Source organism: Bacillus xiamenensis, assembly GCF_000300535.1.
Lineage (GTDB): Bacteria > Bacillota > Bacilli > Bacillales > Bacillaceae > Bacillus > Bacillus xiamenensis.
Genome location: NZ_AMSH01000003.1, coordinates 1 through 115,343, shown reverse-complemented (window position 1 = coordinate 115,343; position 115,343 = coordinate 1). Strand labels below are relative to the sequence as shown.

The following is a 115,343-nucleotide window of genomic DNA, read 5'->3' as shown; positions in this document are numbered from 1 at the left end:
AGACTATAATGAGAGTAAAGATAGCTCTAGTCCCAATTTGCACCGTTCCTTTTGACATGGACTGAAAAATGGATTTTGTCTTAAATACTCGGCCAAATAAATAAAGAAGAATACCCGCAGCAAATAATAATAAGAGCAGCCACATGTTCCCTGTTCCATCGCCATAAATGGAGGAAAACACAGCAAGTAAAATCATCGTCACCAAATCAGCAATGACAGCCACAAGCAAAATGATTTGACCAATATTTGTCTGCATCAGCTTTTCCTCTTTTAAAGTTGGAACCACTACACCTAATGAAATCGTGGAAATAATAAGCGTCATTAAAAAGGCATTTTGGATAAAACCTGCAAGCACAAACGCATAGGACAGGATAAAGGAAATACAAAATACGCCAAGAAAAATAATGGTCGCTGCTTTAAATGTATTTGGTTCTTTTAAACCATTGGGCAGTTCTCGTGCTTTCTTCTTAGATTCAAAAGAAGAAAAATCTATTTCAAGTCCGCTTAAAAACATAAGAAAAATAAACCCTAGCATGGATAATGTATCTAGCCATGCGTCATGTTCAACAACTAGTTGAAGACCGCTTTTTCCAATGATGAGCCCCATGATAATTTCGGCGACAACGACCGGAATGGTCAGCTTAAACCGGTGCAATAAAATAGGGGTGAAAAAGGCTACAATAATAACGACAACGAGTGATGAAACAGATGTATGCTCCATTGGCTAAAGCCTCCTAACATTCATGTTTAATTTTTAAGTTTTACGTTAAAGCATTGATTCTAACAATTGCCCAAACGAAATGAAAGCCATTCGTTATATTTTCTAAAATTCAAACTTCTTTATATCCGATAAATGGATGAAAAAATCAGGAGGAACCTTTATGAAATTCGATATCATCGGCGATATCCACGGCTGCTACGAAGAGCTGCTTACCCTCATACACAAACTAGGATACAAACTCAAACATGGACTACCTGTCCACCCTGATAAGAGAACACTAGCCCTTGTTGGTGATTTAACAGACCGAGGTCCTCAATCAGTAGACGTGATGCGATTTGTCATACAAGCCTATTCCAAGGGAGCGATCCGCTACGTGCCAGGCAACCATTGTTTTAAACTTTATCGCTATTTGAAAGGAAATCCCGTTAAATTACTGCATGGCATTGAAACAACGGTAAGCGAAATCAAAAACCTGCCGCTCCATGAACAGACCAAATTATCACATGAATTTAAGCAGTTATTTGAGAAGGCGCCGCTTTATGATGTGCTGATTCAAGATGAGCTAATCATTGCACACGCAGCGATGAGGGAAAAGGATATTGGAAGAAAACCGAATAAACAGACGCGATCCTATCTTTTATTTGGAGCTGTCACAGGAGAAACTTGGCCAGATGGGCGTCCTGTCAGGAAGGACTGGGCAAAGGAGTATCACGGGAAACCTTGGATTGTATACGGGCATACACCCGTAAAAGAACCCCGGTTTGTTGGCAGAACAGTTAACATCGATACAGGCTGCGTCTTTGGCCACCGGCTATCCGCTCTAAGATATCCTGAGCTTGAGACTGTCTCTGTCCCTTCATCTATGCCTTATGATGAAACAAGGTTCCAGCATTTCACACCATAAAAAACCCGGTCCACCATTACAGGTGACCGGGTTTACTTGTTTACTGAAGCAATGATGTCATATCATCTGGCAAAGGAGCCGAAAATGTCATGGACTCCCCTGTGATCGGATGCGGAAAGACAAGGGTTTCACTATGCAGCGCCTGCCTGTCTATCCGCTCGCTCGATCCGCCATATAGCGTATCTCCAATGAGAGGATGACCAAGGAATTGCATATGCACACGAATTTGATGGGTTCTTCCCGTCTCAAGGGTAAGAGACACATCAGACATGTCTAAATGAGTGTCTACCGCCCGCACTGTATAATGTGTCACGGCCTCCTGACCAGACTCATCAACCATTCGTTCAATCATACTGTCCAATTTTCGAGCAATTTTTGCTCGAATCGTCCCTTGCTTTTGCGTGATCATGCCATGTGTAAACGCTCTGTACGTTCGCTTGACTTCCCCTTTTTTCTGCGCCTTTGATAAAAGGCTGTGTGCAAAGCGATGTTTAGCGACTAACATGACACCAGAGGTATCCCGATCTAGGCGGCTCACCAAATGGACAGTCAGCCGGACAGACTGCTTAGCATAATGGTGCAGCAGCCCATTCGCAATACTATGCTCAGGGTGCTCTCTAGAAGGAATCGATGGGATATATGGCTTTTTATTCAGCACAAGCACATGCTCATCCTCAAATAAAATATCAAGCGGAATCGGCGCGGGCTTTAGCCCTTCACTCACTTTTTCCTCAGGAAATAAAATAGTGAGCTTCTCGCCCTCCCGCAGTTCATATCTCACGGTAACATGCGCTCCATTAATCAGGAGGTCACCGCCATCAAATTTAATATCTGTCAGCATTCTTTTCGAAATGCCAAGATCAATTAAGTAGTCCTTCAACAGACGGCCTTCTTCTTTGGCTGTCATGGTTTTGTTTATCTTAAAGTATTCCAGCGAGAACAACCTCTTTCTTATTCTCCTTTGCCGATAAAGGAATCTTGCACCCTTTTCCAAAAAGGAAATGGTCTAAAACGGGCAAAACGGACATTCTCGTCTGCCACTCGGCATTGAATGGATTTCACATCTTTATGCAGCAGCGACAAATGATCTATTGTCACCTGAAAATCCACATCATTAATCGGTTTGATCACACACGTATGATGGTCTGGCAAAATAAGCGGTGAGCCAACCGTTCTGAACACTCTGTTGTTGATTGAGGCCATTTCTGCAAGCTGAATGGCTCTAATGGAAGGATGAATAATCGCGCCGCCAAGCGCTTTATTATAAGCCGTACTGCCAGATGGCGTAGACAAACAAAGACCGTCACCTCTGAATGTTTCAAAAAGTTGACCCCTAATCTCAACATCTGCCACAAGCGTACCTTCCATACTTTTAATCGTACATTCATTCATCGCTAAATATTTTTCTTCCCGGCCGCCATCGTTGTATCTGACGATGACTTCAAGAATCGGATATTCCACAATATGATAAGGTGTTTTTGCAATGGCTAATACAAGCTTTTCAATTTCACTCGGTACCCAGTCCGCATAAAATCCAAGATGCCCTGTATGTACGCCGACAAAAGCTGTTTCATTCAGACGGTTGCTATACCGGTGAAAAGCATATAAAAGGGTTCCGTCTCCGCCTACCGTAATGACAAGATCGGGTTCCTCTTCATTTAATTCCATCCCAAAATCTAATAGGTAGGTCTGAATTTTATTTTTGAGTGTGTCAGATACAGAATTCCCTTTTGAAGAAACTGCAAATTTCATGAATTCTTCTCCTTTTTCACCTTGCTGCTATGAGAAGGCAGCATCATATTTGTTTTAGCTCAGGCTCACGCATCATTTTTCTTTTTCCGAGAGAATGCCACTTGTGCTTCCTGAATTTCGCCTCTAATTTCAGACATCTCATCGTCAAGACGAGATGCTGCTTCAGAAGCTCTTTGAAGGCGCAGCTTCACTTTCTCCGGGATATTCCCGCTATATTTATAATTCAGAGAATGCTCGATGGTCGCCCAAAAGTTCATGGCTAATGTACGGATTTGGATTTCGACGAGGAGCTGCTTCTCTCCGTTAATCGTTTGCAGCGGATATAACACAACAAGGTGGTACGAGCGGTATCCGCTTTCTTTATGTTCTGCTATATAGTCGCGTTTATCTACAACCACAAAGTCTTTTCGTGATTGAAGCATTTTCTTCACAACTTGTATATCTTCTACAAACTGGCACATAATGCGAAGCCCAGCAATATCCTGCATCGTTTCAATCTCATGCATCGGAATGTTTTTACGCTTTGCCTTTTCTAATATGCTGGCAACGGGTTTCACTCGGCCTGTGACAAATTCTACTGGTGAATGGTCATCCTCAAATTCATACAGCTTCCGAATGCCTTTTAGTTTCACTTTTAATTCTTCGACTGCTTGCTTATATGGTGCGAGGAATTGATCCCATTGTTTTTTGTCCATGAAACTTCCCCCAATTCCAAATACCTAATTATTTCAGAGGAATGTGCTCTTCACTTTCTCTTCCATATCTCCGTAATTGGCATTGTCTTTAATATTGTCGATTAAATAGTTTAATTCCTGATGAAGTTGAATGAGCTCCAGCGATTGTTCTTCCGCCGTCAAATAGACAGGGATATCACGATTCATTGCTTCTTTTAATGGAGACCATGTATGTTCTCCTAAGATAAGATACGTAAAAGACTCCTCTGTCTCAAGTATGTAAACAAACGCAAAGTGATCAGAATCAACAAGCATTTGCCCTGATGCTTTTGCTTTTTGAATTTGCTCATCTGACTGAACCGTCAAGATCAGCCTGTCTTCTTTTAAAGTTGCTTCTGTGATTTCAATTCTGTTTTGCATCATGATCTCCTTTACAACAAAGTACAGCTTTATTTTATCATATCAAGTTCAATATTGATAAACCGAACTTTTTGAGAGAAACCGTTTTTCTCCTTTTCATTGATCATTTTGCCTCATTCAGCATCCATATTAACTCCTTTTTAAGGAATAAATAAGAAAAAAACAAGCTTTTCATGTACAATAATCATATTTCCTCTAAATGAAAGGTTGATATCTAAATGGCACAGGAAATTGAAATAGAACTCAAGCAACTATTAACGAAAGAAGAATTTGAACAGCTAAAACAATATTTTCAATTGAAGGACGAGGATTTCCACACTCAAACCAACTATTATTTTGATACACCTCAATTTGATATAAAATCCAAATTCGCTGCTTTACGAATGAGAGAAAAAGGCGGGCAGTGGGTCCTCACATTAAAGGAACCGCATGAAATCGGTCTTTTAGAAACCCACCAAACGATTGCACCTCCCGCTAGTCTTGAACATGTTCACCTACCAGAAGGTGAAGTGGCAGACAGATTAGAACACCTTCACATTCAAAAGGATCAAATCGTGTATTTTGGTGCACTTGAAACGTCAAGAGCAGAAAAAATGATCAAAGAGGGCTTAATTGTTTTGGATCACAGCCGATATTTAACAGTAGAGGACTATGAACTTGAATTTGAAGTGAGCGATTTAGACATTGGACAAGCCGCATTCACAGCGTTGCTCCATCAATTTCAGATCCCTGTACGACACACGAAAAACAAAGTCGTTCGTTTTTATGAAGAAAAAATGAAAACAAAAGAATAGATGAATTCCTTGAAGGAGGAACATGATGAACGTCAATCAACTTCAATCCTTTATGCAGCTGCAAGCACTCAAAACGTTACAATCGGATAGTGGACAAACCCAACAGCAGACTGGGCAAGAATCAAGCGCTGAGGCTTCATTCCAATCGCTGTTGCAAGATTTTTTAGGCGGATCAGAATTATCTCGTCTTCCGCTCTCCATTTCTGCTCTCATGGGTACGGACACAGCAACGACTCCGAGCACGCAATATGCACGCACAAACCCATATCTAGCGGCCATGGAAGGCAGTGAACAGCTGCAAGCTCAGTCTCTATATGCAAGTGACGCTCAATTGAGTACAGCAAATGGTATTGGAAACGTCATAAATAACAGCTATACGTCGCCGCTTCAAGAAGCTGTTTCAGGCTCTTCATCAAAAGAGATTAATCAGATCGTGTCACAAATGGCTCAAAAACACGGCGTTCCGGAGAAGCTGATTCACGCGGTGATCAAGCAAGAATCCGGCTATCGCACGAATGCTGTCAGCCATGCAGGTGCACTTGGACTGATGCAGCTGATGCCGTCTACTGCTAAATCACTTGGCGTAAACAACGCCTTAGATGCGGCCCAAAACATTGAAGGCGGAACGAAGTATTTAAAACAAATGCTTCAAAAATATAACGGAAATGTCTCACTCGCCTTAGCCGCTTATAACGCAGGCTCAGGAAATGTAGATAAATACGGAGGCATCCCTCCATTTAAAGAAACACAGAATTATGTAAAGAAAATCACAGCTCAATATTACGCTTAAACCGAAGAGAATAACCTCTTCGGTTTTTTGTATGTCGCTTTTCACCCTTTTTTGACCGAATGTGTTATGATATGGTCAATTGAACACGGAACCTGTCCCTCTCACTATTCCCAAAGGACCAAAGCGGTTTGTTTGTGGAATTGAGTAGAGGTTGTTAAAATAAATATACAAGAATAGAAACAACAAAATAGAACAAACTGAATATCACTTTTGAAATAAATGAAATTCGCAATAGGGTCATCCATCCTATTAGCTACGAGTTAAAGGAGTAGTCAACATGGTACAATCGTTTAACGCACCTTACGAAGCGGTTGGAGAAGAACTTCTATCGCAACTTGTTGATACTTTTTATGAAAATGTAAAGTGTCATCCTTTGCTTCATCCTATTTTCCCGGATGACTTAAAAGAAACAGCAAGAAAACAAAAACAGTTCTTAACTCAATATTTAGGCGGACCACCGCTTTATACGGAGGAGCATGGTCACCCAATGCTACGGGCGAGACATCTCCCTTTTCCGATTACTGAGGAGCGGGCTGACGCATGGCTTGAATGCATGGAGGATGCAATGGATCAAGTAGGACTAACCGGCGATATTCGTGACTTTTTATTTGAGCGGCTTTCTTTGACGGCTCGTCATATGGTCAACCAAACACCTGAAAAGGATGGACGATCTTGAGCTGCAATCCGCACGATCAATATTTCTCACATTGTCACGGACATCCTCAAAAACCGATTGAAATCTATGTATTCATTGATCCTCTCAGCCCAGACTGCTGGTTATTAGAGCCATCAATCAAAAAGTTAAAAATGAAGTATGGCCGTTTTTTCACTTTACGAACGGTCACAAGTTCTAGTATTAATGCCTTGAATCGGAAAAGAAAAAAACATTTACTGACCGAAGCATGGGGGAAATTTGCCACGAAAACTCAGACCAAAAAAGAACAAATGCTGTCTGAACAAATTGTGACGTCACCTTATCTCGCCTCTCTTGCATTAAAAGCAGCTGAACTTCAGGGCAGAAAATGCGGAATGAAATTTTTACGACTCATTCAAGAATCGCTTTTTTGTCATCAGCAGGATGTCACAAATGAACAAGTCTTGCTGGAAAATGCAAAAACGGCTGGACTGGACATCGAGGAGTTCCAGCGAGATATCCATTCTCAAAGTGCTGTCAAAGCGCTCCAATGTGATATGAAAATCGCAGCAGAAATGGATGTGTCTGAGCTTCCCACTTTCGCCTTTTTTAATACGGTAAATGGTGATGAAGGATTAAAGATTTCAGGTGCATATTCTTATGATATATACGAGGAAATTCTTTTTGAAATGATTGGCGAAAAACCAACACCTTCAGAACGACCACCAATTGAATGGTTTATCGCTTATTTTCAATTTGCATCAGCAAAGGAAATTGCCGTTGTATATGACCTCACGCTTGAAGAAGTTGAACGAGAAATGAAAAAGCTGGCATTTGCTAAAAAGGTAGAACGTGTACAAGTACATCAGGAAATGTTTTGGCGTTATAAAGAAGGAGAAAACCAATCAGATTTTGATGTTTACCGCTGTGAGAATGAACATGGGTGCTGACCCATGTTTTTTCTTTATCTCTAAAAAGAACGTTTGTTCTGTTTTTACATACGAAGAAACCGCGCCGGGATAAGCGCGGTTTCACTATGTCTTAACGACAACAAAGGGGATGGGAGAAATTTTTCACGGTCAAACAAAGGGGTAATGTTTGTATGTGATTAATTTCACATCTGTAGTATATCAAATTTTGTCGACTTATGACAACCGATATGCTATATGTTCATATTTTTGTCACAAAACATAAGAGGACAGTCTCTTTCATATAGTGAAAGTAACGAAAAAATGGAGGGATCTACATGCGCAGCACAACCATTGGACTTGTTGCCATTGGCTTATGTTTTTGTTTAAATCTATTAGGCTTAATGAAAATGCTGCCTCTTTATCTGACGTCTCCACTCTTATTTGCTTCCATTCTCTTTACACTTTATCGAATGAACCACCGAAAAACCTTTAAAGGATTTAAAGGTTGATCATTGAATGTACAACCTCGCCAATTCAGGCGGGGACTTTTTAATGAAAAGAAAAAACTCCTGCCAAAAGGTGAGCCTATACACTCACACGTCTGACAGAAGTCTTCTCGTTACTCACCAGTTTTGGAGATGAGCTCTTCCATTTCTTTTAGTTTTTCTTCGAACAATTGACATGCTGCCTCAATTGGTTCTTTTGATGCCATATCAACACCTGCTTTTTTCAGCACATTGATTGGATAGTCGGAGCTGCCTGCTTTCAGGAAGTCTGTATAACGCTCCACCGCAGGTTTACCTTCCTCTAATATTTGCTTGCTTAATGCCTGCGCCGCACTGTAGCCTGTCGCATATTGATACACATAATAGTTGTAATAGAAATGAGGGATTCTCGTCCATTCTAATCCAATTTCCTTATCCACAACCATACCATCGCCAAAATACTTCTTATTCAGGTCATAATAAAGGTTCGTCATAAACTCTGGCGTTAATGCTTCCCCTTCTTGCGCTTTCACATGAATCAGATGCTCAAACTCAGCAAACATCGTTTGTCTGAATACTGTCCCTCTAAACCCTTCTAACAAGTGATTTAACACATACAAGCGTTGCTTTTTATCCTCTAAGTTATTGTTCAAGTATTCGCCTAGTAACGCTTCATTTGTTGTAGAAGCCACTTCAGCTACAAAAATACTGTAGTTTCCGTACGGATATGGCTGATGCTTTCTTGTATAGTAGCTATGAACAGAGTGACCAAATTCATGAGCCAATGTAAATAAATTATCAATATTATTTTGCCAGTTCATTAAGATATAAGGATTTGTTCCATAGCTTCCAGAAGAATATGCGCCGCTTCGTTTCCCTTTATTCTCATAAACGTCTACCCAGCGGTTGTCGAGTCCTTCTTTTAAAATTGAAACATATTCTTCTCCTAATGGTGCTAACCCTTTCAGCATATAATCCTTTGCTTCATCGTAAGTCAGCTTCATGCCAGCATCTTTTACTAACGGTGTGTACAAGTCATAATTGTGCACTTCATCAAGCTTTAATACCTTTTTACGCAATTCAATATAGCGGTGCAGTAACGGTAAATATTGATGAACTGTATCAATTAGATTGTCATACACTTCCTCAGGAATACTATTTCGTGATAGAGCCGCTTCTCTAGCCGATTTGTAATTACGTACTTTCGCATAAAAATTATCCTTTTTAATCGAGCCGCTAAGTGTAGAAGCCAGAGTGTTTTTATACTGATCATATGTTTTATAAACAGCTTTAAAGGCTTTCTTTCTCACTTCTCGATCATCACTGTTTAAAAATGTGATGAAGTTGCCGTGCGTAATCTTCTTTTCTTCCCCGTTTTCATCCTTAACAGAAGGGAACGAAATATCTGCATTATTAAACATACTAAACGTAGTGGATGATGATGATAATGGTTCAGAGGCTTCGGCTAATAAAGCTTCTTGCTCCTCACTCAAAATATGTGGACGCTCTTTATTGATTTCTTCGAGAGCATGAGAATAAAGTTTTAGTTCTTCTTTTTCTAAAATAAATTGTTGCAGCTTATCTTCTTGAATAGATAAAATCTCTGGCACAATATAAGCAGATGTACTAGACAATTGTGTAAATAAATTGGACGCTTTATCATTTAAAGCCTGAAACGATGAATTTGTGGTATCTTCATCATATTTCATGTGCGCATATGTATAAAGCTTGCCAAGTTTTTCAGAAAGTTGATCCTGAAATGTCAGGGCTTCATACAGGACATCAGCGGAGTGGGCCAGCTTGCCTTTAAATTGGGCTAGCTTAGGAATCTCTTTTTTTACAGCTTCGAATTCCTTGTTCCATGAATCGACGCTTTCAAAAATATCTTCGAGACGCCATTTGTTTTCTTCTTTTACTTCGCTTCTGTCTGGTAAGTGATTGTTTTTGCTTTGTGAAGTCATATGAATCCCCCTTGCATGAGTTGTGTTGAACCAACCTTTCGGAAAGTGAAAAAAATTGGTGTTGTATTTATCTTCTTTGTTTTGAACTATATTTGTCAAATCATATGCAGAAATAAATACCAAACAGACTAAAAAAATCAGAAAAAATCGTTTCTTTCTATTCAATAGCAGCACCACCTTTTTCTTATCATGATCAAAGTGGACATGAAACATGCTAATGAAATAAGAAAGCATCTCGTTTTAACGCTTCAGCTGCTGTTCGTATAGGCTTTTGATTCGCTGTTACTTGATAATGCCCCTCTTTCGTCATGTATAAAAACCCTAGCTTCACAAGTCCATTTACATATGAGATGATCACTTCTTTGATTTCTTCTATGGTGACATTGGCATACCTTAGCTTCACTTCCTTCGTCTGCACACAACGATTGATTTCTTTGATTAGACGTTGAATGGTCACTGGGCCTGTTCCTTTTTTTCGAATCATCCAATCATACAGATATCCCTGCCACACATAAACGGGACTTGCAAAGATATACGCTTCTGTCAGAGGAATAAATAATGCCGCCGGTAAAAATGGAAATGCTGTTTGATGATGCTCATAAAAAATGTGTCTCAAACGCTTGCTCTCATTTGATAAAATGCGTGGAGGCCTCTGCCTAAACTGCTGAATGCATCTCAGCCATTGGTTATGTAATAAATCCTTGCTTGAAGATGCGGTCAGGAGTGCTGTAAGGTGACGATAGGCTGAAGCCGGTCTAACGGTTATTGCAGCACAAATCTTCGTTGGCTGAAACACGACAATTTGGTCAAGATGGATGAACCTATGTTGTATCGGACAGTAAAAAATCAATTTATTTTTCTGTGATTGCCTTAAAATCCCCCAATGCATGGAGGAGAAAGAAAAAAGCTGGCTGGACAACCGTTTGAAGCGATTCGCCCCTATGATCCATATGGGATATAACCCTGCTCTCTTTAGACCTTCTGTTCTTTTATGCAGCTCTTGCTGGGAGATATTCGCACATTGAAATTCCATTGCATAATTTATATCCCCCTCCGTTACGGTCACATCTGGGCGCTGCTGAACTTCTGAAACATACTTCTCTAATACTGGATCAAGTCCAATCTTCATGAGCCACTCCTTCATCCTAGCCTTCCCCGCCTGATGATACGCCGTTTCGCCTGAAGCAGCTAAAGGACACGCTGTCAGCTGTATATGTGCAAAGTGATAGACACGATGTTCACCAAGCTTTAATTGAACCTCCTGCCTGCATTCAGGACAATAAAATTTGCACGTAGCTCTCACATGCTGTAGACGCCTTTTCGTTAGGTGATGTGTAATTCGGATCAGCTTCCCATTTTCCATGATCGCTGCGTTCATCTATTTCGCCCCCTGCTATTTGATGACCGTATTATAGCTTTTTCTATTACAGGAAAGCGAATATCGAAAATGGGATTTTATCATGTCAAAACTTGATATTAACCAGCTTTTCCTTATGAAAATGAAAAATCCCCCTATTAGGAAAGGGGGATCATACAATTTTTATAAAAGTGGTGATAATAATCTAGCGGTTGATTCAAACAGCCTCACCCTCAAAGGTCTCTTAGCAAATTCTTCAGGGACAATTTCATGTGACTGCTCCAAATCACCTAAGAAGTCGTTGACCAGCTTCTCTGTACTTTTTGTTTTATAGAGGAATGCATTCACTTCAAAGTTTAGATGAAAACTTCTCATATCCATGTTTGCCGTACCAATTGACGCTAGTTCACTATCCACAATAATAAACTTGCTATGCATGAAGCCTTGATCATACTCGTATATTTTCGCACCTGCTTCCAGAAGTTCAGGGAAATATGACCGAGACGCATGGAATACGATGCGCTTATCTGGATTCTTCGGTGCAATAATTCGCACATCTACTCCGCTCAAAGCAGCAATTTTTAGTGCTGACAAAATATCATCATCAGGGACAAAATAAGGTGAAGCAATCCAGATTGACTTTTTGGCAGAGATAATCATGGAGAAAAAGAGATTTTTAATGACTTCCCACTGTTTATCAGGACCGCCGGCAATCATTTGTACGCCTTCTGCTCTACTCTCCAAATGACTGAAATCTTTAAAATAATCCACGCCTGAGCATCTTTCATTGGTCATATAATACCAATCTTGCATAAAAATCTGCTGTAAATCGCGAACGGCCTCCCCTTTAATCATGAGGTGGGTATCACGCCAGAATCCATATTGTCTGCTTCTGCCCATATATTCGTCCCCAATGTTAAGCCCGCCAACAAAGCCTACTTCTCCATCAATCACTACAATTTTCCGGTGATTTCGGAAATTGATTTTATTATTTAATAACGGTAGTCTTACCGGTAAAAAAGGTACAATCTGAACGCCCGCTTTTTCTAAGTCAGCAATATATTGACGAGAGAGTTTTAAACTACCGACATCGTCATATAAAAAGCGGACAATCACACCATTTTTGGCTTTGTCGATTAAAATGTCCTTTAATTCTTGACCTAGGTCATCATGGCGGAGAATATAATATTCCAGGTGAATGTGATGAGTTGCTTTTTTGATCTCTTCAAAAATATGAGAGAACGTTTCTTCTCCATTGGTCAGGACTTTAGAGGATGTACGATACGTAATAGGGGTATGTCCAAGTCTGTGGGCCAGCTTAAATAAGAGCTGCTGATGGTCACCCATATGAGTCATTTTTTCAATCGCTTCTCTGTGAATACGTTCATCTTCCTGGATAAGCTGTTCGTCTAATGCCGCTTTCTTTTCAAACAAGCGGCGCTTTTTAATATTGCGTCCAAAGAAGATATAGAATAAAAATCCGAAAAGCGGAAAGCTGCCAAGCAGGACAAGCCACGTAATCGTTTGAGATGGATTCCTGTTCTCTAAGAAAATGACAAATCCGATGAAAATAATCGATAAAGTGAATAGAACACTGACGAAACTTAATACACTTACCGCTAGATCACCGGCAAAAATTTGGATAATCAAATAAGCACCTATCGTAATGATAAGAAAAAATAGAACTTTGACTACATTTCTCATTTCATTTTCTCCTTGCCGATCACTTTGTTTAGCTATTCATTCAGATAAAAAAGTCGATTCCTCTATAGAAATCGACTTTTTGTTGTTACGAGAAGTGCTTTTGAATTGTTTCAAGCGCATTCTCTTTGACAATCAGCTGACCGTATTCTTGCAGTCTGTAGATGCTGACGACTGATTCATGAGCATATTCAAGCAAAATGCTAAGCTTATTCTCCACTTGCTCATCTGACAAATCCTCGTGGAAGTCAACATATAGATAATAACGGTTTTCAAACGAATATAAACTTGTGGTAAAATCCTGCATATTTAATTGAGAAAGTGCAATTAAATCTTCAAAGTCAGCCATTTTCAACACGAATTGAAGTTGAAGTTTTTTATCCTTCTCATTATGTTCTTCTTGATCCTGCTCTTCTTTATGAAAATCATCAAGCAATGCGTCTAAGCTTTCTTCATCTGTTTGATCTTTTTTATCTTCTGGAATCGGCAATTCGAGCTTTTGTCCATCTTTAGAAAGTTGGGCTTTTGTCACGACAATTTCAAGACCTTTATCAAGTGCCTGTACTTGAATCCAAAGCGGTCCCTCTACTGCAAACTCTTCTTCTTCGTGCACTTCGTCCATTACTTCCCAAAACAGCTCTTCACTGCGCTCACGATTATACCAAATCTCTTCACGGTCAAAACCGCGATCTTCAATATCACCATAGGAAATATAAAATTTCACTGTATGTTCATTTATTCTTTCGATTTCCATTTTGCCAACCTTCCCTTCTATATAAGATGTTGAAGGGACATACAAGCTCCCAATTAATAGTACTTTACTACACTTTACCCGTTCCGTCTACATGTTAACCATTTAAAGAATTGAGGTATTGCTTTGTACTGTCTATTTTATGATAAAACATGAATAAAAGAAATAAAAACGCATTTTTTGCAGAGAAAACTTGCAGAAACATATATTTGAATTGTCCTCATATATTGGTTGTACGAGCTCTTTTAGTGAAATGAGGTGAACTGGATGGAAGCAGAGTGGATCGTATCCTTACTGATGATTATTGGCATAGACCTCATATTAGGTGGAGATAATGCGCTGATCATTGCGATGGCCAGTCGAAGCTTATCAAATGAAAAACGAAATAAAGCGATATGGATCGGCACACTTTTGGCAGTGCTGATGAGAATTACGATGACTGGTGCTGCTGTTTATTTATTGACCATCCCTTATTTGCAATTTATCGGCGGTCTCTTTCTCCTTTATATAGGATACAATTTGTTAATTGAACAAAAGAAAGAATCCATTCGGATTAAAAGCAGCGGCTCCCTTTGGCGGGCTGTGCAGACGATTGTCATTGCCGATCTTTTTATGTCACTTGATAATGTGATTGCTGTTGCAGGCGCCGCTAAAGGGAACATGGTGCTCACCGCTTTTGGCTTAATGATTTCAGTACCCATTATTATTTGGGGAAGTAAGCTGATTCATGCAGCACTAATCAAATGTCCGTTTCTTTTATATGGAGGCAGCGCCCTGTTAGCTTTTACTGGTGGAGAAATGATTGTCCGTGATGTGAAACTGAATGAATTTATGACTCAGCATGCAACACTTGAATTTTTGCTCCCCTTTTTAACCGTAGCGACCGTCATTTTAGCCAGCCTCTTTTATGAACAAACCGCTGAAAACAAATAAAAAAAGCTGCCAAATGATCGGCAGCTTTTCGTTTTGTCTATTAGTTAGCAAGTCGCTGAGCTTCTCTTAGTTGGAATGTACGAACCGTTCTTGGAAGGAAGCGTCTAATTTCATCTTCGTTGTATCCAACTTGCAGTCTTTTTTCATCCAAGATAATTGGACGTCTTAAAAGACCTGGATGCTCATTGATTAGTTTATACAATTGTTGAAGCGGCATTGTCTCAACATTCACATTTAGTTTTTGGAATACTTTCGAACGTGTTGAGATAATTTCATCTGTACCGTCTTCTGTCATTCGAAGAATTTCTTTGATTTCATCGATTGAAAGAGGCTCAGAAAAGATGTTTCTCTCTTGATACGGGATATTGTGCTCTTCTAACCACGCTCTTGCTTTTCTACATGATGTACAGCTTGGTGATGTGTATAATGTTACCATAAATCTTCACTCCTCAATTTGTAGAATGAATATTGATCTGTATTCTCAAATTAAAATTGTTCTAAATAAGTAATCTTTATAGTGATTATACTATAAAAAAGTAAGTGTGAACAGTTTTTCTTGCAATTTTTGTGACAAAAACTAGACAATTTCATTCATTTTGCGGTGCTGTTTGATGTCTGAACATTCTCATTTAGTCGAGATGATCGAAAATATTTTTTTGTTTTCTATTTTCAATGACCTTCAATACATCATCAACATCCTCATACGATTGTCCATACCATTTTTCATCTTTATACGTATGGATTCTTTCGTACGTCTTCCTCATGGCCTCCATCATTTCTTCTTCGTTATCTGTAAGAGGTGACCAATAAAGAATTTCCATGCGGTTCACTTCATTCGTTGCAAGTGACCTGCGTTTATAACCGATTGATTCAGCATGCTTGAAGTGCTCTCTTTGGTAAAACTTTAGGCGTTTTGCTGTATCTGCATCATCATCATCTACAGGCTCGACCTCAAGTAAGATCGGTTTCTTTTTTTGCTTTAGCTTATGAATGAGCTTTGAGCCGAGGCCTTCACCCCTCGCATCTTTGGAAACAAATAAATAATCAATAAAGATGAAAGAATCAAATTCAGCGTACATCATCACATGATGAGGTCCTTCTTCCTTATGATAAATATCACTTCTTTCCTTTAATAAAGCCTCCATATGCTCTTTTGACTTCATTTCTTCTATCGGGAAGTATTCACTGAGCTTTTCATACCAATTCATGGATCCGCTCCTTATCATATAGTTAAGAACCACTTCCTTAGATATTCCCGATTTCCTGCTATTTAAACACCTGTACTAGTAAGACGCAGCAATGTCATTGATGGTTTCACTTTTTTTCAAACAAAACAAAAAAAAGTTTTATATCGAACGATTCATGAGCATTTGAAAGCAAACAAACAAAAGAAGTGTCATTGCGATTTGAAACATGATGAAATAAAGGTATTTCATACGCCGGACTTCTTCCTTCTGTTTATTCGTGCGCCGATATACAGCAAATTCAACCGAAAACGAAATGATGCAAATGAGCACAAAAATTCGATCATCCACTTTCCTCCGTTTGGTTTTGTTAAAAAAGACATTGAAAAAAAGCATAGTGACGATAAAAAAGTGAAAGCATGAATAGCGAAACGTCTTCCATCACAACATTTGATTTCCTCCTGATTTACTCATTTTACATAAAAATCACCATCAACTTATTTTTTTGTAAAATAAAAAAAGAAGCACTGACCTCGCAGTGCTTCTTCTCTGTTCTTATTGTTTTGCTTTGATCTCTTTGAATTCTTCCTCAGTACAGCTGACAAAGTGACCTGGCTTGACTTCACGAAATTCCGTATTTGTTCCTTTATGAACAGATGGATCGTATTTAATCCGTTTGCGGTTACGCTCATAATCAGGATCTGGAAGCGGAATCGCAGATAGTAATGATTTTGTATATGGATGAAGCGGGTTTTCATATAATTCATTCGCTGGTGCCAGCTCAACCAATTTCCCAAAATACATCACACCGATACGATCGCTAATGTATTTCACCATGGAAAGGTCATGCGCAATGAATAAATACGTTAAGCCCTTTTCTTCTTGCAGTTCTTTCATTAAATTGACGACCTGCGCTTGGATGGACACATCTAGTGCAGAGATTGGCTCGTCGGCAATGATGAAATCCGGCTCAACAGCTAATGCACGAGCAATTCCAATACGCTGTCTTTGACCACCTGAAAATTCATGCGGGTATCTATTCGCATGCTCTTTGTTCAAACCAACCGTTTCAAGCAATTGATACACACGCTCTTTACGTGCTTGTTTTGTTTTCGCAAGACCATGAATGTCAATGCCCTCTGCAATGATATCCACAACTTTCATTCTTGGGTTAAGTGAAGCATACGGATCCTGAAAAATCATTTGCATTTTTCGATTGAATTGCTTAAGGTCTGTTGTCGATTTTTTATCATGAACATTCTGTCCGTTAAAAATGACTTCACCACCTGTTGCGTTATATAAGCGAATGATGGTTCTTCCAGTAGTAGATTTCCCGCAACCAGACTCACCTACAAGACCTAATGTTTCTCCTCTATAAATGTCAAAGCTGACATCATCAACAGCTTTGACTTCATTTGGTTTACCCACATTAAAATATTGCTTAAGATTTTTCACTTGTAAAATAACATCTTTTTCACTCAACGTGATCCCTCCCTTTTTGCGCATGGAATTGTCGCATTCTTTCCTTAATTGATTCAGGAGGCTCTACTTTTGGTGCGTTAGGATGTAATAACCATGTAGCTGCAAAATGAGTTTCTGACACTTGATATAAAGGCGGCTGCTGTTCAAAATCGATTTTCATTGCATATTGATTTCTAGCAGCAAACGGATCTCCTTTTGGGGGATTTAGCAAATCCGGCGGTGTCCCTGGAATTGCAAAAAGTTTCTCCTCTTTTGCATCAAGGCTTGGCATAGAGCTTAGTAATCCCCAAGTATATGGATGTTGGGGGTTATAGAAAATCTCATCTACTGTGCCAATTTCGACAATTTGACCACCATACATAACCGCTACACGATCTGCTACATTCGCAACGACCCCTAAATCATGTGTAATAAAGATGATAGATGTCTCAATCTTTTTTTGAAGATCTTTCATCAATTCTAAAATCTGCGCTTGGATTGTCACATCTAAAGCTGTAGTTGGCTCGTCTGCAATTAAAATTTTCGGATTACAAGCAAGAGCTATTGCAACTACAACCCTTTGTCGCATTCCACCAGAAAATTGATGAGGGTATTGCTTAAATCTCTGTTCAGGTTTTGGGATACCTACAAGACTCAGAAGATCAAGTGCCCTTTTTTTAGCATCTTCTTTACTCGCATTTTGATGTTTTAAGATGGGCTCAATAATTTGCTTACCAATCGTCATTGTAGGATTCAAAGATGTCATTGGATCTTGAAAGACCATGGCAATATCTTTCCCTCTTATTTTCTGCATCTGTTTATCAGAAAGTTTTGTTAAATTTTTACCTTGAAACAAAATCTCTCCTTTTTTCACTTCAGAGTTAGATTTAGGAAGCAGCCCCATAATTGATTTAGAAGTAACTGATTTACCTGAACCTGATTCTCCAACAATTGCAAGCGTCTCACCTTTTTTTAATTCGAAATTCACACCTCGTATTGCCTTAACCTCACCAGCAAATGTGTGAAATGAAATATTTAAGTCATTCACTTTTAGAATCGTTTCTTGTTTATTCATCATCATCACCGCCCCGTACTAATCTTTCATTTTTGGATCAAGTGCATCTCTAACACCGTCGGCAACAAGGTTAAAGACGATCATGATAACACTAATAATAATTGCTGGATAAACCATCTGATATGGGAAAGCGATCATTGATTTAAATCCATCCTCAATTAATGTCCCTAGTGAAGCTTGCGGCTCTTGAAGACCCAATCCAATAAAGCTTAAGAAAGCTTCGAAGAAGATTGCACTAGGAATAGTGAACATTGTATTAATAATCATGACACCTGTTAAGTTAGGCAACATGTGTTTAAAAATAATTTTAAAGTTACTTAACCCCAACGTTCTAGCGGCTAGTACATATTCCTGTTCTTTCAGCTTCATGACTTGAGCACGTACAACCCTCGCCATACTGATCCACCCGGTAATACTTAGAGCAATAATTATTGGAATGATCCCTGGCTTTAAGACGAGAATCATTAATATGACAACGATTAAGTTTGGAATCCCCATTAGAACTTCTAAAATCCGTTGCATCGCATTATCGATTTTTCCGCCGAAATAGCCAGAAATAGCACCATAAGTAACACCAATAATTAAATCGATCACAGCTGCAACAACAGCAATCAGCAGTGAGATTTGAGTTCCTTTCCACACACGTGTAAACAGATCTCTCCCAAGATTATCAGTACCGAACCAGTAGTAATGATCAATTCCTTTTTGTTCATATGGATTGACAACATCACCGTTTTTTAGTTTTCTTTCACCAGTAAATGGAAGAAAACCAACATGCTCTAATCCTTGGATTCGAGGTGGTAAGTTCGCTTCAGACGTCGTTTGAGTACTAAAATCTTTACCACTAATTAATGGTCCAACTAGAGCCATGAATACAATTAAAAATAAAATGACCATACTAACAACAGCGGCTTTATTCTTTTTAATTCTAAGCCATGCGTCTTGCCAATAATTTAGACTTGGTTTTTCAATTTTTTCAGCAGAAAATGTATCAACACCAGCGGGCTCAAACAGACTTTTATCAATATTTTCTTCTTGCTGTTTCATTATTTGTTACCTCCCGCTACACGAATTCTAGGATCGATAATTCCATATAAAACATCGACAATAAATACAACCACTACAAAAAGAACAGCAAATAAGATTGTTGTACCCATGATGACTGGATAGTCATTGACTGTAATCGCCTTAACAAACTGTTCACCAATTCCAGGAATGGAGAAGATTTTTTCAATTACTAGAGAGCCCGTCATTAAACTAACAGTTAATGGGCCAAGTACTGTGACAACAGGTATTAAAGCATTTCTCATCGCATGCTTAAATGCAATCTCAAAATAGCCTGCTCCTTTTGCTTTTGCAAGCAAAATGTAGTCTGTCTCAAGTACTTCAACCATTTCTGTTCTCATAAAACGAGCACAAATGGAGATAGGGAACATTGCTAAAGCTATAGTAGGTAAAATTGTATATTCAAACCCATTCCAAAATTGAGTTGGTAGTAAGCCCAATTTCACCGCAATATAGTACTGAAGTAATCCAGCGAATACAAAGCTCGGAATTGATTTACCGATAACCGCCAAGAAAGTAGCGGAGTAATCCACCCATGTATTCTGCCTTAAAGCTCCAACTACTCCCAAAAAGATACCAACAATCGTTCCTAAAATAATCGCTTGAAGGCCTAGGACAGCAGATGGTCCTACTCGATATGAAAGAAGTTCTGTTACGGAGGTATTGTTGAATTGGAATGAAACACCTAAATCTCCGGTGAATGTGTTAATCATATAATGAAAATATTGAACTGGAATAGGCTGATCTAGTCCATATTTTGCATTAAGTACAGCCTGTTGAGCTTCTGACAACTTTTGCGCATTAACAAAAGGAGAACCTGGTATAAGTTTCATTAAGAAAAAAGTGATTGAAACAATGATAAAGAGGGTAACTACCATGTAGGCAACCCGTCTAATTAAGTATTTCAGCATACTTGCACCTCCTGATAAAACTGACTTTTCTGTATATTTCGACATATTTCTTTCAGTGAAAAAGAGAGTATATTCAGAGAATACACTCTCTTTTCTATAAGATTGTTAATTATCCTTCAATTTTCATCCATTTGTAGCTGAATTCTGGTCCAACTTTGTGAATGACAAACCCTTTAACTTTATCATTTATCAGATAGTTAGTTGCTCTCTGATAAATTGGTGAAAGTGCTGCATCATCTTGTAGTAATACTTTTTCAGCTTCCTGTAAAGCTTTCCAACGTTCTTCAGGTTTTGCAGCTAATTTTCCAGATGCATCTTTTAACAACTGATCATATTTTTTATCTGAGTAACCCATGTGGTTGTTTCCGCCATCTGTAATAAATAAGTCAGAGAACGTGATCGGATCGAGGTAATCTGGACCCCATCCAGCCATCTGAAGATCGTAATCCTCTTTCTTATCACGATCAATTCTAGTAGCGAAAGGAACACTTTGAATATTGATGTCTAAGCCAGGTAAAGTTTTCTCGAGCTGATCTTTAATGAACGCACCGATCGTTTTAGCTGTCTCAGAATCATCACCTAAGTAATTAAGCGTTACTTTAGACGTTCCTAATTCTTTTAAACCTTTTTCAAAAAGTTTTTTAGCTTCTTTTTTGTTCGTTTTTAAGTATTTAGGCATTCCATCACGGAAATCTTTTCCGTTTTCATCATATACGAAATCTTTTGGAATTTGATAGTATGCAGCAACTGAACCATTCTGCAATACATCATTTACAAACGCTTCTTTGTCAATTGCTGTTGCGATTGCACGACGAATGTTTTCATTCTTTAAAGATTTATTTCCTTGGTTCATTTTCAACCAGAACACAGTAGGCTCTAGTAATCGTTTCATCCGCTTATCACCTTCGTATTGAGAGATGATTGCAGGTGTTGATAATTTAGGTGTAATATCAGCTTCTCCCGCTTCAAAAGCGTTAACAGCTGCTTGTGGATCTTTAGATACTTTAAAAGTAATTTTTGTCATAGAGACGTTCTTTTTGTCCCAATATTCTTCATTCTTTTTGTATTCCCAAGTAGTTGCTTGTGGTCCATCCCAAGATGAAAGTTCATATGGTCCGTTGTATACAAGGTTCTTTGCAGTCTTTGCATATTTATCACCTTGTTCTTTAACGAATTTTTCATTCACTGGATAGAAAGTTGGGAATGAAAGTAGCGATTGGAAGTAAGGAATTGGCTTTTCAAGTGTAATTTGCAGTTCTTTATCGTTTACAGCTTTAATGCCTAGTTCGTCAGGCTTTGCTTTTTTGTTGTAAACCTTATCAGCATTCTTAATTTTACCAACCATCATATATGGGCCATACTCAGACTTTTGTTCTGGATCTAAAGCACGTTGCCAAGCATATACGAAGTCTTGTGCTGTTACTGGATCACCATTAGACCATTTCGCATCTTTAAGTTTAATGGTATAAACTGTTTTATCTTTGTTAGCAACTGGTTCCCCATCAGCCATACCAGGCACTAATTCTTCTTTATCGTTGAAACGATACAAACCTTCAAAAACGTTATTCATAGTTGTGAAACTAATTGTATCGCTCGCTTGGATTGTATCCATTGCAGGCATTTCCTGTGATTCTAAAATTGTAGCCTCTTGTTTTGTATCTTTGGATGCAGTGCCCTTGTCGCTACTTTGTTTACCTGAACATGCAGATACAAAAATAGTCAGCACCAATAAAAAAACTAAAAGCAGTGAAAATTTAGACTTTTTCATCTAGTTGTTAACCTCCCCTTCATAAATGAACTACAGGAACTATTATACTAGCAAATAAGTAATTGTGCATTCATTTTTTTAAGAAAATTTTCATATTTGTACTGTTTTTTAATAATTTTATAAAAAAATTGAAATAATTTGGTTATTTTTCTTTGATTTTGTGATCTTAAATACCTAATCAGAGGTAATCCTGTCAATACAATTGGCAATATCCATGATTCATTGTAAACTGATATCAAGAAATCGATTTAAACAACTGCTTCATTCCTTGTTTCGTTTTTCTTATATAGTGAAAGTCTTGGATTAAACATATTTATTGCTATTTTAGTACAGTAAAGTTTTAATGCGCAGGAGTGATTGATATTAGATTTTTTATTCTTTTACTTAGTTCTAATTTCCTTGTTTTCATTTTAAGTTTTATTTTTTATCGGCACATATCTTTATTAAGCATGATTAACATCACATTTTATTTAGCATCTGGCTCTTTGCTAATATGGTTATCGTTAATTACTTTAAAGAGTGGATTTTTTGATCAAATATCATACAGCTTCCGAAAAGTGTTTAATTCATTAAATAAGCAAAAGGACGATTTTAATGAAGATTTAAACAAACAGTTATCATTATCTTTTCAAAACAACTTTTCAAGCTTAAAAATATTAGGTTTGAGTTTACTAACCGAAATGTTTATTTTGCTCTTCATTTATTATAGATAGGCTTTGACTTTTGATTTTTGCTTATTTATAATGGATTAAATTATACTGTTGCGATGAAAAAGAAGAGTACATAGATTCACCATTTACAGAGAGTCTGCGGCTGGTGTAAGCAGATAATGGGATGTATGGAATGGGCTTTGGAGCAGCTAACCGAACACTTGCTAAAGTTAGTAGGCTTAGACGGAGCAGTCTCCGATATCAACGTCTTGAGTGATTTCTGATTGAAATAACAAGGGTGGTACCGCGGTTCATTCGTCCCTTTTCTGTTGAAAAGTGACGGGTGGGCCTTTTTATATTGAAGAAAAGAGGTTTTAGTATGACAAAGAAGACGATTTTTTCAGGCATTCAGCCTAGTGGTTCTGTGACATTAGGGAACTACATTGGCGCAATGAAACAGTTTGTTGATTTACAACATGACTATCATGGCTACTTTTGCGTGGTCGATCAGCATGCGATTACAGTAAGTCAGGATCGTTTAGCCCTTCGCAAAAATATTAGAAGCTTAGCAGCACTTTATTTGGCAGTTGGACTTGATCCAGAAAAAGCAACATTGTTTATCCAATCAGAGGTACCTGCCCACGCCCAGGCAGGATGGATGCTTCAATGTGTCGCTTATATTGGGGAATTAGAAAGAATGACTCAATTTAAGGACAAATCCGCCGGGAAAGAAGCTGTCGTTTCAGGTCTGTTAACGTATCCGCCATTAATGGCTGGCGATATCTTATTATACGGTACTGATTTAGTCCCTGTCGGTGAGGATCAAAAGCAGCATCTGGAATTGACAAGAACGCTTGCTGAGCGCTTTAACCGAAAGTATAACGACATCTTTACTGTACCTGAAGTGAAAATTCCAAAAGAAGGCGCTCGGATCATGTCTTTAACAGACCCAACGAAAAAGATGAGCAAATCCGATCCGAACCAAAAGTCCTTCATTACCTTATTAGATGAACCAAAGCAGCTTGAAAAGAAAATTAAAAGTGCTGTGACTGATTCAGAAGGCGTCGTCAAATATGACAAAGAGAACAAGCCTGGAATTGCCAACTTGCTGACAATTTATTCTGTATTGGGTAACGTATCAATTGCGGAGCTTGAGCAAAAATACGAAGGCAAAGGCTATGGTGAGTTTAAGGGAGATCTTGCGAAAGTTGTGATAGATGCTTTAAAACCGATACAAGATCGATACTATGAACTCATTGAGTCAGACGAGCTTGACCGTATTCTAGACGAAGGTGCTGAAAAAGCAAACCGCGCGGCAAACAAAATGCTGAAAAAAATGGAGAATGCGATGGGCCTTGGCAGAAAACGCAAATAAGAAAGCTTGCAGCTGAACACGCTGCAAGCTTTTTCCTAATTGACTTTTGATTCGTTTTCCATTTCCCAAAGCTTTTCGAAAAATGGCTGCCCTTTAATCATTTTTTCACAGAAGGCCAAATGGTTTTCAGACCATCCATCAATGGTTTCATTGTACAGCATGTTCCAAATTTCCTCGAAAGACATTCGTTTGATCTGGTTGTACATACGCGGATTCCATTCCGTATACCAATACGCAATTTCCGCCCGGTTTTGAAGGCCCTTTAGTTGATCAAGCGCCATAAACATGAGCTGCTTCAGCTGTCTTTCTTTTCTCGTTAATCCGCTGATATGCTGCGGCGGCAATGACAAAATATGATACTCTTTCGTCGACTCAAGGTGATCTGTTGAAAATTCATATTCCTCCGCCTTCACATCTTTCACCATTTCATACACCAATTGCTCCTGCCTTGGGATTAAGCGGCTCTTTCTCACAGGAATGGAATACCCAATCGTATCCACTGCAATGATGCGAATGCCGTCGGTGACCACAAAGCAATACTCTAATTTACGCCGTTCATGATTTTTGCGAATATATGATTTCTCAAAAACAGATTCTAGCAGCGTCTTCGGCAGCTCAGATAGATCATTCTCTATGTAATCAAACAAAGGACTCTGCACCTTAAGTAAAGGTACTTGATCTAACAGCTCCACGCTGTCCTCCTTGCGCCACTCATGAAAATGGCATACATTATAGCCATTCTCTTCCCCTTCAAACCAATTCACCCATACGTCATGAAGAAATAACATAACCAATCCCTCACTTTTTAAAAACTGTTGTCCACAGTATGGGCAAGGGATAGAGAAATTATTCCAACTTTATTAAACTTCAAGCTGTGCTGCAGTTGAAGTGTCTTTATTTTTTTTCGTTACATTTAATAAGGCCGCAAAACCTTTCATCCTCATTGACAATAAACTGATAGCAAGCAATACTCCGCCAGAAATGGCAGTAATCCATATAACACCAATATATTTAGAAAAAATACCGGCGATGATTAATCCAAGTATGATACCGAAGTTAGAGAACATTTGTAAGATAGACATTGCACGTCCTCTATAAGCATTTGGAGTAAGCCCTAGAAATAAACTGCTAATCGGCACATTCAAGAAAGCATTCATTAAGCCGATACCAAAAACCCAAAGGTAGACTGGCGGTAACCCAAACAGTGCTTCTAGAAACTCAACCGGTATGATGACCATCATCCAAATTCCCATAAAGATCGTCGTTGTCATTAAAATATAACCAGGTTTGAATTTTCCAAGCAAGTAAGGACCTAAAATGGAACCTATGACGGCTCCGATTCCCGAAAATGCTTCAATCATCCCAAAATGAAAACCTGATACTTGAAACTCCTGTAGCAAAATAGAGTTAGATGTGGTATTAAAAATTCCTGCGATAAACATGACTTGTGTTAATAAAAGGATTAAAAAAGCAAGTGGTGCTGATTGAAATACGACTTTCAATCCTTGCTTGATCGCCGTCCACTGTTTTTCTTTAGAAGTTGAAGGACTCGATTCCTCATCTTTATTGTTCTTTCTCACAAGTACAGCCGTCAGCAAGATAAAACATGCGGATAGACTATAAGTAAAAATATCAATAATGAGTAGAGCTGTCGGTGAAAAGAAAAGAAGAAGTAGGCCTGCAATTCCAGGACCCGCAATTTGCATAACGGAATAAATACTTTGAGAAACCCCCATCGCTTCTGAAATATTTTTTTCCCCCACTACAACCGGAATATACGAGGAGCGCGCTGGATAAAAAAAAGCACTTCCTATACCTGATAAAAAAACGAGGGTAATGACATACACTGGATTGTTTAAACTAAAGATCATTCCTATTAATATGAAAGACCGAAATAAATCGGCTGCAATCATAATATGATGTTTTTGAAATCGGTCTGCCGCAACACCACCAATTAAGCCAAAGAAAAACATTGGTGAATATTGACAAAATAACACAAATCCAATTAATAACGGGTCATTCGATGTAGTTCCAACCACATAAAGGATGACAATAGTTGTAAGACCGTCCCCAAAACGGGAAATTAATTGTGCCATACAAAACATAAGGAATTGTGGCTTCTTCAGGATAGCGATCAATAAAATCAACCTCTCTATCTTCTCTTCTGAACTATTTACGTAAGAAAGTGCGTGTGATAGAACACGCACTTCTCAGAATGAATATAAATGTCAATTATTTTGTGATGATGATGATAACGTTTGTTTTCATAGGACTCACCCCCTTTAATGCTTCATTTTGTGCATAAAAGTATCGTGTTGTGAGCTTCTACGTTATATGAATTACCTTCAAAATCTCCATAAATATGTTTGACGATAAAACCAACATCTTTTAGCATATTTGTAATTTCAGCTACACTATATAACCTCATTTTGATGACATGGTTGGTTGTTTTGTCATTCACTATCCTTGTTTGTTCTATTTTAATAGTGCTGTTTACTATATCTAACTGTCTTTTTTCTAAGGCATAGCCTGTCTTTTCGTCTCCAAACCAGATAAGTGGATGGAAATACTTAATTATAAATTCTCGATTTGCAAGGTGAAGAAGTAATGTCCCACCTTCATTTAAACATGAATACATGGACCTGAGCATTTTCATGTTCTCATCATCTGACATATAGACAATTGATGTTTCCATATTAAGCACAACATCATACGTTCTAGGGGGATGAAAGTCTCTTCCATCTTCTAAAAATGTTGTCACTTGGTGATTTGACTCTTTTTCAATATACGCCAAAAAATCTTGATTAATATCCAGTCCATCTATTTGAAAACCTGCCTGCCAAAGTTGAAGCAGGTGTCTTCCATGTCCACAACAAAAATCTAAAATGTGTGGATGATTATAGTTTTGCAGAATTTTTCTTTGAATGAAGTCAATTTCCACATCCACATTTTGAGATAAAAGACGTGAGTAAATCTCTTTATACTGGAAACCAAAAAAGTTTGTACCATCATCTGAAATTGGTTTTTCCACTTTAGCAGACAATAAGGAGCTCCCCTCTCAATCTCTTATTTACTTTAAATCTATGGTACTATATTGAATTTCCTTTTTCAACCTTTTTTGATATAAATATACATTTTTTGTTACTTAAGTATGTCATATTATTTTAATTTTTTAGGATCTAGGGCATCTCTTAGTCCATCACCTAAGAAATTAAAGCATAGAACGGTTAGTAAAATCAGCAGACCCGGGAACAGCGGATACCACCATGCTTGGACCATTATGGAGAAATTTTGTGCATCTTGAAGCATGTTTCCCCAGCTCGCCGTTGGAGGCTGGATGCCGAATCCTAGATAGCTAAGCGTTGATTCAGCTAAAATGACAGAACCGACTTTTAATGTAGCAGACACAATAATGGGACCGATACAGTTCGGTAAAATATGCGAAAAGATGATGACATGGTTTTTCGTTCCGATCGTTCTTGCTGCGAGTACGAATTCTCTTGTGCGAAGTGATAAGAACTCACTGCGGATGAGCCTGGCCGTTGTTGTCCAGCCGGTCAATGCAAAGATTAAAATCAATTTATCAATACCCGGTTTAAAAATCGTCACTAGCGTGATTAAAAGAAAAATATCTGGAATTGACAACACCACATCAACCATTCTCATGAGCACTGAATCGACAAAGCCTTTAAAATAGCCCGCTACCGCCCCAACGACGGTACCAATGGTAATGGCTCCGACTACTGAGACGAAACCAACCAATAGAGACACCCTCGCCCCGTATAGTACCCTTGAAAAAATATCTCGGCCAAACTTGTCGGTTCCCATAAAATGCTCTGCACTTGGAGGCTGTAGCCGTTTCAATAAGTCTTGCTGTTCCGGTGCGTAAGGTGCGATCACTGGGGCGAAAATAGCCGAAAAGATAATGACCAATAAAATAGCGGAGCCGACAACCGCCAATTTATTTTTGAAAAATTTCTCGCAAAATAAACGAAGCATCGTCTCTGGTTTTGGCGGAAGGCCTTCTTTTAATTTGAGATCAACAGGAGGTGTCCCCATATTAGGTTGTGCCAATTGTGCTTCAGCTCCCTTCTAATATTCTATACGCGGATCAACGATCGCATAGAGAATATCCGCTATTAAGTTTCCAACAACCACGAGCACTGCGGAAATCACGGTCATTGCCATAATCACAGGGTAATCTCTTGAAAAGGCAGAATCGATAAATAGTTTTCCAAGACCCGGCCATGTGAAGATTTGTTCCACTACCACAGCGCCGCCAATAAAGGATGGAATCATGAGGCCGAAGATCGTAATGACAGGCATCAAACCATTTCTTAGCCCATGCTTGAAGATGACTTTGTTTTCTCTGAATCCTTTCGCTCTTGCCGTGCGAATGTAGTCCTGCCGCATCACATCAAGCATACTTGACCTTGTATAACGTGTAAGCCCGGCCATATCAGCCGTTGCTAACACAAAGGCCGGTAAAATAATATGATGAAGCCGGTCAAATAGATTAAAATCTGCATTTAAGGTAGCGACGCCACCGGTCGGAAACCACCCTAGATTCACAGATAAAACCATAATGAGGATTAGGCCAAACCAGAAATTTGGAATAGCCAGTCCGATAAATGATGTAACTGTAATGCCATAGTCAAGCTTCGTATACGGACGTTTTGCTGAAAGAACACCAAATGGGATGGCAATAATCAGGGCAACTAATGTAGAAAAGATCATGAGGATGAGGGTATTTGGCAGCCGGGCAAAAATCAAATCCGCCACGGGTGTTCCTTTTTTTACAATGGATGTGCCAAAGTCACCTTGAAGCATATTGCCAAGCCATTTCATATATTGCACATATTCCGGATCATTTAAGCCGTACTTATCAATAAAGGCTTCCCTGTCTGCGGCACTAATGGTAGGGTCCATCATGAGTGACATCGGATCGCCGGGTGCTGCTTTCATAATGGCAAAGGACAAAATCGTAATCCCAAACAAAATCGGAATGGAAAGAAGTGTCCTTCTAATGATATATGTAACCATGTGCACAACTCCTTTTTCATCGGATGGCTATACTATGATGAAAAAAGGGGAGAAACCTCCCCTTCTTCACTCATCATCTACTGTTCAATCCACCATTTTTCGATTTGGTAATACTCATCTTTCGGGTGGTAAGAGTAGCCTTGTAGATTAGATGGCATAGCGCGATGTGAGTTGGCATAATAAAGGAACGTGTAGGGCTGATCCTCTGCAATCAGCTCATAAATTTTTTCATACGCCTTCGAATACTCTTTTCGATCACTCAAGTTCTTAGCATCAACTAGCAGCTTATCGACTTCTTCATTTTTATACCAAATGTTATTTAAGCCTTTTTCTGATTGACTTGAATGGAAGATGCTGTATTGGTCAGGGAATGTCGCTAAGCTCCAGCCAAGTAATAGAGCATCATAATCCCATTTTGGCGGTGTGGTTTGTTCGATTAATGCACTAAACTCTACAATTTGTGGCTTTGCTTCAATGCCAATTTCTTTGAGCTGCTGCTGTACAACGACAGCAATATCTTCACGGACCTTGTTTCCTTGGTTCGTTTTCAAGACAAAGGAGAATTTTTTGCCATCCTTATCAAGATAGCCATCCCCATCTGTATCTTCCCAGCCTTCTTCTTTCAGCATCTTTTTCGCTTTTTCTTGGTCAAATTCAAAAACTGGGACATTTTCATTTTTTGGATAGTTCCATGACAGCGGACTTTCCGGAATGTTGGCTACTTTCCCGTCTCCTTCTAACACTTGATCAACAATCGTTTGACGATCAATGGCATGTGTAAGAGCTTGGCGGACTTTTTTACTTTTGAAAAGTTCGTTTTTCTGATTCCAGCCAATATAGGAATAATTCAATCCTAGATCAGACTCGATTTTGACGTTGCTGATTTTTTCAACTGTTTGCAGTTCTGATCCCGGTACAGCAAAGAAATCAATATCGCCTGCTGACAGCTGGGCAATGGCTGCATTCTGATCAGGAATGGTTTTAATGGTGACCGTATCAAGATAAGGACGTCCATCCCAATAATCATCAAATGCTTCTAGTTTGACGTAGTCTCCTTCTTTCCACTCGGCAAATTTAAATGGACCTGAACCGATTGGATTTTTTCGGTTAAATTCATTTTCGCCAAGATCCTTCACAGGCACATCACCTAAAATATGCTTTGGCAAAATGCCATAGCTTCCTAGGGTGACATTATAAAAATATGGATCTTTTTTATTCAGCTTGAATTCGATCGAGTAATCTCCAGTCTTTTTAACAGACTCTAATACTTCAAAGCCTGATCCACGCTCCCCATTGTAATCCTTATGGATTGGAATGCTGTATGTAAACACAACATCATCAGCAGTCAGTTCTTCGCCATCATGAAACTTCACGCCTTTTTTAATGGTCACATCAAACTGTTTGCCGTCATCAGATTCTTTAATATCTTCTGCCAGCGATAGCTGCGGGTTGAGCTTTCCGTCTGTTTGAAGTAAGAAGCTGTAAATTCTTTCTTCAATATCAGAACTTGCTACATCCGTTGAATATAGCGAGTTAAATAATGTAGGCTCTGCAATTGAACCGATGACAAGATCCCCGCCTTGTACCGGTTTACCTGTGGATTTCTTTTCACTGTCTCCTGACGTTTTATTTCCACTAGAGCAAGCAGTAAGGATCAGTGTAAAGATCAGCAGTAAACTGACCAAAATGGACTTTCTATTTCTTACTTTCATAGACAATTCCCCCTATTTGTTTAAAAATGATGACAGAAGCCCGTTTCATCCCCCCTCTCAAAGTTGAGATCATACTAGCTGATTAAGCGTCGTAGAGGTGACAGGCAACAAAGTGATTCGTCTTTAATTGTTGAAATTCTGGTACTTTTTCTTTACAGACTTCTTTCGCATACGGACATCTTGTGTGAAATACACAGCCTTTTGGCGGATTCGCAGGGCTTGGTAAATCCCCTTGCAGCATAATCCGTTCTCTTTTCACTTGGCCTTTTTTACGGGTGACTGGAACTGAAGATAGAAGCGCCTGTGTATATGGATGGAGCGGATCGTCGTACAGGCTGTGCTTATCCGCAAGCTCCATCATTTTGCCGAGATACATGACGCCGACTCTATCGCTAATATGCCGAACGACACTTAGATCGTGAGAGATAAATAGATAGGTCAGGTCAAATTCCTCCTGAAGCTCTTCCATCAAATTAATGACCTGAGCCTGAATGGAGACATCAAGTGCTGAAACAGGCTCATCCGCTATGATCATCTCGGGATTCATGGCAAGCGCTCGAGCGATGCCGATCCGCTGCCTTTGCCCGCCGGAGAATTCGTGCGGGTATCGATTCGCAAAACTTGGGTGAAGGCCAACTTTGGATAAAAGCTGTTCTACTTTTTCATTTCTTTCTTTTAAGGAATATAAGTGATGTGTTTTGTAGGGTTCTTTGATGATGCTTCGAAGTGTTTTTCTAGGGTTGAGTGATGCAAAGGGATCTTGAAAAACCATTTGGATGTTTTTCCTTGTTGATTGTCTGAGTTTTGATTCAGATACATGTGAAATATCTTGCCCTTTAAAAAGGATTTGTCCGTCTGTTGGCTGATATAAGCGAATCATTGTGCGCCCTAATGTGGATTTACCGCATCCAGACTCCCCAACGATTCCTAACGTTTCGCCTTTATAAATTTTCAGATCTATGCCGTCAACCGCTTTGACAGCTCCTACTTTCTTTTGCAACACTCCAGCTTTGATCGGAAAGTGTTTTCGTATATTTTTTAATTCCAGAATGGTTTCTTTCTCGGATCGTTTTGTCATGTATGGTTGATTTTCAGCAAGTGTCATGTTTGGCTTGCCTCCTCATATAAGAAACACCTGACGCTTCTGCCATTTTCAAATGTGTTCAGCTTGGGCAATTCTTCTTTGCAACGATCCATGACTTTCGGACATCTAGGAGCAAAGCGGCAGCCAGCCGGAAGCTGATCTGGCGCAGGGACATTTCCTTTTATCGCCGTTAATGGCTGAATCTCTCCGTCAATGACCGGAATGGATTCAAGCAGTCCTTCTGTGTATGGATGAAGCGGCTGATCAAACAACTCTTCGACAGTTCCGTTTTCAACAACCTGTCCGCAGTACATGACAATAACCCGATCTGCTACTTCCGACACAACACCTAAATCGTGCGTAATGAGAAGAATAGATGTACCAAAGGTTGAACATAAATCTTTCATTAAGGTAAGCATCTGGGCTTGTATGGTCACATCAAGAGCAGTAGTCGGCTCATCCGCAATGAGGAGCTTCGGATCACAGCTTAGCGCAATGGCAATCATTACTCGTTGACGCATACCACCGGATAAACGGTGCGGGTAATCTTTGATGATTTGTTCTGGCCTTGAAAAACCTACAAGCTTCAGCAAGTCAATCGCTTTTTTGGTCGCTTCTTTTTTTGAAAGTTTTTTGTGGTAAATGAGAATTTCTGTTATTTGTTCCCCGATGGTTAAGACGGGATTAAGTGAGGTCATGGGTTCCTGAAAAATCATGGATACATCATTACCCCGAATACTGCACAATTCCTTTTCACTATATGTAACAAGGTCTTTTCCATCAAGCTTAATGGAACCATCCATAATCTTCCCACCAGTCCCATTAATCAGACCCATGATGGATAAAGACGTAATACTTTTACCAGACCCAGACTCACCGACTAAGGCGACTGTTTCTCCTTTTTTAATACGAAAATCAACGCCATCAACAGCAGGTATTGGTTCCTTTTTTCGAAAAAAGTATGTTTTTAAGTTTTGCACTTCAAGCAGTGTGCTCATGCATTCGCCCCTTTCTTCATAGATCAAATGAACCGAATCAAAAGATTCCGCCTTTTCAGAATAGAAAGAATGATCAAAATTTATATTTGTATATTATTACATCGTCATGACGAAATCAAGAAGTATTTAGTAAAATTGTAATATGTCACTTTTTATGTGAATTATTCTCATTGTGACTCTATCGCTTTTAAAAAGGTTTCGGCAGGCTCTGCAATCATAGACTCCTCGCTGATTCTGTGCTCACTGAAATACTTTTTCACGATATAAAACCCAGTTGCGTACCCAAGCATTTTAGGGTAGTTCCCTTTTCCATAAAGGAGGTTCTGTATCAGTCTTTCGTCGTCCTGAACTTTCTTATCAAGGTGACTGGATACCCATTTTTTGTACATGCGCTGAAGCTGCGCTTCGTCATATAAAGTCGTCCACTTTGCTGTATAGCTTTCTCCATACCTATGATACACAGCATATTCAGCGAGCCCCTCCATCATGATTGTATCAAGGAATGTAAAATCTTTTTCTTCTTTCGTGAGAAAATGCAACCTGCATACATGGTGATATTCATGTGTCAGCAATGTAGCAATTCTCTCTTTCGGCGTATGCGGGGATAAAAAAAGAAAGATTTTGTCGTCAAATGCCATACCGGATTGATAGTAAAATTGTTCTCTGATCTCTTTACTGCTCTCATTGACAGGTAAAATAAAGACAGGAACATCAGGACCTTCCCACTCTTTTTGCAGCGCTTTGTATTCTTTCATCACGAGCTTGAAGTACCCTGTTTCTTTGAGCTTGTCGATCATTTCCTGGCAGGCATTCCATGACCGAACCATCCCGTGATGCTGTAAATGAGTGAGAATAGATGACCATTCTTTTTTCGATGCTCCTTTAAAATAAGGGACAAAACGTGCCGCCAGCTCTTGAAAAGATGATGATTGCTCAATGAGATATTGTGTATTGATCAGACCCATACCGCTGAACACCTCCATTTTCATCATATGCAAAAAGGCGGCGATCTGTTTATAGATCGCCGCCTTCTCAGAGCATATTACGCTTCGTATTTTTTGAAAATAATTGTCGCATTATGCCCGCCAAAGCCAAGTGAGTTACTCAAAGCAACTTGTACTTCTTTTGAACGTGCTTCATTTGCTACATAATCAAGATCACATTCTTCATCTGGTGTTTCAAGGTTAATTGTTGGCGGAATGACACTGTCTTTGATCGCAAGAACAGAGAAAATCGCTTCTACTCCGCCGGCTGCGCCAAGTAAGTGACCTGTCATTGATTTTGTCGAACTGATCGCAAGCTGATTCGCATGCTCTCCGAACACTTCTTTAATCGCCATGGTTTCAAATTTATCATTGTACGGCGTGCTTGTTCCGTGGGCATTGATATAATCAATTTCTTCCACTTTTAAGCCTGCATCACGAATCGCTTCTTTCATCGCACGGACGCCGCCTTCTCCGTTTGGAGCAGGTGCTGTAATATGGTATGCGTCTCCAGTTGAACCGTATCCAACGATTTCTGCATAAATCGTCGCTCCGCGTTTTAACGCATGCTCTAATTCTTCGAGAACCACAATCCCCGCTCCCTCACCCATGACAAATCCGTCACGGTTTTTATCAAATGGACGGCTTGCTGTATTTGGATCAGGATTTGTCGAAAGAGCTTTGTTCGCGCAAAAGCCAGCAAACGACATTTTCGTTAAAGGCGCTTCTGTTCCGCCTGTAATCATCGCATCGGCATCTCCGCGCTGAATGACTTTAAATGCGTCACCAATGGAGTTTGTTCCTGTTGCACACGCTGTGACTGTACAAGAGTTAACCCCTTTTGCGCCAAGTGCAATGGAGATTTGGCCTGTCGCCATATCTGGAATCATCATTGGGACAAAGAAAGGACTTACGCGTCTTGCCCCTTTATTTGAATACACTTCGAACTGCTCTTCAAATGTTTCAAGTCCGCCAATACCAGATCCAACCCACACGCCAACACGCGGTGCGATTTCATCGGTAATTTCAAGGCGTGAATCTTCTAGAGCCTTTTGAGCAGCAACGACTGCATATTGTGTGAAGCGCGCCATTTTTCTCGCTTCTTTTTTCTCCATGTAATCTTCGATGTTAAAAGCTTTTAGTTCTGCAGCTACTTTTGCGGTATATTCGCTTGAATCGACACGTGTAATCGGGCCAACACCTGATACACCCGCTACAGCATTTTTCCATGTTGTCTCTACATCGTTGCCAAGAGGTGTCAAAGCACCTAATCCTGTAACAACTACCCGTTTCTTATCCATTAATTTGTGCACCTCACTCTTTTATCGGCCCCATCGCATAGCGATTGCGCCCCACGTTAATCCACCACCAAAACCAACCATTACAATCACATCGCCGTCATGAATTTTTCCGGCTTCGATTTCTTCACATAGTGAAATTGGAATGGATGCTGCTGATGTGTTTCCATATTTATGGACAGTCTTCGACATTTTTTCAACTGGCAGCTCTAAGCGTTCACGTGCTGCTTCCATAATGCGAATATTTGCTTGGTGAGGGATTAAGAAGTCAACGTCTTCTTTAGATAGTCCAGCTTTTTCAATGACGTTTACACTTGATTCACCCATTTGTCTCACAGCAAATTTAAATACTTCTCGTCCATTCATGATTGTATGATCTTTTTCATCTAAGTACAAGTGCTTCCCGCCGCTTCCATCGGCTCCAAGCTCAAATGATAGAATTCCTTTTCCTTCGCTCACTGGTCCTAGTACGGCAGCGCCTGCTCCATCTCCAAACAAGACAGCCGTATTGCGGTCATCCCAGTCGGTAATGCGAGAGAGCTTTTCTACACCAACGACAAGTACATGTTTGTATGTGCCTGATTCGATAAATTGTTTTCCAGTAACAAGCCCATACATAAAGCCAGCGCAGGCAGCGCTAATATCCATTGCACATGCTTTATGTGCACCGAGATGCTCTTGAATCATACAAGCGACTGTCGGAAATGCTTGATCTGGCGTAACTGTCGCTACAAGAATCATATCAATATCTTCTGCAGCTACATCTGCATCAGCTAATGCTTTTTTTGCAGCAGCAAGCGCCATATGAGATGTATTGACATCATCAGATGCAATTCTTCTTTCTTCTATACCTGTTCTAGTACGAATCCACTCGTCAGAAGTTTCAACCATTTTTTCTAAATCACGATTTGTTAATACTTTTTCAGGTATATAGCGGCCAAGGCCAATAATTCCAGCATTCATTGAATAAGACTCCTTTTACTCATACGAGCATATAATATTGTGATCTTATATTAGTATCTGGTACTAATTTTACCTTATTTTTTTCTCCTTGGCAATACAAACGTCTAACCTTTCCTCTCACTTTTTTCATAGATTAATGATATACCAATAGTAGAAAGGAACATGTGATATGGCGCAAAAAGATATTTTCTCAGCAATGATGTTTGGACAGCCGCTTGAAAAGGAGAAAAACAAATCAGAATCAAAGGAGGAACGCAAGGATTCATCTTCAAGTGATGACTCAATTGACTATATGCATGTCATGAATCAGATTGGGAACATTATGAATTCGATTGATGAATTGAAGCCTGTGTTTAAAGATGTCGGCCCTATGATTAGTGCCTTCAAGAAAAAATTATCATAAAAAAAAGCCACTATTGTGTGGCTTTTTCTGATTCTGCATCTGCTCTTCCAAGCTCATATGCCTCTTGCATGACAGATGTAAACAATGATAGAAGCGGCTGAAGTGCTTCTGGATCAAGCTGAACCCCTGCTTTATCTAATTCTTCTTTTGCTTGCGGAAAATACTTCATCGCAATTTGTAAAAACTCCATCGATTTTTCGTTCTGCATGTTCAACGTCCTCACTTTTCATTAGGCAGTTTGCCCGTTTTTTTGTAATACGAGATATCATTCTCTATGTCTTTCACAAAATCGCGGTCAATGGTTGAGCTAAATTTACCCATTTCGATCACTCCTTCTTTAAAGTCAAAGGAGTATTCACCTTCGTTTAGTTTGCCTTCATTAAACTTCTTCGCAATGATACTGTACGCTTTATCAACATGCTGTACTGTGCTGGTTAAGACGGTATGGCTTCCAAGGTTCGATTGATCGGTGACATATCCGATCGCAGATAAATTGTCGTTTTTGATTTGTTCAATGACAGGGATATTATAACCATCACCTGCTGGATACACAACATCTACACCTTGTTTTTTCAATTTTTGATAGAGGTTCACAGCTTTGTCAGCATCATCCCAGTTTTCGACAAATTCCGCTAGAACTTGCACATGTGCGTCTTGATATTTTGCCCCTTTGATAAAGCCGTCTACTTCGCTTTGCCAATCATATGTAGCAAGAATACCAATCTTTTTTGTTTTGGACATATGTGCTGCAGTCATGCCTCCGAAAAAGCCCATTGCTTCTCCTTTAAACGTCACGTTTGTGACATTGTCAGCCTGAGGCTTGCCTCCATTGACCGTAATAAATTGTGTTTTTGGATAATCTTCACTGATCAAGTTGAAAATTTCGCTATATTCATTGCCATGGCCAATAATCAAATTGACTCCTTTTTTATGGAACTCTTCAATGGCATCAACGATTTTCTCCTTGTCGACCATGCCTTCCTTATAATAAACATCTACACCAAATGTTGATTGGATATTTAATAAGCCTTTATAACCTTTCGTTCCCCAAACTTGATCATTAATCGTATCGGGGACGAGTAAACCCACCTTCTCAATATGTCCTTTTAAAGGCGCCTGCGAGCAGGCAGATAATAAAAGAAGGAACGAAAAGATCATGACAAGCCGTTGGTACTTCATGCCATGTTCAACTCCCTTTGCAACACGCAGGTATGAACCTGTATGTTAAATATAGGTTTATTTTATACTGAAAAAAGATAAGATGGAAGATCATTCTTGCTTTTTGTCGAAAAATGTTGAGTTTTGTCTTTTCCATTCTGCAATTATTTCCTTTGCTTGTTGGTCATCGGTTTGTCTTTCGACCTTCAATTGATGCGTCATTTCCTGCCTTTGATCAGTGTGTGACGCCCACTTCAAAAGATCCTTTGCGACATCTTCTACAAAAAATGAGTGATCTTCCCTTGTTCTTCTTTTTTCATCGAGTGACCACGGTCCGAACATACGAGGAAGGACAACAGCTGGCACACGTTGTTTGGACGATTCGTCTTTCGGTTCTTCGAAAAGTAATCGGTACATCCCATGTGTTGCTTTCAACTCTGCCTGTTTTTCATGTGAATCCTCTGATTGAATAAAGATGAGATCATACGCCTCTTTGCTATCCTGAAGGTCAATGACACGAACGAGGTCATTTCGGCCGAGCCACATCATCCGCTCTCCTAATAGCAGCTTTTGCTCTTCTGTCTGATCGTGTGGACACGTGATATCGACTTGTATGCCCTCTTTCATCATATATTCACAAAGTGTCAGGCCAAAAAATTCATCTGCACCTATGATCAATCCTGTTTCCATCTTCATGTCCCCTTTTTTAGCATATCGAATAAAAAGAAGAGCCCTTTCTATGAAGGGCTGTTATCATCCTATTCATTATAGTTCTCTTTCATGCGATTTATAAAACTTGTGAATGGACTGAAAGATTCTTCTTGGATGATCAAACATATGCAAGGTCTGATCGACCTGACCATGGTCTGCATTCATCATGTGCTGATCAATAAAAGGTTTTGCATGCAGCTCATACGCGTATGGTGCAACATTTAACCTTTGCCATATATGAATCGGTACATGAGCTGAATGAACGGGGCAAGAAGGAAGTGGATACGTTTCTGCTTCCTGTTCAGAGCAGCCGTAGCTCTGCGCCAGCTCCCTGATCAGCTGTTTGTAGAAAAATTTATGCTCTTTCTCCCTCTCTCTATGTGCACTAAGATCTAAACAAGGATTGAGCATTGCAATGGATCTTAACACTTCCGGCATTTCTTCAGCAAGACTCATCGCAATAAGTGCCCCCATTCCTTCTGCAAGCACATGAATCTCTCGGTTTAATATTTCTTGTTTTAATGAATAATGAATGAGTTGTTTAGCATCAAAGACAGCGTCTTCACATCCCCAGTGGTTGCCATGAAGATGACTATTAAACAATGTATACCCTTCATCCTTTAAAGCAGTTAAAAGCTGGTTTCTCCCATAATGCTGAAGCCAGAATGATGTATTTTCCTGCACAAAGTGATTCCGGTCACCGAGGATTAGAATGCCAAAGCCATTTGGTTTTTGAGGAAGGTGGATGACGTTCCACTGGGAACCAAGCTGAATAAAACGTTCACTTACACCCATATGGCTAGCCTCCTTTCAGTGATTCTGCTTTCTATGATATGAGAAACAACTCATCTACGAATAAGGAAATCCCCTAATATGAAAGAAATCTTCTTAATCTTTTAAGTGAATCTGACATTTGATGGAAATATATAAGCAGTTCTTTCCTATATCGTCAGAACTTTTTTGATTGATTATAAACATTTTTTAATATCAAGAATCGCTTGCAGGTGCATTCCCTCGTGAAAGATGGTTCGAATCAACACTTGTTCAATGGTTCGCATCCCCATTTCAGTAGGGGGATATTCGACTTCTAAGCGACGTGAGTATTTTTGCATTATTTTACCAGTCTGTTCTTCCAGCCTTTTTTTTAATTGTAGATAAGAAGGCGTTTCGTCTGAAAAATGATCTGGTGTGGTCCCATAACCAAACCATTTGCGAAAAGTATCTGGAACCTCAGTTTTCTCTTTCGTTAAAGTCTCAATCCATAAGTATTGATCCAAGTAAAGATGTCCCATATTCCACCTGATATTATTATGAAAATGATTTGGGATGATCTCAGCTTCATCTGCACTTACATCATCTAAACTATCTAAAATAGCAGCTCGATAAGTCTCTAACTATTTGAAAAGATTCACATGGCGTTCTTTCATTCTTGTTCCCCTTTCTTATAGGTCAAATATTTTTCATGTTACTTATTATTCAGCGCGTTTTATTTTTTCTCTTGTGCATTTCCCTGTCTACGTGAAGTACAGTCACTTCTTATTATTGGGGCTTCAGTACGAATCCTGCAATAAATACCTGTTTTATCTGCGGGGAATCATCACATTCAACCACTTGTTAAAGTCAAATGATGAAAATGCTCACAATTGGAGCAAAACAGTCTTTTCTCTAAACTCGTATCTATGGTATGATAATCAATAGATTGTTACATAAAGGACGGTGGAATAATGCATTACATTATCACCCTCATTTGGACTTTTCTGCTGACACATATGGCTGGTTACATCGTTGCATCTATGAATGGAGCTGCTTATGATTTTACGTTAACTTCCATTCTTGCAGTAGTGTTTACGGTTATTTTATTCATCTTTGCTGAAGTAAGTCCAATGAAAGAAACGGAAAGTTCAACAAAACATTCTTAATATGGCTGAAAAAGAGCTGAAATCATTTATTTCAGCTCTTTTTCTTTTTTTCAGCGTGATGTGAAAGCGGCATGCCAAAACCCCCTGTTTAGCAACCAGGGGGTTTTTAATGATTTATACCTCAACCGTTTCGGACTTCTGTTTGTCAGCGGTCAAATGGCTTTTTGCAAGCCCTGTAAACAGGAAGATCGCAATGCCTGATAAAATTTCAAGCACGCCTCCCCCAGCAATGACAGGCCCCGCTCCAAATCGTTCTGCCAGAACGCCCGATATAACAGCAGCAAGCGGGAGAAAGACATTGGATGACGCATTGATCACTGCATAGACTTGCGGCTGATCTTCTTGGTCAACAGAGGTTTGGATAATGACCATTTCCGGAACATTAATTGCACTGACCGCTGCACCAAAAATAAAGGAAGCAAAAAGAACGACCGGCAGCCATGTGCTCATCCCTGTGATAAAGAATGCGGCCCCTTCAATCATGCCAGCGACAATAAAGAACAAGCCAAACCGTTTAATTTTCACCTTCGCCAGCGCAAAGCCCATCATAAACGCACCGACTGCGGCGACGCCTCTTAAAATGGAATATACCATTGCATCACTTTGCAGCGCTTCCGCTACGTATACAGCGGATAATGCCTGCCACGGAGCCGCTGCGACATTCATTAAAATACAGTAAAGGGTCAGCGCAAATAAGATATGATGATTTTTGACGACTAGAAAGCCTCTTTTTAGGTTGTACAGATATGTATTCTTTGCTTGTTTAATGTCTGCTGCTTTTTCTTTGCCTGACTTCTTCAGTTTGACGCCAATAATAAACAGGCCAGATATGATAAATAAGACAGTGGTGATCAAGAGGGTATCTGCAGGTCCAATTAATTTGACCAAAAGACCTGCTACCATCACTGCAGCAAGAGCGACAATTTCAAAGGAAGATTGCAGGATGGCATTTGCTTTTTGAATGAGATGCTTCGGAACAATCTGCGGTAAAATCGCCACAGAAGCTGGGTTATATGCTGCACCTGTTGCCGATTGAATAACCATTAATGAGATCAATAACCATAGAGGCAATATGTGCGAAAAATGTAGTAGTGGGATGATGAGTACAATTGTTGCTCGAACGACATCTGAAGCGAACATCCATTTAGACAAATGGTGTTTTTTCATAAGAGGTCCTAGTATTGGGGCTAACAATGATGAAGGAAGAACTGTCACTGCTAGAAGAAGTCCTGTACCGAGCGCTCCATCCCCTCTTAAAATCAATAGCCAAAGAACGGATGTAAAAGCAAAACTTTCGCCTGTATTTTTTATGAGCCTTGATATGAATAATGAGGTGAAGCGTTTATTCCAAACACTTTCACTGAGATTCATCTTTTCCATCACACAAATCCTTTCAACTGTTTACTATTTACATATTTTACCTCATTTTCTCTTTTTTTCATACTATTTATTTGAAAATTTGAACTTAATTGTTTTTTATTATAAAGAAAAAAGAGGCATGACACATGCCTCTAAAGACTTATTCATACAGACTCTTAGTCAATTGCTTACGGCTTTCTTTGGTAGGTCCAAACACGGTTATGGTTCGAGTTATCCGGAAAGACGTCGCCTGCTTTAAGCTTAATCTTTAAAGGATCTTTTACCATACTGCCGGTCTCACCGATTTCGATATAGATACCATTATTAGGTGCTTTATTCCCAGATTTAAACTGATGCTGCTGACTCATTTCCATCCTCCTTTCTCGATTGTTGTTATTATGTCCCGTCCATTGCCTCTCCAATCCAATATGCAAAAAGTCCCTGCTCATTCGAGACAGGGACACTTGATCTATTTTGGTTGTTGATACATGAGCTCTTTAATTAACGCTTTTTGCACATGCAAGCGATTTTCTGCCTGCTGAAACACCTTTGAGTGCGGTCCATCAATGATATCAGCTGTCACTTCTTCTCCGCGATGTGCCGGCAGACAATGAAGGAAGATATAATCTTTTGCGGCATGACGCATGAGGTCAGTATTGACTTGATATTCTTTAAATTCAGCTAGACGTTTCTCTGTTTCAGCTTCCTGCCCCATGCTTGTAAATACGTCTGAATAAATGACATCTGCATGCTGAACAGCAGCTACTGGATCTGTTGTGACGATCACTTCTGCACCTGATTGTTTGGCAAACTCACGAGCAGTGTCTGTCACGTCTTGAAGTGGTTCATAGCCTTTTGGTGATGCAACAGCAATGTCACAGCCTAACTGCGCACAGCCGACCATCAAGGAATGAGCCACATTATTTCCATCACCGATATATGCCACTTTCACACCTTTTAATGTTCCTTTTGCTTCTTTTATTGTCAATAAATCAGCAAGTGCCTGACATGGATGTGAGTAGTCAGTCAATCCGTTTATGACAGGAATGGATGCGTATTTTGCAAGTTCTTCTACCTTCTCATGTTCAAAGGTTCGAATCATAATACCATCTACATAGCCAGACAGCACCTGGGCGGTATCACTAATTGTTTCTCCTCTGCCAATTTGCAAATCATTTGAGCTGAGGAAAAGTGCATGTCCCCCTAGCTGCGTCATTCCCGCTTCAAACGAGACACGGGTTCTAGTTGAAGATTTTTCAAAGATCATGGCTAACGTTTTTCCTTTGAATAAATCTTGATATGGATGTTGTTTCATTTCTTCTGCTTTTTCAATTAAGTAAGCAATGTCATTGATTGAAAAATCTTTTAGCGATAAAAAGTCTTTTCCGTATAATGTGGGCTGTACGTCGACTTGACTCATGCCGTCACTTCCTTTTTATATAATTCATGGAGAGATACTGGTGACACATCTCCATCTTTCCCTTGCAGGAATGCTTGAGCTGTTTCATATTCGGTAAGGACTTGAACACCATGTGTGAGGGCTTTTACACGCTGGTCTTTTGCTTCTTCATCCCCCCCTAAATGAATGTGAAGAGATTTATCATCTTGTTGCAGCCAAGATTCAAAGCTGGCCGTCCAGACGTCAAAGCCTGCACGTTTCGCTGCATTTATTAATTGTTCACTGCCTTGTATAAAAAGACTTCCTTTCTTTTGCCAAATTGGCGCAAACACTTTTTTCAAGGCGCTTTCTACATTCTTGCCTACACACATTCCTTCACCTGTCGCTTTCATTTCAGGTGTCAGTTTTAAATCAATATCTTGAATGGCATGAGACGAGAAGACTGGGAATTTAACAGCTGTTCCCCCTTTATTCTTCGTTGAAGGGTTCAATTCTTCAAGCGTCGCACCAGCTAATAACTGGGTAGCCATTGGAATCATTTCAATGCCCATGACTTTACTAACAACTGGGACCGTTCTGCTTGCCCGAGGGTTCACCTCTAATACAAGCGCCTGATCCCCTTTGATCACAAATTGAATATTCATGATGCCTTTAAATGCTAATTTCTTTGCTATTTGTTCAGAGGCGCTGTACACCTGCTGTTTGATGTCCTCACTGATGGAGACACTTGGTAAGATGGCAAAGCTGTCACCTGAGTGTACGCCCGCTTTTTCAATATGCTCAACGATCGTTGGAATGAATGTCGTTTTGCCGTCAGAAATGAGATCGACTTCAACTTCTTTTCCAGTGACGTACTCATCAATGAGGATCGGATAAGGCAAATGATCCGGCTGATCAAGCAGTGATGCCAATTGATCTTCTGATTGAACAACGATCATCCCCATTCCGCCAATGACATACGATGGACGAATAAGGACAGGATACCCGATGCTTGCGGCATGCACGAGTGCTTCCTCTTTTGAATGAGCTGTATCTCCTTTTGCATGAGGCAGATTCAGTTCATCAAGAAGCTGATAGAACAAATCACGATCCTCTAATGCATCTAATGTGGCAAAGGATGTACCTAACAAAGTGACTCCGGCTTTTTCTAAACCTTCTGCCACATTAATCGCTGTCTGTCCGCCAAACTGAACGATGACAAAATCAATTTGTTCCGCTTCAACTACGTTTAAGATATGCTCTAACGTAATTGGCTCAAAGTATAAACGATCGGCAATCTCATAATCGGTACTTACCGTTTCTGGATTATTGTTCATCATGATGGTTTCAAATCCAAGCTTTTGCAAGGTAAGAACTCCATGCACAGCACTATAATCAAACTCGACTCCTTGCCCAATTCGAATCGGACCTGAGCCAATGATGAGTGCACGCTGCTTTGTTTTCTGCTGATGCTCGCCATCACTTTTTCCAAAGTACGTAGAATAGAAGTAATTCGTTTTCGCATCGAATTCCGCAGCACATGTATCGACAATTTTAAATGAAGCAGCAATGCCATATTCTTGACGAAGCTGTCTAATCGCTTCTTCACTGCTCCCCGTGAGAAAAGCGATTGTTTCATCAAGGAAGCCCTTTTCCTTTACCTTTTTCAAAGTGTCTTTTGATAACGTTCCCTTATGCTCCTTCAGCTCCTGTTCAAGTGTGATCATATGCTTGAACACATGTAAGAAAAATAGATCAATTTTCGTCACTTGATGAATCGTTTCAACCGTTTCTTGTCTGGAAAGAAGCTCCATGACAGCGAAGAAGCGGCGATCGTCAGGTGTTTTGATTAATTCAAATAATTGTTCAGTTGATTGTTCTTTCAGTTCGGGCAAATGGAAGCCTTTTGTGTTGATCTCAAGTGATGCGACTGCTTTTTGAATGGCGGATTCTAAATTACGGTCAATGGCCATGACTTCACCAGTCGCCTTCATTTTTGTGCCTAATTTGCGATCTGCCTGTTTAAATTTATCGAACGGCCAGCGCGGGAATTTCACCACAACATAATCGAGTGCCGGCTCAAAGCTAGCATAGGTTGTACCTGTGAGCGGGTTTTTCAATTCGTCTAATGTATAGCCGACCGCAAGCTTTGCGGCCATTTTGGCAATCGGATAGCCTGTTGCTTTTGATGCAAGAGCGGAAGAACGGCTGACCCGAGGATTGACCTCGATGACGAAATATTCTTTGCTGAGTGGATCAAGAGCAAATTGGATGTTGCATCCGCCAACGACATCCAGTGCTGAAATGATTTTCAGACTCGCTGAGCGGAGCATTTGATAATCCTGATCCGTTAATGTCTGTGACGGTGCAACGACAATCGAGTCTCCTGTATGCACACCAACTGGATCGATATTTTCCATGTTACAAACAGTAATACACGTATTTTGACGATCTCTCATGACCTCATATTCGACTTCTTTAAAGCCCGCAATGCTTTTTTCTACTAGACACTGGTGAATCGGACTCGCTAGAAGGGCCCCTTCAATGAGCGGTTTAAAAGCCTCTTCCGTTAAAGCGATTCCTCCCCCTTTACCGCCAAGTGTGTAGGCTGGTCGAAGAATAACAGGGAAGCCCACTTCTTTTGCAAATTGAAGCGCGTCTTTCGCATTATCCACAATTTCACTTTCTGGTACAGGTTCGTTCAAATGCTTCATGAGGGCACGGAATTTCTCACGATCTTCACCGTTTTCAATTGTTTCAACTGACGTACCGAGCAGTTTCACCCCATGCTTTTTTAGCACGCCGGCTTTTTCTAACTCGACAGCAAGGTTGAGCGCCGTCTGTCCGCCAAGGTTGGCTAAGAGCCCATCCGGTTTCTCCTTTTCAATGATTCTTGTCACTGAATCAACTGAAAGCGGTTCAAAATAGATTTCATCAGCAAATGACTCGTCTGTCATAATGGTTGCCGGGTTGTTATTGACTAAAATGACGTTGTAGCCTTCTTCTTTTAAGGCCATACATCCTTGTGTACCTGAGTAATCAAATTCTGCTGCCTGACCAATGATGATTGGACCAGACCCGATGACTAGAATGGTTTGTATGCTTTGATCTTTAGGCATGTGCAACTTCTCTCCTTGCTTGTTTCACTTTCTCAATAAAATCATCGAAAACCCATTCACTTTCAGCAGGCCCTGGGTGTGCTTCTGGATGAAACTGAACTGACATAATCAGCTTCTCTTTATGAATGAATCCTTCAACAGATCCGTCATTCACGTGGAGGAATTTGACGTCCACTTCTTTGTCATTCATGCTTTTTTCATTGACTACGTAGCTGTGATTTTGACTTGTCATAAAGACACGTTTTGATTCTGTATCTTGTACGGGGTGATTCGCTCCTCTGTGCCCAAAAGGAAGCTTATACGTATCTCCGCCGAGTGCAAGAGCAATTAATTGATGACCTAAGCAAATACCAAGTGTTGGGAAGGTCATCATGATGTGATGAATGGTCTTTAAATAAGGCTTCATTGTTTTGGGATCTCCAGGTCCGTTTGACAGCAGAATCGCGTCTGGCTTGATGTCAAACACCTTTTCCATTTGCTTGTATGGAATGACTGTTACTTGACAGCCGCGCGCCTCAAGTGAGTCTGCAATTGACTTTTTAAAGCCAAAATCAATGAGCGCCACATGTTCTTGACCGCTGCCTTGTGTGTAGATCTCATCTTCTGTTACCTGCTCGACCACATTGACTTGCTTCATCGCCGGCGGCGTTTCGTTTTCGTCTAAACTGAGGACAGCATTCATTGTGCCGTTTGCCCGGATTTTCTGCACAACAGCGCGGGTATCTGTATGTGTAAGAAGCGGAATGTTCCACTTTTGTAAATATTCTTTTATGCTTACCGCTGCTAGATGGTGAGAAAAGTGCTCCGCTGCCTCATAGACAACCACAGCTTTTACTTGTGGTTTTTTGCTCTCAAAGTCTTCATGATTGATGCCATAATTTCCGATGAGCGGATACGTGAAAACAATGATCTGTCCTTTATAGGAAGGGTCTGTGAGCACCTCTTGATAACCTGTCATGCCTGTAAAAAAGACCACTTCACCAGTCATGCCAGCATCTCCTGTCAGATCTCCTTCAAAAGAGGCTCCATCTTCTAAATTTAAATAACCTTTCATGCTTGTGTCACCCCAAAATGAATAATTAATTATATAAATGTATTTTTATGCGAATTGATGTAAAAAAATTTACACTGTCACCGTTTCATTTGCTAAAACTTGAATAATCGCTTCTATTGCTTGATCCAATTCTGCTTTTTCCACATTGAGCGGAGGTAATAAACGAATGACATTCGGACCCGCTGGAAGCACCAGCAAACCTTGTTCTCTAAGGGCTGTAATATAATCACCGACTGGCTGATGACACTCAATCCCCGCCATTAATCCTTTTCCTCGTACTTCTTTTACGATGTTCAGCTGTTTGACATCTTGCAGTTTTGTTAAAAGGTAAGCACCCTTTTCTTTGACCTCTGAAAGAAATTCTTCTTTGAATATCACATCAAGAGTTGCGTTCACAGCTGACATGGCGAGCATGTTGCCACCAAATGTTGTGCCATGTGAACCTGGTGAGAATGCGTCTCCTAAAGCTTTTTTTCCTATCACCGCACCGACTGGGAAACCATTTCCTAACCCTTTTGCAGCTGAGATAATATCAGGATCAAGTCCCGCTTGCTCGTATGCAAATGCTGTACCTGTTCTTCCAATGCCCGTTTGGATTTCATCTACGATGAGCAGTGCTTGATGTTTTTTGCAAAACGCTTGAACTGCCTCTAGAAATTCCCCTGTAGCCGGATTCACTCCACCTTCACCTTGCACCACTTCCAGCATGACCGCTGCCACATCATCTACTTCACATGATGCAATAGCTTCAGGGTCATTAAACGGTACATAATGAAAGCCTTCCAGCATCGGTCCAAAACCAGTTTTGATTTTATCTTGACCTGTGGCAGCCATACCAGCATACGTGCGCCCATGGAAAGAGTGCAAAAATGTCACAATATTTGTTTTCCCTGTCGCTTTACGTGCTAATTTAATGGCTCCTTCATTTGCTTCAGCCCCGCTATTGCAGAAAAATACGAGATCCCCTGAACTGTTTGCTGCCAGCTTTTCTGCTGCTTTTTCTTGCAGACCATTTTCAAACAGGTTCGATACATGCCAGACCTCGTCAAGCTGCTTCTTGATGGCTTGATTGACCTTTGGGTGATTGTGACCTAAGTTTGTCACCGCAATGCCTTGAATAAAGTCTAAATACTTTTTCCCATTTGTATCGACTGCCCAAGAACCTGATGCCTCTTTAATTTCAACATTCCACCGGCCATACGTTTGAAAGAGATGACTCACAGGACCGCCTCCTTTTGTTTCACAATTCTTGTTCCTTTAAACGTTTCCCCTGTAAAGAGACTGCCTTTGCCATTGACGATCATGACTTCATCCACGTCTCCTGATAAAGCACTTAAAGCTGATTGAACTTTTGGAATCATTCCCCCGGAAATAATTCCTTCATCAATGAGTGAAAGGGCTTCCTGTTCGGTGACGATGTCTAACAGCTCACCATCTTTTAAGATGCCTTCCACGTCTGTGACAAACATCAGTTTGTCGGCTTTCATGGCTCCTGCAACAGCTGATGCTGCTAAATCGGCATTCACATTTAAGGTTTGGCATTCTTCGGTCATAGATAGCGGAGCAATGACAGGAATGAATTGTTTATCCATTAAAGCTTCTGCCATCTCAGGATTGACTTCTTTGATTTCACCAACGTAGCCATACACATCTTGATCAAGAAAATCCGCGATAAGCATCTGTCCATCTTTACCAGATACACCAACAGATGAAATATCATGCTTTGCCAGTTCTGAAACAAAGTATTTATTCACCGTTCCCGAAAGAACCATTTCGGCTACCTCTAACACCGGCTTTGTTGTTTTGCGCTGTCCATCAACAAATTCCGTTTTCACATCTAATTTTTGCAGCATGCTGGTGATTTCAGGACCTCCGCCATGTACGATAGCCAGCTTAAATCCAGCAGCTTGAAGTGAGCGGACATTTTCATAAAAGGTTTCTGAAAGTTCTCGAATGACACTGCCTCCACACTTGAACACGATCGTTTTATCCATGTCTATCCCCTTCATTATGTGCGATAGCTCGCGTTAATTTTCACGTAATCATAGGTAAGGTCACAGCCCCATGCTGCCGCTTCACCATTTCCTTCATTCATTTGAATCAAAATCGTAACCTCATCCTGCTCTAAATACGCTTTGGCTTCCTCTTCTGAAAAAGGCTGTGGTTCATTATGTTTAAACAGACATTGCCCGCCTAAATAAACTTCAACCTCTTCCGGTGTAACTGAAGCTGCGCTATGACCGATGGCTCCGACAATCCGTCCCCAGTTTGCATCCGTGCCATATACGGCTGTTTTCACAAGACTTGAACCTACGATTTTTTTCGCAATGATACCGGCTTCTAAGTTGTTTTTAGCACCTACGACTTTCGCTTCGATTAATTTGGTTGCGCCTTCTCCGTCTCTTGCAATCTCTTTTGCTAAATCCTCACAAGCTCGTTTTAATCCTTCTTTAAACAATGGCCATTCTGGATGTTCTTCATTTAACGCATGATTTTCTGCCATTCCATTTGCCATCACAAGCACCATATCGTTTGTCGATGTTTCTCCATCGACGGTAATCTGGTTAAAAGTCACATCTGTAATGTCACGAAGTGCATTTTGTAAGGCTTCCTGTTCGACATTTGCATCTGTTGTGACAAAGCCAAGCATTGTTGCCATGTTCGGATGAATCATACCAGAACCCTTTGCTGCACCTGAAATAAGAATCTCTTTACCGTCTATCGTCAGGGTGTATGTTGTATTTTTAATGACCGTATCTGTCGTTAAGATCGCCTCTTCAAAATGACCTTTTTCTGCTTTTGCTTCTTTTAGCTCGGTGATGCCTTTTTTGATTTTATCCATATCCAGGCATTCGCCAATGACGCCAGTAGACGAGACGGCAATGTAATCAGGTTCTGTCCCTAACATGTCTGCACAGGCTGCCTGCATGTCGTATGCATCCTTTAATCCCTGCTCACCAGTACATGCGTTAGCGATGGCACTATTGACAATCACACCTTTTAATTGACCCGTCTTTTTTAAGCTTTTTTGTGTGACTTGTAGAGGCGCAGCTTGAAAGTGACTTTGTGTGTATACCGCGGCACTCGTTGCTGGTACTTCACTGACGATCAAGCCAAGGTCTTTTTTTGAATAGCGTAATCCAATATGAATTCCCTTCGCTTCAAAGCCTTTTGGTGATGATACGTCACCGTCTATTTTGACAATTTTTTTCTCATTCAATTCGATCATGTTTGTTGTCTCCCCTGTTCTTATGGATAAAGAGGTGTCATTGTGAGGCCCGCCTCTTCATGTAAGCCTTTGATGATGTTGAAGTTTTGAACCGCTTGGCCGGCTGCGCCTTTCATGAGATTGTCTATGACGGACACGATGGTCAGTCTGCCTGTTCGCTCATCTAAATGAAAGCCAATGTCACAAAAGTTACTGCCGTATACTTCTTTTGTTTGCGGATACACCCCGTGATCTCTTACTCTGACAAAATAGGAATCTTCATAAAAGCCTGTCATACGCTTCATTAATTCTTCTTTTGTGATATCTGATGTCAATTGTGTATACATGGTCGCCATAATCCCTCTTGTCATTGGGACAAGGTGTGTTGAAAATGTGATGTTCGCCGTTTGCGGATTCCATTCTCTTAATACTTGTTCTATTTCAGGTGTATGCTGATGTTCATTCACCTTATAAATTTTAAAGTTGTCGTTCAGCTCTGAAAAATGCGTGCCAAGCGAAGCAGATCGTCCGGCACCAGACACGCCTGTTTTCGCATCGATGATGATCATGGATTCATCCATTAGGTTCTGTTTCATCAGCGGTGCTAAACCGAGAAGAACTGCGGTAGGAAAGCACCCTGGGTTTGCAATGACTTCCGCTTGCTTAATGGTTTCACGATTCAGTTCCGATAATCCGTACACAGCTTGTTGAATGGATGCTTCATCAGCTGCCCTTCGTTTATACCATGCTTCGTAAGTTGCTCCATCTTGAATACGCAAGTCACCTGATAAATCAATGATCGGCACCCCTTGATTCATGAGCTTTGGCGTGAGTTCACTTGATACGCCTGCTGGTGTCGCTAGAAACACAGCATCTGTTTCTCGCACAATGGCAGCCGGATCAATGGCTTTTAATGTTTGATCAGTAATCGTTGTCAAATGCGGATAAGATTGACTGTATGATTGCCCATCACCACTGGATGAATACAATATACATTCCTCCACATCTGGATGGTGCTTGAGGATACGAACCAATTCCGCACCACCATACCCTGTAGCACCTATAATACCTATTTTCAACGTCAATACACCCTCTTGATCTTTGTGAAATTATTTAACATTATAACATGTATAAAAATTAATTCAATTGTATATTTAATATTTGTTTTCATTTTTTTTCATCAAAAAACCCGCATATCTTCGTAAGACATGCGGATTTATCTTTCCTTTTTGATATTGATGACCAACAGCGCACTGCATAAATATAATAAAGAGCTTGCATAAAAAATGAAATGAACGGTGAAGAAATCAGCTAACAGGCCGCCAAGCATAATGGCGATGGATGAAAAAAGAGCTGTCCAAAAATGATAGTGCCCGACTTCTTTCATTCTTTTCTTCTCATTTGTCAGTTCGGTGACGAGCAGTTTCTCCCCGTGCTTTTGAAAACCGCCAAGCGCACCTAGTGCAAGTTGAATCATATAGACTTGCTCTACTTCTGTAATATGCGGAAAAAGCAGCAACAGAAAAGCCATACCAAACGAATGAATGATTAAAAAGAGCCGTCTATCGGTCGTTTCAGGCAGTTTCCCTAATAATAAATGAATAAACGCACCGCTTAAACCAAACAGTCCATAGGCAAGACCAAATTGAGAATAGCTTGATCCAACATTTTTTATAAAAAGAATGTAAAAAGGGAAGATCAGACTGCTGGCGAAAAACAGCAGGCTTTGTGAGTAGACAAACCATTTAATTGCTTTTGCATTCATTGTGTGTTGTACCTTTCATAAAAGTAATTAATAAATCTCCCATCTGGATCAGCCTGCTTTTTCTTTTGAAAAAACACATCGGTTTTAGGGTACGCCTGTTTCATTTGTTCTTTTGTTTGATAAGGCATGTACGGTAAGTAATAGCTCCCATGATGCCGCAGGGTAATATCCGTCATGTGGCGGATGAGCCGAGCCGCTTTCACCTTTTCTTCTTCCTCAAAACCGTAATTCACAAGAAGGACAAGTGCAAACATATCTTGTGTTGCATACGAAAGATCTGCTTTTTCATTCTGCTGAACATAGCGTATTGTCATATTCATTAAATTCAACTCTTCTTGTTGTAAAAGGTCTCTCAGCTCATCGATATATGCACGAAAACGCTCAACTGGAACAAAGTATTCTTGCAATACATCGGTGTCTGTCTCATTTTCATATTCTAAAAAAGCAGAATCTGACCGCATCACATTGTTTCTTGTGATCAGCTGGTCATTTTGACTTTGGAAATATTTCTTTTGCAAATTCCATAGCAGATCTTTTCCCATATCAAACCTTCTTGACAAGCCGAGCATCAATTTTAAGGGCATGACGAGTTGATCTTCTTTCAACTTGCGGTATGGTTCGATCTCTTGGTCAGGAGAGAGGGAATAATTCGTCACATACATCTCTTTCAAAAAATTTGTTTTCGCTGTTGAGATTCTTGCGAGATGCATGCGGACTTCTTGATTGTCTTTTACATGCGTTTGAAAATAATCAGTGTATTCATCGTAATTCAGAGAGGTTGTTTCCATTTTGTATAATTCATCCCTCGTTAACGACAGCTCCACATCTAAAATGACACCAAACAGACCATACCCTCCAATAACGGCAGTGAATAAGTCATCGCCTGGTTTGACTGTGATGATCTTCCCATCTGCTTTTAAAAGTCTGAAAGAACGAACGGTGTCTATGAGCGACCCGTAGCGAATGTCACGTCCATGTGCGTTTGCACTTAACGACCCTCCAATCGTAAAGATATTTTGAGATTGCATCACCTTTACTGAAAGGCCGTATGGGTTCACATGTTTTTGAATATCATCCCATGTTGCACCGCTTTGGACCCGAATGGTCTTCTTTTTTTCATCAAAAGCTAAAATACGGCGGAATGTCGTCATATCAAGCACGATGCCATTTTCATAATACGTGTGGCCGCCCATGCTATGCTGCTTTCCGGCAATTGAAATGGGCAGATTTTTCTCTTTTGCTTCTTTTAATACTTCTTTGATCGTGTCGATTTCTTTTCCTTGAACGACTTTCTTTATTTTGACAGGCATGAGATGACTGACATCTGTAAAAGCCTCAAGATCTTGCCCTTTAGGCGCTTGACCTTCGTGTATAGTGATAGATGCAAATAATGCAGCAGCATATCCCATCAAAAGAACGATCCATATCCACTTTCGTTTCATTATAGGTACTCCGTTCTGTAAAATTACATCCATTATATCAAGAGATTCTCATCTCCTATCTTAATTTTTCATAAAAAAACTGGTACGAGTTTTCCTCATACCAGGCGTTTTTCTTCTTATTGAATACCAAGCGCAATTTTTGCGTATCTTGACATTTTGTCACGTGTCCAAGGCGGATTCCATACGATGTGAACTTCTGTTTCTTTCACTTCAGGCAGGTCGCTTAATGCTTTTTTGACTTCATCCACGATAACGGGTGCAAGCGGACAGCCCATGGATGTTAAGGTCATGGTCACATCCACTTTTCCATTCTCATCAAGATCGACATCATAGACAAGTCCAAGGTTGACGATGTCTACATTTAACTCAGGGTCAATCACCTGTTCTAGGGCGCCTAAAATATTTTCTTTCAATGCTTCATCCATGATATCCACTCCTTTTTCAACTAGTATAACGTACTTTTCCTTTTGGCTAAACGTTTGTGCTTTTCAGGTGCGTGACAAACCAGTCAATCGTTTCAAACATCGCTTGTCTTGTGACCTTGTGACCCGCCTGCTCATCTGTGATAAACCGAATGAGGTGCTGGTCTTCTTTATATTGGGTTGCCGCTAACTCGTCATATAGCGATTTTGCGTGGCGATATGGGACAACGGGATCGTTTTCCGCATGCCAGAATAACAATGGCCTTTTGTTCAATCGATCCGTTTGCAGCGTTAAATCATAAGGACGGAGAGCGTCTAATTGCTGATTGACTTCTTCGTCCGTGATGTCTTTCATCAATCCTTTGTGACGCATGTCCATGATTTGTGCCTTTAAAAATGTCGTATATTTCGGACTGCCCATCAGGCTGACAGCTGCCTTAATCCAATCATGCTTTGCAAGTGCGCCGAAGGTCGTGATTCCCCCCATAGATGTACCAGCAACGCCAATTAGATCGGCTTCAATCCATTGTTTTTCTTGAAAATGTGTTTTAAGTATGTCAATTTCACGAATTTCGTTCAGGACAATTTCCCAAAACTTTGATGCCAGTTCCTCTAAGCTGAGGTTTTCTGATCTTACACCATGATAAGCACAGTCAGGCAAAATGACTCTCATGCCTTTTTCCGCCAAATGAAAGGCGAAATGTAAGTTGTGCTCGCGTGCACTTGTAAACCCGTGAATAAAAAATACAAGCGGCAGCGGTTTGTCTTTATTTTCAGCTTTTACGATATGTAAAAATGGAATATCGCGCGTAATTTGCTCATCAATGGTGATCACAGCCTATGAATCCTCCTTTATCATTCCCGTCTTTGTTTATTTTAACATGTAGACAACGAAGATGTGATAAAGATACACTATAGATAGAGGCACCCGCATTAGCTGCCTCCTATCACTTACAGATCAAAGGAGATTTTATGGAGACTAAACCTTATCTAATCGCACTTGACCTGGATGGCACGTTATTAAAAGATGATAAAACGATTTCTGCGCACACACTTGATGTCATTCAAAAAGTGAAAGACAGCGGGCATCATGTATGTATCTCAACTGGCCGGCCATTTCGTTCCAGCTCTCCTTATTATCAGCAATTACAGCTCGATTCACCGATTGTGAACTTTAATGGAGCGTTTGTCCATCATCCGCTTGATGAAAAATGGGGCAGATTTCACACGTCACTTGATCTTCAAGTCGTAAAACAGCTTGTGGACATAAGTGAGGAGTATCACGTGCACAATGTGCTGGCTGAAGTGCTCGACGATTTGTATTTCCATTATCATGATGAAAAGCTCATTGATATATTTAATATGAATGCAAACAAAGTAACTGTTGGAGACCTTAGGGACAATCTTGGAGAGAATGTGACAAGCGTCTTAATTCATGCAAAGGAAAAAGACGTTGGAGCGATTCGGAGCTATTTAACAGATGTTCATGCAGAAGTCATTGATCACCGGCGCTGGGCCGCTCCATGGCACGTGATTGAAATCATTAAAACAGGCATGAACAAAGCCGTCGGTCTGCAAAAAATCAGTGATTATTATGGCGTTCCCAAAGAGCGAATTGTGGCATTTGGAGATGAAGACAATGATTTAGAGATGCTTGAATTTGCTGGATGCGGGGTTGCAATGGGCAACGGGATTGATGCAGTGAAACGCGTCTCAAATGAAATAACAGATACGAATGAACAAGATGGGATTGCCAAATTCCTAACGAATTACTTCTCGCTTTAATTTTTCCATTCATACATAGGTGAAGGAAGCGGGCATACTACCGTTAGACAGGTTGACCTGTCAGCTTGTGTAAAGGGGCGGATTCCGAATGGGTAAAAGAAGCAAATCGAAACGCTTTATACAGCAAGGTAAAGATTCAGTCAGTCTGCATGACGCACGTTTTCCTTATCGTTCCACACTTGAAGAAGCGGCGGAAGACCGGGGAAATATGAAGACTGATGCTTCTGGAGGTTCATTGTGAGAAACGAACTTTTTGATCAAGCCAAATCATTTACTGAAGAAGCCCTTACTTCTTCATTTTCATCTGGGTTAGAGCGTCAACAGGCGGTCAATCGGGCCAAAAACGCCGTATCCTCGGCATTTGCCAACTCGACAGATGCAGAAAGAAACCAGCTGCATACGTTCCAAGACCTGCTTGATGACCTTTAGCGCAAAAAAAGCTGTCCGCTTTCTGGACAGCTTTCTTATTGAACAACAGATCACGCTTATTTCACTTGGAACGTTTTCTTTTCCGTGATTTGCTTGAGCCCTTCTGCTTTTCCTTTAAACGTGACGACCGCTTCATACGTTCCCGGCTCTACACCGTTTGACCACTTATCTTGAAAGTCATATGTTTCATTTGCCTTCAGCACAAAGGATTGGATGGCCTGTGTGAACATGCGGTCTTTCGAATAACGGTATTTTTCATTCCCGTTTTCATCGTACACACTTAATTCGAATTTCTGGCTTGTGTTAAATGTAAATTCAATATCTCGATCTGATTCATTTTTCAGTGACATGTTGAATTGAACCGAAGAACCTTTTTGGACGGGGTCTACTGTGAGTACAACTGTTTTTTCTCCCATTTGACCGGATACCTCCTTGTTTGGTTCATCCTTTTTTTGTTGTCCACATGCTGTTAAAACCAATAGAACGAGAAGAAGCACCAAACCTTTTTTCATCTTCTACCCACCTTTTAATCTCGTCTGAAAAATCCAAGAATATTGGTTGTTTGAACAATATTTGTAAAGGCTTTTGGATCGACTTCCTTTATAATTTGTTCAAGTTCATACAGCTCATACCTTGTGATGACAATCACCATCATTTCTTTTGGTTCGTTGGTAAATGCCCCTTTTGCAGGTACAGTCGTAATACCCCTGACCATTTTTCCATAAATGGCTTCTTTGATTTCATCTGCTTTCTTCGTCACAATCATGGCTGTCAGCTTCTCATGTCTCGTATGGATGGCATCAATGACCCTTGTGGTCACATATAATGTGACAAGGGTATATAAAGCCTTCTCCCAACCTTGTAATAATCCTGCTGTAAAAATGATGATTCCGTTTAAAATGAAGAAATACGTACCGACTGGCTTATCCTTCCATTTCGCTAAAATCATCGCAAGAATGTCAAGGCCGCCTGTTGATGCCCCGTATTTCAGCGTGATCCCAATCCCAAGTGCAGAAATCACACCGCCAAACACAGCATTTAATAAAATATCTTCGGACACACTTGTCTCTGGTATAATGCCAAGAAAAATGGTCGTCAGTGCAACACTAATAATGCTATAAAAAGTAAAGGAACGGCCAACTTTCATCCAGCCCAAAATGCCGACTGGAATGTTTAAAATAAATAATAAAATTCCTGTTGATAAATAAAATGGCGCATATTGATCAATTAAACTGGATAACAGCTGGGCTACCCCTGTAAAACCGCTCGCATATACGTCAGCTGGGATTAAGAATAAATTCAGTCCAATCGCATTGAGTAATGCACCAATGACGACGACAATGAGTTTTTTTGCTTCTCCAATGAACATGTTGTCATTCCTCCACTTACCATTCTCTCTATGGTTTTCCCTAAAATTTAGAATTTGAACACGAAAAGATGATTTCTATGATATAGTTAGGCTAAAAAGAATGAAATATAGTTGATTTTTTAGAAAGAAGGGATTTTGATGACTGTTCATATCATAGCAGACAGTGCTGCTGATCTGCCTCTTTCTTATTATGATGAACAAAACATGACACTCATTCCGCTGCGCGTGTTACTTGGAGAGCAGGAATTTGAAGATTTGATCACCATTGAACCAAAACAAGTATTTGATGCAATGAGACAAGGCGAAAGTCCAAAAACATCACAGGCTTCACCAAACCGGATCAAAGAAGCCTTTGTTTCTGCCGCACAAGAACATACATCTGCCATTTATGTCGCTTTCTCATCAGAGCTCTCAGGTACATATCAAACCGCTGTGATGGTGGCAAACGAAGTGAAGGAAGACTATCCTGATTTCGATTTACGAATCATTGATTCTAAATGTGCTTCACTTGGTTATGGGCTCGCTGTCAAACACGCTCAATCACTTGCCATTGACGGAAATACAATACAAGAAATTGAAACGTCTGTAAAGCATTATTGTGCATCTTTACAACATATTTTTACTGTAGACGATTTATCGTATTTAGCAAGAGGCGGAAGAATCAGTAAAGCGTCCGCTTTTGTTGGCGGATTGTTAAGCATTAAACCCATTTTACATGTTGAGGATGGAAAACTGATCCCCCTTGAAAAGATTCGTGGACGCAAAAAACTGTTAAAACGCATTATCGAGCTGATGAAAGAACGTGGTTCAGACTGGTCAAACCAAACGGTTGGCATTAGTCATGGTGATGACCCTGCACTTGCAGATGAAATGAGACAATTCATCGAATCTGAATTTCACCCTAAAGAAATAGACGTTCAGATCATCGGTGCTGCTGTTGGATCCCATTCAGGCCCTGGCACACTTGCAATCTTTTTTACAGGCAGCCCATCATAAAAAGCACCCTTCCCTGAAGCATGGGAAGGGTGCTTTTCTTATGAAAGTTTAAATCGCTGAACGGTTTCGTTTAACCTAGCCGTCATATTCATCAGCTCTTCTACCTGCTTGTTCATTTGATGGAACGATTGCAGCTGTTCATTGGCCGAGGCAGAAATTTCTTCACTGCCTGCTGCTGTTTCTTCTACAACCGCACTAATATTTTCAATAGAGTGAAGGACTTGTCCGCCAAGCTCCGTTGATTGAATAATTTGTTCATTTAAAGATGCCATCTCTTGTTTAATATGCACTGCTTTTGCTTCTATATCTTCAAAAGAGTGTGAGGTTTTGTCCATTGCATCCTGCTGCTGAAGAGAAAGCTTGACCCCTTCTTGTACAGTCTGACTAATGGACTGAATGCCTTTTTCAATATGATTGACCATATCAAAGATTTGTCTTGTCGCACTAGACGATTCATCTGCAAGTTTCCGAATTTCATCTGCTACAACGGCAAAGCCTTTGCCTGCTTCGCCTGCTCTTGCCGCTTCAATGGCCGCATTGAGCGAGAGCAGGTTGGTCTGGTCCGCAATGTCAGACACCGTTTTGGCCATTGCGGAGATTCCGCTTGCGTATTGAGTGAATTCTCCTGCTGACTGTTCGATTTGTCTTGTTGCACGTGTATTTTTTTCAATTGCTGCTGTTGTTTCTGTTAACGTGTGCTTCCCGCTTTCCACTGCTTTAATGGCGTCCTCTGTACTACGGATGACCGTGTGAGATCTTTCGGAGTTTTTACGTCCATGATGGTCCATTTTCTCAATCAAGCTAACGCCATGCTGAAGATCCTCTGAAATCGCTTGTGAACCATTTGCCATTTCGTCTGTCGATACAGACACTTGATTGGCAGATTCCATGAGCTTTTTGTTTTCATCATCTAGCTGAATCGAGAATGTCTCCACTTGCTTTGAGACTTGGCTGATTTCTTGAATCAAGCTAATCAGCTGATCAGTCATTTGATTGAACGACTCATTTAAATCGCCGATTTCATCTTTACGCTTGATGTTCGTCCGCTCCACAGCGAGGTTCCCTTCTGCGATCTGCTTCGCCCGGTAAGACAGTGATTTGATTGGCGTCACAATGGCTCTCGTTAACACAATATTTAAAAAGACAGCGATGACAATCAGCGTGAGGGCTGCGACAAATGCGCTTGTGATGATCCACTGCACATTGGCTGCTGCATTCTTAAGGTTTTGTTCATACGCTTCTTGTGCTCGTTTATTCATCGTATGCACGTCGTTTAAGACACCATTAATTCTTGCAGCCACACGTCTTGCATCTGAAGCGTTTTTTTCACTAATGGCACTGTTTGCTTCTTTTGTCCATGTATCAAACTTTGAAGCGAGCCTTGTTAAGACTTCTTTTCTCATATTTCCTGCATTTTTGTTTAATGCTTTCAGTTGTTTTTTTGCTGCAGAAATATCACTTTGAACGACCTCTAGCTGTTCATCTGAAAGAGTCATGGAATAATTGGTCATGGCCTGTTCAACACTTTCAAAGCTGGCCTTCGTTTTTTGTACGTTGAGTAAGGTTTGTACTTCTGTTTCGTTTGATGATTGGATCTTTGTCATGCTCACAATAATATAGGCGATAATGCCAACCGCTAAAAGAAGTGAAATGAGTGCGTTGAGCAAAATTTTGATGCGTAAGCTCATGATGCTGCCCCCTCATCTTTCAAAAGCGTCTGCTTCAGTCTATTTAATTTTTTGGTCAATTTCTCAGCATCTTTGAGCACCCGGATTCTTGCCATATCAATTCCGTCATTGCTTAAATCATACACGATATGACCGCTTTTGATTTTGCTACTTTTGACGAGCTGTTCGCTGAATTGATAAACCACTTCATCGACTTTTTTGACCATAGATGAAATAACGGCTTTTTCAGCCGTATAGTATTGATCGCTGTCTACGCCAATTGCATATTTGCCTTGCGTTTGCGCTTCTTTTAATACACCAACCCCCGTAAAGCCGGCTGCTGCATATAAAACGTCTGCTTTCTTATTGATCATTTCTTTTGCTATTTTACTGCCTTTGTCTGCATCACTAAATGTGCCGGCATAGGTGGTTAAGATCTTGATGTTTGGATTCACAGATTTTGCGCCTTTTTGATATCCTTTTTCAAACCGGTGGATCACATCTGCATCGACGCCGCCAACGAACCCAATGACATCACTTTTTGTCGTCATAGCAGCAAGTGCTCCCGCTAAATAGCTGCCCTGCTCTTCTTTAAAGGTCACTGATGTGACATTTTTCAGATCAGACACAGCATCAATGAGCAAAAATTGCTTTTTCGGATATTTTTTTGCTACCTTTTCTAGGTCTTCTTGCATACTGAATCCTACACCAATGATCAGGTCATTTCCATCTTTCACAAGCTCTGTTAGCCCTTTTTCATATGTTTTGGTTTCTGCAATTTCTCTATAATCAAATTCAATGCCAAGCTCGTCACGTGCTTTTTCTAACCCTTTAAATGATGAATCGTTAAATGATTGATCACCAAGACCATCGTCTGTCAGCATGACGCCAATCTGCTTCGCATTTGATTGTGGTGGTCCTCCCTGTTGATTGCTACATGAGGCAAGTACCATGATCATGGCTGCCATCAGAAGTAATGAAATCTTCACTTTCATCCAAACACACACTCCTTTTATCATCCTTACCCCTTTCTTATCGGATTTGAGAGGCTTTGTTTCAATGATAAAGTGAAGGTTTTTCAACTTTTTTTATGACTTTTTTCACTGAAAAAACCCATTATTTATGACAAAAATAAAAAAAGCGAGCAATTGCTCACTTTTTCTCATATGTCCAGCCTTCTTTTTGGTAAACTTGGTCATTTTTCATCAGATGACCTAATGCTCGTTTAAAGGCTGCCTTACTCATTTGGAATCTTTCACGAATATCTTCTGGGTCACTTTTATCCCAATAAGGCATTGCACCATTTCTTGTTCTCATATAGGTCAAAATTTCTTCTGCATCAGCAGATAATGCATCCTGCTTTCTAGGAAGCAGTGACACATTGACAGTCCCGTCCTCTTTCACTGCAATCACGCGCCCCGTAACGGTCGATCCTAATCTTGGCTCTTCTTTCCGCTCAGTGCGGTGGATAAACCCTCTTATCCCTGTATCTGTCAGCATGAAGGAACCTGTCGCAATTAAGCGATAAATCGTTCCAGTGATCTCTTTGTTCATTAAGGTATCTGGCGCCTCAGTAAACAATTCGCTGATCACGTCTTCAGTGGCTGGCTTTGCGAACATTCTACCGTAGCTTGTCACTTTCAGCATACAATATAGTTTGTCTCCTTTTTTCGGCCACGCTTCCTCAAAAGGCGGAAGGTGTTCAGTTGCAACAAGTGCATCCTTTGACAGTCCTACATCGACAAATGCCCCCATATCTTCCACCACGTCTACAACTTCTACCCAGCCATATGTATGGGCATTAATTGTAGGAATTTTCATCGTAGCTGCCAGTCTTTCCTCATGATCTACATATAAGTAGACCTCTACTTCATCACGATCTTCGATATCCTCTGTCATTTCACTGCGGTGCAGGAGGACAGAATCCTCGCCATCTGTTAAAAAGTAGCCGTATTCCATCTCGTTCTCTATTTGCAAGGTCAATTGCTCACCTGGTCTCATGTTCTCTTCCTTCCTATCTGCCCTTAAAAGAGCGTTCGTTCATCTTTTGATTCACTTTATTCTACTATACTTCTGTCAACATGAACATCTCTAGTTCTGTTAGCTAAAGTGGACAAACTGCACTTAATTTATACCGCAATACAGCTGAACGCTATTCGATAAAGTTTCTTCTTCCCCTATTGGCATGATAAGATAGACGCAATATCCCATACTTGGAGGTCATGTGTGATGGCAAAAGAAAGTTCATTTGATATTGTATCAAAGGTGGAGCTGCCAGAGGTGCAAAACGCCATTCAAGCAGCGCTGAAAGAAATTAAAAACCGGTATGATTTTAAAGGAAGTAAAAGTGATATTTCGTTAGAAAAAGAAGAGCTCGTTCTCATCTCTGATGATGATTTCAAGCTTGAGCAGCTAAAAGATGTACTAGTGACCAAGCTGATTAAACGCAATGTCCCGACTAAAAACATCGACTACGGAAAAACCGAACACGCCCTAGGGGGAACCGTACGCCAGCGGGCAAAGCTGATTAGCGGGATTGATAAAGACAATGCAAAAAAAATCAATGCATTGATTAAGCAGTCCGGCATCAAAGTGAAATCTCAATTTCAGGATGACCAAGTGCGTGTAACAGGGAAAAATAAAGATGATTTACAAGAGGTCATGTCTCTCATACGCAAAGCTGATTTGCCGATTGATGTCCAATTTATAAATTTTCGATAAATTTTAAATTTCCCATTGATTATTTCCTATTTTTTCGATACAGTTGATGGAAGCTCAACTCATTGACATGTTCATATCGCTTTCTTATCAAGAGAGGCAGAGGGACTGGCCCTGTGAAGCCTCAGCAACCGGTGTAGTAGAAATGTATGTTTCTATGACCAAGGTGCTAAATCCAGCAAGCAACTGCTTGGTAGATGAGAAGAAGAATTTCAATAAAACCAAAAAGTCTTCTTCTTATCAGAAGGCTTTTTTTGTTACATAAAAATAAGGAGGAAACCAATGGGCCTATTACAAGACTTACAAAACCGCGTATTAATTGCTGACGGTGCAATGGGAACACTTTTATACTCTTACGGCATCGACCGCTGCTTTGAAGAATTAAATTTATCGAAAGAAGATGAAGTGAAAAGAGTACATGAGGCGTATGTGCAGGCTGGGGCGGACATCATTCAAACGAACACATACGGCGCGAATTATATTAAACTATCCCGCTACGGCCTAGAAGAAGAAACAAAACGCATCAATACAAAAGCGGTACAAATTGCAAAAGCAGCCGCCGGCTCAGCTTATGTCCTCGGAACGATTGGCGGTATCCGAACATTTAACAAAAACGCCTACTCTTTAGACGAGATTAAACGGAGCTTTAGAGAGCAGCTGTACATCCTCTTAAATGAACAGCCTGACGGATTATTGCTAGAAACGTATTACGACATTGAAGAAGCAAAAGCTGTTCTCCAAATTGCACGCAAAGAAACGGCTCTCCCAATTGTTATGAATGTCTCCATGCATGAGCAAGGTGTTCTGCAGGACGGCACACCGCTAAAAGACGGTTTATCCGAATTATCCGCACTAGGCGCTGATGTCGTCGGTATTAATTGCAGGCTGGGCCCTTATCATATGATTCAGGCACTCGAAGGCGTTCCAATTTTGGAAAATTCGTATTTATCTGTCTATCCTAATAGCAGTCTTCCCTCCTTTGAGGAAGGCAGACTCGTCTATGATACAGATAATGATTATTTCAGAAAAAGTGCACTTGAGTTTAGAAATCAGGGTGCACGAATCATCGGCGGCTGTTGCGGAACAATGCCTCAGCATATTAGCGCCATGGCTGAAGCGGTCAAAGATTTAGCACCGATCACCGAAAAAGAAGTGAAAGTGTTAAAAGAAGAAATGATTTCGATCCAAGACCAGCGCACAGAGCCTGGACTTGATGAGCTGGCTGTGAAAAAACGATCAATTATCGTCGAGCTGGACCCGCCGAAAAAGCTCAACTTTGAAAAATTCCTTGTTGCAGCGAACGAATTAAAAAGTGCGGGCATTGATGCCCTCACGCTGGCTGATAATTCTCTTGCTACGCCCCGTATTAGCAATGTCGCTTGTGGCGCTTTATTGAAACAGCAGCTTGATATGCGTTCACTTGTCCATATCACGTGCCGTGATCGTAATTTGATTGGACTTCAATCCCATTTGATGGGACTTGATACACTCGGTCTAACCGATATATTAGCCATTACAGGCGATCCATCTAAAATCGGTGACTTCCCGGGGGCAACATCTGTTTATGATTTAACCTCCTTTGATTTGATTCGTCTGATCAAACAATTTAACGAAGGACTTTCTTTTTCTGGAAAGCCGCTCGGCAAAAAGACCAATTTTTCAGTGGCTGGCGCATTTAACCCGAATGTCCGTCATATTGATAAGGCGGTCAAACGTCTTGAGAAAAAAATAGAATACGGTGCTGATTATTTCATTTCACAGCCTGTTTATTCTGAAGAACAGCTTGTGAAAATTCATGAGGAAAGCCGTCATTTGGATAAACCGATTTATATCGGCATTATGCCGCTGACAAGCAGCCGAAATGCAGAGTTTATTCATCATGAGATTCCGGGCATCAAATTGTCTGACTCGATTCGTGAGATTATGGCGAAGGCAGGCGAAGATAAAGAAAAGCAGCGAACTGAAGGCTTAGCGATTGCTCGGTCTTTATTAGATACAGCCTGTGAATTGTTTAATGGCATCTATTTAATTACCCCTTTTCTTCGATCAGATTTAACAGCAGAACTCACGACTTACATTCATCAGAAAGAAAAGGAGACAAACGCACATGTCAACTATCACTGAACAGCTCCAGAAACGCATCCTCGTCCTTGATGGTGCAATGGGCACAATGATTCAAAACGCCGATCTCACAGCAGATGACTTTGGCGGAGAAGAGTATGAGGGCTGTAACGAATATTTGAATGTCACAGCCCCTCATCTGATCTCATCGATCCACCGGCAATATCTTGAGGCCAGTGCAGATTTAATCGAAACGAATACATTCGGCGCGACGAAGCTTGTTCTCGATGAATATGGCCTTGGTCATCTCGCCTATGAACTCAACATAAAGGCTGCTCAATTGGCAAAGCGCGAGGCAGACCGTTTGTCCACACCGGAGTGGCCGCGTTTTGTTGTAGGCGCAATGGGACCCACAACAAAAACATTATCCGTAACAGGCGGCACATCGTTTGAAGAGCTCGTCGCAAACTATGAAGAACAGGCACGCGCCCTGATTGATGGGAAATGTGATGCTCTTCTTTTAGAAACAAGTCAAGATATGCTCAATGTAAAAGCTGGATTCAAAGGCATTCAGGAAGCCTTTCATGCTACTGGCATTCAATTACCACTAATGGTGTCAGGAACGATTGAACCAATGGGCACAACCCTTGCCGGCCAAGATATTGAAGCCTTTTATATCTCACTTGAACATATGAAACCAATCAGCGTTGGCTTAAACTGTGCAACTGGTCCAGAGTTTATGACAGACCATATCCGCACACTCTCCTCCATCGCAAAATCGGCTGTCAGCTGCTATCCAAATGCTGGTCTCCCTGATGAAGAAGGACAATATCACGAATCCCCTGCTTCTCTTGCTAAAAAAATCGCCGCTTTTGCCAAGGAAGGTTGGTTAAATATCGTCGGCGGCTGCTGCGGCACAACACCTGCACACATCCAAGCACTATCAGACGAAGTACGTTCGCTTCAGCCCCGCAGCATGACACATGAGTCGTCACCGCATACTGTATCAGGAATTGAGCCTCTCATTTATGAAGAAGCGATGCGTCCGCTCTTTGTTGGAGAGCGAACAAATGTCATCGGTTCACGTAAATTCAAACGACTCATTGCGGAACAAAAGTTCGAAGAGGCGTCAGAAATTGCTCGTGCTCAGGTGAAAAATGGTGCACATGTCATTGATGTGTGTCTAGCAGATCCAGATCGTGATGAGGCAGAAGACATGGAAGGCTTTTTAAAAGAGGCCATGAAAAAAGTCAAAGCCCCTTTTGTCATTGATTCAACGGATAAACACGTGATCGAAAAAGCCCTCACATATTCTCAAGGGAAAGCCATTATCAATTCTGTTAATTTAGAGGATGGTGAAGAGCGCTTTGAAGAGATTCTTCCGCTTGTGAAACTATATGGCGGTGCACTGGTTGTTGGAACGATTGATGAAACAGGGATGGCCGTGACAGCAGAACGAAAACTTGAGATTGCCGTACGGTCCCATGACCTGCTAACAAAGAAATATGGAATTCCTGCAAGTGACATCATTTTTGATCCCCTTGTCTTTCCAGTAGGTACTGGAGATGAGCAGTATATCGGTGCTGCTGAGGAAACGATTAAAGGCATTCAACTAATCAAAGAAAGACTGCCAGAGTGCCTCACCATTTTAGGCATCAGTAACGTGTCATTTGGACTCCCGCCTGTTGGCAGAGAAATTCTAAATGCCGTCTATTTGTATCACTGCGTCCAAGCAGGACTTGATTATGCGATTGTGAATACTGAAAAGCTTGAACGCTTCGCTTCGATTCCAAAGGAAGAAATCAAGCTGGCTGAAACATTACTTTATCAAACAAACGATCAAACACTTGCCGAATTCACACAATTTTATCGCGGGAAAAAGAAAACGGAGAAAAAGCCAAAGGTCTCCTTATCGCTTGATGAAAGGCTGGCGCTCTATGTCATTGAAGGAACGAAAGAAGGACTGATTGATGATCTCGCCCTTGCTTTGGAAAAATTCGAATCACCTCTTCAGATCATCAATGGTCCATTAATGCAGGGGATGGCAGAGGTTGGACGTCTTTTTAACCAAAACGAATTGATTGTGGCTGAAGTGCTGCAATCGGCAGAGGTCATGAAAGCATCTGTTTCATATCTTGAGCAATATATGGAAAAGCAGCATGCAAGCGGTAAAGGAAAGATACTCCTCGCCACCGTCAAAGGAGATGTCCATGATATTGGGAAAAACCTTGTCGACATCATCTTGAGCAATAATGGCTTTCAAGTGGTCGACCTCGGAATCAAAGTAACCCCTCAAACATTGATTGAGGCTGTGGAGAAGGAAAAACCAGATATGATTGGATTATCAGGTTTACTTGTCAAATCAGCACAGCAAATGGTCCTGACTGCTCAAGATTTACAAAAAGCGAACATCTCCGTTCCCATTTTAGTGGGCGGCGCGGCGCTTTCACGGAAATTTACGAAGATGAAAATTTCGCCTCATTATGACGGACCTGTTCTTTATGCAAAAGATGCAATGGACGGCCTGTCATTAGCCAATGAGTTACAAGCGAATCCGCTTCAATTTCAAACAAAGCCTTCAGCAGAGCAAGAAGAATTGAGCAAGGAGAAAGAAGTGAAGCAGCCGAAAGCTGTGATTGAATTACTCGAAAAACGAGCGGCACTTCCGGAGGCGCCCATTTTCACGCCAGAAAATACAAAACGCCATTATGTGCGGGACATTGATTTGCACCATATCATGCCCTATGTAAATGAGCAAATGCTGATTGGTCATCATCTCGGGTTAAAAGGAAAGGTCAAAAAATTATTGGCTGAACAACACCCTAAAGCACTAGAGTTAAAACAGCTTGTCACAGATCTCCTTCAGGAAGGAAGAGAGAAGAACTGGTTTGCACCTGCATTTGTTTATCAATTCTTCCCTGCCAGTTCAAATGGAAATGATCTGCATATTTATGATCCTGAAGCGCCTGACCGCATCATCGAAACATTTCAATTTCCAAGACAGGAGAAACTCCCATACCGCTCCATTTCGGACTATGTACGGAAAAGCGAAGAAAACGAGAAAGATTATATCGCCTTATTTGCCGTCACAGCTGGTGCCCGCATTCGTGAGGTTGCACAGCAATTTAAACAAGAAGGTGATTATTTAAAAATGCATGCTGTCCAAGCTCTAGCGCTTGAGCTTGCAGAAGGATTAGCTGAAAGAACGCACCAAGTAATTCGTGACAAATGGGGCTTTCCTGACCCAGTTGATTTCACCATGGAGAAACGATTCCAGGCCAAATATCAAGGGCAGCGTTATTCCTTTGGCTATCCAGCGTGTCCAAATCTAGAAGACCAAGAAAAGCTGTTTAACCTGCTCCAGCCAGAAAAAATCGGCATTCATCTCACAGAAGGCTTCATGATGGAGCCCGAAGCATCCGTTTCAGCAATTGTTGTTTCTCATCCTGAAGCTCGATATTTTAACGTTCATTAAAGAAGATCCTCCTTGATTGGAGGTTCTTTTTTTAAATAAAAGTGGCATAAATATGCAAATTTACTCTTTTTTACCGATATTATAAATGAAAGTCATTTACTTAAAAGGAGATGTTTGTCATGTTCAAAAAGAAAATCGGGGTTTTACTGCTTACAGGTCTCTTGATCACTGCACCTCTCTTTCCGTCACCTGCACAAGCGAGTGAAGCTTCTACGAAACAAACAAAATATTATACGGAAGAATTGGAGCACCTTTATCCAGACAGTGATTATGCAAACAATGATACGATGGAAAAAGCTCAATTCTTACAGCATTCTCTTCATCTAAACAAAACATACTTATATCACGAGGGCAGTATCTCTTCTATGGATGACATTGATTTTTATCGTTTCACCAGCTCTAAATTCGATGGCGCAGACGGCCGTTTTTCGATTAAACTCGTGAATGTGAAAGCTGGAAATGATTTCGATCTTTACCTTTACAATCAAAGCGGGACACTCGTGTCTTCCTCTGTGCGGACAAACAACCAAAACGAAATCATCCATATGCCGAAAATTACCGCCAGTACTGACTACTACTTAGCCGTCAAACCAAAACGATTATTAAATGAAGAGGACAAGATGTATCGTATTGTGTTTGATAAAAGCATTGAAAAAGGCACAACGAAACGATATGGATCACCTGCTACACTGAACAGCTTCAATGAAGCCGGTTCTCCAAATTCTTCTTTTGATTTAAGCAGCTTGCCGCAGGATGCCGTTGTCACTGGCCTTTCATTAGAAGCTGAAAAGGGCAGTACAAACGCACACAATTATGTCTTTACCGTTTCTTCCTTAAAAGGCGGGACAGTGAACGTACCTTGGAATGGTCAAAAAGTAGATATCTCTTCTTATAAAACAAGTGAAGTACCAGCAAAAGACCGATTTTTTGTTTCTTTCAATGCAATAGAGATACCTCAGCTGATCGGTGGACGGTTAATCAAAGTGGGTGTTGTCTCAATTAAAAACTTGCAGCTCACCTTTGAGTATGAATACAACCGTGACCTCAATTACTAAACAATCCGAAAGGAAAAGGACCCCCTTTTCCTTTTTCTTATGCTTTCATATGGTACGATACATATAGACAAATTCAGCTAAGAAGGAGTTGCGTGTATTGGCAAACGTTATGCAACGATCTTTAACACTTGATGACATACCTGACCTAATTGCATTGTCAAAAGAGGTAGACTGGCCTGATTACGATGCAGAAGAGCTCACATCTCTTTTAACAAATGGATACTTTACAGGTTTTACAACAACGGACGGACAAGTGATCTCATGCGCTGGACTTTTCCAATATGACGGAGTGGCATCAATTGGAGCTGTCATTGTATCGGAGACACATCGCGGCTTAGGTCTTGCACGTCAAATGATTGACACCTTGCTTCATCAAAGCCACCACAGTGTCCCAGTCGTTTTAACAGCGACTGTACAGGGACGGCCCGTTTATGAAAAGATCGGCTTTCACACCGCCGGCTACATTCATACATACAAAGCACAAAAAACGAACCCTTCCGCACTTCACGTGTCAGAGAAAATTCATCTTGCTCCAGCAGATGAAACGCACCTTCCGGCCATTGAAGCACTTGACGAGAAAGGCGCAGGCACCAATCGAGCCAGCTTTTTAAAGAAGCGAATGGAACGATCAGCGTTCCGGCTGATTGCACAGAATGAACATCACGACATCACCGGATTTGCGTTTGGCGTTAAAACTCCTGCTAATCTGATGATTGGCCCGCTTGCCGCAAACGATGAACAAACGGCCCTTTCACTCATCCAATCGCTCATCTCGACTGATTCTGGCGCCTTTCGTTTAGATATGCAGGAAGAAACGGCTGAACGCCTGCATGCATCACTTGTTGCAGCAGGATTTACAAAAACGAACGTAGCGCATTTTATGATGATTCGCGGAAACGAAAAGCAGAACGATCCTGCGCTTCTTTATTTTCTGGCCTCACAAGCATTTTCTTAAAAAACAAAAAGCTGTAGACACATGATGTCTACAGCTTTTCTTTTTTACTTCCCGCCTACGGATGAAAGAACTTGAGCAAGTGCATTCGTGACCTTTCCATGCTCTGACGCATGCGGCCGGTCATCTCCATCTCCATAGCCATAATCAATCATGCGATTACGGTTTAAGCAAAGCTTTGTCAGCTGAGGCTGGAAGAGATCAAATAAGGCAAAACGATCTTTTAGCTGCGGGAATTGCTTTTGATACTGCTGAATTTCTTCTGCAAGCAAGCGCCAAAGAGTCGTTTCATCTAACAGATCGTGATTCTCTAACACGTTTGACACGTAACGAAGATTGCAAATAAACAGTCCCGTAAAGATAAATTGCACAAGACCTTCCGGCGGCTCACTTCGCAGCACTTCTTTTAAATCATCTTCTAATGAAGCTAATTCAGGCAGCGGCTGATCACTAATGTTCACATCATCCACAAAATCTTTGATCGCCAAACGATGCGGCTTGTGGTCTTTTAACACGAGAATCGTATTTTGCCCGTGCGGTGAAAAGACCGTTCCGTATTGATACATAAAGTGCAGAAGCGGCGGCATGATGACATGGAAGAATGACGCCATCCATTCTTTTGCGGAAAGACCCGATTTTTCAATGAGCTGTTTAATATAAGGCTCACCTTCATGATCCTCATAAGTGAGTGCCGCAAGAGTGACAGGGCTCTCCCCTTCATCTAAATACGTATAAATGCTTTCTCTAAAAATCACACCCAGCATTTCAAGGTATTGATACGGCGCACCAGGCAGCTTGCTGTAGTATGGATGATCGACATTGATACTGGCATTCTCTCCTGGTAAAATCACGCGGCACTCGTCAGATAAAAAGGCGTCTTGATCGGCGATTCCTTTAATATGCGCTGTAATACGAGGGGCGATGACTGTACGCTCTGATGGGAGCCCCCTGTATACAAGTGTGTTTAAAATACTCATTGGTAGTTTAATATGATGCTTGCCTTTATTTGAAATGTTGGTAAAGGTTCTAATAGACTGCTGCGGGATATATTGATCCAGCCCTTCTCCTACATACACGATGCGGCGCATAGCCAAATCTTCAGGGAAATGCTGAATGATCATATGAGTCCACTGCCACTTATGAACAGGCATCATATAATAATCAGCTGCATTCAGCCCTTCATCTTTTAACACACGGTGAAATTGACGAATCGTGACTTCATCTAATTCTTTGGCAATCACTTGTTCATAGTTTTCATGTTCGACCGCATGGAATGTAGCAAGCTCCCTGTGAACAGCAATCCAAGACAGCTGCACACTTTCTTGCCTTTCAGGTGCATAGGCTAAGTAATCATCGTAGCTGAACCCAATGCGCCCTTTGTTATACACAATCCAAGGATGACCCGTCATTTCGCCTTCAATCCATGCATAATCTGTATCTGTTAGTTCATCTGCACGAAGTGCCTTTTTCGACAGCAAATGAACATCTGCTAACAGGGTATGATGAAGCTCTTTGATCAGATGGCCAGTTGTGTCAGAAGACATTGGAATGATTGGTTGGATGTCTAGTAAAAACACAATGGCACTGACATCCTTTGTCCATTTTCCATCTTGACAGCACTCGACCGATTCAGCAATCGTATCATAACTATCAAACAAACGAGGTTTTGCGAGATAGCGATATTTTTTATGTTCGTGAATGATTAATTCATATTGGGCGATGCCATCCTTTTGGTCTAGCTGAACGGGATGAAGCATGTCCTCATACATGTATTCAGACAGCATTTTTGCCACCATTCGCTTGTTTGCTTTTTTCCAAGCAGCAGGATTCACCGCTTTTTTCAATTCATCTTGTACACTCATCGGTTCATCCTCCTTAACCTTTGATTTCTTCAAATGTGTTTACGTTCTTGTGTATACCAAATGTCTGAAAGACGTGCTTTTGATAAAGTGGATACACCGTTTGACGAGCAAGTTCATTGATTATGACACTGTTTCGGTACGCCCCGAGCCCTAAATCTGGTGCACCGACCCCGTGTGTGTGAAGCTCTGCATTTTGCACAAAAATATCATTTTCACCCATTGTGTTTGTTTTCAAACGATATTCACGTTCGACTTGGAAACGTCCTTGATCATCCCACTGAATATGATGAGAAATCGGCTGGATAAACGTTGGTAATACCGATTGATAGCCAGTTGCCAAGACGACAATATCTGTTTCATGTGTAAAGGATTCCTCTTTCACCCATTGAGAGCAAGAAAGTGATAAGCCATCCTCTGTTTCCTCAATTAAATTGACCTCTGTCATCGCTTGCAGCACTGTGTTCAGCTGCTTTCCACAAGCAGAACGTTCATAAAGCAGGTGATAAATATCACGGATCATCGCAGAGCTGATGCCTTTATACAGCAAGTCTTGCTGTTTTAATAGCGCATCTTTTTTTGTTTGCGGAAGCTCATAAAAGAAATCAATATAATCTGGAGAAAAATACTCGAGACCAAGGTTTGAATATTCCATTGGGAAAAATCCTTTAGACCGTGTAAACCAGTGAATATCCTTTGCCTCATCATCTGACAAAATATCATAGAATACTTCTGCCGCACTTTGACCAGAACCAATGACCGTTACAGACTTTCCTTTGAAACAGCCTTCTTTCTTTCGTTTCAAATACTCAGCTGAGTGAAACACTTTGTCTCCTAAAGCTGGCTGGAGAGATGCTGGTATCGCTGGCTGCGTACCGATTCCTAAAACGAGATGCTTACTTTCAAACACCTCTACGGTTTGATCTTTCACATGACGGACATGCACTTCATATCGCTTTTCGCCTGCCTTCTCGGTCAATGAGACAGATTCGACATTCATCCCAAAACGGCAAGAGTCTAATTGTTCAGCGACCCAGCGGCAATAATGACTATATTCCTTGCGCGGGATGTGGAAGTCCTCTAGGAAGTAAAATGAATATAACCGGTTTTGCTCCTGCAAATAGTTGAGAAAGCTATATTTACTTTTCACATCTGCCATGCTGACAAGGTCCGCTAAAAATGGGACTTGAAGTGTCGTCCCTTCAATGAGCATACCTGGGTGCCAGTGAAAGGCTTCACTTCTTTCAAAAAACAGCGCATCAATTTCCTTTACTTCTTCAGATAATGCAGCAAGCCCTAGGTTAAATGGTCCAATGCCAATTCCAATGACATCCACTACATTAGTTTGCTTGTTGAACCGCGTCATGGTTATACTTCCTTTCAAATCGATCTCGATCACAAAACATCAAAAGTCCTGTTTTATCTGGTAAATTGACTGGTTTCACACGCTCGAATCCACACTTTTCAAAGACATGGATCATCTTTTCGTTCCGAATATCCGGCTCAGCAACGATTTTTTCTGTTCGTTTGTTCTGCTCAAATTGAAAAGCTGTCATGGCCTGAAGGAGCGGTGCAGCGTATCCTTTTCCAACATAATCTGGCTCCCCTATTAACAGATGAATCCCTTGATCATGAGGGGAAGGTTGATAGTACGATTCAATCACATCGCCTTTCACATTGTATGCCTCAAAATAACTCATCGGCGTCCCGTCAATCGTTCCTAAATAAAGGGTTTGATGAGGATCATGAATCGCCTGATAAAAATGCTTTTCAAAAGCAGGAAACGGAATATTCAAATGCCAAAACGGATGAACGTAATCTTCTTGCATCCACTTATGGACAAGGCGGACGTCCCTTTCATATTCAGCCCGAATGAACCTAATACGATCCCTCATCCAATCAGCGCCTCCTTATGCAAAAAGAGTGGGTTTAAGACCGGCGTGTATCTGGACTGTGTTTCCAGAGAACCTGTCAGTTCATCCATATCTTCAAACCGCGTGAGCAAATTCGCTTTTGAAGGCAATTCCTTTGAGCGGAGAAGACTGTTTGTCAGGTCAGATTCACCATATGTCTTTTCATGCGCAAGCAGTGTGTCTCTAACAAGTGCCAGCAAGTCTTCTTCCTTTGCCAGCCCTTCTGTGCCAAAGCCGTTAATGAGACCAAACAAATGATTAAAGAAGAAATAATAGCGCAACCTCTCAACGGCTACATCATCTGCACAAATGGTTTCACTTCTGACGCTTAAATTTTGAACAAGCCTTGCGAGTTGGTCCTTTTTCGATTCACTATAATAGTAGCCTTGGTTGTCACGATAATAGAATGTGTCTGGATAACCATCCTTTAGCTGCACGACAGCATTTTGCTGATGGGCTTCAAGGGCAAGACCATACGTTTCAAACAGCCAAAGCATCGGCTCTAACGAAATGGTTAAATATTGTTTAAACCAGTCGCGGCTCACCGCTTCTGTTGATCTGCCTTCTCTGTCTGCTAGTTCATGAATGATTCCTGCCAGGCGTGATTTTCCTCCATATGCATGATCCTGACATAGCCCAGCAATTAAGCTTGCCCCTTTTTCATGATGCAAGAATGGATTTTGACGAATGACCACCTCAAAGCCAGATTCCGCCTCGTCTCCTTGAATGGATAAATACGCAGGATCTTCAATCACCCGGAATCCAGAGAATTTGTCATATAAAGAAACGCCTAATTCTGTTTTTAAAATACGAGACATCTCAACTCCGCGATCAAGTTCCTTTTGTTTGTTGACACGCAAGGAGTTCGTAATCTTCACAGGGACAGAGAATTTGAGCATGTAAGCAGAGTCCTTTTGATAGACGGTTCTAAAGGAAGATGTCGCTGTGTATTCAGACCCTAGCGGCCCTACATAAGCCAGCTTCCCGTCCTCTATATAACGCTTGACGAAGGCTTTCTCCATGACCACTTTCACTTGAAGGGGGTGAATCGGAATGAGGACATATTCTCCGCCTTCTGTTAAGGTATTCAGCCGCTCTTTTTCTTCTGGCATCTGGCGCAATAGCTCCTCAAGCATGAGGCTCTGTGCAGACTGTGAAATAGAAGAATCCTGAAGCACAATAGAAGGGTGCGCTTTAAAGTAATGAAGCTGGAAGGAACCCTTCAGCTCAGGAGAATAAATGGCTTCCTCCTCTTCTGTCATTCCTTGTCTGCTCTTTGGTGTAGGATGCGTTAAATGTCCAAGGAGAAGTGACTGCTCCGCTTCGATATATTCAAAATCAGCTTGAGAAAGAGCCTCTCGATCACTTTCTCTCTCCTTTAAGAATCGTTCAATATTCCGGCAGCTTAAAATGATGCGAAGCATGAACTCATCCTCTGCATCTGTACGACCGTATTCAATGAGAAGTTCCTTTGAGCATAAAGCAACAAGAGTCGTGTAATCGACAACCGTTCCCTCCTGCTTACTGCCTTGCGGGCGAAAGCGAACGGGAAAATCAAATAGATGACGGCCGACAGGCGAAAAATATCGGATCGGAATGACAAGCTCAAGATCTTGCCTTGCTAGTTTTGCTACGAATACAAGCGAACCGTCTTCGTATGTCTCTTTCTTTGCAGAACGATCGATTCCTGTTTCACGTAAAAAACAATTTAAAAAGCTTTGCATGGTTGCATTTTCAGCCATTTGTTTATATTGACTCAACGTAGTACCCTCCCGGATTGAATATGAGCGATCCCGATATCAACGATGTCAGAAAGGATTTCCTCAATATGTGTGATTGTCGTTCTCGGATTTAACAAAGTGAATTTCAAGCATGTTTGACCATCAACCACTGTTTTTGCAACAACAGCAGTACCGGTTTGGAATAAAGTCCGATGAATGATCTTATTGACGTCATCTGTGTGATGCTCATCCATAAATCGAAAGACGATCGCATTGATTTCCGGCTCAGGATTGATCACTTGAAGATGATCATTTTGCTCAATAAGCACAGCCACATCCTTTGCAAATTGGATGGTATGGTCAATGATGCCGCCGAACCCTTCTTCTCCAATCAGACGAAGGGAAAGAAGTAATTTCAGTGCATCAAACCGGCGAGTTGTTTGAACAGATTTATTGACGAGGTGCAAGATTCCATCCAGTTCATCTTCCTTTGGGTTCAGATAATCTGCATGATAATCAATCAAACCAAAATGTCTTTTATCTTTTAGCAAAAATGCCCCGCAGGAGATCGGCTGATAAAATTGTTTATGAAAGTCGATCGTGATCGAATCAGCAAGTTCAATGCCGGCTAATTTACCTCGATTGATTTCGCTTAACACAAGTGCTCCGCCATATGCAGCATCTGCATGAATCCACAGACCGAATGGCTTGACGATGTCGTACACGTCACGAACCGGATCAATACTGCCAAAATCAGTTGTCCCGCAAGTCGCTACTATAGCAAAAGGCAGCAGGTCCTGCTCCTTTAACTCAACGAGCTTCTTCTTCAAATCATTTAGGTCCATTCGGTGATGCTCATCTGTCTCTACCAGCACGACTGCCTGTTCACCTAAACCTAGCTGGGATGCTGACTTTTTCACAGTGAAGTGGGCATTCTTGGAGCAGAGGATGCGCATACGGTGAGCTTCGCCCGGTAAGCCCTTCTGCTGAACATTCCAATGCCAAGTATTTTCACAAAATGCATCTCTCGCCAAAAGCAGTCCCATATAGTTAGATTGAGTTCCGCCGCTCGTAAATGTTCCATCTGCTCGTTCTCCATAAGAAAACTTTTCACATAGCCACTTTAGGATTTCCTCCTCAACCAAAGAAGCGATGCCGCTTTGATCGAAGGAATCCATTGATTGGTTAAAGGAACTTACCATCACCTCTGCTGCAAGCGCAGGAATGAGAGGCGGGCAATGTAGATGCGCCAAGCATTTAGGATGTGATACATCAACCAAATGCGGCAAAAGGTGTTCTTTTATATCCCGAAAAACAGATTCAATGGATTCTCCCGACGGTTGAAACTGGAATAACGATTCGACACTAGCCGCTAATTTCCCAGGCAATATTCCGCTGTAAGGTCCTTTGTCTTTTTCCCACTCGTCCATTAAGCTGTCGATTGATGTATGAAGAGCCGCTTGGAAGGACTCCCTCCCAAGCTGGCTTTGATTAATAAATAATGAATCAACAGAAGTCTTAGTTGACTGCATCGTAAACCGCCTCTTTAAAAATCGCGATGACTTTTTCGAGCTGTTCTTCCGTCATGGTCAAAGGCGGTAAGAATCGAATCACACTTCCAAAGCGGCCTCCTGTCTCCACAATTAAGCCTTTATCGAAGCAATTCTTTTGAATGAGACTGGCTAGCTCTGGATTCGCTGGATAACTACCGTCCACATCCTGTTTCTCATCGGTATTCACGACTTCAACGCCAATCATTAGACCTCTTCCTCGTACATCACCGAGAGCAGGTACTTGTTTTTGGATGTCTTTTAAGCTAGCCCGCATACGCTCACCAATCTCTTCTACATGATCAAGCAAATTGGTTTCTTTTATAAATTTAAGTGTAGCGGTTCCTGCTGCCATCGCCATTTGGTTTCCTCTAAATGTGCCAATGTGTGCACCTGGATTCCATTGATCCAAGTCTTTATCATAGATCACAACTGATAGCGGCAGGCTTCCCCCAATTGCTTTTGACAGCACAATGACGTCTGGCACAATTCCTGCATGTTCAAAGGCAAACATCTTACCTGTTCGTCCAATACCTGATTGAACCTCATCAATAATGAGCGGAATGCCTTTTTCTTTTGTGATTCGTCTCATTTCTTGGATCCATTCAATGGATGCCGGGATGGAGCCGCCCTCTCCTTGCACAGCTTCAAAGATCATGCCTGCCGGCGAAAGAATCCCACTTTCAGGATCATTTAAAACACGCTCGATATAAGAGCTGGAAATACGGTGCGAATCTTTACCCCCAATACCAAATGGGCAGCGGTATTCATATGGATAAGGCAGGAAATGGACATCTGGCATTAACCCTTGCACTCTTTCCTTTGGCGACAAATTCCCGCTTAATGACATCGTGCCATGTGTCGCTCCATGATAAGCGCCATGGAATGAAAGAATGGAACGATTCCCTGTGGCTGTCTTGACTAATTTAATGGCTGCTTCTATAGCATCACCACCAGTTGGTCCACAAAATTGAATTTTCGCTCTTTTCGCAAACTCCTCTGGCAGGTGAGAAAAAATCTCATTCACAAATTCTTCTTTAATTTCTGAGGTTATGTCCAGCGTATGCAATGGTCTTTTTTCATGAAGCATACGTTCAATCGCTTCTATCACAACCGGATGATTGTGACCAAGTGCAAGTGTTCCTGCACCTGCCAGGCAGTCATAAAACTCTCTGCCATCCGCATCTGTCACGATCATGCCTTCGGCTTTTTGCATAGCTAATGGGAACCGTCTCGGGTAAGACCTTGCATTAGATTCTCTTTGACTTTGCTGCTCTAAAAACTTCTGATTTTTAGAAACGGTTTTGATGGACATAATAAAACACTCCTCCAATTGATAAAGATTATCATTTTCAATTACTAGACTAGAGGATGTCAAATATGAAAGTCAATTGTATTCAAAAAGATGATTCGAAAAGCATATGAATGTCACATTCTCTTTTTTACGAGTAATTTCGTGTCATTTTACAAACATCTACTGCCATAAGGAGAGAAAGCGTTTCATCTTGAAGGTTGTTGAAAAAAATTACAAATCAATTTTCCTGGTTCTTTTGTTCTATTCGTCACTGAATGCTTATTTTATACGGGAAAGCTGGATGAAATGAATGTAGAAAAACAAAGAAATAGCGAACTTCTATGTTGGTATAAATGGTGATAGAGATATCATTTCTCTAAAATAAATGGAAATCGAGGATTTTAACGAAGCAGGATCTTCTCCACTACTTGGTACAGGATCAGAAAGCATTAGCCATTCATCACAAAAGACCACGGTGGTTTGGTGATGATATATGGAAGGGTCAAAGGTATTTACATAAAAAGAAGGGGATGCCGCATGGCTTTGATATCTCGATTGATGTCTTTGCATCAATCATACGGGGCGCTTGATTGCGGGCAAGCACGCAAAAATTGGGGCATATTGTGATATTTATTAAGGCGGGATTCACAGATTGTCCTTGCAGGTGTACCTGCTCAACAGCTAAAAAAAAGCCCTTCATTATGAAGGACTTACCTGATAAAAAAGGATGATACCGATCAAAACAGAGATCAGCAGCATGAGATAAAATAAAATAGTTAAAATGAGGATCGTCCAGCCCAGCCCCTTCCTCTCTGTTTTGATCAAATAGATGCCAAGAACGATTGTACTAAAAAGTAAACCTAGGATGGACCATAGCCATTTGTCTTTGTTATGCTTTGGCGCATCGAACCATAAATAGATGGCAACAGCAAGTGAAACAAATAAACCCGTGATTCTCACGATCAACCCCCCCTTATGTACATGCGGTCTCTGAATTATGCGTTTGAGTACCCGATGATCAGCAATATGAAGTAAAAGACATAGACTAGGATAAAAATAGAATAGATGAGAATGGACACAATCAGCACTGTCCAGCCCAACCCTTTTCTTCCTGTTTGAATGAGATAGATTCCAAGTGTAAAGAGCCCGAATAAAAGACCTAAAATGGACCATAGCCATCTATTTTTCCCATGTTTTGGTGCATCTACGAATAGATAGATTGCAACGAAAATGGATACAAACCAACCTGTAATCCAGCTCACATTTACCTGCCGCCCTTCTTTTTCAGTTTATTCCATCATACGATACTTTTGTCCTAATAATAAGAAAAATTATTTAGATAGATAACGCGGGAGATTTTTCCATTCTTCTCTCAGCATCCCATAACGCATCGAATCATAATACTCTCCTTGGTAGTAACGAACCTTTCGCAGTCTCCCCTCAAGGGTAAACCCGCATTTCTCTGCGCAGCGCATCATGCGTTCATTTCCAGACCAGGTGGTCAAACCAATTCGCGGGATATCTATCTGCGAAAATAGTTCATCTACCCATAGTTGTAACGCCTTCGTTCCAACGCCGCCATTCCAAAAGCGTGAGTCATAAATAAGGATTCCGCATTCAAGCCAGCGTGTGCGTTCATTTTCCCAATAATAAGACACCGTACCCTTTATTTCGCCGCCTACATCAATGCCAAATAGTTTCGGCGGGATGGATTCATCCTGTACATATCGTTTCTTAAATGCAGCAAGCGATATGTCGTGTTCAATCAAATAAGGTGCATTCCACTTTCGATAGGACTGATCAGGTGCTTTAAATTTTAAATGCCACACCACTTCTAAATCTCTTTCGTCTAATGGACGTATGCTCACAAGCTCCTCTTTTTTCCCATTCATCGGTTCACGTTCCTTTACTTTGTTGTTCTTTTTGCAAGATGACGGTATTGGATAGGCGTCATGCCTTCATTTTGCCGAAACAGCTTAGAAAAATATGTAGGATCATCAATGCCTACATGTTCTGCAATGAAAGCTATTTTTTCATTTGTTGAAGCAAGCATGCTTTTGGCTTTTTCCATTTTTAGACGATTGATGTACTGACTAGGAGTCATTCCGTACACAGTTTGCATACATCTTGTCATGTAATCAGGATGATAATGAAGAACCTCTGCCAGCTTCTCCATTTTTAGTTTTTGCGTAAAATGACGCTCAAGATAGTGAACCACTTCTGAAGCGACGGTCTCCTTTGCACTTGGAATATGAAATGCTTCCTTTTGCAAATGAATAAGCATTTCCTCAAATTGAAGCTGCTTTTTCAGCGGAAGCTCAGACGCATCATCATTTAATGCCCTCATAGCTGAAAGATGCTTCTCTAACACACTTCTTCCTTTCACTTTTCCTTTTTGGGGCAGACGAAATTCATAGCTTGCTGCTTTTTCGAAAGTGGCTTGATTTTGTTTCATATCAAGCCAGTGTTCTCTCGGCCGATCCGTAAACTCAAATGGATCAATTGAGAAATGCAGCCACTCATAAAGTGTTTCTTCTTTGCATGGCAGATGTCCGCCATGAGACAGGCCTGGTGATAATATGATGTATTCTCCTTCTTTTACGTGATGGGGCACCTCGTCTTCTGTTATCCACAGTTCACCTTTTGTGACATAAAGAAGATCAAATACAGTGAAGATTCTAGAGATATGTCTTTCTCCTTGATGAAATACCCCTTTGCCTGAAGCAATATAAACCGGAAACGGCGGTACAGTAAATGTAATAAATGGACTCATATTCATCCCCTTATGAAGTCGGATTTCTCCAATAAGTTTCGGTTTGATCTCTTCTTATTATAGTCAATGCACGGTACACTATAAATCGGATTTATACGAAAGGAGGGCGATGTGATGAAACCTCAAGCACTGCCAATTCCACAGGTTGAAGCCAAAAGTGAGAAATCTCACCCTTCATTATTTGCATTAACGTGGCCTATTTTTATCGAAATCTCTTTATATATGCTGATGGGCAGTGCAGATACACTGATGCTTAGTCAATACGCTGACAGCAGTGTAGCCGCAGTCGGTGTCAGCAACCAGTTGCTAAATTTATTGATTGTGATGTTCAGTTTTATTACAACAGGTACGACGATTGTGATTGCGCAGCTTTTAGGAGCGAGCCGCAAGCAGGAAGCGACCCAAGTTGCCTATGTATCACTAGGAACCAACTTCCTGATTAGCTTTGTCATTAGTCTCCTCATGTTTGTGTTAGCTGTTCCCATCCTGCATATGATGGGGTTATCACACGAGCTAATGCCGGATGCCTCAATTTTTTTACAGATTGTCGGACTGCTTTCTTTTATTCAGGCTCTCATTATGACCTATAGTGCTATTTTAAAAAGCTACGGATTTACGAAAGACACGATGTATGTCACCATCGGAATGAACTTGTTAAACGTTGCCGGTAATTATTTGGTCATTTTCGGCCCGTTTGGCTTCCCTGTATTAGGCGTAATGGGTGTTGCTTTTTCCACATCATTTGCTCGGTTCATTGGATTGACCGCCATGATCTTGATTGTTCGCCGCCGAATTGGGCTAAGGTTTTCACTGAAAAAAATGTTTCACATCCAGAAGACGCATTTAAAAAGGCTGCTGAAAATTGGGATTCCTTCTGCTGGAGAGCAGCTTTCTTATAATGGTTCTCAAATGATCATTACGCTGTTTATTACATTTATGGGAACACAAGCACTAGCCGCAAAAGTCTATACGCAGAACTTCATGATGTTCATTATGCTGTTTGGCGCAGCCATTAGCCAAGGAACCCAAATTTTAATCGGACGTCATATCGGGGCAAAAGAATTTGACGCTGCCTATCGCAGATGCATGAAAAGCCTATACTGGGCCATTGCTATATCACTTCTTTCCTCCACTGCTTTATCTTTATCATCGACGCATTTACTCGCTTTTTTCACTAGCAACAGTGAAATCATTCAAATTGCCAGCCTGCTTCTTCTGTTAACGATCATTTTAGAGCCTGGACGTTCTTTTAATATGGTCATCATCAACTCCTTGCGGGCAGCTGGTGACGCGAAATTCCCAGTCTATATGGCGATGATTTCAATGTGGGGAATCGGGCTTCCGATCGCATATATTTTAGGCATTCAGCTTGAGATGGGCCTTGTTGGGGTTTGGATTTCTTTTATTGTAGATGAGTGGGTAAGAGGCATCTTTATGTATAGGCGGTGGCGTTCAAGGATATGGACGGAATATCGTTTTACTTCCACATAAAAAGGACTGCGGGTGCAGTCCTTTCAGATGATTGACAACGGTCCTTATCATTACATCATATCTTCTAAAATAAGTGCTTTTTCTTGTGTTGAAATAAACGAACGCTCTGTAAACACGCGGTATTCATTTTCTCTTGTTTTATCTAAAATGGCCTTGTAAAAGTGAGCAGCCGCTTTCACCGGTATACGTGAATAAAGCGGAAATTCATGAAGGTGGTCAAAAAATTCCTCGTAGTACGCCTCTGCCTCAAAGGCAATATATTCCCATACATGCTGGAATGCTTGATTGACGATGCCTTCTTGCAATTCTTGCTCTGTATACCCAAATTGATCCATGACTTGTTTTGGTAAATAAATGCGGTCTCTTTCCGCCTTATCCTCACCAATATCACGAAGAATATTGGTCAGCTGCATGCCAATCCCCAGCGAAATCGCTGCTTCTTTTAGCTGTTCTTTTTTACGTGGTGCAATGATTGGAAGCAGCATCAACCCAACGGTACTTGCGACATGATAGGAATAAATGAGCAGTTCATCTAACGTTTCATATCTATGCTGCTCTAAATCCATCTCCTGTCCTCGCAGCAGGTCGAAGAACGGGGCTTCATCCATACGAAACTCTTGAAATGTATGCTCGAGCGCTACCCACATTGGATCATGACGGTCTACTTCGCCCTGTAAGAAACGATCAAACGCCTCCTGAAAAGACGCCAGTTCCTCTTTTGGTGAAGTGGACTCATCTACAATGTCATCCGCTCTCCGGCAAAAGGAATAAACAGCCCAAACTGCCTGTCTTTTCTTTTTAGGCAGCATGGAAAAGGCACGGTAAAACGTTTTTGAATGTGTTTGAATGGTCTCTTCACATACTTTCAAAGCTGTTTGTACATCAACCACTTAGCTTCACTTCCTTTCTGTCGTTCAAATCTTTTAGCAATACAGAAGCCATGAGCTTCGCACTTTGCATCACAATTGGTATCCCGCCGCCGGGATGAATTGAAGCGCCCACCGCATAAAGATTGTCTGTCTCTGCAACCTTCACTTGCGGCCGAAAAACACCTGATTGAAACAAATTAGGAGCAAGTCCAAAGCTGCCGCCTTCAAACAATCCTTCTCGCATTGAATCATTGGGTGTTCTGACCTTTTTCCAGACAATCGACTCTCGCAATTGCGGAAAGCCTCTTTTTTCAAGACGCTCCACCATTTTATCGACAAAGTCTGTCTCCTCTTCCCAGTTGATGTGATCTCCTGACGGTACAGGAATCAGCATATATAGGACACTACAGCCTTTTGGAGCAAGTGATGGATCAATGATCGATGGATGAAATGTATAAAACGACGGGTCTTGAGGGATCGTTTTCGTTTGAAAAACGTCTTTCATATGCTGATCAAAGTGTTCTCCCATAAAAAATTGATGAACAGGTGCTTCGTGGTATATCTTGTTTAACCCTAGATACACCATCACGCAGCCGGAGGATGGAACGTATTTGCGCCGGTCTTGTTCAACTAAACCAAGCTGTTTTAACGCTGCTGGATAATCTCCGTTTATCACAAATGCATCAGCTGCTATGTCTTCATCATTTACTTTTGCTTTGACCACTCGTTTCCCCTCAAATTCCAATTGCACTACTTCTTCATTTTGTCTTACTTCGACCCCCATCTTTAGGAGCTGTCTTTCCAATATATCTACTAAACTCGCATATCCGCCTTTTAAATAATAAATTCCATGGGCATGCTCACTATATGAAACTAGCGAATAAATAGCAGACGCTTCATACGGGTTTCCTCCGACATAGAGGGTTTGAAGTGCGTACGCATCTCTCAGGCGTTCATCTGAGAAATATTTTTTTAGCGCGCTTTGAACCGTTCGATATGCTTTTAATTTCATTAAAATTTTCATGTTTGCTTTTGTAAAAAAGGTGCGTTTTTCATGAAACGATTTTTCTAGAAAAGCTTGCTGCCCTTCTTGAAATCGATTCGTCATTTCTTCCATAAATTTCAGAAATCCTTGTTCTTCCTTTGGAAATACACGCCTGATTTCATCGAGCTGCCGCAGGATATCAGAATACTTCGTGTAAGAAGTGCCATCTTGGTATTGAATCGTGTACAGCGGGTCTAGCTGCAGCAGATCAAGTGAGGATTCGTCAATTCCTATCTCATGTAAAATTCCTTTTAACATATCAGGAAGTAGGACAATGGTCGGACCTTCATCTACTTTATATCCTTTCTCACGTACAAAAGCAAGTCTCCCGCCAAGCCGTTCATTTTTTTCGACAAGGGTGACATCATGTCCAGCTTTTTTTAAATAAAGTGCTGAGATCATTCCGCCAATACCGCCGCCAGCAATTAATATATGTTTTTTCATGAGGCGCTCCCCTTTTCTTGATGTGGCACTCTTTTGTGCGTATGCTTCTCTTTTGAAAGAATCGCATTTGTCGTAATACGCGCTGATTCTAAAATGGTCGGCAGACCGCTTCCTGGGTGCGTTCCTCCACCAACAAGCCAGCAGTGCTTCAATTCATCAAATTCATTATGCGGCCTTAGCACCATCATCTGCGTAAGCTGATGGCCAAGGTTAAATGTCGCACCTTCATACACATAAAGCTCTTCCTCCCAATGCTTCGGTGTGATCATCCGCTCGACTTCTATGTGCTGTCTAATATTTTTAAAGCCTGTTTTCCGCTCCAACGTATCCAGCACAAGCTCTCTAAATTCATCTTGATGCGCTTCCCAGTCAATACCGCTTTGATTATTCGCAACTGGCGCAAGCACATAAAGAGCTGATTTGCCTTTTGGCGCAAGCGAATCATCTGTCACACTTGCATTTTGAATATAAATGGACGGATCATCCGGCAGCTCAAAGGTTTTCGTAATCTCTTTGACGAACTTCGCATAGTCATCGGAAAAAACGATGGTATGATGCGGCTCATCATATATCGTATCTAAGCCTAAATACAGCATAAAGGTCGAGCATGAGAACTTTTTCTTTTTCAGTTTCTTCTCGCTATATTTCTTCAAGAGACCCGGCTCTACAAGCTTTGTCATTACGTGTGCAAAATCACCATTTACAACCACCTCATCCGCCTCGATTTCTTCCCCTGTTTCTAAGCGAATCCCCTTCACTTTCCTGCCTTCAGTCAGCAGCTTTTCAACTCCAGATGACAGGTGAATGGTTGCGCCAGATTCAACAGCTGCCTTTGCCATCGCTTCTGACAGCTGGTTCACTCCGCCTTTCGGATGGAAAACGCCTGTGTCATGCTCCATAAACGAAAGGATTGAAAATGCGCCAGGGCATTCCCAAGGTGACATCCCTAAATATTTTGATTGGAATGTAAATGCATATTTCACTGATTCATTCGAGAAATAGTCTGACAGCACATCGTATAAGCTCTTATTTAATGAAAGCTGTGGAAGCGCTCTAATAACCTTCGGACGCAAGTAATGATGAAAACGGTCCATTTTACTTTGTAGAATTGGCGTCAGGCGGTCCATTTTTCGCTTTGTATCGTTCATAAAACGTAAATATCCCTCGCCTTCACCAGATGCAAAGGCTTCTAACCGTTTGTACATTTCGTCTCGATCTCGAATCATATCAAGCTTCTCGTCTTGAAAGATTAATCTATACATTTCTTTTAATTCAATGACATCCATATAGTCATAAAGATTTTTACCAGCAAAGGTGAACAGCTCCTCTGCAATATGAATCATACTGAGAAAGGTAGGACCTGTATCAAACGTGAAATCACCAAGTTGAAACTTAGAGTTACGTCCGCCAACAAAGGGCTGTTTTTCGTATACATGAACGTCATGTCCTTTGCTTTGCAGCATCATGGCTGCTGCAAGTCCCCCTGGTCCTGCTCCGATCACAATGATTTTCATTATCCTATTTCCTCCAAATTAATTCACTTTAAGTTAATTATACAAATTAGAAGAATTAGATCAACTTTTGATGTGCTCTAAAAGTCTCATGTTATGTAGCAAAAAAGCCGACTTTCTTTCAACAAGTGCAAGAAAGCCGACCTTTTGTTACGCTTCTATATCAATGCGATAGGTTTCAAACCAATGATGAATCTGCGCCAGATGGGCGATGAGCTGAGGCCCTTTCATTAACTGGCCATACCAAGGAACTTGAAAGGAAGCCCCTTCCGTTTCAATCAGCTGTTTCAATTGGTGTGGATTTAAAAATTCATGAAGCACAGAATCCTTTTGCGCAAGGCAATCTGTTAACATCTCTTTTACAGCCTGAGTATACGCTGGATGATGTGTTTTCGGATAAGGGCTCTTCTTGCGATAAAGCACTTCACTCGGTAAAATTCCCTCTAATGCTTTTCTCAAAACCCCTTTTTCACGATTTCCATGCATTTTCATTTCCCAAGGAATATTCCATACATACTCAACGAGTCGATGATCTGCAAATGGCACACGCACCTCAAGGCTTGCGCCCATGCTCATGCGATCTTTTCGATCAAGCAGCGTTGTCATAAACCAAATCATATTTAAGTAAAAAAGTTCTCTCCGGGCTTTATCTACTCCTGTTTCCCCGTCTAAAAGAGGTGTTTCTGCCACGGTTTCTTCATATTTACTCTGTGCATATTCCTTCAGTGATAATTTCTTTTGCCATGAGTCTTGAAGAAGCTGAATGCGGGCTTCAGTTGATCTCATCCACGGAAATCCATTCGTTTCGCTTGCCATGTGAAACCATGGATAGCCTCCAAAAATCTCATCCGCACATTCACCTGATAAACCGACAACGAAATCCTTTTTTATTTCTCGGCAGAACCAAAGTAACGACGAATCAATATCTGCCATGCCCGGTAAATCTCGCACTTCAACCGCTTCTTTCAAATAAAAAGCCAGCTCTTTTTGACCAATGATACAGCTGTGATGATTCGTTTGAAACGCTTTGGTCATTCGATCAATCCATGGCCCGTCAGCATTCGGCTGGAATTGACTCGCCTCAAAGAATTGATCATTTCCTTCGTAGTCAATGGAATACGTATGAAGCGGTGCTTTCCCTATTTTCTCAAAGTGCTTAGCGGCAATGGCCGTAATGGCACTAGAATCGACGCCCCCAGATAAAAACGTACAAACTGGCACGTCTGAGACAAGCTGTCTTGTGACAGCATCTGTAAAGAGTTCCTTCACGTGCTGAGCAGTGTCATCAAGCGAGTCAGTATGCTGCTTGCTTTTGACATTCCAGTACCTCCACACACGCAGACCATTTTTTGAAAAGGTGAGGGCATGGGCAGGTCTCAGCTCTTTCACACCTTTAAAAACACCTTGCCCTGGTGTTCTAGACGGCCCTAAGCCAAAGATTTCCGATAACCCCTCATGATCGACTTTTGCTTTCATATCAGGGTGAGCAAGCAGTGCTTTGATCTCTGAACCAAATAAAAAGGAATGATGACGTTCTGTATAGAAAAATGGCTTGACGCCGAGCCGGTCTCTCCCTGCAAATAATAGTTCACGCTCACTATCCCAGATGACAAATGCAAAGATGCCATTAAAATGGGTCACACACTCTTCCTTCCATTCTGTATACGCGTGAAGAAGAACTTCTGTATCAGAATGTCCAAGGAAGCGATGCCCCCTTTTTAATAATTCTTTTCTTATATCCTCCGTGTTATAGAGCTCTCCATTGTATACAACCGTATAAGCATGATTTTGATGAGTATATGTCATTGGCTGCTTTCCGCCTTCTACATCGACAACGGCTAACCGTTTATGCCCAAAAAGAACATGCTCACTTTTCCACGTATTTGTATCATCTGGCCCTCTTTTAGATAATGTATCTGTCATTTGATTGATTACATGATCCTGTTGGATGAGCTGCTTTTTAAAGTCTGCCCAGCCTGTTATTCCACACATCATCATCAGCTCCCATCCGTTTTTCATCAAGTGTTCTCATTCAGCCTTTCTTAGTTTATGCATCGTCTCCTTGATAGTTGATTTGTCCTTTTTTCCGCATGTATAGGACAAGCATCATTTGGTAAGAAAAGAAAGAGGAAAGGAGCTTTTGCCATTGGAGAAACGATTGAAATATCTTCAGCATCATAGACAAAAATGGTGTAACGGGTATTTACTGATTGAAAACGGTCATTGTCTCATTGAAGATGAAGAAGGGGACATCATGCTGCCAGAAAGTCTTCAAAGCTCTATGATCTGTTTGAAAGAAAATGACCGATGGACAAAAGGAGAATGGCTCGGGTCCATGATTCTTCTTGAAAATGGACAGCTGATGGAGATAAAAGGCGGTGAAGCGATTCAATATAAAGCGTCTCTTTCCAAAGGCTGGCTTGACTTGCTTATGTTCGTACCAGAAAACGCTTTTTACCAAATCATAGACGATATAGAGCAGCTTGGGTTCTCCGTCTACGATTGTGTCTTTTCATCCTTTTATCCTTTTCATGCCGTCTCTTTTTTCCAATTTTCGAGAGATACACAATCACTTGCCCTTCAATGTCACCATCATTCCACCGCAAGCCAAATTCAGTTTGAATGGACGACTTCTGACGGACACCGGCTCATTTCTTCGTTTGATGTCACATAAAAAAGGCACTGCTTTGTATAAGCAATGCCCCAGCGTGTAGACAAACCCTCGCATTCTTTGTCAGTCCTGCGTGCCGGTGCTCACGAATGTCAAATTCGCTCCGCTCCGGTACTCGTCCTTCCTAGACTGCAAAGGTTTTCAGTTCACGCTGAAAAGGAAGACAAAGGGCTAAAATAAAGTTCATTTTAGCCCTTTGTCAACAATCTGAGGCACTGCTTTGTATAAGCAATGTCCTTTTTATCTTAGAAGATATGAAAACCGATCGGTAGACGCAAGCCTAGCAGTATCGTGACAATCGCAGCCACAATAAACCCAATCAACACACCTGTCACCGATTTTCCTTTTTTCTTGCGTACAAGGACCATTTCCATTAAACCGATCACAAGGAGCCCAAATATCATTTTACCAATATACTCGCCCCCGAAACCTGGAATTTTCATTCCTGTGCGAACATATAGCTCTACGCCTGTTGCGATAATGAGCAAGTAAAAGAGTCGTACGATCATGTGGACAATTTTAGCCCCTTTGTCGTTTTTACCTGCTAATGCAAAGGCGACAAAGAATAAAATAATACCTAGCACCCATGCTGTAATATGTAAATGTGTTCCCATTTGTTGTTTCCCCCTTTATCAGAACAAGTACCTTCTCATCGTACCACGAAATAAGTCGAACACAAAATGACAATCCTATGTCAGCATGCGCTTTATTTGACGCGGTTCGATAACGTCCCAATCGGTTCAATCGTTACTTCAATATGATCTCCTGAAGCCAAAAACTTTGGCGGCTCAAATCCTTTTCCAACGCCAGAAGGTGTACCCGTTGCAATGATGTCACCTGCTTCCAGCGTCATCCCTTTTGAAAGAGTAGAGACAATGTCCTCCACCGGGAAGATCATTAATTCCGTACTGGCAGACTGACGAACCTCTCCGTTTACCTTTGTTTCCACATGAAGCGCGCCATGATCCTCGATCACTGACTTGTGGACAATGTAAGGTCCCATCGGACAAGATGTATCTAAACTTTTTCCTATGAAAAATTGTTTGTGCTTTTTCTGCAAATCTCTGGCCGTCACATCATTTAAAATGGTGTAACCGAAAATATAGTCACGGACTTCTTCAGGTGCAATATTCTTTCCTGATTTACCCATGACGATGGCAAGCTCCCCTTCGTAATCCAATTCACTAGTCACATCTTCATGAAGAAGGATGTCCGCTTCATGTCCAACAACAGAGGTAGGTGCTTTAGTAAAGATCATCACGTCTGTAGGAATATCTGCCGCACTTCCCATCTCCATAACATGATCTTGATAGTTCTTCCCGACACACATGATGTTTTTAGATGGCTTTGGAATCGGTGCATGGAGTTTCACGTCTGAAAGCGGATAGACATAAGAGCCGCGGTCTTCTTCTTTTTTCTCAGCCCAATCAAGAAGCTGGCTGACGTGATCCACAAACTTGTCCCCCATGTTGATGCATTCAGATAAAGAGTTGGGTAGTGTCTCAAGCTCAAATAACTTGACTTCAGCCTTTTTGATGTCCATTACCCATTCATCATCAATGACGATCCCAATAAACATCCTATCATGTATCTCACCTGTAAAAAACTTCATGTCTTCCCCTCACAATCTTCATTTCACTTAGTGATGATGTCTCATTTTATTTCTCTATGAAATAAAAAAACCCTTTTTTATCATACTCTCTTTTAAAAAGGGTTTCAAAAATGAAAATCTGATATTTAGCGGTAGCGTCGATATTCCCACATATTTCCTTGATCCCATTTACGATCGACATGCCCTCGACCTCGACTGCGAGAATGATGTTTTTTCTTTCCGCATCTTCGGCAAGAATGACTACGTTTGTGGTGATGAGATCGTTTTGATCGATGACTGCGATGTGACTTGCGGCAGCTTTTCTTATGATGAGATTTGTGTTTGCTGCGGCATGATTTTTTCGGTTCACTTTTTTTGCTTTTGCATGATTTTTTACTTTTATACGATTTTTTACTTTTGCATGGTTTTTCACTCTTCACGCTTTTCTTGGAACAGCGGCTTTTTTTAGAGCGATAGCTTTTGTGACTCTTTTTGCTGCGGTATGACTTACGGCAGCCGCCTCCACCAAAGAACCAGTGACGGCGTCTTGATTGACGAGAACGAGATGATTTATGCGAATGTCTCGATTCTGGTTCACGATCTAAGTGATGATCACGCCCCTCACTTCGAAGTGAATCAACTGCATGTTCAATATGAGAATGATCAAATGTACTCACGAACAATTCCCCTCCCAATCTGTGCTCTGACAAAACAAACAGACAAAGCTGTTTATCTTCTCTGCTTTATGTTACGAGAGTCGATAGACAAGTGTTCTTGGCGAATGCCTCTTTCTTAGAAAACTCCATGAATACCTATCAGCAGGTACAGGACATTCCTTCATTTTCATATAGTGAAGCAGATATAGGAGGGTGATGACACATGGACACAGAACCTTTAAAACAACTGGATATCTGGATTCATCCAAAGGATCTCATGGAATTAAAAAAGGACGTATGGAACGATGAGCCCGTTGAGGGCATTCTCAAAACCGGTCAAACGAAGTCACATATTTATGCCTCATACCGCGGATCACACATTCGAAAGCTCAAGAAAAAGTCCTATCAAATTGAATATAGGAAACCAAAGCAAAGACAAGGCGAGTCCCTTTTTCACTTAAATGCAGAGTACAATGATCCTTCTCTTATCCGAAACAGGCTGTCTTTTTATTTCTTCGAACAATTGGGGGTGTTAAGCCCTGCCGCTTCTCATGTGTTTCTAACCATCAATGGAAGAAAAGAAGGCATTTATTTAAAAATAGAATCCGTGGATGAACGATTCCTCCAAAAACGACAATTACATGGAGGCGGTATTTATTATGCAGTAGATGATGACGCCAATTTCTCTCTTTTGAGTTCGTTTGATAAAAAGCCAAAAAAACATCTTCTTCTCGGATACGAGAAAAAAACGGGAACACCTCAACACGACAAAGAGCTGAACGAGTTTATTTACTTTCTGAACACAGCAAAAGACGACACATTTGCAGAAAAAATTGAGCAGTACCTTGATGTGACACAATATTTCCGTTGGCTCATTGGTGTGGTGTGCACCCAGAACTTTGATGGATTTGTTCATAACTATGCTCTTTATGTGAATGACGAGGGGCGATGTCAAGTGCTCCCTTGGGATTATGATGCGACATGGGGTCGTGATATTCACGGAGAAGAAATGGCGTTTGATTATATCCCCATTAGCGGCTTTAATACATTAACCGCTAGATTGCTAGATATTCCTTCGTTTAAAAGAACCTATTATGCTCTTTTTCAGCACGTACTGGATACACACTTTTTAGAAAACCGCCTCTGTCCCGTCATTGAGAAATGGCATGCAGCTATTGAAAAGCGAATCGGGGATGATCCATATACGAAAGATCGAAAAGACATGCTGCATTCAGAGCGAGAATTAATCCGGCAGTATATCAACAAAAGACGACGTTATTTACAAGCTGAGATGAAAAAAGAGACATCTCGCATGTAAAGGTGCTTTCGAATTTTGTCACTTTACTTCTCATATTGACGAAACAGCTTTTTTTATAGAAAAATAGGGTATAATAACCATATCCTTCTATTTGATAAAAAATGTGAGAGTTGGCGTCCGTTATGATCAATTATGAAATTGAACAGAAAAGATTACATTTAATTGAGACTGCGAAAAAATTCGGTATGAATGCAGAAGAAACCATCAGGTGCAGTCAAGAACTTGACACACTATTAAATAAAGGCATCAAATACACCTCTAAAGAATGCTCGAATAAAGGCTAAACCATACACTTCATTCCTCTTATCAATAGTCTTCAAAAAGACAATCACACATTAAAAGACCCATCATAAGCTATGGTGAAACGCCCAAAAACGAAGTGCCCTATTTCTATAAAGGATGTGCACCGCTATGCCGGCTATTGTTGGAGCCTTTAAAGTAAATGCCGTCGGAACGAGCGGAGTCGTTCATGTTGGAGACTGCATCACCATTTCTCCAAATAGTCAGGTTAAAACCTTTGCTGGCGCAGGCAGTTTTAACACTGGTGATCAATTACGTATTAGCAACTATAAAAGTGTGACAAATACGTATGATAGTGATGTCATTGATCAACCGCTTGTTGGTAACTTGTAAGGAGTGAGAATCCGTTGAACTTCTATATTAATCAAGCGATACAAATTAATTACTTACGTGTGGAGTCTGTGAGTAACTCATCTGTTCTGCAAATTGGAAGTGCTGGATCAATCAAGGCACTCTCCAACCTGTATAACACCGGCAGCTACGTAGAAGCAGCACCTGCTGCAGCAGGCACACAAGGAATTGAAGAATCTCAAGGCGCAAGCACAGCACCGTTTGTACCGCTTCAGTCACCAACATCTTAAGTTCATCTGCAATCCCCGGAGGTGTATGCATATGTATGACTATCAAAATAACGCTTCACAAATGTATGGCATCATTCAAAAGCAAACACAACAAATCATGATGCTTGAAAAAAGGCTTAACGAGCTTCAGCAGGAAATGCAACTGATCAAAGATAAACCGACAACAACGATTGAACGGATTGATTATCAATTTGATCAACTGAAAATCGAGCGGCTGGAAGGCACATTAAATATCGGCCTCAATCCATCTGATCCAAACAGTGTTCAAAATTTTGAAGTGGGCCAAACAACAACCCCGGGAATTGGAATGATGCAGCAAGAAATGGCTGATCAATTTTTCAATCAAACACGCCAGCTTGTCGATGCCTTCTTAAATGAAGAAGCGCCAGAACTTCTTGAAGAACTCGAGCAGCGATATGAAGGCTCGCTTGATGAAAGCAACAAGCACCATATCATTGAAGACATTCGAAAGCAAATAGACAGCAGAATCAAATACTATGCGGGACAGCTGCCACACCGGGAAGATATGACCCCTTTGCAGCGATCAGAGCAAATTGCTGAATATGTGAAGCATGATGTAAAACGGGCGATTGAGCACTTTTTAGCCCATATTCCAAGTGAAACGAAAGGAGAGGAAAACGGATGAATTTCACAGTCGTCAACCGCAACATCGAAACCGGAAGTATTAAAGTAGTCGGGGTATCGTCCTCTTCCCTATTCATTATTGGGGATACAGACCACGTACAATTGTCATCGATTTTCGATACACCGCCAGAATCACTGATTATTGGCCCGTTTGTTCCTCTAGCACCTCGATAATGATTAAACGAACATCTCAAGTAAAGTTCACGAAGGTGAATTCTGTCGGGATTTCGAGTGTTGTTCAAATTGGTGATACACAGGCGCTATGCCCAAACGTTAAGGTATTAGCTGTTCAACGAACGATTAGTTTGTTTTATGGCAATGAAGCAGAAAACTTGGATGCAAAAGAATTTGAAGTGTATTTTGAGCCAATACCATTGATGCTACCAGAAAGATCGGTTAGAACGGCCTTTTATCATGAAAAGCCTCTCATTAAAGTATCGTCAATACATGTAGAAGGGGTGTCTTCCTCCTCTATCTATCAAATTGGCTCTACGTGTGGAATGAATGGCATTGCGCGAGTGAAGCATATTCGAGAGTTATTTAGTAACGACGACGAAAATCCGCCAAACTCACAATTGGACCTCCCTGCGCATATGATGGTGATATGACTTCGAATAAAGGATGTCGATTATGCCAGCAATTGTCGGACCCATTTACATTAACTCGATTTCTGGGGGCGTCGTAAACGTCGGTGACTCATTTTATCTTTCGCCTAAAAGTTCGTCAAAATCTGCTTTAGGCTCTGGAGCGGGGAATACCGGAGATTTCTTGATTTTAAATAATGGCATTAGCGCAACCAACTATGTGGATCCTGACTTAAATGATCAGAATATGGTAGGCAATGCATAAAGCGGCTCCTCTACATCCATTTCATTTAGAGGAGTGCTTTTTTATGCTTATTTCTTTCTGCGTTGTCTCGATTTTTTTGTTTTGACCAGCTTGCTTGCCGGCTGTTTTCGAATCCATTTGATGTACGGAATGAGCTTTTCATCTTGTCTTAGTGCATCAAGCGTGTTCAAACGTGCGGCAAGCTCCTGGTTTGTATAAAGAGCATGAACTTGTTTATGGCAAGGGATGCACAGGAAGGCAGTCGGTAGAAATGCCCCACCTTCTTCTCTTGGCGTTAAGTGATGTTCCGTCAGTACGACATCTTGTCTTCCGCACAGCTCACATAATCCAATTGATTGCTTTGCCATCCTGACATCACCTCAGCTTCACATTAATTCCATTGATACCGTTGTCCCTTTCCCGCTTGGGTCTGCTGGATGGACAATCAGTTTCTTTGGCAATCTCATCTTTAATTCTTCCACATGGCTGATCACGCCAACGGCTAAATTTTGAGACTGCAGTTTCTCCAATGCCGTAATCACCGTATCTAACAAGTCTTGATCGAGTGTACCAAACCCTTCATCAAGGAAGAAGAATTGCAGCGGGAACTCACCTCTCAGCTGAATTTGCGCTGACAGAGCAAGTGCAAGCGCTAAAGAAGTCAGGAAGGTTTCTCCCCCAGACAAGCTGGATACTGGACGTCTGACGCCTCCATTGGCATCATCACGCATGACAAAACCGCCCTCTGAGTCGACTTCAATGGCATACCTTTGTCTTGTCAAAATCCCAAGACGGTGAGAAGCATCTCGGCTGACACTCTCTAGCTGTTCTTCTGCTAAGAACTCAACAAACGTATTTCCTTTAAACACGGTTTGAAGCTTATCCAGCCGGTCAATTTCTTGCTGCAGTTCTTCAAGACGTTCATGAATACTTGCAAAGCGCTGGTGGTTTGCTTCAATCACACGCAGCTGCTCCTGTGCAGAACCACTCCTTGCTGTCGCTTCTTCAAGTTCTTTTTCTGCAGCTTCTTTTCTTAATTGAACGTCTTTCCACTGGTCTTCATCTAGCGACTCACCTTTTAACAGGTCAGAAATTCGCTTTAAGTTTGCTGCACATTGCTTTCTTTTATCCTCAAATTCCTCAATTTCTCGTTTGACTGTATCACGTACAGATCGATCCATTAAAGCAGGTTCTATCTCCTGCGGCAGATCAAAAGGAGCAGGCTCTGTTTCTTTTTGCCATGCTGCCTCAGCTTCTTGTTTTCGCCGGTTAGCCTCTTGGAGTTGACGTTGACTGCTTGAGAAATGGCTTTGCGCGTCACTAAATAATTGCTGCGCATGCTTTAATTGCTCGTACGATTGCTGTTCTTTTTCATTTAGATGAGCAAGAGATTGTTGAACCTCGATCAGTTCATCAGAAATAGAAGCAGCTTTTAAAGGATATCGCTGTAAATCAGTGTCGTATTGATGGATCAGGTGCTGCTGATTTTCTATCTGATGAGATAGCTTATCCAGCTCCTTTTCTAGCTCGTATATGGCTGTATGCAGCTGCTCTTTTACTTGCTGTTTCTCTTCTAAAAATGAAATACTTTTCTCAATACGCTCCTGATAACCTTCCGCTTGCTGATCCTTTTCATCTATTTGTTTTTGCATTTCCTGCACTTGGTTGATTGTTAAGTGCGGGAAGGCTTGCTCAAATTGTGTCGTTTGCTCTGAAAGCTCAGATCGAAGCTCTTTGATCAGCATTTCTAATTCTTGAATGCGCTGCTGCTCAAATGTCAGCTGCTCTTTTACTTTGTTCATCTCTGCGGCTTGATCATGAGTGACGTCCATTAAACGAGCTCGTTTGCTTTCGATTGCTTGAATATCTTGTTTCATGCCTTTCCATTCTTGAATCAGATGATGCAAGGACTGCGGGTTTTGTACTGCTTCTACTGCTGCAGCGACTTCCGAATCAGGGGCTTTTTGAGACAAAAAGGAGAACTGTTTGACTAATTGATTGGCATGCGTTTCTAGCAGCTGCTTTGCAGCATACATGTCTCTAGCATATTCCTCTGCCAGCTTGAGCTCTTTGTCCATTTTTAGAATCACTTCATCAATTTGTGCAACAGTTTCATCATGATCATTGTCTATCACAGCCTGTGGATCATGATGAATCGATCCACAAACAGGACATGGTTCACCGTCTACTAGCTCTGCCGCTAATTCTTTTCTTAATTCTGCCGCTCTTACAGCATCACGCTGTTTTAATTTTTCTTGTTTTAGGTTCTGTTCTCTTTTACTCCACTCTGTCAGACCCCGTTCGAATTCGCATACGTAAAAATAAAATTGTTCAATGGCTTGAAACGATTGATCTATTTTTTCATAATGGTCTTTTTGCTGTTTTTGAAGCTTTTCATACGATTGTGCTGCCTGTGATGACCGCTGTTTTAGCTCCTCAACCTTTTGTTCTTCCTTTTGAATGCTCAAATTGATTCTTTGAACATTTTCACTGAAACGCAGTGCATCCTGTACATTTTTCCGCTCTTTTACAGAGACTTGTAATTGTTCCAGCTCGTGCTTCAGCTGCGTTTGTTTCGCAAGTGCCCGCTCTAACAGAGATTGTAGGTTCTCTGCTTCTGCTTTTTTTTGGGTCAATTGCTGCGCTTTTTCATTGTTTTGCTGCTCTAGTCCTGCTTTTTCCTGAAGAGCTGCTTCTTTTTTTCGTTCAATTTCCTTTAATTGAATGAGCTGCTCTTTCTTCTGGAGAAGCTCTGGCTCAGTTTCTATTTTCTTTTGCCGCGCCTGCTCATACTCCTGCGTCATTTGATCATAGATCGTTCGTTGATGAAGTAAATGCTTTTCTGCTTCCTGCTTCTCTGTCAGCGCTTGAGCAAGCTGCTTTTCAGCCTTTGTTAATGCATCCGCGTAGGGCTTTAAAGCCTCTGCCTGCTCCGCAATGCTTAGTTGATTCTTTTTCTCTTCCATCACGGGTGCCAGCTGATCGAGTTTGTTTAGTTCCGTCCCATATGCTTCTCGTTCCTGTTGATACTGCCAGATGGATTGCGCCTTTGTAAAAGCAGTGAACGCTTCGTCCCTCGTTTGTTTCTTCTCATGAAAAACGGCCTTTGCCTGCTCAGCCGCTTCTTTTGCTTTCGCTAATGCCTCTGGCCCAGCATCTCCTAGTCCAGTCAGTTCAGCCAGCAGTTCATTTTTCTGTCCATAATGATTCTGGGCCTTTGCACGTAAACGCTTGACAAGCTGATCACCATATTTTTCTAGATTAAACAGACGCTGAAGCATTTGGCGTCTGTCGGCTCCTTTCAATGAAAGGAATTCTGCAAACTTCCCTTGAGGTAAAACAACCGCTCTCGTAAAATCATCAATTGTTAATCCAAGCAATTCTTCTATTTTACGATTGACCTCACTCGCTTTATCTGCAAGAACTGTCTGGGTGTCACCAATTTCAATCAAACGGCATAATGTCGTTCTGACCTTCATTTCATCTGCCCGTTTGAAGGCACGTTCAACTTTATAAGAAATGTGATGCTCCTTTTGCAAAGCGAACGTAAAAGAAACTGACAGCTTTTCTTCAGCTTGATTCAAAATACCATGCGTATTATTTAATGCACGTTCGACCTTGCCGTAGAGTGCTAGTGTCATGGCATCTAAAATGGACGACTTTCCGCTTCCTGTTGGCCCAAAGATGCCAAACACACCTGCATCACATAAGGAGCTAAAGTCAATGGTTTGCTCTTCTCTGAAGCTATGAAGTCCTTTAATGGTTAGCGTAATCGGCTTCAATTCGCTTCCTCCTCTTGCATGTCATTGGCAAGCTCTAAAAACAGCTTGACGGTTTTTTCATCTGGCAGACCGCCGCCTGTCTGGCGTTCATAAAATTTCACGAACCGCTCTTCGATCGAGAGCTTTTCCACTTGTTTTTGTTCTTCCATTCGCTGTAGTTCTTTAAACTTCGGTCTAATGTGGACAAATCCACTATGCTGTTTTCTAAGCTGATGGATTTGTTCAATCGACAACTGGTCTGTTAAATGAATCTCTAAATCAATCCAGGCATGAAGATCCCGCTTTTCATCCAGCCAACCGTGTACTTGGCTCAATCCCTCAACTGCCTTCCACTTCACAAGTGGTTTGCCGCTTGATAAAAACACTTCTTTCCAGCTTGCTGTTTCATTAGGCTTTGCATCTACAATGGTTACTGATTTGGCATAGCCTGCTTCTGAAAAGCTGTATGCAAGCGGAGATCCAGAATAGCGGGCAATCGTTTTGGCACGTTTAATGGTTTGCGGGCGATGCAAATGACCAAGTGCGACATAACAAGCCGCTTCAGGCAGACTTTCGGCGGCAACGGTATATGCTCCTCCCACTTCAATCGGCCTTTCTGAATCTGTTTGACTTCCTCCTGCCACATAAATATGGCTTGTTGCGATATTGACCGTATCAGCCTCGAATTGACGACTTAAATGTTGAAACGCTTGTTGTATTTTTAAGTTGTAATGATCACGAAGCAGTTTCTCTTCAAATGTTTCAGCCAGCACCTCGTTTAGCCTCGCCTCGGATGGATAAGCTAGTGCTGCAATAGATAAACGTTCACTTGCAGAAGGAACATCGACACGAATGATGTCATTTACCGGATAGCCAATTAAATGAATCCCCTGTTCATTTGTTAAAGGGGATGCAGCTGATAAACGATCTGGATTATCATGATTGCCTGAGATCACCACAACCTGACGCTTTCCTTTATCAGATAATGCAGACAGACTTTCATAAAAAAGCTGTTCTGCTCGAGCAGGCGGATTCACTGTATCAAAGGCATCACCAGCCATCACAATGACATCAATTTGTTCATCCTTAACGATTTGATACAATTCATCTAAAAACTCAGCCTGCTCTTCAAGCCGGCTTCGGCCTTCAAGGGTTTTCCCTAGATGCCAATCCGCTGTATGCAGAATCCTCATGTGATTCACCTCTCATTCCAGTACATTTATAAAGAAATTTCTAAATTCCCATCAAAGAAATAGAGGATTTTCTCCTCTAATGTTCTGCTTGTTAAACGTTCTACCGCTCTTGCATACAACGCTATTTGTGTTTCATAGCGTTTTTTCAACATCGCTTTCGTTTCCTCTAGTCCGCCTGAGAATCTGCCACTCACTCTATCCGTTTTATAATCAAGTAAATAGAGCTTACCATCTGCTTCAAATAAACAATCAATCATTCCTTGAATCAGCACAGGTTCACCCTCTACCTCAATGTGGCTGTATACCTCTTTAACAGGTAAAACCATACTAAACGACACTTCTCGTTTCACCCAGTCCGCTTTCCGCAGTTTTTGACCAATAGAAGTAGAAAAGAAGGCAGCAATTCCTTCTCGATTGATGGAATGGATTTGCTCATCTGTTAGTAAGTCTCGCGCTTTTAAGAAATCGAGCAGTTCTTGTATACGAGATTCATCATAGGCCTCAGCTGAATGAAGCGGAATATGCTGCATCACCGTATGCATCGCTGTACCTTGCTCTGCGGCAGTGAGTGTTTTTTTCTTCATAAAAGCCGGCCTGTCATACAATGTCGCACGCGGTTTTCGAATAGAAGAAGGCACACTGTATTCATCCTGGATTTCTTTCATCCTTTTTATCTCTGAAACCGACTGCTTTGTACCGACTTGAGAGGCCGCTAAATATGGATATCGCCATGAAAGTCTTTCTTTTACTTCCTCTTCATAATCGCCATACCCTTCAACAGGCACACCTTCCATTAATGCTTGCATCACTTCGTCTTGCTTCTTCTTTTCAAGTGACACATCCTCTTTTAGAAGATCGGAGGCTTGATGAAATGTGATGGTAAATGATGATGGATGCGAAAGAACGACATCTCTTGATTCCTCTAAAATAGGCTTCATTGATTGGTGACGAATGAGGGCAGGTCCAATAAAATCTAAGTATGTTTTGGCTTGATAACGTTCAAAATCAGGGAGGAGCCACTCTTCTCCGTTTGCGGCATTTTGCCATTTGCTTAAAGCTTTCACCTGATTTTTGACAGAACCGACCAAAAATAATTTTTCCTTAGCCCTTGTAAGCGCCACATATAGAACCCTCAGCTCTTCAGATAATAACTCTTTTCTCATCTTTTTTTTCATCGCTACAAGCGGTAATGTCGTATAACTAATTCTCAGCTCAGGGTGAATATATTTGCTGCCAAAGCCTAGTTCTTTATCAAGCAAGTAGGACTGATTTAGGTCCATCATATTAAAATTCCTGCCAAGCCCTGCGGTAAACACAACTGGGAATTCGAGTCCTTTACTGCTATGAATCGTCATCATACGGACAACGTCCTCTGTTTCACTGAACGTTTTCGCCGCCCCAAGATCATCTCCACGCTCCTGCATTCGTTCGATAAACCGAAGAAATCGAAACAGCCCTCTAAATGCAGCCTTCTCATACTGTTTGGCTCGATCATAAAGAGCACGGAGATTCGCCTGTCTCTGCTTCCCCCCTGGCATCCCGCCAACATAATCCAGATAATGTGTATCACGGTACACTTCCCAAATTAATTCTGCTACCGAATGAGTCATGGAGAAATCACGCCATTTACGCAGCAGGAAGAAGAATTGCTCCAGTTTTTTGCATGTCGGATGATCAGAATGCGTCACACTCATAAATGCCTTTACAGCATCATAATAAGTGCCTTTTTTATCACTCGTTCTAATGAGTGCCAGCTCATTTTCGTCTAAATGAACAATAGGTGACCTTAAGACAGCTGCAAGCGGGATATCTTGATATGGATTATCGATTACTTTTAACAAAGAAAGAACGACAGATACCTCTGTAGCTTCAAAATAGCCGGAGGAAAGATTCGCATAAACAGGGATTCCCTGCTTCTTCAACTCCTCCATCATTTGCGGTGCCCACGGCATAGACCTTAGCAAAATCACGATATCTCGATACTGCAAGTTGCGGCTTATTTTTTGTTTTGCATCATACACTTGAAAAGGTTGTTCCACCAATTCTTTTATTTTCCTTGCAATCACCCTCGCCTCAAATTGTACGGTCTCCAGTTCTTCTCGTTCTTCATCACTTTCTGCTTCGTGTTGATCTAGGTGTACAAGGAGCATTTCTGTCGTTGTGTCTTCGCTTTGCGGATAACTCGCTCCAAGCTTTAATTCAGCTTGTTCATCATATTCAATTTCTCCAACAGTTTCTCCCATCAGCTGTTTGAACAGAAAGTTTGTACTGTCTAAAACATCAGACCGGCTGCGGAAGTTTTTGTTTAAATCAATTCTTTTCCCTGTATCTTTGCTGTCTCTTTTAAAGTGTTTATATTTATTTAAAAAGAGCATCGGCTCAGCAAGTCTAAAGCGATAAATAGACTGCTTCACATCACCAACCATAAAGAGATTCCCTTCTGCAGGACGTTCCCCTTTAGATACAAGCTTTAAAATCGTTTCTTGGACAAGGTTTGTATCTTGGTATTCATCAACGAGCACTTCTTCAAATTGCTGTTGATAGTATTTGGCTGCTTCTGTTTCAATTAGATGTCCTTCCGCATCCTGCTTTGCTAAGATGCGTAAACAATAATGCTCTAAATCCGAAAAGTCTACGATTGATTTCTCTTGTTTTGCTCTTTCGAAACGCTCTCCAAATTGGATGACAAGTTCCACAAGTGTTTCTACAACTGGCTTCATTTCAGCCAAGCTTTTTAGATGCTGCTGAGGACTGCGCATAAAGTATTCATCTTTTAGCTTTTCTAATTGTTTTTTGGCTTGATTGCGTGCATCTGTAGCTTTTTCTACGAGAACAGGGTCATAGTCGTCCCCTTTACACGTCTTTAGCCTTTTAAAATTGATGTTCGGTACGAGCTCATAAAGTTTCTCAAAATCATCTTGATTTGTGATTAATTCATTCACTTGCTCTAAATCATCTATAAAATTCTCTGCTCTCGGTGCTGGGCCGCCCGGCTCTTTTGATAGGGTCAGAGCTTGTTCAAGCAGTTCCTGACAGCTTCTTAAAACGAGAGAAAGATCCTCTTTTATATAAGGGTAAAATGGTAATTCTTCTACTTTTGTTTGTGCATCCACATCATAGAGAGATAGGAATGCCCGCATCCATTGTTCAGGCGATGGATGCGATCTAGAAAACTCATATATTCTTTTTACAAGCCATTGAAGATCTAAATCATGACGATCTGATGTGTAACGGTCAACCAGTTCAAAGAATGCTGGCTTTCCAGCCTTATACTCATCCTCAAACAGCTCATCTAACACTTCGTCTCCTAATAATTCTCCTTCTGTTTGGTCGGCTAAACGAAAGCCTGGATCAAGGTCAATCTCATAATAAAAGGTACGGAGAACTTGTAAACAAAAGGAGTGCAAGGTAGAAATATTGGCACGATTCATGAGGGACAGCTGTCTTCTTATATGAAGTGACCCAGGATTTTTGGATAATTCCTTTTCAAGGGCTTCAGTGATCCGGTGCTTCATTTCTGCCGCAGATGCATTCGTAAAAGTCACAACGAGCAGGCGATCCACATCAATTGGCTGCTCTGGCCGGGTCATTTTTCGAATCAGCCGTTCAACCAAGACAGCCGTTTTTCCTGACCCTGCCGCCGCAGCAACAAGAATATCTTGTCCTTCTGAAACGATGGCTTCCCATTGATCATCCGTCCAAGTACTGTTATTCGGTTTTGGTATTTGCATACTGATCCCCTTCTTTTTTGATCCGGTCTATCATGACATCATCCTTTTCAGATGTAAGCACCCTAAATTCATTATCCTCTATTGATTCATCAAACTGACAAATAGACTTAAAGGAGCAAAAGCGGCAAGGTGTTTGATCCTTCAATTTATATGGATTGATCTCTACCTCACCGTTTGTAATTTTCTCCCCTGCCTCTTCAAAAGTACGCCGAACGTGTTTTGTGAGAATATGAAAATGCTCTTCACTTAATACCGCAGAGTCAGACCGGAAAGACCCATCCTTTTTCAAACCGGCTTGGATGACTTGCGACCTTCCTGATTCAAGCGTTTGATCCATCAGCTTCACAGCTTCTACGTCTTCGAGCAATAGACCCTTCATTTTAAATTTCTTGAAGATTTCCTGTTCAATTTCATCCTCTGCCAGCGGAATAGGCGCTTGAATGAGAGGATCATGAATATGGAAGTATAAAATTCCTGCCGGTGTCGCCTCCATGCCTAGCCACTCTTTAGAATAAGTAATGGTCAGGTCTAAGTAAGTGAGCATCTGCAGCGCCAAACCATAGTATACTTCTGCTAGATCCAGCCCCTTTTCGCTAGACTTATAGTCGACAATTCTTAAAAGCAGTCCTTTTGAACCTTCTGCTTTATCCACTCGGTCAATCCTTCCGACCAGCTCCATCGTGCAGCCATTTTTTAATTGAAAAGTAAATGGCGGCAGAGGGCCTTGACCTCCAAATCCTAATTCAAGTCCAACCGGAGAGAATCCGCTCACTTTGGCATGTTCGCTTAATATAGAAGAAACTCTTATGAGGATTTTTTGAAGTTTTTCTTTCATATAAGCATGCCGGTTCGAGCTTAATAGAATTTCCTTTTGCAAACGCGGAGCCAGCTGTTCAATTGCATGTCTTGAGTAGGACACACAATCTTCCTTCGTTAAGTTTTTCCATTCCTTTTTTTGTTCAACAAGTGTATCTGAAATATGCTTTAACGCCGAGTGAAACAGCTGACCGATATCCGGTGCTTCCAATTTGTAAAATTGGCGATCTTTTAGTTTTAACCCGTGTGAAGCAAAATGAGAAAATGCACACGCATTGAATTTCTCCATTCTCGAAACACTGCCTTGAATATGATCACCATAAAGCTCTTTTGTGACGTTTGGTTTTAATCGCTTCGCTCTATTTGTGAAAAACAAACTTGACATGATCTTTTTTGATACATCACGATTAGGCGACGTCATTAAATCATTATATACACTCCACCATACACCGCTGATGGGATATTGATTAAGCCATTGCTGCAGCTGTGAGACGGTATAGGATAACGAGACATGCTCGTTTGCTACAAATTTTAATTGTTCCTGATCATCCAGTTGCTCTGGATCTAACACATAAAGCGCATGCTGGTGATGTGGCATCAGTTCTTGGCAATACTTGATGAGCGTCGAAGGCAAAAGAGATCGCCCTTCCGTATCTGAAGCTGAATAGGATAAATAGAGATGGCGGGATGGGCTGGATAACGCCTGGTAAATTAAAAACTGCTCATCCAGCAGCCGTTCCTTTCCTGTCTCTGCCAGCTCTGCTCCTGCACGCTTTAACCATTCCCGGTCATCCTCAGACAATACACTTTCATCAGAAGGCCGCGCAGGGATTACGCCATCATTTACGCCAATGATAAATGTGCACTTCACTTGATACATTCTGGATAAATCCATACTTCCTACAAATACTTGATCAAGTGAAGGTGGAATCAAAGCGAACTTTAGAGATGCCAATCCTGTATCCATCATCTGTTGGAATAATGGAAAGGAAAGCTCCTCCTCGCCGAGCATTTCAACAAATTCATCCATTAATTGAATCACAGCATCCCATACTTGCCCGTGCTGCATCGCTTCAGCCTGCCTGCCTGCTTCTTCAGCCTCAAGTCTTGCCTTTTCAAGCTTATCCGGTACTTGTATTTCTTCTAAAAAGACATAGAGAGCCTCCACCATGTCTCTCACCTTTTGCGCTTTTGTCAATCTTTTTTGCAACTGAAAAAGAGGAGGAACAATCCAGTCTTTTACGTCATTTAGCATTTGTTCCATTTCAATTTCTTGATCTGTTTGTCCAAAATCTTCATCTAATGATTGAAATCGCCTGTAATGAAAACGAGAGCCGTTTGTCCAGCGTTCTCCCTTTACACCATAAGCAATACAATAGTTTTCTAGCTGATCTGCCTGTTCTCTTGCTTTGTTTTTGGCGAGTTCGAGCGGAAATAGGAACTCTGTTTTCACACAGCGAAACACCGCTTCATACCGCCAGTTCCCTTTTATGACATCGAGGCTTGAACGAATCAATTCAATGAGCGGATGATACTGCATTGATTCATTTCCATCAATAAAAAAAGGAATATCGTAATCTCGAAACACCTCTTTTAACGTATCTTTATAGTCGTCAACATGCCTTGCCACAATTGAGATGTCACGCAGCCTAAGCCCTTCCTCTCTCACTAAATCAAGAATATCTCTCGCTACTCCCTCAATTTCAGCTCGTTTGTTTGCGCTTTTTGACACGGTGAGATGAGGCGTTTCTTCTTGATAAGGCTGAAGCGGTCTTTGTTCATACTGGTTTTCTAAATAAGCAAGATCTGGTGCATGAAGATGCCGCTTATTTCTCTCCAACATGTGTTCAGAAATGGACGCTCCACACTCTTTGGCAAGCTGATAAAGCTGAAAATATGTTTTACCGGTCATCCGAAATAAATCAAGTTCATTTGGCTGTGTCTCATGATATGGACGATCCACTGTGAAAGCAGCCGTTATTTTTGCTGCATGGAGCAGAAGCTGTTCAATGACTAGGAGCTGCTGCGGGGTAAACTGGTAAAAACCATCTATATAAATGTGTGCTCCTTTTAATTCCTCAGATAATGGAATTTGCTGTGCCAGAAGTGTCAAGTAGTCCTCTGAATGCACATATTCATCTTGTAAATACTGCTCCATCTGCTGATAAAGAACATGCAGATCATGCAGCTTTTCGGCAGCCCGTCTTTCTTCTGTATACTCTGAATGCAAGCTGGATACTGATATTTTTTCAATATCCTCCGGCATCATGCAGTACCTTTTAAATTCAGCCATCGTCTTTTCTATTTGCTCAACAAATCCCGGCTTATCACTCGCTTTTTTGAATACTTTAAACTTGTCTTTCTGCTCTTCAATCACCTTTCTTAAGAGCATCTGAATTCCCGTGCTAGTGACAAATTGCCGGTTCGCTCCGCCAGTCTGCTGTAAAACAGACCAAGCAAGACGAGTAAAACTAAAGACTTTGGCTCTGATCATACCACCAGCGTCAGACGTTTTTGCAAGCTCATATTCCATTAAAAATGTCATTTGATCCGGGACTAAAAAAATGATGGGCGGACCCAGCGGATCAAGCCTAAGTTGTTCTTTGATCTCTTCTAAGATTGCAGTCGTTTTTCCACTCCCCGATCTGCCTGCTAAAAACTGAATCTCCACGTTCCACAACACCTTTCTTATGTACTCATATTCTAGCGAAAATAAAAGTAAATAGCTATTTTCCTCTCACCTTCCCTTTCTCCTTCCTCATTGAAAAGAAATAGGCACCTTTCCCAACTCCTTTCATATCATAAACCATCATGATCTAAAAGGAGGCTGGCAATATCATGTATTACGGTTATTATGACTACTCACCATATGACATGCGCCAAAACACAAGGATCATTTCAGACCTTGAGAAGGCCATCAATGGCGAATATTCTGCGATCCAATGCTACGAAAAACTTGCCCAAAAAGCCAAAAACCCTGAGGCGAAAAAAATCATTCAAGAAATACGTCAGGATGAAGTCAGACACTATCAGCTATTTTCAAAGCTATACTATTCTTTAACTGGTAAAAACCACAAACCAAGCGTAACAGAACCTTGTCCAGATCAATTTAGAGAAGGTCTCGTTTTTGCCTTTAAAGACGAACAGAAAACAGTCGATTTTTACTTAACGGTATCAGACTATGTCCGCGATCAAGGAACAAAAGAATTGATGAAACGTATCGCTCAAGATGAACAGCAGCATGCTGTGTGGTTTCTCTATCTTTTAACGCACCATGTTTCTTAGTTAGTCTTATTTTAATAGGAGATCGTATGTTCCGTCAAAAATTGAAAATGTCTTTTTGCTCATTCAATATGTGAAATAGAGTGCTGTCATCTACGAAATGTCTCTCCTTTTTCACTTTTTCCAACAAGAAAAAGTGCATTTGACCAATAAAAAAACTCCTCTGCCACAAATAGCAGAAGGAGTTTTTTAGATCTTTTAATGAAAATTTGCTTCTTTGCTTTGCTGCTGATGCTTTAGCAATCCATCAATTGACAGCATCTTACTGCCGCTAAGTGTCAAGTAAAGCGCCATAACCAATAACGCAAGTTCAAATTCATAACCGCCCACAAATCCTTTTGGAAAACCAACTGTGATAATCGCCACAGCCATAATCGGTACAAATAAAGCGGCGAAAATACGTGTCCCTAAACCTAAAATCAGGGCGATTCCACCGACAAGCTCAATTGTCTTTACAACATAGGCCATAAATTCCGGTACACCGATTTGACCAAAAAATGCAGCTGTGCCTCCTAGACCTCCTTGATATGCCTGAAGCCCGTGTATAAAGAAAATAATACCTAAGATCACGCGTACGAAAAGTGTTCCTATTTCTTGATTTGATTTCATATAGTGATTTCCTCCTGTTTTTACACTACATAATGTAATGTTAATTAGTAAAAAAAATTAGTAATTTAGGTTAAGCATAATCATTAAGACCAACATGAGGATGGCTGATGTCACGATTGGAATGAGTGGTACATTGAATGGGATATTGTATGTTGGGTTTAAGATCTTTTGTATTCTTAAATTCAACGCTCGATCTCCAAAGGACACCGCAAACTTCGTTTGTTTTTGAAACTTTGTTCTATTTTTAATGAGTTTCAAAAGGGCTTGTCCTACTCCAAGCTCAGTGCCTGTCTGCTGAATGGCATAATCATCTGCAATCACTTCACGAAAAACGGAGTAGCTTTGTCTCATATGCTTCAATACTGGAATATACCAAATCACTTTTGTGAGCATTGAAAAAGCGAAAGCCTTTAAAGGGTCATAGCTGTATTTATGGTGCAATTCATGATGAACAACCGCATCAATTTCCTCTTCATCAAGCATGCTCATAAGACCTGTTGATACGTAAACCTTTGGGTGAAGCATTCCCATTGCGAAAGCAAGCGGTTCTCGGCAATGAAATACAATGATGTCATTTTCATACTTCTCTGATAGACATTTCGTCGATGGTTGATCGACTGCCATCATCATATTGCTTTTGAAATGCATATACTTTCTGATCTGCTTCGTCATATAGAAAACGGCAAAACCTAATGTATATAGAACCAAAGCATCCAGAAAATATTTTAAAGGAGTGAATCCATAGAATTCGAGAACAGACTGGCATACATGGATCAGATTATATGCTTGATTCCAGCCAAAAAAGCCTGAGAGCAAGTAATAACCCATCTGATAAAAAATCGCTAAACCAATCAATATACCACCCAAAAACAGCAGTCTCGATTTCATTTTAATCATGCCGCTTCTCCTCTTTTTTTGATGCAAGCCTTGCTTCAAGCACTTTAAGTAATTCAGGATCAGCACTTTCAATCGCGTCCACCATATGATTCACTGCCAAAGGACCGAAATCATCCATCAGACCTTGTGTAATCCATTTCGTTTGCTCATTTAAAAATTCTTCTTTTGTTAAAATAGGATTATAGATAGAAGAACGTCCTTTTGTTTTCTTTTCCACGATTCCTTTTTCGGTTAAGCGATTCAGTACAGTCATGACCGTGTTGAAATTAATCGGCTTCTCATCTGACAGCTTCTGCTGGACTTCTTTAATCGGCATATCCTCACCTTGATAAAGGATCTCCATAATCCTTCCTTCTAAAGGACCGAAAAAACGGTTCAATCCCTTTTCGTTATATTTAAAAGAAGGAATTTTCATGTCATCACCTCACACTAAGTAGTGTAGTGTAATTGAAAATGATAGTCAACTGATAACAAAAATAGGGGAAAATCGTTGTGTATTGCCTCTGCTTTTGGTAAAAATTATATACTTATTTATACAAAAACAATCTTTTTGTATTTAAACTATAAGGTAATCTTATGAAAATGCTAAAAAAATTCGTATTTTATTTATAAAGATTTTTGTATTATAGTGAACATATCAACATTTCACTTACTGAACAAAGATATAGGAAGAAGGTTTACATTTGATGAAACAAGGAAACAGCCTTCGAACCGATCTCATTCTGATTGCGATAAGCGGTTTAGGAGGATTTCTTTTGTCTTTAACAGGGATGTCTATTGGCTGGATGGTTGGTACTTTAATCACAGCTTCGTTTATGGCAATGCGCCGCCCCACCCTGTTTCAGCGCAAAGGATACAACACCTTACGTATTCACAGCAGATGGCTACTCCTTGGTCAATTCATTCTTGGAATCGAACTAGGGCAGAAAATGAACATGAAAGTCCTTCACATTTTCGCTGAAAATTGGCTTCCAGTGAGTTTCATGCTTGTCTTTTCTATTTTATTAGCCATGCTCTCCGGGTTTGTCTTATGGAAGCTGAGCAAAACAGATATGCTGACCAGCTTTGTTGGTACTGCCCCCGGCGGTTTATCCGCTATGCCGGGAATTGCCCAAGAGGTTGGAGCAAATACAGCTGTAGTGAGTCTTGTCCAAACGATACGTGTTTTAATGGTTGTACTCACCATTCCATTTACAGTGTTTTATTTAAATACAAAAAGCCAATCAGATGCGGCCGCAGCAGTACAAGGCAGCGCCTTTTCATCAGGCGTGTTCACACTGTCAAACATCTCGTGGACAGCTGCTCTCATTTTAGGTGCTTGGCTTATGTCACGTCTAGCCGTTCGTCTTCATTTTCCTGCCCCTTGGCTCATTGGCAGTATGCTAAGTGTCGCAGCACTTCAAGTAGGTGCAGGTGCCTTGATTGGTCATGATTTGATTCCTTACTGGCCAGCCCAAGCGAACATTGCGTCACAGGTATTTCTAGGGGCAACCATCGGTTCAAAAATGAATAAACAAATGTTTGTCGGACTAAAAAACACCTTGATTGTGGCCATCGTCAGCTCAGCCGGACTGATTGCTGCAACTGTTCTTAGTTCAATTGCGATTGCAGAGATCACAGGGATTTCTGTCATTACGGCCATTCTTGCTTTTTCGCCTGGCGGTATTGCAGAAATGGCGACAACAGCAGTCACACTCCATGAGGATTCCACCTTTGTTGTTGCTGTACAAGTCGTTAGAATTATTTTGGTGATCGCCATGTTGCCACCATTTTTTCGTTTCTTACATCATTTTTGGGCAAAAAGACAGACTGATTATAAAGCCGCCAAATAAAAAAGAGACGCTCTGCTTATGCAAAGCGCCTCTTTTTTTATTCATGTTGATGCCTTTTTACACCGACTACTTGATCCTTTGAGATGGTTCCAAAATGCCGGCTGTCAAAGCTATGTATTCGGTTATCTCCGATCACGAAGTAATGATTATCTTGTATCCTATGATGGCCTGTAATGGCTTTTAGCTGAAAATCACCTGTCAGGACGTTGCCCATTTTATGATTTTTCTGCTCTTTTAAATATGGCTCTTTCCATTTCGCACCATCAACAAATAGCTGATCGTCTTCATACTTGAGCGTTTCCCCTGGCAGTCCAATGACCCGTTTGATCAAAATTTGATTTTTAGGCCCATGAAAGAGAACGTAATCAAACCGGTTAATTTTCGTGAGTTTTGGTGAGAACTTGTTGATTAATAATTCTGTCCCATCTGTAAATGTCGGGTCCATACTAACCCCTTCTACTTTGTACGTGACAAACATGAAATTCTTTACTTGGAACAATAAGACGATGCATGTAATAATCATCAACCACAGAAATGGCTTCTTTTTCATTAAGAGCCTCCTTTGTCCTCACGCTGACTCATCCGAATGTTCAACCTATTTTCTACTCTCTTTCCAACATACCATAATAAAGCGATGACTAGAACTGCAAAAACACTTCTTAACGGATTCTTTACCAAAGACGAAAGATCATAGCCAATAAAACTAATCATTAAGAGCATGACACACTTACCTGATAAAGCGGCTAATGAAAATTGCCAGATGCTAATTCTTGATAGTCCTGCTACTACATTGACGGCAGCAGAAGGGGTGAAAGGAAAGCAAAGTAAAATAAAAAGCGGGCCAAACCCCCGTTTTTCCACCCAAAGCATCAGCTTTTTAATGGAAGGGTGTCTGCTGATAAAGTTCAGCATTCTCATCTGTCCAAATTTTCTGATCAGTAAAAAGACAAGAATAGATCCTGCACTTGCACCAATCCAGGTCAATAAAAAGCCTTCCCATAGCCCGAAGGCATTTGCATTTGCCACAGCAAACGCAACGAGGGGTAAAAATGGCAGAAATGCTTCTATTAAAGGAAGCAATATGGCCACAATTGGGCCAAAGGCCTTGTAGCTCTCAAAAAATGATGTGATATGTTCATGAGTAAATATGGAAAGAAATGATGGCAACTTGTTTGACTCCTTCAAGGTTTGTCTATCTTTCATTTTACATGGAAAGCATAAAAATATACAAATGAATCCCTCTCCTTCCCCTTGAGATTTTTAGACTCATCCGATATAATAAATAAGAACAAATGTTCTATTCATAAAGAAAGCAGGCATGGACATGACAAGACTATCAAGTGTACAGCTTCAGATGATGGAACAGGCCATCTTTCTTCCAATGGTCATCTCCATCCTCAACCGTGACTTGACGCACCTCAAAAAACATCAAACATTTAAACTAAATGAACCATATATTCAGCTTGTCACATCTTCATTAAAAGAAGCACAAACAGCTCTTTATCAATTGAAACAGCATTTACGTCAAGAAAAAATGAAAGTACAGCAAATTGAACACGATGAAGGTTTTACGACATATTTATTTATGATGAATGGTTATGAAGAAAAGCATAAATATTTTAATCCACGTATACGTCATCGTGTAGAGGAAATGCTCACCCAATATTTTCTCCATCAAGAAAAATAAATGTGGTTATATTTTACATTCGAAAAGGAACTCTCCAATTTTTGGCGAATTGATAAACATACCAAAAATTAGGAGGAATTGCATAGTGATGAAAAAAATAGCAGCACTCACTTTAGCAGCAGGGTTACTTGTGCCAAGCACAGTTTCTGCATTAGAACCAGTGCAAACAGGAAAACAAGAAGCAGCAGCATCTACACAATTTACAAGTGTGGCCTATACAACGGTTTCTATCGTTGGAAAACGAGTGAAGTTTGAAGTGAAGGCACTCGAGAATCCTTTTAACACAACTTACTATAATCGAATTGCTTGGACGAGTAATGACGAGGAGCCGAGTGTATTCAATGACAATATTCTATCGGTCATTGTCGCTAAAAAAACCGGACAGTCTTATCAAGTCTTTTCATACGAAACACTCACTGCGGTGAAGGACAAGATTGAATCCGGCGAAAAAGTATATGGCTGGGCGCTTGCTTTAAATGGCGTGTGGTACCCAACGATGCCTGCAACCCTCTACTATTAAAAGACAAAAAGCCTGCCACTGCGGCAGGCTTCTTCATGATTTATGATAATTCAAGCTGCTTTCTCAGCTCTTGTCTGACTTCTTCTAACCCAGCTCCATCTAACTCAAAGTAGTACACATTCCCAGGCTGATAATCATGCCCCTTTAACTGAAGAGTATCCACTGATTTCAATGAACTTAGTAAAGGGTAAAGACCGATAAACTGCTTCATGGATAAATTAGTGGAGACGTTATCACCAAGTGTATCAATGATGTTGTCATATGACGGTATGGAAGAAATGGATTTTGATTTTTCAAAGATGGCTTGAAGTGCCTCCATTTGGCGCTTTCCGCGCATGAGATCACTATCTGCCTTTCTCGTTCTCACAAACGCTAATGCTTCTTCACCGCTGAGTGTTTGTGTGCCTGTTTCCACATGAACTTTTCCTTTTGAATCCTTTTCCATTTGTTTTGCAATGCCCTCATCTTCAATCGTCACATCAATTCCATTTAGCTCATCGACAATGTCTTGAAACGCCTTAAAGTTCCCTGAAATCACATAGTCTACGGGAATGTTCAACAGATTCTCTACCGTTTTGACTGATAAATCTGCACTGCCAAACGCATGAGCATGAGCAATTTTATCATAGCCTCTTCCCGGTATATCTACATAAGAATCACGAGGAATACTAAGAAGCTTGATCGTTTTCTCTGTTCGATTCACCGCCGCAAGTAAGACCGCATCACTTCTTGCTTCGTCTACCGTTTCACCTGGACGGCTGTCAATCCCTAAGAGGAGCACCGAAAAGCTATCTTTTCCTGGATCAAAAGCTTTCACACGCTTTTGCGAGGTCTCTCCTCTTTCTAATGATACTTGCGCTTTATTCGACGCTTTTGAAATTTTATAGTATGCGTATCCTGTCACAGATACCGCCATTACCATGACAAATGCCATGATAAACAGCACGACTTTCACCCAAGGTCTTAGCCTTCTTCTTTTTGCTCTTGTTTTTTCCTTCATCCTTTCCGAACCCTCACTCTATCTTAGTCTAGCAATGTAGGTTCCACTATAACATATTTTAACGAAAGTTTCCTGCACGCAACATATTTTTATGAATCCACAATAAAAAAGCCGCTCGATAGGGACTGACCCCCGTTTTTGAGACAGGGATC

Annotated in this window: 111 protein-coding genes, 1 pseudogene, 1 riboswitch and 1 other annotated feature (1 of these 114 running past the window's edge); of the genes and pseudogenes, 34 read left to right on the top strand and 78 right to left on the bottom strand. The window is 41.0% G+C overall.

Going from position 1 to position 115,343, the window contains the following annotated elements; all coding sequences use genetic code 11:
* Positions 1-721, bottom strand: partial view of a monovalent cation:proton antiporter family protein gene (locus tag BA1_RS02425; RefSeq protein ID WP_008355350.1) — the start only. Its footprint begins 1,127 nt before the window's first position; only the first 721 of its 1,848 coding nucleotides appear in the window; the start codon lies at positions 719-721; the stop codon falls past the left edge of the window.
* Positions 722-881: 160 nt separating this feature from the next.
* Here BA1_RS02425 and prpE point away from each other — a divergent pair, with 160 nt between their 5' ends.
* Positions 882-1,625 (top strand): bis(5'-nucleosyl)-tetraphosphatase PrpE, encoded by a 744-nt coding sequence (prpE, locus tag BA1_RS02420; RefSeq protein ID WP_008355347.1) that lies wholly within the window; start codon positions 882-884, stop codon positions 1,623-1,625.
* A 40-nt stretch (positions 1,626-1,665) separates the two neighbouring features.
* On the opposite strand, the gene BA1_RS02415 is transcribed toward prpE, so the two are convergent.
* The 4 genes from BA1_RS02415 to BA1_RS02400 all read right to left on the bottom strand — a co-directional run bounded on the left by BA1_RS02415 (position 1,666) and on the right by BA1_RS02400 (position 4,471).
* A complete protein-coding gene (locus tag BA1_RS02415) occupies positions 1,666-2,532 on the bottom strand; it encodes an RluA family pseudouridine synthase (protein ID WP_051009095.1) in 867 nt (288 codons plus the stop codon).
* Between the two features lie 44 nt (positions 2,533-2,576).
* Entirely contained in the window at positions 2,577-3,377 is an 801-nt protein-coding gene (locus BA1_RS02410; protein ID WP_008355343.1) for an NAD kinase, read from the bottom strand.
* A gap of 65 nt (positions 3,378-3,442) precedes the next feature.
* Positions 3,443-4,072 (bottom strand): GTP diphosphokinase, encoded by a 630-nt coding sequence (gene yjbM / locus BA1_RS02405; RefSeq protein WP_008355341.1) that lies wholly within the window; start codon positions 4,070-4,072, stop codon positions 3,443-3,445.
* Between the two features lie 33 nt (positions 4,073-4,105).
* Positions 4,106-4,471 (bottom strand): UPF0738 family protein, encoded by a 366-nt coding sequence (locus BA1_RS02400; protein WP_008355339.1) that lies wholly within the window; start codon positions 4,469-4,471, stop codon positions 4,106-4,108.
* Positions 4,472-4,689: 218 nt separating this feature from the next.
* On the opposite strand from BA1_RS02400, the gene BA1_RS02395 reads away from it, so the two are divergent.
* The 5 genes from BA1_RS02395 to BA1_RS19235 all read left to right on the top strand — a co-directional run bounded on the left by BA1_RS02395 (position 4,690) and on the right by BA1_RS19235 (position 8,109).
* Positions 4,690-5,265 carry a CYTH domain-containing protein gene (locus tag BA1_RS02395; RefSeq protein WP_008355338.1) on the top strand — a complete coding sequence of 192 codons (576 nt, stop codon included), beginning with the start codon at positions 4,690-4,692 and terminating at the stop codon, positions 5,263-5,265.
* Between the two features lie 25 nt (positions 5,266-5,290).
* A complete protein-coding gene (locus BA1_RS02390) occupies positions 5,291-6,055 on the top strand; it encodes a lytic transglycosylase domain-containing protein (protein ID WP_008355335.1) in 765 nt (254 codons plus the stop codon).
* 277 nt (positions 6,056-6,332) lie between these two features.
* Positions 6,333-6,731 (top strand): globin domain-containing protein, encoded by a 399-nt coding sequence (locus BA1_RS02385; RefSeq protein ID WP_008355333.1) that lies wholly within the window; start codon positions 6,333-6,335, stop codon positions 6,729-6,731.
* Complete coding sequence (locus BA1_RS02380) at positions 6,728-7,639, top strand: ClpXP adapter SpxH family protein (RefSeq protein ID WP_008355332.1); 912 nt, start codon at positions 6,728-6,730, stop codon at positions 7,637-7,639. Before BA1_RS02385 ends, BA1_RS02380 begins: the two co-directional genes overlap by 4 nt.
* A gap of 296 nt (positions 7,640-7,935) precedes the next feature.
* The gene (locus BA1_RS19235; RefSeq protein WP_008355329.1) at positions 7,936-8,109 is read left to right on the top strand and encodes a hypothetical protein; all 174 of its coding nucleotides are present in this window, start codon (positions 7,936-7,938) and stop codon (positions 8,107-8,109) included.
* A 110-nt stretch (positions 8,110-8,219) separates the two neighbouring features.
* On the opposite strand, the gene pepF is transcribed toward BA1_RS19235, so the two are convergent.
* The 4 genes from pepF to mecA form a co-directional block, all read right to left on the bottom strand.
* Positions 8,220-10,046, bottom strand: coding sequence for an oligoendopeptidase F (gene pepF, locus BA1_RS02370; RefSeq protein ID WP_008355327.1), 1,827 nt, complete (start codon positions 10,044-10,046; stop codon positions 8,220-8,222).
* A 214-nt stretch (positions 10,047-10,260) separates the two neighbouring features.
* Complete coding sequence (locus tag BA1_RS02365) at positions 10,261-11,424, bottom strand: competence protein CoiA (RefSeq protein ID WP_008355325.1); 1,164 nt, start codon at positions 11,422-11,424, stop codon at positions 10,261-10,263.
* Between the two features lie 162 nt (positions 11,425-11,586).
* Complete coding sequence (gene cls / locus BA1_RS02360) at positions 11,587-13,107, bottom strand: cardiolipin synthase (protein ID WP_008355322.1); 1,521 nt, start codon at positions 13,105-13,107, stop codon at positions 11,587-11,589.
* A gap of 85 nt (positions 13,108-13,192) precedes the next feature.
* Positions 13,193-13,858: an adaptor protein MecA gene (gene mecA, locus BA1_RS02355; RefSeq protein ID WP_008355321.1), complete on the bottom strand. Its 666-nt coding sequence runs from the start codon at positions 13,856-13,858 to the stop codon at positions 13,193-13,195.
* Between the two features lie 264 nt (positions 13,859-14,122).
* On the opposite strand from mecA, the gene BA1_RS02350 reads away from it, so the two are divergent.
* Positions 14,123-14,788, top strand: a complete 666-nt coding sequence (locus tag BA1_RS02350) for a TerC family protein (RefSeq protein WP_008355318.1) — start codon at positions 14,123-14,125, stop codon at positions 14,786-14,788.
* Positions 14,789-14,828: 40 nt separating this feature from the next.
* On the opposite strand, the gene spxA is transcribed toward BA1_RS02350, so the two are convergent.
* The 7 genes from spxA to BA1_RS02310 form a co-directional block, all read right to left on the bottom strand.
* Entirely contained in the window at positions 14,829-15,224 is a 396-nt protein-coding gene (gene spxA / locus BA1_RS02345) for a transcriptional regulator SpxA (RefSeq protein ID WP_003211421.1), read from the bottom strand.
* 193 nt (positions 15,225-15,417) lie between these two features.
* The gene (locus BA1_RS02340; protein ID WP_008355315.1) at positions 15,418-15,996 is read right to left on the bottom strand and encodes a GNAT family N-acetyltransferase; all 579 of its coding nucleotides are present in this window, start codon (positions 15,994-15,996) and stop codon (positions 15,418-15,420) included.
* Between the two features lie 531 nt (positions 15,997-16,527).
* Entirely contained in the window at positions 16,528-17,478 is a 951-nt protein-coding gene (locus BA1_RS02330) for an ABC transporter ATP-binding protein (protein ID WP_420196176.1), read from the bottom strand.
* Positions 17,447-18,508: an ABC transporter ATP-binding protein gene (locus tag BA1_RS02325; RefSeq protein WP_008355309.1), complete on the bottom strand. Its 1,062-nt coding sequence runs from the start codon at positions 18,506-18,508 to the stop codon at positions 17,447-17,449. The genes BA1_RS02330 and BA1_RS02325 overlap by 32 nt, the downstream gene beginning before the upstream one ends.
* Before the next feature lie 18 nt (positions 18,509-18,526).
* Positions 18,527-19,555, bottom strand: a complete 1,029-nt coding sequence (gene opp3C, locus BA1_RS02320; protein ID WP_008355306.1) for an oligopeptide ABC transporter permease — start codon at positions 19,553-19,555, stop codon at positions 18,527-18,529.
* Positions 19,555-20,484 carry an oligopeptide ABC transporter permease gene (opp3b, locus tag BA1_RS02315; RefSeq protein ID WP_008355304.1) on the bottom strand — a complete coding sequence of 310 codons (930 nt, stop codon included), beginning with the start codon at positions 20,482-20,484 and terminating at the stop codon, positions 19,555-19,557. Before opp3b ends, opp3C begins: the two co-directional genes overlap by 1 nt.
* A 109-nt stretch (positions 20,485-20,593) precedes the next feature.
* Positions 20,594-22,252 carry a peptide ABC transporter substrate-binding protein gene (locus tag BA1_RS02310; protein WP_008355303.1) on the bottom strand — a complete coding sequence of 553 codons (1,659 nt, stop codon included), beginning with the start codon at positions 22,250-22,252 and terminating at the stop codon, positions 20,594-20,596.
* A gap of 449 nt (positions 22,253-22,701) precedes the next feature.
* Here BA1_RS02310 and BA1_RS18440 point away from each other — a divergent pair, with 449 nt between their 5' ends.
* Both BA1_RS18440 and trpS read left to right on the top strand, forming a co-directional pair.
* Complete coding sequence (locus BA1_RS18440) at positions 22,702-22,965, top strand: DUF3899 domain-containing protein (RefSeq protein WP_237739180.1); 264 nt, start codon at positions 22,702-22,704, stop codon at positions 22,963-22,965.
* Positions 22,966-23,009: 44 nt separating this feature from the next.
* Positions 23,010-23,228: a binding site (T-box leader), on the top strand.
* A gap of 53 nt (positions 23,229-23,281) precedes the next feature.
* Entirely contained in the window at positions 23,282-24,277 is a 996-nt protein-coding gene (trpS, locus tag BA1_RS02305; RefSeq protein WP_008355298.1) for a tryptophan--tRNA ligase, read from the top strand.
* A 35-nt stretch (positions 24,278-24,312) separates the two neighbouring features.
* On the opposite strand, the gene BA1_RS02300 is transcribed toward trpS, so the two are convergent.
* The 11 genes from BA1_RS02300 to BA1_RS02250 form a co-directional block, all read right to left on the bottom strand.
* A complete protein-coding gene (locus BA1_RS02300) occupies positions 24,313-25,065 on the bottom strand; it encodes a YjbA family protein (protein ID WP_008355296.1) in 753 nt (250 codons plus the stop codon).
* A gap of 72 nt (positions 25,066-25,137) precedes the next feature.
* On the bottom strand, positions 25,138-26,415 hold the full coding sequence (locus tag BA1_RS02295; RefSeq protein WP_008355295.1) for an MFS transporter: 1,278 nt from the start codon (positions 26,413-26,415) through the stop codon (positions 25,138-25,140).
* A gap of 152 nt (positions 26,416-26,567) precedes the next feature.
* Positions 26,568-27,320, bottom strand: coding sequence for an SAM-dependent methyltransferase (locus tag BA1_RS02290; RefSeq protein ID WP_008355293.1), 753 nt, complete (start codon positions 27,318-27,320; stop codon positions 26,568-26,570).
* A 116-nt stretch (positions 27,321-27,436) separates the two neighbouring features.
* Positions 27,437-28,336: an oligopeptide ABC transporter permease gene (opp4C, locus tag BA1_RS02285; RefSeq protein WP_082194716.1), complete on the bottom strand. Its 900-nt coding sequence runs from the start codon at positions 28,334-28,336 to the stop codon at positions 27,437-27,439.
* Between the two features lie 33 nt (positions 28,337-28,369).
* Complete coding sequence (locus BA1_RS02280) at positions 28,370-29,320, bottom strand: ABC transporter permease (protein WP_008355289.1); 951 nt, start codon at positions 29,318-29,320, stop codon at positions 28,370-28,372.
* 77 nt (positions 29,321-29,397) lie between these two features.
* The gene (locus tag BA1_RS02275) at positions 29,398-31,032 is read right to left on the bottom strand and encodes a peptide-binding protein (RefSeq protein ID WP_008355287.1); all 1,635 of its coding nucleotides are present in this window, start codon (positions 31,030-31,032) and stop codon (positions 29,398-29,400) included.
* 82 nt (positions 31,033-31,114) lie between these two features.
* Complete coding sequence (locus BA1_RS02270; protein WP_034738237.1) at positions 31,115-32,110, bottom strand: ABC transporter ATP-binding protein; 996 nt, start codon at positions 32,108-32,110, stop codon at positions 31,115-31,117.
* Positions 32,111-32,133: 23 nt separating this feature from the next.
* Positions 32,134-33,114 carry an ABC transporter ATP-binding protein gene (locus BA1_RS02265; protein ID WP_008355283.1) on the bottom strand — a complete coding sequence of 327 codons (981 nt, stop codon included), beginning with the start codon at positions 33,112-33,114 and terminating at the stop codon, positions 32,134-32,136.
* 167 nt (positions 33,115-33,281) lie between these two features.
* Positions 33,282-34,079, bottom strand: coding sequence for a DUF2268 domain-containing putative Zn-dependent protease (locus tag BA1_RS02260; RefSeq protein ID WP_008355281.1), 798 nt, complete (start codon positions 34,077-34,079; stop codon positions 33,282-33,284).
* A gap of 77 nt (positions 34,080-34,156) precedes the next feature.
* A complete protein-coding gene (fabF, locus tag BA1_RS02255; protein WP_008355278.1) occupies positions 34,157-35,398 on the bottom strand; it encodes a beta-ketoacyl-ACP synthase II in 1,242 nt (413 codons plus the stop codon).
* Positions 35,399-35,419: 21 nt separating this feature from the next.
* A complete protein-coding gene (locus BA1_RS02250; RefSeq protein ID WP_008355275.1) occupies positions 35,420-36,358 on the bottom strand; it encodes a beta-ketoacyl-ACP synthase III in 939 nt (312 codons plus the stop codon).
* 169 nt (positions 36,359-36,527) lie between these two features.
* Here BA1_RS02250 and BA1_RS02245 point away from each other — a divergent pair, with 169 nt between their 5' ends.
* A complete protein-coding gene (locus BA1_RS02245) occupies positions 36,528-36,761 on the top strand; it encodes a hypothetical protein (RefSeq protein ID WP_008355274.1) in 234 nt (77 codons plus the stop codon).
* 10 nt (positions 36,762-36,771) lie between these two features.
* Here BA1_RS02245 and BA1_RS02240 read toward each other — a convergent pair whose 3' ends face one another.
* The 5 genes and pseudogenes from BA1_RS02240 to BA1_RS02220 form a co-directional block, all read right to left on the bottom strand.
* Positions 36,772-36,969: a ComZ family protein gene (locus BA1_RS02240; RefSeq protein ID WP_008355272.1), complete on the bottom strand. Its 198-nt coding sequence runs from the start codon at positions 36,967-36,969 to the stop codon at positions 36,772-36,774.
* Positions 36,970-36,980: 11 nt separating this feature from the next.
* Positions 36,981-37,940 (bottom strand): BMP family ABC transporter substrate-binding protein, encoded by a 960-nt coding sequence (locus BA1_RS02235; RefSeq protein ID WP_008355270.1) that lies wholly within the window; start codon positions 37,938-37,940, stop codon positions 36,981-36,983.
* Positions 37,941-38,030: 90 nt separating this feature from the next.
* Complete coding sequence (locus BA1_RS02230; protein ID WP_008355268.1) at positions 38,031-38,609, bottom strand: hypothetical protein; 579 nt, start codon at positions 38,607-38,609, stop codon at positions 38,031-38,033.
* A gap of 75 nt (positions 38,610-38,684) precedes the next feature.
* On the bottom strand, positions 38,685-39,425 hold the full coding sequence (locus tag BA1_RS02225) for an alpha/beta fold hydrolase (RefSeq protein WP_008355266.1): 741 nt from the start codon (positions 39,423-39,425) through the stop codon (positions 38,685-38,687).
* Between the two features lie 173 nt (positions 39,426-39,598).
* Positions 39,599-40,009 (bottom strand): annotated as a pseudogene (locus BA1_RS02220) (DinB family protein); the annotation flags it as partial.
* 345 nt (positions 40,010-40,354) lie between these two features.
* On the opposite strand from BA1_RS02220, the gene BA1_RS02215 reads away from it, so the two are divergent.
* Positions 40,355-40,549, top strand: coding sequence for a YjzD family protein (locus BA1_RS02215; protein ID WP_003211779.1), 195 nt, complete (start codon positions 40,355-40,357; stop codon positions 40,547-40,549).
* 114 nt (positions 40,550-40,663) lie between these two features.
* On the opposite strand, the gene BA1_RS02210 is transcribed toward BA1_RS02215, so the two are convergent.
* The 13 genes from BA1_RS02210 to yjfP form a co-directional block, all read right to left on the bottom strand.
* Positions 40,664-41,929 (bottom strand): MFS transporter, encoded by a 1,266-nt coding sequence (locus tag BA1_RS02210; RefSeq protein WP_008355261.1) that lies wholly within the window; start codon positions 41,927-41,929, stop codon positions 40,664-40,666.
* A gap of 167 nt (positions 41,930-42,096) precedes the next feature.
* Positions 42,097-42,276 carry a YjzC family protein gene (locus BA1_RS02205; protein ID WP_008355259.1) on the bottom strand — a complete coding sequence of 60 codons (180 nt, stop codon included), beginning with the start codon at positions 42,274-42,276 and terminating at the stop codon, positions 42,097-42,099.
* A 101-nt stretch (positions 42,277-42,377) separates the two neighbouring features.
* Positions 42,378-43,328, bottom strand: a complete 951-nt coding sequence (argF, locus tag BA1_RS02200; RefSeq protein WP_008355257.1) for an ornithine carbamoyltransferase — start codon at positions 43,326-43,328, stop codon at positions 42,378-42,380.
* Positions 43,325-46,405, bottom strand: a complete 3,081-nt coding sequence (locus tag BA1_RS02195; protein ID WP_008355255.1) for a carbamoyl phosphate synthase large subunit — start codon at positions 46,403-46,405, stop codon at positions 43,325-43,327. Before BA1_RS02195 ends, argF begins: the two co-directional genes overlap by 4 nt.
* Positions 46,398-47,459, bottom strand: a complete 1,062-nt coding sequence (locus tag BA1_RS02190; RefSeq protein ID WP_008355254.1) for a carbamoyl phosphate synthase small subunit — start codon at positions 47,457-47,459, stop codon at positions 46,398-46,400. Before BA1_RS02190 ends, BA1_RS02195 begins: the two co-directional genes overlap by 8 nt.
* A 69-nt stretch (positions 47,460-47,528) precedes the next feature.
* Entirely contained in the window at positions 47,529-48,680 is a 1,152-nt protein-coding gene (locus tag BA1_RS02185; protein ID WP_008355252.1) for an acetylornithine transaminase, read from the bottom strand.
* On the bottom strand, positions 48,677-49,453 hold the full coding sequence (gene argB / locus BA1_RS02180) for an acetylglutamate kinase (RefSeq protein ID WP_008355249.1): 777 nt from the start codon (positions 49,451-49,453) through the stop codon (positions 48,677-48,679). Before argB ends, BA1_RS02185 begins: the two co-directional genes overlap by 4 nt.
* A gap of 14 nt (positions 49,454-49,467) precedes the next feature.
* A complete protein-coding gene (gene argJ, locus BA1_RS02175; protein WP_008355247.1) occupies positions 49,468-50,688 on the bottom strand; it encodes a bifunctional ornithine acetyltransferase/N-acetylglutamate synthase in 1,221 nt (406 codons plus the stop codon).
* 20 nt (positions 50,689-50,708) lie between these two features.
* The gene (gene argC, locus BA1_RS02170) at positions 50,709-51,746 is read right to left on the bottom strand and encodes an N-acetyl-gamma-glutamyl-phosphate reductase (protein ID WP_008355245.1); all 1,038 of its coding nucleotides are present in this window, start codon (positions 51,744-51,746) and stop codon (positions 50,709-50,711) included.
* A 137-nt stretch (positions 51,747-51,883) separates the two neighbouring features.
* Entirely contained in the window at positions 51,884-52,432 is a 549-nt protein-coding gene (locus BA1_RS02165; protein ID WP_008355242.1) for an MFS transporter, read from the bottom strand.
* Complete coding sequence (locus tag BA1_RS02160) at positions 52,429-53,874, bottom strand: FAD-binding oxidoreductase (protein ID WP_034738223.1); 1,446 nt, start codon at positions 53,872-53,874, stop codon at positions 52,429-52,431. Before BA1_RS02160 ends, BA1_RS02165 begins: the two co-directional genes overlap by 4 nt.
* A 116-nt stretch (positions 53,875-53,990) precedes the next feature.
* Complete coding sequence (locus BA1_RS02155; protein ID WP_008355239.1) at positions 53,991-54,299, bottom strand: metal-sulfur cluster assembly factor; 309 nt, start codon at positions 54,297-54,299, stop codon at positions 53,991-53,993.
* 46 nt (positions 54,300-54,345) lie between these two features.
* Positions 54,346-55,131, bottom strand: a complete 786-nt coding sequence (yjfP, locus tag BA1_RS02150; RefSeq protein ID WP_008355237.1) for an esterase — start codon at positions 55,129-55,131, stop codon at positions 54,346-54,348.
* A 137-nt stretch (positions 55,132-55,268) separates the two neighbouring features.
* On the opposite strand from yjfP, the gene BA1_RS02145 reads away from it, so the two are divergent.
* The 3 genes from BA1_RS02145 (at position 55,269) to BA1_RS02135 (ending at position 56,510) form a co-directional block, all read left to right on the top strand.
* Positions 55,269-56,081, top strand: coding sequence for a Cof-type HAD-IIB family hydrolase (locus BA1_RS02145; RefSeq protein ID WP_008355235.1), 813 nt, complete (start codon positions 55,269-55,271; stop codon positions 56,079-56,081).
* A gap of 88 nt (positions 56,082-56,169) precedes the next feature.
* Entirely contained in the window at positions 56,170-56,322 is a 153-nt protein-coding gene (locus tag BA1_RS02140; RefSeq protein WP_008348539.1) for a hypothetical protein, read from the top strand.
* Positions 56,319-56,510: a DUF3813 domain-containing protein gene (locus tag BA1_RS02135; RefSeq protein ID WP_008355232.1), complete on the top strand. Its 192-nt coding sequence runs from the start codon at positions 56,319-56,321 to the stop codon at positions 56,508-56,510. The genes BA1_RS02140 and BA1_RS02135 overlap by 4 nt, the downstream gene beginning before the upstream one ends.
* 56 nt (positions 56,511-56,566) lie before the next feature.
* Here BA1_RS02135 and BA1_RS02130 read toward each other — a convergent pair whose 3' ends face one another.
* Positions 56,567-57,022, bottom strand: coding sequence for a BsuPI-related putative proteinase inhibitor (locus BA1_RS02130; RefSeq protein WP_008355230.1), 456 nt, complete (start codon positions 57,020-57,022; stop codon positions 56,567-56,569).
* A 14-nt stretch (positions 57,023-57,036) separates the two neighbouring features.
* Positions 57,037-57,879 carry a YitT family protein gene (locus BA1_RS02125; protein WP_008355229.1) on the bottom strand — a complete coding sequence of 281 codons (843 nt, stop codon included), beginning with the start codon at positions 57,877-57,879 and terminating at the stop codon, positions 57,037-57,039.
* A 138-nt stretch (positions 57,880-58,017) separates the two neighbouring features.
* Here BA1_RS02125 and BA1_RS02120 point away from each other — a divergent pair, with 138 nt between their 5' ends.
* Positions 58,018-58,875, top strand: a complete 858-nt coding sequence (locus tag BA1_RS02120; protein WP_008355227.1) for a DegV family protein — start codon at positions 58,018-58,020, stop codon at positions 58,873-58,875.
* 38 nt (positions 58,876-58,913) lie between these two features.
* Here the strand turns inward: BA1_RS02120 and BA1_RS02115 are convergent, their stop codons facing one another.
* The 3 genes from BA1_RS02115 to BA1_RS02105 all read right to left on the bottom strand — a co-directional run bounded on the left by BA1_RS02115 (position 58,914) and on the right by BA1_RS02105 (position 62,543).
* Positions 58,914-60,563: a methyl-accepting chemotaxis protein gene (locus BA1_RS02115; protein WP_008355224.1), complete on the bottom strand. Its 1,650-nt coding sequence runs from the start codon at positions 60,561-60,563 to the stop codon at positions 58,914-58,916.
* Positions 60,560-61,537, bottom strand: a complete 978-nt coding sequence (locus BA1_RS02110) for a BMP family lipoprotein (RefSeq protein WP_008355221.1) — start codon at positions 61,535-61,537, stop codon at positions 60,560-60,562. The genes BA1_RS02115 and BA1_RS02110 overlap by 4 nt, the downstream gene beginning before the upstream one ends.
* A gap of 157 nt (positions 61,538-61,694) precedes the next feature.
* Positions 61,695-62,543, bottom strand: coding sequence for a CvfB family protein (locus BA1_RS02105; RefSeq protein ID WP_008355220.1), 849 nt, complete (start codon positions 62,541-62,543; stop codon positions 61,695-61,697).
* Between the two features lie 228 nt (positions 62,544-62,771).
* Here BA1_RS02105 and BA1_RS02100 point away from each other — a divergent pair, with 228 nt between their 5' ends.
* The 5 genes from BA1_RS02100 to BA1_RS02080 all read left to right on the top strand — a co-directional run bounded on the left by BA1_RS02100 (position 62,772) and on the right by BA1_RS02080 (position 70,806).
* Positions 62,772-63,263 (top strand): YajQ family cyclic di-GMP-binding protein, encoded by a 492-nt coding sequence (locus tag BA1_RS02100; RefSeq protein ID WP_008355217.1) that lies wholly within the window; start codon positions 62,772-62,774, stop codon positions 63,261-63,263.
* An 81-nt stretch (positions 63,264-63,344) separates the two neighbouring features.
* Positions 63,345-63,464: riboswitch (SAM riboswitch) on the top strand.
* A 78-nt stretch (positions 63,465-63,542) separates the two neighbouring features.
* Complete coding sequence (locus BA1_RS02095) at positions 63,543-65,384, top strand: bifunctional homocysteine S-methyltransferase/methylenetetrahydrofolate reductase (RefSeq protein WP_008355214.1); 1,842 nt, start codon at positions 63,543-63,545, stop codon at positions 65,382-65,384.
* Positions 65,368-68,796, top strand: a complete 3,429-nt coding sequence (gene metH, locus BA1_RS02090) for a methionine synthase (RefSeq protein WP_008355212.1) — start codon at positions 65,368-65,370, stop codon at positions 68,794-68,796. The genes BA1_RS02095 and metH overlap by 17 nt, the downstream gene beginning before the upstream one ends.
* A 119-nt stretch (positions 68,797-68,915) precedes the next feature.
* A complete protein-coding gene (locus tag BA1_RS02085) occupies positions 68,916-69,851 on the top strand; it encodes a hypothetical protein (RefSeq protein WP_008355210.1) in 936 nt (311 codons plus the stop codon).
* 97 nt (positions 69,852-69,948) lie between these two features.
* Complete coding sequence (locus tag BA1_RS02080) at positions 69,949-70,806, top strand: GNAT family N-acetyltransferase (protein WP_008355208.1); 858 nt, start codon at positions 69,949-69,951, stop codon at positions 70,804-70,806.
* Positions 70,807-70,850: 44 nt separating this feature from the next.
* On the opposite strand, the gene BA1_RS02075 is transcribed toward BA1_RS02080, so the two are convergent.
* The 10 genes from BA1_RS02075 to BA1_RS02025 all read right to left on the bottom strand — a co-directional run bounded on the left by BA1_RS02075 (position 70,851) and on the right by BA1_RS02025 (position 81,913).
* Positions 70,851-72,665 (bottom strand): IucA/IucC family protein, encoded by a 1,815-nt coding sequence (locus BA1_RS02075; RefSeq protein ID WP_008355206.1) that lies wholly within the window; start codon positions 72,663-72,665, stop codon positions 70,851-70,853.
* A gap of 13 nt (positions 72,666-72,678) precedes the next feature.
* Positions 72,679-74,028 (bottom strand): lysine N(6)-hydroxylase/L-ornithine N(5)-oxygenase family protein, encoded by a 1,350-nt coding sequence (locus tag BA1_RS02070; RefSeq protein WP_008355205.1) that lies wholly within the window; start codon positions 74,026-74,028, stop codon positions 72,679-72,681.
* Positions 74,003-74,557 carry a GNAT family N-acetyltransferase gene (locus BA1_RS02065; protein ID WP_008355203.1) on the bottom strand — a complete coding sequence of 185 codons (555 nt, stop codon included), beginning with the start codon at positions 74,555-74,557 and terminating at the stop codon, positions 74,003-74,005. Before BA1_RS02065 ends, BA1_RS02070 begins: the two co-directional genes overlap by 26 nt.
* Entirely contained in the window at positions 74,554-76,335 is a 1,782-nt protein-coding gene (locus BA1_RS02060; RefSeq protein WP_008355200.1) for an IucA/IucC family protein, read from the bottom strand. Before BA1_RS02060 ends, BA1_RS02065 begins: the two co-directional genes overlap by 4 nt.
* Complete coding sequence (locus BA1_RS02055; protein WP_008355197.1) at positions 76,332-77,828, bottom strand: pyridoxal phosphate-dependent decarboxylase family protein; 1,497 nt, start codon at positions 77,826-77,828, stop codon at positions 76,332-76,334. Before BA1_RS02055 ends, BA1_RS02060 begins: the two co-directional genes overlap by 4 nt.
* Entirely contained in the window at positions 77,815-79,161 is a 1,347-nt protein-coding gene (locus BA1_RS02050) for an aspartate aminotransferase family protein (RefSeq protein ID WP_008355194.1), read from the bottom strand. The genes BA1_RS02055 and BA1_RS02050 overlap by 14 nt, the downstream gene beginning before the upstream one ends.
* A gap of 678 nt (positions 79,162-79,839) precedes the next feature.
* The gene (locus BA1_RS02040; protein ID WP_008355189.1) at positions 79,840-80,100 is read right to left on the bottom strand and encodes a hypothetical protein; all 261 of its coding nucleotides are present in this window, start codon (positions 80,098-80,100) and stop codon (positions 79,840-79,842) included.
* 35 nt (positions 80,101-80,135) lie between these two features.
* A complete protein-coding gene (locus BA1_RS02035) occupies positions 80,136-80,402 on the bottom strand; it encodes a hypothetical protein (protein WP_008355186.1) in 267 nt (88 codons plus the stop codon).
* 69 nt (positions 80,403-80,471) lie between these two features.
* On the bottom strand, positions 80,472-81,032 hold the full coding sequence (locus BA1_RS02030; protein ID WP_008355184.1) for a GNAT family N-acetyltransferase: 561 nt from the start codon (positions 81,030-81,032) through the stop codon (positions 80,472-80,474).
* A gap of 14 nt (positions 81,033-81,046) precedes the next feature.
* Positions 81,047-81,913: an AraC family transcriptional regulator gene (locus BA1_RS02025; protein WP_008355182.1), complete on the bottom strand. Its 867-nt coding sequence runs from the start codon at positions 81,911-81,913 to the stop codon at positions 81,047-81,049.
* 114 nt (positions 81,914-82,027) lie between these two features.
* On the opposite strand from BA1_RS02025, the gene BA1_RS02020 reads away from it, so the two are divergent.
* On the top strand, positions 82,028-83,404 hold the full coding sequence (locus tag BA1_RS02020) for an MATE family efflux transporter (RefSeq protein ID WP_008355181.1): 1,377 nt from the start codon (positions 82,028-82,030) through the stop codon (positions 83,402-83,404).
* Between the two features lie 50 nt (positions 83,405-83,454).
* On the opposite strand, the gene BA1_RS02015 is transcribed toward BA1_RS02020, so the two are convergent.
* From BA1_RS02015 to asnB, 4 genes are all read right to left on the bottom strand, one after another.
* Positions 83,455-84,294, bottom strand: coding sequence for a phytoene/squalene synthase family protein (locus BA1_RS02015; protein ID WP_008355179.1), 840 nt, complete (start codon positions 84,292-84,294; stop codon positions 83,455-83,457).
* On the bottom strand, positions 84,287-85,762 hold the full coding sequence (locus BA1_RS02010; RefSeq protein ID WP_008355177.1) for a phytoene desaturase family protein: 1,476 nt from the start codon (positions 85,760-85,762) through the stop codon (positions 84,287-84,289). The genes BA1_RS02015 and BA1_RS02010 overlap by 8 nt, the downstream gene beginning before the upstream one ends.
* Complete coding sequence (locus BA1_RS02005; protein WP_008355175.1) at positions 85,759-87,276, bottom strand: phytoene desaturase family protein; 1,518 nt, start codon at positions 87,274-87,276, stop codon at positions 85,759-85,761. Before BA1_RS02005 ends, BA1_RS02010 begins: the two co-directional genes overlap by 4 nt.
* Positions 87,277-87,423: 147 nt before the next feature.
* The gene (gene asnB / locus BA1_RS02000; protein WP_008355173.1) at positions 87,424-89,265 is read right to left on the bottom strand and encodes an asparagine synthase (glutamine-hydrolyzing); all 1,842 of its coding nucleotides are present in this window, start codon (positions 89,263-89,265) and stop codon (positions 87,424-87,426) included.
* A 154-nt stretch (positions 89,266-89,419) separates the two neighbouring features.
* Here asnB and BA1_RS01995 point away from each other — a divergent pair, with 154 nt between their 5' ends.
* Positions 89,420-89,947 (top strand): DUF2777 family protein, encoded by a 528-nt coding sequence (locus BA1_RS01995; protein WP_034738213.1) that lies wholly within the window; start codon positions 89,420-89,422, stop codon positions 89,945-89,947.
* A gap of 242 nt (positions 89,948-90,189) precedes the next feature.
* Here the strand turns inward: BA1_RS01995 and BA1_RS01990 are convergent, their stop codons facing one another.
* The 3 genes from BA1_RS01990 to BA1_RS18980 all read right to left on the bottom strand — a co-directional run bounded on the left by BA1_RS01990 (position 90,190) and on the right by BA1_RS18980 (position 92,212).
* On the bottom strand, positions 90,190-90,558 hold the full coding sequence (locus BA1_RS01990; protein ID WP_008355169.1) for a YisL family protein: 369 nt from the start codon (positions 90,556-90,558) through the stop codon (positions 90,190-90,192).
* A 92-nt stretch (positions 90,559-90,650) separates the two neighbouring features.
* Entirely contained in the window at positions 90,651-91,556 is a 906-nt protein-coding gene (locus BA1_RS01985; protein WP_008355167.1) for a fumarylacetoacetate hydrolase family protein, read from the bottom strand.
* 125 nt (positions 91,557-91,681) lie between these two features.
* Complete coding sequence (locus tag BA1_RS18980; RefSeq protein WP_155887848.1) at positions 91,682-92,212, bottom strand: CotG/ExsB N-terminal domain-containing protein; 531 nt, start codon at positions 92,210-92,212, stop codon at positions 91,682-91,684.
* A 202-nt stretch (positions 92,213-92,414) separates the two neighbouring features.
* Between BA1_RS18980 and BA1_RS01975 the strand changes: the two genes are divergently transcribed.
* From BA1_RS01975 to BA1_RS01940, 8 genes are all read left to right on the top strand, one after another.
* Complete coding sequence (locus BA1_RS01975) at positions 92,415-93,509, top strand: CotH kinase family protein (protein WP_008355162.1); 1,095 nt, start codon at positions 92,415-92,417, stop codon at positions 93,507-93,509.
* 122 nt (positions 93,510-93,631) lie between these two features.
* A complete protein-coding gene (locus tag BA1_RS01970) occupies positions 93,632-93,793 on the top strand; it encodes an aspartyl-phosphate phosphatase Spo0E family protein (RefSeq protein WP_008355160.1) in 162 nt (53 codons plus the stop codon).
* A 127-nt stretch (positions 93,794-93,920) separates the two neighbouring features.
* A complete protein-coding gene (locus tag BA1_RS01965) occupies positions 93,921-94,142 on the top strand; it encodes a spore germination protein (protein WP_003211745.1) in 222 nt (73 codons plus the stop codon).
* A 14-nt stretch (positions 94,143-94,156) separates the two neighbouring features.
* On the top strand, positions 94,157-94,390 hold the full coding sequence (locus BA1_RS01960) for a spore germination protein GerPB (RefSeq protein ID WP_008355157.1): 234 nt from the start codon (positions 94,157-94,159) through the stop codon (positions 94,388-94,390).
* A 31-nt stretch (positions 94,391-94,421) separates the two neighbouring features.
* Positions 94,422-95,036: a spore germination protein GerPC gene (gene gerPC / locus BA1_RS01955; protein WP_008355155.1), complete on the top strand. Its 615-nt coding sequence runs from the start codon at positions 94,422-94,424 to the stop codon at positions 95,034-95,036.
* Positions 95,033-95,209 carry a germination protein GerPD gene (locus BA1_RS01950; protein ID WP_003210893.1) on the top strand — a complete coding sequence of 59 codons (177 nt, stop codon included), beginning with the start codon at positions 95,033-95,035 and terminating at the stop codon, positions 95,207-95,209. The genes gerPC and BA1_RS01950 overlap by 4 nt, the downstream gene beginning before the upstream one ends.
* Positions 95,209-95,643, top strand: a complete 435-nt coding sequence (locus BA1_RS01945) for a spore germination protein GerPE (RefSeq protein ID WP_008355151.1) — start codon at positions 95,209-95,211, stop codon at positions 95,641-95,643. The genes BA1_RS01950 and BA1_RS01945 overlap by 1 nt, the downstream gene beginning before the upstream one ends.
* A 22-nt stretch (positions 95,644-95,665) precedes the next feature.
* Entirely contained in the window at positions 95,666-95,884 is a 219-nt protein-coding gene (locus BA1_RS01940; protein WP_003211468.1) for a spore germination protein, read from the top strand.
* A 47-nt stretch (positions 95,885-95,931) separates the two neighbouring features.
* On the opposite strand, the gene BA1_RS01935 is transcribed toward BA1_RS01940, so the two are convergent.
* From BA1_RS01935 to addB, 5 genes are read right to left on the bottom strand one after another with little or no spacing between them, the layout of a single operon-like run.
* Positions 95,932-96,231, bottom strand: coding sequence for an HNH endonuclease family protein (locus tag BA1_RS01935; RefSeq protein WP_008355148.1), 300 nt, complete (start codon positions 96,229-96,231; stop codon positions 95,932-95,934).
* An 18-nt stretch (positions 96,232-96,249) separates the two neighbouring features.
* Positions 96,250-99,645: an exonuclease subunit SbcC gene (gene sbcC / locus BA1_RS01930; RefSeq protein WP_008355145.1), complete on the bottom strand. Its 3,396-nt coding sequence runs from the start codon at positions 99,643-99,645 to the stop codon at positions 96,250-96,252.
* Entirely contained in the window at positions 99,642-100,817 is a 1,176-nt protein-coding gene (gene sbcD, locus BA1_RS01925; RefSeq protein WP_008355143.1) for an exonuclease subunit SbcD, read from the bottom strand. Before sbcD ends, sbcC begins: the two co-directional genes overlap by 4 nt.
* A gap of 26 nt (positions 100,818-100,843) precedes the next feature.
* Positions 100,844-104,548, bottom strand: a complete 3,705-nt coding sequence (addA, locus tag BA1_RS01920) for a helicase-exonuclease AddAB subunit AddA (RefSeq protein WP_008355141.1) — start codon at positions 104,546-104,548, stop codon at positions 100,844-100,846.
* Positions 104,526-108,035, bottom strand: coding sequence for a helicase-exonuclease AddAB subunit AddB (gene addB / locus BA1_RS01915; protein WP_008355139.1), 3,510 nt, complete (start codon positions 108,033-108,035; stop codon positions 104,526-104,528). The genes addA and addB overlap by 23 nt, the downstream gene beginning before the upstream one ends.
* A 167-nt stretch (positions 108,036-108,202) precedes the next feature.
* Between addB and BA1_RS01910 the strand changes: the two genes are divergently transcribed.
* A complete protein-coding gene (locus BA1_RS01910) occupies positions 108,203-108,649 on the top strand; it encodes a ferritin-like domain-containing protein (RefSeq protein ID WP_008355136.1) in 447 nt (148 codons plus the stop codon).
* Between the two features lie 195 nt (positions 108,650-108,844).
* Here BA1_RS01910 and BA1_RS01905 read toward each other — a convergent pair whose 3' ends face one another.
* Genes BA1_RS01905 through BA1_RS01895 form a run of 3 tightly spaced genes read right to left on the bottom strand, consistent with a single transcriptional unit; the run spans position 108,845 to position 110,567 of the window.
* Positions 108,845-109,255 (bottom strand): DoxX family protein, encoded by a 411-nt coding sequence (locus tag BA1_RS01905; protein WP_008355134.1) that lies wholly within the window; start codon positions 109,253-109,255, stop codon positions 108,845-108,847.
* A gap of 57 nt (positions 109,256-109,312) precedes the next feature.
* Positions 109,313-110,152 (bottom strand): M56 family metallopeptidase, encoded by an 840-nt coding sequence (locus tag BA1_RS01900; RefSeq protein ID WP_008355132.1) that lies wholly within the window; start codon positions 110,150-110,152, stop codon positions 109,313-109,315.
* Positions 110,145-110,567 carry a BlaI/MecI/CopY family transcriptional regulator gene (locus BA1_RS01895; protein ID WP_008355129.1) on the bottom strand — a complete coding sequence of 141 codons (423 nt, stop codon included), beginning with the start codon at positions 110,565-110,567 and terminating at the stop codon, positions 110,145-110,147. The genes BA1_RS01900 and BA1_RS01895 overlap by 8 nt, the downstream gene beginning before the upstream one ends.
* 271 nt (positions 110,568-110,838) lie before the next feature.
* On the opposite strand from BA1_RS01895, the gene BA1_RS01890 reads away from it, so the two are divergent.
* The gene (locus tag BA1_RS01890) at positions 110,839-111,984 is read left to right on the top strand and encodes an AbrB family transcriptional regulator (RefSeq protein WP_008355127.1); all 1,146 of its coding nucleotides are present in this window, start codon (positions 110,839-110,841) and stop codon (positions 111,982-111,984) included.
* 37 nt (positions 111,985-112,021) lie between these two features.
* On the opposite strand, the gene lepB is transcribed toward BA1_RS01890, so the two are convergent.
* Positions 112,022-112,534, bottom strand: a complete 513-nt coding sequence (lepB, locus tag BA1_RS01885; RefSeq protein ID WP_008355125.1) for a signal peptidase I — start codon at positions 112,532-112,534, stop codon at positions 112,022-112,024.
* Positions 112,534-113,151, bottom strand: coding sequence for a TVP38/TMEM64 family protein (locus BA1_RS01880; protein WP_008355124.1), 618 nt, complete (start codon positions 113,149-113,151; stop codon positions 112,534-112,536). Before BA1_RS01880 ends, lepB begins: the two co-directional genes overlap by 1 nt.
* Positions 113,152-113,308: 157 nt before the next feature.
* Here BA1_RS01880 and BA1_RS01875 point away from each other — a divergent pair, with 157 nt between their 5' ends.
* Positions 113,309-113,671: a YhjD family protein gene (locus BA1_RS01875; protein WP_008355122.1), complete on the top strand. Its 363-nt coding sequence runs from the start codon at positions 113,309-113,311 to the stop codon at positions 113,669-113,671.
* Positions 113,672-113,759: 88 nt separating this feature from the next.
* Entirely contained in the window at positions 113,760-114,191 is a 432-nt protein-coding gene (locus tag BA1_RS01870) for an enoyl-CoA hydratase (protein WP_232532167.1), read from the top strand.
* Positions 114,192-114,231: 40 nt separating this feature from the next.
* Here BA1_RS01870 and BA1_RS01865 read toward each other — a convergent pair whose 3' ends face one another.
* Positions 114,232-115,191: an LCP family protein gene (locus tag BA1_RS01865; protein ID WP_008355118.1), complete on the bottom strand. Its 960-nt coding sequence runs from the start codon at positions 115,189-115,191 to the stop codon at positions 114,232-114,234.
* Between the last annotated feature and the right edge of the window lie 152 nt (positions 115,192-115,343).

Coding starts and splice junctions, on each gene's coding strand:
- BA1_RS02215 (WP_003211779.1), top strand. CDS start 40,355: ATGCATTACATTATCACCCTCATTTGGACTTTTCTGCTGACACATATG.
- BA1_RS02055 (WP_008355197.1), bottom strand. CDS start 77,828: ATGCAGTCAACTAAGACTTCTGTTGATTCATTATTTATTAATCAAAGC.
- BA1_RS02030 (WP_008355184.1), bottom strand. CDS start 81,032: ATGAATGGGAAAAAAGAGGAGCTTGTGAGCATACGTCCATTAGACGAA.
- BA1_RS02075 (WP_008355206.1), bottom strand. CDS start 72,665: ATGAGTGTACAAGATGAATTGAAAAAAGCGGTGAATCCTGCTGCTTGG.
- BA1_RS02245 (WP_008355274.1), top strand. CDS start 36,528: ATGGCGCAAAAAGATATTTTCTCAGCAATGATGTTTGGACAGCCGCTT.
- BA1_RS01910 (WP_008355136.1), top strand. CDS start 108,203: ATGTATTACGGTTATTATGACTACTCACCATATGACATGCGCCAAAAC.
- BA1_RS02190 (WP_008355254.1), bottom strand. CDS start 47,459: ATGAAAGGTTATTTAAATTTAGAAGATGGAGCCTCTTTTGAAGGAGAT.
- BA1_RS01870 (WP_232532167.1), top strand. CDS start 113,760: ATGAAAAAAATAGCAGCACTCACTTTAGCAGCAGGGTTACTTGTGCCA.
- BA1_RS02410 (WP_008355343.1), bottom strand. CDS start 3,377: ATGAAATTTGCAGTTTCTTCAAAAGGGAATTCTGTATCTGACACACTC.
- BA1_RS02265 (WP_008355283.1), bottom strand. CDS start 33,114: ATGAGCACACTGCTTGAAGTGCAAAACTTAAAAACATACTTTTTTCGA.
- BA1_RS01900 (WP_008355132.1), bottom strand. CDS start 110,152: ATGATTAAAATGAAATCGAGACTGCTGTTTTTGGGTGGTATATTGATT.
- trpS (WP_008355298.1), top strand. CDS start 23,282: ATGACAAAGAAGACGATTTTTTCAGGCATTCAGCCTAGTGGTTCTGTG.
- BA1_RS01865 (WP_008355118.1), bottom strand. CDS start 115,191: ATGAAGGAAAAAACAAGAGCAAAAAGAAGAAGGCTAAGACCTTGGGTG.
- BA1_RS01990 (WP_008355169.1), bottom strand. CDS start 90,558: ATGGGAACACATTTACATATTACAGCATGGGTGCTAGGTATTATTTTA.
- BA1_RS02070 (WP_008355205.1), bottom strand. CDS start 74,028: ATGACGCGGTTCAACAAGCAAACTAATGTAGTGGATGTCATTGGAATT.
- BA1_RS02275 (WP_008355287.1), bottom strand. CDS start 31,032: ATGAAAGTAAGAAATAGAAAGTCCATTTTGGTCAGTTTACTGCTGATC.
- BA1_RS02385 (WP_008355333.1), top strand. CDS start 6,333: ATGGTACAATCGTTTAACGCACCTTACGAAGCGGTTGGAGAAGAACTT.
- BA1_RS01950 (WP_003210893.1), top strand. CDS start 95,033: ATGAATTTCACAGTCGTCAACCGCAACATCGAAACCGGAAGTATTAAA.
- BA1_RS01895 (WP_008355129.1), bottom strand. CDS start 110,567: ATGAAAATTCCTTCTTTTAAATATAACGAAAAGGGATTGAACCGTTTT.
- fabF (WP_008355278.1), bottom strand. CDS start 35,398: ATGGATAAGAAACGGGTAGTTGTTACAGGATTAGGTGCTTTGACACCT.
- BA1_RS02205 (WP_008355259.1), bottom strand. CDS start 42,276: ATGAGTCAGCAGCATCAGTTTAAATCTGGGAATAAAGCACCTAATAAT.
- lepB (WP_008355125.1), bottom strand. CDS start 112,534: ATGAAAAAGAAGCCATTTCTGTGGTTGATGATTATTACATGCATCGTC.
- BA1_RS02085 (WP_008355210.1), top strand. CDS start 68,916: ATGTTCAAAAAGAAAATCGGGGTTTTACTGCTTACAGGTCTCTTGATC.
- BA1_RS02025 (WP_008355182.1), bottom strand. CDS start 81,913: ATGAGTCCATTTATTACATTTACTGTACCGCCGTTTCCGGTTTATATT.
- BA1_RS19235 (WP_008355329.1), top strand. CDS start 7,936: ATGCGCAGCACAACCATTGGACTTGTTGCCATTGGCTTATGTTTTTGT.
- BA1_RS02310 (WP_008355303.1), bottom strand. CDS start 22,252: ATGAAAAAGTCTAAATTTTCACTGCTTTTAGTTTTTTTATTGGTGCTG.
- opp3C (WP_008355306.1), bottom strand. CDS start 19,555: ATGAAACAGCAAGAAGAAAATATTGATAAAAGTCTGTTTGAGCCCGCT.
- mecA (WP_008355321.1), bottom strand. CDS start 13,858: ATGGAAATCGAAAGAATAAATGAACATACAGTGAAATTTTATATTTCC.
- BA1_RS02120 (WP_008355227.1), top strand. CDS start 58,018: ATGACTGTTCATATCATAGCAGACAGTGCTGCTGATCTGCCTCTTTCT.
- BA1_RS02395 (WP_008355338.1), top strand. CDS start 4,690: ATGGCACAGGAAATTGAAATAGAACTCAAGCAACTATTAACGAAAGAA.
- argF (WP_008355257.1), bottom strand. CDS start 43,328: ATGAGTCAAGTCGACGTACAGCCCACATTATACGGAAAAGACTTTTTA.
- cls (WP_008355322.1), bottom strand. CDS start 13,107: ATGAGAAATGTAGTCAAAGTTCTATTTTTTCTTATCATTACGATAGGT.
- BA1_RS02105 (WP_008355220.1), bottom strand. CDS start 62,543: ATGAGACCAGGTGAGCAATTGACCTTGCAAATAGAGAACGAGATGGAA.
- BA1_RS02165 (WP_008355242.1), bottom strand. CDS start 52,432: ATGAATGCAAAAGCAATTAAATGGTTTGTCTACTCACAAAGCCTGCTG.
- sbcD (WP_008355143.1), bottom strand. CDS start 100,817: ATGAGGATTCTGCATACAGCGGATTGGCATCTAGGGAAAACCCTTGAA.
- BA1_RS02145 (WP_008355235.1), top strand. CDS start 55,269: ATGGAGACTAAACCTTATCTAATCGCACTTGACCTGGATGGCACGTTA.
- BA1_RS02195 (WP_008355255.1), bottom strand. CDS start 46,405: ATGCCTAAAGATCAAAGCATACAAACCATTCTAGTCATCGGGTCTGGT.
- BA1_RS02140 (WP_008348539.1), top strand. CDS start 56,170: ATGGGTAAAAGAAGCAAATCGAAACGCTTTATACAGCAAGGTAAAGAT.
- BA1_RS02210 (WP_008355261.1), bottom strand. CDS start 41,929: ATGGAAAAGATGAATCTCAGTGAAAGTGTTTGGAATAAACGCTTCACC.
- BA1_RS02010 (WP_008355177.1), bottom strand. CDS start 85,762: ATGAAAAAACATATATTAATTGCTGGCGGCGGTATTGGCGGAATGATC.
- yjbM (WP_008355341.1), bottom strand. CDS start 4,072: ATGGACAAAAAACAATGGGATCAATTCCTCGCACCATATAAGCAAGCA.
- BA1_RS02390 (WP_008355335.1), top strand. CDS start 5,291: ATGAACGTCAATCAACTTCAATCCTTTATGCAGCTGCAAGCACTCAAA.
- metH (WP_008355212.1), top strand. CDS start 65,368: ATGTCAACTATCACTGAACAGCTCCAGAAACGCATCCTCGTCCTTGAT.
- gerPC (WP_008355155.1), top strand. CDS start 94,422: ATGTATGACTATCAAAATAACGCTTCACAAATGTATGGCATCATTCAA.
- BA1_RS01985 (WP_008355167.1), bottom strand. CDS start 91,556: ATGAAGTTTTTTACAGGTGAGATACATGATAGGATGTTTATTGGGATC.
- BA1_RS02415 (WP_051009095.1), bottom strand. CDS start 2,532: ATGACAGCCAAAGAAGAAGGCCGTCTGTTGAAGGACTACTTAATTGAT.
- BA1_RS02235 (WP_008355270.1), bottom strand. CDS start 37,940: ATGAAGTACCAACGGCTTGTCATGATCTTTTCGTTCCTTCTTTTATTA.
- BA1_RS02260 (WP_008355281.1), bottom strand. CDS start 34,079: ATGGGTCTGATCAATACACAATATCTCATTGAGCAATCATCATCTTTT.
- BA1_RS02005 (WP_008355175.1), bottom strand. CDS start 87,276: ATGAAAATCATTGTGATCGGAGCAGGACCAGGGGGACTTGCAGCAGCC.
- BA1_RS02095 (WP_008355214.1), top strand. CDS start 63,543: ATGGGCCTATTACAAGACTTACAAAACCGCGTATTAATTGCTGACGGT.
- BA1_RS02365 (WP_008355325.1), bottom strand. CDS start 11,424: ATGAACGCAGCGATCATGGAAAATGGGAAGCTGATCCGAATTACACAT.
- BA1_RS02160 (WP_034738223.1), bottom strand. CDS start 53,874: ATGAAACGAAAGTGGATATGGATCGTTCTTTTGATGGGATATGCTGCT.
- prpE (WP_008355347.1), top strand. CDS start 882: ATGAAATTCGATATCATCGGCGATATCCACGGCTGCTACGAAGAGCTG.
- BA1_RS01940 (WP_003211468.1), top strand. CDS start 95,666: ATGCCAGCAATTGTCGGACCCATTTACATTAACTCGATTTCTGGGGGC.
- BA1_RS02340 (WP_008355315.1), bottom strand. CDS start 15,996: ATGAATTGGTATGAAAAGCTCAGTGAATACTTCCCGATAGAAGAAATG.
- BA1_RS02100 (WP_008355217.1), top strand. CDS start 62,772: ATGGCAAAAGAAAGTTCATTTGATATTGTATCAAAGGTGGAGCTGCCA.
- BA1_RS01935 (WP_008355148.1), bottom strand. CDS start 96,231: ATGGCAAAGCAATCAATTGGATTATGTGAGCTGTGCGGAAGACAAGAT.
- BA1_RS02125 (WP_008355229.1), bottom strand. CDS start 57,879: ATGTTCATTGGAGAAGCAAAAAAACTCATTGTCGTCGTCATTGGTGCA.
- BA1_RS02270 (WP_034738237.1), bottom strand. CDS start 32,110: ATGACAAAACGATCCGAGAAAGAAACCATTCTGGAATTAAAAAATATA.
- BA1_RS02065 (WP_008355203.1), bottom strand. CDS start 74,557: ATGAGGGATCGTATTAGGTTCATTCGGGCTGAATATGAAAGGGACGTC.
- BA1_RS02350 (WP_008355318.1), top strand. CDS start 14,123: ATGGAAGCAGAGTGGATCGTATCCTTACTGATGATTATTGGCATAGAC.
- BA1_RS18440 (WP_237739180.1), top strand. CDS start 22,702: ATGATTAACATCACATTTTATTTAGCATCTGGCTCTTTGCTAATATGG.
- BA1_RS01945 (WP_008355151.1), top strand. CDS start 95,209: ATGATTAAACGAACATCTCAAGTAAAGTTCACGAAGGTGAATTCTGTC.
- BA1_RS02400 (WP_008355339.1), bottom strand. CDS start 4,471: ATGCAAAACAGAATTGAAATCACAGAAGCAACTTTAAAAGAAGACAGG.
- BA1_RS02155 (WP_008355239.1), bottom strand. CDS start 54,299: ATGGATGAAGCATTGAAAGAAAATATTTTAGGCGCCCTAGAACAGGTG.
- BA1_RS02240 (WP_008355272.1), bottom strand. CDS start 36,969: ATGCAGAACGAAAAATCGATGGAGTTTTTACAAATTGCGATGAAGTAT.
- BA1_RS02300 (WP_008355296.1), bottom strand. CDS start 25,065: ATGTTATTTCTTCATGACGTATGGGTGAATTGGTTTGAAGGGGAAGAG.
- BA1_RS01905 (WP_008355134.1), bottom strand. CDS start 109,255: ATGAAATCAAATCAAGAAATAGGAACACTTTTCGTACGCGTGATCTTA.
- BA1_RS02225 (WP_008355266.1), bottom strand. CDS start 39,425: ATGGGTGTAAGTGAACGTTTTATTCAGCTTGGTTCCCAGTGGAACGTC.
- addA (WP_008355141.1), bottom strand. CDS start 104,548: ATGCAAATACCAAAACCGAATAACAGTACTTGGACGGATGATCAATGG.
- BA1_RS02325 (WP_008355309.1), bottom strand. CDS start 18,508: ATGAATAAACAAGAAACGATTCTAAAAGTGAATGACTTAAATATTTCA.
- pepF (WP_008355327.1), bottom strand. CDS start 10,046: ATGACTTCACAAAGCAAAAACAATCACTTACCAGACAGAAGCGAAGTA.
- spxA (WP_003211421.1), bottom strand. CDS start 15,224: ATGGTAACATTATACACATCACCAAGCTGTACATCATGTAGAAAAGCA.
- BA1_RS02230 (WP_008355268.1), bottom strand. CDS start 38,609: ATGGAAACAGGATTGATCATAGGTGCAGATGAATTTTTTGGCCTGACA.
- BA1_RS01890 (WP_008355127.1), top strand. CDS start 110,839: ATGAAACAAGGAAACAGCCTTCGAACCGATCTCATTCTGATTGCGATA.
- BA1_RS02110 (WP_008355221.1), bottom strand. CDS start 61,537: ATGAAAGTGAAGATTTCATTACTTCTGATGGCAGCCATGATCATGGTA.
- BA1_RS01970 (WP_008355160.1), top strand. CDS start 93,632: ATGATCAATTATGAAATTGAACAGAAAAGATTACATTTAATTGAGACT.
- BA1_RS02115 (WP_008355224.1), bottom strand. CDS start 60,563: ATGAGCTTACGCATCAAAATTTTGCTCAACGCACTCATTTCACTTCTT.
- BA1_RS01875 (WP_008355122.1), top strand. CDS start 113,309: ATGACAAGACTATCAAGTGTACAGCTTCAGATGATGGAACAGGCCATC.
- BA1_RS02330 (WP_420196176.1), bottom strand. CDS start 17,478: ATGCGCAAAAAGGGAGGGATCACGTTGAGTGAAAAAGATGTTATTTTA.
- BA1_RS02050 (WP_008355194.1), bottom strand. CDS start 79,161: ATGTCCATCAAAACCGTTTCTAAAAATCAGAAGTTTTTAGAGCAGCAA.
- BA1_RS02130 (WP_008355230.1), bottom strand. CDS start 57,022: ATGAAAAAAGGTTTGGTGCTTCTTCTCGTTCTATTGGTTTTAACAGCA.
- BA1_RS02280 (WP_008355289.1), bottom strand. CDS start 29,320: ATGGTTACATATATCATTAGAAGGACACTTCTTTCCATTCCGATTTTG.
- BA1_RS02250 (WP_008355275.1), bottom strand. CDS start 36,358: ATGAATGCTGGAATTATTGGCCTTGGCCGCTATATACCTGAAAAAGTA.
- argB (WP_008355249.1), bottom strand. CDS start 49,453: ATGGATAAAACGATCGTGTTCAAGTGTGGAGGCAGTGTCATTCGAGAA.
- BA1_RS01975 (WP_008355162.1), top strand. CDS start 92,415: ATGGACACAGAACCTTTAAAACAACTGGATATCTGGATTCATCCAAAG.
- asnB (WP_008355173.1), bottom strand. CDS start 89,265: ATGTGTGGAATAACAGGCTGGGCAGACTTTAAAAAGCAGCTCATCCAA.
- argJ (WP_008355247.1), bottom strand. CDS start 50,688: ATGATCGAATTGAATGAGAAAAAAATTGTCAAAATAGACGGTGACGTA.
- opp4C (WP_082194716.1), bottom strand. CDS start 28,336: ATGGGGACACCTCCTGTTGATCTCAAATTAAAAGAAGGCCTTCCGCCA.
- BA1_RS02020 (WP_008355181.1), top strand. CDS start 82,028: ATGAAACCTCAAGCACTGCCAATTCCACAGGTTGAAGCCAAAAGTGAG.
- BA1_RS01965 (WP_003211745.1), top strand. CDS start 93,921: ATGCCGGCTATTGTTGGAGCCTTTAAAGTAAATGCCGTCGGAACGAGC.
- opp3b (WP_008355304.1), bottom strand. CDS start 20,484: ATGCTGAAATACTTAATTAGACGGGTTGCCTACATGGTAGTTACCCTC.